The sequence below is a fragment of the Legionella longbeachae genome (genome assembly GCF_004283175.1).
GTDB lineage: Bacteria > Pseudomonadota > Gammaproteobacteria > Legionellales > Legionellaceae > Legionella > Legionella longbeachae.
Genome location: NZ_RXNW01000001.1, coordinates 405,775 through 489,687 on the forward strand (window position 1 = coordinate 405,775; position 83,913 = coordinate 489,687).

Here is an 83,913-nt window from a genome sequence, read left to right on the forward strand (position 1 = left end):
CACGCCGGGGGTCGCGGGTTCGAGCCCCGTCCACTCCGCCACTTAAATGAGTCAAAACATACTTTTGGCTCATCCCCATTTCCGGGGGCACTAATCAAGAACACAAAACTTTAACCCTTAATCTATAATTTTCAAAATTTCTAAATCCATAAGCACGTCGTTGGATCAGCTTCATCTTCCGATGAAAGCCTTCCGTAATGCCGTTGTGGCTCTTCGGCTCATCCCCAAATCCGGGGGCACTAATCAAGAACACAAAACCTGGCTCTTAATCTGTAATTTTCAAAGTTCCTAAATCCATAAGCACGACGTTGAATCAGTTTCATCTTCCGATGAAACCCTTCCGTAATGCCGTTGTTTTTAGTAAATCGCCACATTCTAACCACTTCTTCCCGCCATTGATATAATGTTTTGCCTAGAGTCTTTAGGGAATCGAAAGGACTTTCCTTCAGACTGGCAACGAGTTTAAGAAAGAGAGGGATTAAACGCGTACACTGCTTTGCGGTGCGATGTTTTCGCATGAGTAATCGATGCAGTCGTTGTTTAAAGTAATAGATGGCAGCGATGACAGGCTGCTGTTGCAAATAGCGTTCTCGTCTATTGAGTCGCTTTACAGTGAGATTATTGGGGTTAGTTCTCAATGCGGCCAAGAGATCTTGCTGACTATTTTAGTAAGCATTTACTTTTATTCTGGACAATACAATTACTCAATTTGCCTAAAATGAAACTCTTACAATAACAGATGATTGGTTTTTGTTTTTTTCTTTATCCTATTGAGATATAATCAGCCTCAAAAAATTTATAGCATTATTAATATAAAATGGATCGTCGGATATGTTGCAAAAGTTAAATGAACGTATACAGGGTGTTGTAGCTTGGTTAGTGGTCATCTTAATCGGTATTACGTTTACACTTTTTGGTGTCGATTATTATTTGCAATCTCGTCAAACAACAAACGCTAAAGTGGTCGTTAATGATTTCCCACTTACTCTTCAGGCGTTTGATACTAGTTACAGAAGGGCTCGCGCGATGCAAGATCTCTCACAATTGACTGCTGCAGATGAAAAGAAATTGCAAAACCAAGTTTTAGATCAAATGATTAATAACGAGGTTCTCGTACAAGCGGCACGTAAAAATGGATTTAATGTGAGCGCAGATCAAGCGAATGCAGCAATTTTGAGTATCCCACAATTTCAAGAAGATGGTCATTTTTCGGCTCAAAAGTATCAACAGGCCTTAAATGCTGCATTATTCACGCAATCAAGTTTCCAAAATGAAGTAAAACAAGGAATGCTTCTTAATCAACAACGGTTTGCGTTTATGGGAAGCTCCTTTGCTTTGCCTGATGAAATTGATCGTTTTGTGAGTTTGTATATGCAAAGCAGAGATTATGAATATTTAATCGTTCCTGTATCTCGCTTCGAAAAAGATGTGCAAATTTCTCAAGATGCTATTACTGATTATTATAATAAACATAAACGTGAGTTTATGGCTCCAGAAAAAGTTAGTTTGGACTATGTCAATTTATCCATGCATGACATTAAAGATAAGGTTAATGTATCGGATGATGACGTTAAACGTTATTATGAAGAAAATCAAAATAATTACTTAACCCCTGCTCGATGGCATGTGGCTCATATTTTATTTGCGGTACCTCAAGGTGCAAATAAAGATGAGTTAGAAAAAATCCAAAATAAAGCTAATTCCACTTATCTCCTTTTGCAGAAAGATCCAAAACAGTTTGATCATCTGGTTTCTAAGATGTCTGATGACAAACTTTCTGTCGCTGACAATGGGGTTCTTCCATGGATTGCAGCAGGACAAAATGAATACAGTAAATTATTATCTCATTTAACCACTCCTGGGCAAATTTCATCTCCAGAGAAAACAAAGCATGGATATGAGATTTTTAAACTGATTGATTATAAGCCTGTTTCAACGAAACCATTATCTGAAGTGGAAGCGTCAATCAAAGAACAATTAGTTGTGGAAATGGCGCAAACTCAATATACACAAGCTATGGAGCAATTATCTGATTTAAGTTATCAATCCCCAGATTCTTTGCAACCTGTTGCTGATGCTTTAAACTTAAAAATAGTAAAGACCCAACCCTTTTCTAGGGAAGGGGGGGCTGAAAGCATCGCAAAAAATAAACAAGTTATAAATTCTGCCTTCAGTCATGATGTGCTTGATTTGGGGAATAATAGCGATCCAATACAAATTGATAATGATTCTGTAGTGGTAGTACGAGTTAATCGACATTGGCCTGAAAAAGAGCAAACATTGGATGCGGTTCATGATCGAATTCATAAAATTCTAGTTAAAAAAGAGGCGGAAACCAAAGCCAAAAAAATTGGAATGAGTTTATTAAATCCTGGTGAAGAAAAACAACAAAAAGATCTTATCGTTTCGAATCAATTGGAATGGAAGTCTGTAGTAAAGGCAACTAGAGATAATGACAAAGAGGATGTTGAAATAAACGATATGGCATTTAATCTGCTACGACCAGAAAGCAAGGACGGTTTTGTTTTACCTAATGGTGATTTTGCTGTAGTAAAACTAAAGCACATTAATAATGGGAAATTTAGTGAATTAGATGGTGAAACACAAGATAGCTTGACTCAACAGATAGAGGCAAGTTATGGCATGATGGACTATGATTTGTATGCAAAAAATCTAATGAGTCACTCCAAAATTGTGAAGCACTAAATTATATAATTCCTTATTTGAAAGTATAGTGATTTCTTGCTTTAAACATTATCGAATTACTTAATCCTAACCTCCGCTTAAGTGGAGGTTTATATTGACGAATATCAAATAAGCTTTATGAAGCCTATGTAGATGCTGTCCGACGTGAAAAGCGTTTCAAAAGTTGGTGTAGACAATGGAAATTAAATCGGATTGCGGATCTTAATCCAGAATTGCGTGATCTAGATGAGGAACTCTGCCTTAGATTAAGATTGCCAATGCGCGAACAAGATCCAGAAATCTACATAAAATAAAATCACATCTGAGAGTCTGCATGTTGTGCTTGAAAAGCGCATTAATAAGGCATCATTAAAAATTCTGAAAGCTATCTTGAGTCAAAAGAAGCTTTTTTTCAACATGTGTTTTCCAGGGAACACGATGGGTAAAGCGAAAGCGGATTTAGCAGAATGCGCTTGAAAATCAGAAGCTTTGCCTATTGATTTAATATGAAGCCCTGCAAGCCAGGCAACAAAAGTAGCAATAGCAGCCACCAGTAATATGATTTTCATTCTTGTGAAACAAGTCTCGTTCCACGTGTAAATGTCCATTGCCCAATAGCCTATCTATTTTTTGAATAGCGCTACTTTCCCTCTTGGTATTGGATATCGGCCTACCTGAGCGCGTTAAATAAAGTTTGTTAGTGCTAACCGCTACTTCGCTGGTACTCATTCAACTCTTTAATCTATTTTTATGAACTTAGGGGAGTTGCTCTGCGAATGTTTTAGTTAATCATTCAGTCAAGTGCATGATGGTGAGCCTTATAAGGTCGAAAGCACTATTGGATTACATATCCTCATGCACTTCAAAAAATACTCATCATACTTTTCAAAAGTTATGCTCACTTTTTGTGACCATCTATCAGGAGCAAGTCGTGCACCTACGCGGCGGGGATGAATTGTCAACTCGCCTTAATCAAAAAAACTTTGTTTCTTGATGCTTGGATGATTGTGTAAGTAATGATTGTACTGAATCCTGTTGCTACGATGATAAAGCCAATACAATGTTTTAAATACAAAGCCATTCTTAATGATACTATCTCGGTTCATCTTCTTCCACAACAATGATTTTTAGGCAATGATACAATATTTATGCTTATTGAGGTTCGCGTTCGAAATATGAACTTGAGGCAACATGTCGTAGCTAGTTAATATCTATGGCTAATAAAACCTTAATAAATGAGTGGTAAAATATAAATCACCCAGTGCATTTATCGGTCATTATTGGGGTGGCTTGATTATAGTTAATTATATTAGGTCTAAAATTTTTTTTGCAAATAATAGGCTAAATATAAATTAATAGTTAATGCATGAAATGTAGGCACTTAGTGCGGTGTGTATTATATCAAAATTTAAAAGGATAACTCTTTATGCCTGACATAAAATCACAAGGCGAACTCCAAAAAGAATCTCTTGTTAGAAAAGGAACATATACTGGCGAAGTAGAATGTGGGCCATGTAAATTCCAAACGGTGGCAATATTTAAAGAAATGGAAAAAAATCAATATAATGTCAGTGTGTCAATTAAAAATAAAGGCAGTATTTCTTGTCCAATAAAGGAATATCAAGGTCCTGCAGAAATTACAGATAATGGCAACGGTACTTTAACTGCTAAAGGCATGGTTCCCTATTTTAAAGTTGAAGTAGAACAAACAGTTCCTGTTACGAAAACATCAGACAATTCTCTATCTATAGCCACTTCATTATTTGGTTTATTTAAATTAAATGCTCGTGTAAAACCAGAAGCGACACGCGTTATTGAGTCTAGAGTAAGCGCAAACGATCAAAGTGAAGTGAAAAGTAACTTAGGAAGCATGTGTTAACAAATTATTTTTAGAGCAGTTTGAAAACGCTAATCAAAATTAGAGTGGTAGTGGAGTAATGATTGGTTATGCTTAAGCAAAAACAATAAGTAAAATTTCGATTCACACACAATTGTTTTTGTAAGCCCTCGTCTGAAAAACAACGATTTTCCCTTAATCTTCTCAGCTGAATGGAAGCATACGTTTTAAGACATTATCCTTCACGATCAGTTGATGATAGAGAGCAGCAAGAAAGTGAATGCCCACCAAGATTAATATCAAGTGGCCAAGTTTTTCATGCAGAGAAAACATAATATCACCAATATGCTTGTTTTTAGAGATGAGAGAGGGAAGATTAAACCAGCCAAAAAAATTTACAGTTCTTCCGTTAGCACATACTAATAAATAGCCTACAATGGGCATGGCAAGTAAAAGAATAAAAAGTATATAATGCACTATTTTTGCTGTTATTGATTGCCAATGTGGTTGTATTTTTGGAGGTAAGGGTTTTATATCGATTAGATGCCATATTATAAAGAATAAACCAAGCAGCAGGATAATCATGCCTATTGATTTGTGAAGCATTATATAGAATGTTTGATTAGACGGATTGCTTGGAACACTAATCCATACCAAATAAAATTGGAGGCTAATCAGGATAAAAATCAACCAATGTAATAGTTTTGTTATGGTACCAAAACTTTTTAATGAATTTCTCAACACGAAAATCTCCATAGGTTAGATCTTTTTACTATATCAATGAAATTATTAATTTCATATTAAATTTATTAGGAATATAGGACATAATTTCTAGGGTTAAACCTGTAATACAAGAAATGCCTGCTATTACGAAGGTTTTATTAAGTTCATAACTATTTTCCCCTTATACCCTACATTGTCACTCCAAACTCTAAGCTTTGAAGTGGTTTGCTATAAGGTTCAATAAACAAAGACAGGTTTTTTTCTTACTGCATCAATATTTAGATTTATTACGAAAAAGCAATCAATTAGAGGAATATGCTTTTGATATTTTTATGGTAAAGATCAACTTCAGATATGGATGTTGATAAAAACTATGATTGTGAAAAATATATAGATTTGATTGAGGTCTTTTGGCGGAGAGACAGGGATTCGAACCCTGGGAAGGTTGCCCTTCAACGGTTTTCAAGACCGCCGCAATCGACCACTCTGCCATCTCTCCACGGGCAATACTATCCCAACCGATTTTTTTTTGCAAATACTTTTTTATATTCTTTTCAATAAAGTTAAATATTTTTGATAATTTAAAATTTCTATTTATTTCAGTGTATAAAAAACATAAGAATATTCGCAAATTCAATAGTCATAGGTATAATGTTTTCTGATTTTCTGCCTTTATGGCTTGTAGTAATTGTGGTGAATATATTTTAAATAGGTGTGGTTTATGAAACGAATTCAAATGTTGTTCCTGTTTGCCCTTATTGTGTCCTTAGCGGCTTGTAAGTCATGGTGGCACAAAGATGAAGAAGATAATAGCCCTTATAAAGGAATGACTGCAGAACAACTTTATACTGCATCTCAGAAAGATTTGCATAAAAAAGAATATGCTACTGCAATAAAACATTTGGAAGCAATAGAAACAATGTATCCTTTTAGCGATTATACCGAAAAATCGCAACTGGATTTAATCTATGCATATTATAAAAATGAAGATTATCCTGCAGCTGCGGCTACAGCAGAGCGATTTATTCATCTTTATCCACGTGCTAGAAATGTAGATTATGCCTATTACATGAAAGGTATGGCAAATTTCCAGCAAACACGCGGTGTATTCGCAAAATTTTTACCTTTGGATGAGTCATGGAGGGATCCAGGGACACAAATACAGGCTTATTCAGATTTTGGTATCTTGGTTCAAAAATTCCCAGACAGTAAATATAAAGCAAATGCGTTACAGCGAATGACATATTTACGAAATATGTTTGCACAACATGAGTTGAATGCGTCTACATTTTATTTTAAACGTAAAATGTATGTTGCTGCTATTGAAAGAGCAAATTATGTAGTAAAAAACTACCCTCAGGCCCCTAGTGTAAAGCAAGCCTTGGTAGTTATGTATGAATCAAACAAGGCTTTAGGCTTTAATAAAGCAGCAGAAGAAGCGTTGTCTATATATAATGCAACTTACCATACCAATAAAATGGAACGAATAGTGTAGCGATTTTAATGAAATCTTGCTGGAGATGTTGGTCTTTTGTATCATGCCTGTCCTTGTAGACTACAGGATATTTATATGAAGCAAGCACTTATCGTATTGGCTTCCACTACAATAGCATCCACATCAACAGCATCTTATTATGATGCAGTTAAAAATCAACCCATCTTAGAATAGGAACAAAATTGTTTAATATCCTGGACAAATCTATAGATGCATTGAACAATATAATTTAATTTTGGAACAACAAGTAATTCACTTGCAACAAACCGAGATCTTCAATAAAACAAGCTACTTGTATAGTTGCTAATGCTGTAAATTGGTTTCATTGTATCTATCAACTGAATATTGATAGTAAAGATGGAGTCCATACATGAGAAAGATAACACATGTAGATATTCTAATCTGCTATCAAGAATCAGGTGAATAGCTTTAATTTTGCTTTTGGGGTTGTGTTATAACAAATGTAGATAGATTCCCGCTTTCGCGGGAATAACATGGTTATTTTAAGATAATACGTAACTTATACAGCTTCTAATTCGGTTTTTTCCTCTGTATGTTTAACTATAAGCGCTGCCAAAAGATCGTTGATTAACTCTCGAAGCTCCCCTGATAATAAAGCAAGTGCCGCATCCCGTTGTTGGTATTCCTCATCAAGTTGTTTGATTTCATTAAAATCATCGATGAGATAATCAAGACTTTTCAATTTCTTAAATGTAAAATCATGTGTCAATGTTAATTGAATTCTTTCTTTCCAGATTAAAGAGATTTCTGCTGTAGCCATACCTTGTGAAAGTAGGGTTAAAATTTCTTCAGCAGGTAACTCATAGCCTTTGCAATGTACACGTTTTTTTTCATCATTAAGAGCGAAGAGTAAGCAATCTGAGGCTAATTGAAAATGTTGGGGAAGAGTTTCTGGAGAATGAATCCATTCTGCAAACCTTAAAGCGAGATTTTCTGTGTGGGATAGGGGTTCAATAGAGATCCCAGCTACTGACTTACGTAGAAAGGAGGTGAGTTGTGCTGCTTGATTTGGACTGGATGTATTAACAATGATTCTTTTGCTGGAACTATCAAGAATAGCAAGTAATTTTTTTTGGACGCAAAATGATTTTGGTAGTAATTCAAACTCAATATCCTCTGCCATTTGTGCCTTTTCAGCTCGTTTTACCATACGTCCTTGCTGGGTCTCGAGCAGTTGCACCTTCTCGGCAAGCATTTTATTAATCACACCTCGAGGAAGTAGGCGTTCCTCTTTACCGAGACAGATAAGGGAGCTCCCTGCAATTTCTTGAATCATTTCATCCGCAATGAGAGGGAGCCAGCCATAAACAAAACGAGCATGAGGAGGACAAGGTTTTAGAATGTTTTCCGCTAAGGAAACAGCGAGATCACAAGTATCATCCAGCTCATATTGATAGATAAGGGCGTTATTAAACCACATATAAAAACTCCTGAATTACATAATATAGTAAGTGCCAATTGCCATAGTTCTATTGTAAGGTAATTTATAAAAATCTATATTCAAATTAGTTGAATAATTACGGATTAAAAAAGCAAATAATTTTTCTTGCCAGAAAAAAGTTAGCGATTTTTTCGTTTTAGATGCTGAAATATTGGGGATTTCCACCATATATGTTGCGCGATCAATATTTAATTTAAAGGGAAAAAGGTTTTTGTTTGAAGCCCTTTCTAATGCTCTGGGTATGGAAATAGTCTCCATAAATCCATAATGCAAAGTCAGGTTAAATACTTTTTCGTGTAAGCATGTGATTTCATAACGTTGGCTGTGATGTACATAAGGAATATTATCCACAACATAATTTAGAATGAGGACTCTATCTGGAACTGCCCTGCAAAGTTTTAGGAAATGGAGAAAACTTCCTCCACTTTTATCATAAACATCAGTTATAAAAATTGCAGTTAAATCAGATAGTTGGTTTAAACTTTTGTATTCAAGTTGTTTGAGAATTTTGGAAATATCATCTTTATTCATGTAATAATTTTGTTGTAAATATTCCAAGCCAAATTTCCATGTATACATAACAGTTGCTATAAGTAAAGCAAACGTAACTGGGACCCAACCACCAGTAAGAAATTTATGTAAATTTGAACCTAGAAATGCAAAATCGATAATTAAAAATAATCCAAATATTAGCCCAACTCTAAATATTGACCACTTCCAGATAGCGAGCGCAGCATAAGCAACCATTGCATCAATCAAGAGCATATACGTATTTACCGCGATACCATAAGCATGGGCAAGATTATCTGATGTTTTAAAAGTAAAACAAAATGTTAGGGTTCCAATGAACAAAATGATGTTAATTTGGGGTACATAAATTTGGCCAGAGTAGTCTTTGGATGTTTGTACTATGGGGATTCGTGGGCATAAACTTAGTAAGACAGCTTGTTTTGTCAAAGAAAAAGTTGCTGAAATTACTGCTTGTGATGCAATTATTGTGGCGATAGTAGCAAGAATAATTAAAGGAATATAAAACCAATTAGGCGCAATCATATAAAAAGGGTTGCTAATGGCTTTGGGGTGTAATAGTAAATTAGCTCCTTGCCCAAAATAGTTTAATATTAAGGAGGGAAGAACCACAGTAAACCAGCTGATGCGAATCGGTTTTTTTCCAAAATGTCCAATATCAGCATAAAGTGCTTCCCCTCCAGTAACAACCAGGAAAATTCCCCCTAATAATAAATAACCTTTGTACCCAGTCTCATGGATTAATGCAAAGGCATAATAAGGATTAATTGCGGTAAGTACTACGGGTGCTTTAGCAATTTGTACGATACCAAGTATCGCTATGGTAAGGAACCAAATAAGTATAATAGGACCAAAGAGACTTCCTATATTTCCAGTTCCCCTTGATTGCAGCATGAATAGAAATATTAGAATAACTACGGCGATAGGCAATATATATGGTTCAAATGAGGGTGAAAGGGTGCTAAGGCCTTCAACAGCGCTTATCACGGATATAGCAGGGGTGAGCATCCCATCACCTAAGAGCAAACCTCCGCCGAATATGGCGACGATATAGAATATAGGCACATATTTCGTACTTTTATGCTTCATTAATGCTAAAAGAGCAAGAATACCTCCTTCTCCATCATTATCTGCACGAAAAATCATGATTAAGTATTTGAACGAAATGATAATTATCAAGCACCAAAAAATGAGGGATAGCACCCCCTTAATTGTTGTTTGAGTAATTGGCAGATTATCCATCGTTACTTTCAAAGCATATAATGGACTTGTTCCAATATCGCCAAATACCACCCCTAAAGCACCTAGAGTAATGCCAAAGGATAATTTGGGTGTTTTTTCCATATTGTTACCAGAATGAATTAATAGCTAAAGTATAATTTTCGAAACAAAATGTATTTTTCTTTAAAACAGGAGTACATATACTATTCATAATCACAGCATATGAATTAAAATTGTATTTTAAATTGAGAGCAAGTCCTTTTTTACGATCTTCAACATTATCAAATAGTGTTATTATTTTTTGCGGCATAGTGGGCCTTGTATTTTTATTTTTTAATTTATTGATTGCGATCGACAACTGCTCTTTTCAGATTTATTAAGAGAAAGATTATTGCAGGTTTTTCGGTCTTTGTGTAGATTAGCCCATTTTTGTTTTTGGGGAAATAGATAAATGAATGCAAAAATTACATTGCTGGCAGCAAAGCAAAATACAGTGCTACGAGGGCATCCATGGATATTCCCAAAAGCGATTGCAAAAACAGGCGGGAAATTAGTTACAGGCCATTTTGTCCATATTTATGATGCGGATGAAAAACTCATAGGTGTGGGTGTATTCAATGAACATTCTTTGTACAGAGTCCGGGTATTAGCACTTACATCTGAGTCTATTGATACAAGCAATTTAGACGCCGTAATTGCCGTCCGCTTAAGGCAAGCAATGTTGGTGCGAGAATGTTTAAATTTGCCTAATGCAGAAACTACCGCTTATCGATTGTTTAATAGTGAAGCAGATGGTCTTTCTGGTTTAACCATAGACAGATTTAATCAAACATGTGTTATTGCGAGTTCCGCTTATTGGGTAGAGCTCCATAAACAAATAATAATACAGGCTCTTGAGAAGATATTGCCTACAGATCAACTAATTTGGTTGCCACAAAAAAAACCTTTAAGTCAGGATGGATGGAAGCAAAGCAGTGAACATGTCACACATCATCACGAGAATGTTCTTGAAGCGGGGGTGATTTATGAAGTTGAATTTGCCCAAGCTCAAAAAACGGGTTTATTTCTTGATCAACGTGAGAACCATCAGCGTATTGCTCAGTTGTCACAAGGTAAAAATGTATTAGATCTTTATTCTTATACAGGGGGGTTTGCTTTACATGCAGCCAAAGCAGGCGCATTAAAAGTAACTGCTGTGGACAGTTCTGCTCAGGCTATTGCTCAAGGTAGAAAAAATGCACTATTAAATCAATTAACTCAAATAGAGTTTATTGAGGCAGACTCTCGTGATTATTTAACAAAAGCAGGGGAATATGATGTTATTATTTTAGATCCTCCTAAATTAGTTCCTTCACAACAGCATTTACAACGGGCGAAAAATTATTATCGCTTTTTACACCGAGAAGTATTTAAGCACATGAAAAAAGGATCCTTGTTAATGACCTGTAATTGCTCCGCAGCGCTTTCATCGCAAGAATTTTGTTCTTTAGTAAGTGTACAAGCAGTAGCCGTGGGAAAACAAGCTCGTATCTTAGGAGTGTACGGTCCGGCAAGTTGTCATCCTACATTAGCCTCTTTTCCTGAGGGTAATTATCTGACTGCGGTTTTGCTAGCAGTTGTATAATTTTTTTTTGGGCGATGGGATTTACGCCTAAGCGTCAATTTTAGACTAAATTGACGCTTAGGCGCGCAAGAAGAGGGTGTGTTCTAGGCAAAGTCACAGATACCTCACACCTTAACAGAATGCCCTTTTGTCTAGGTCATTAGCTATGAACAGTTGCATTTCTGTCTTGTAAACATTGCAAGACATCATAAAAACTTAGTTCACAAGCTTTTAATAACACAAATAAGTGAAAGATTAAATCGGCAGATTCATTCACTAATTCTTCACGGTCATTATTTACGGCAGCTATGACTGCTTCCACAGCTTCTTCGCCTACTTTTTGGGCGCATTTACTTATTCCGGATTCTAATAGTCTTGCTGTATAACTATGTTCATTTTGCGAATCAGCACGTTCATTGATGAGCTCAATAAGTTCATGTATGAAACCAAGGCCCGTGTTATTTGTAGGTTGAAAGCAACTGCTATATCCTAAATGGCAAGCAGGACCTTTAGGTAAAACTTGAATTAGTAAGCTGTCATTATCACAATCAACGCTAATATGTTGCACTGACATGCTGTTACCTGAAGTTTCTCCTTTACGCCATAATCGTTTACGGCTTCGACTGTATAGATTAAGCTGGCCTGTCGTTAATGTCGCAATTAAGGCTTCCTGGTTCATGTAACCTAACATCAAAACATTACCATTTTCTGCATTTTGGATAATGGCAGGTAACAAGCCATTCATTTTTTTCCAATCCAAAGCGTTAATTTCTATATGATTCATAATCGTACCTCAATATTTTCTTTTTTTAATGCTAATTTAATATCGTTAATTGTTAAAATATTGTTGTGAAACACACTTGCAGCCAAAGCCCCATCTACGTCGGCTTTAAGAAAGACTTGCGTAAAATCATTTATTGCTCCTGCTCCCCCTGATGCAATTAAGGGTATTTCACATAAAGCCCGCATCGCTTGTAACTGAGGTAAGTCATAGCCCATACGCACTCCATCAGCTTGCATGCAATTTAATACAATTTCTCCAGCACCTCTATCTTGAACCTCTTTAATCCACTCACATGTTTTGCGTTTGGAATTAATTGTTTTTTTCTCATCCCCTGTGTATTGATATACATAATAATCATCATTTATCCATTGACTATCGATTCCAATCACGACACATTGACTCCCATAATTGCGGCATAAGTCGTTAATCAAATGAGGATATTCTAACGCTGGGCTGTTAATGGATATTTTATCGGCCCCTGCATTTAGTACTGATTTTGCCTGATCAAGAGAGCGAATTCCACCTGCCACCGTAAATGGAATGTTTATTATTGCTGCGACCTGATGAACCCATTTAGGACAAACAGAACGTTGCTCCGAACTCGCAGTAATATCATAAAAGACAAGCTCGTCTGCTCCAGATGTAGAGTATTCGGCTGCGAGATCGAGAATATTACCAACAATTTGATGATTGCGAAATTGGATTCCTTTGACGACTTGATCCTCGCGTACATCAAGACAGGGAATAATTCGTTTCGTTAACATAATTGAGACTCTTTATAATAAAATGGATTTTGGCTTTTTATTCCATCGGTGTTACAGGGCTTGATAATATTGATTTCAAGTTAAAAACATCTTGATACATCGTCAATCCTAAGATAGCTGCTTTAATGCCTAGTTTCTGCAGTTTGTTGATATCATCTTGATGACGAATGCCTCCAGAAGCCTGCCAGGCAATATTGGGAAAACGTTCTACTGCTTCTTGGTAAAGATCAAAATTTGGTCCTTGCATCATACCGTCAGAGGCAATATCAGTACATAATATTTGTGTAATACCTAATTGTTGATAAAAAGAAACAACTTCCCATAAATTCATAGTTGAAGTAGTTTGCCAACCATGAGTGGCGGGTAGAGGGATTTTGTTTTCCATGCGAATATCGAGAGCAAGGATAATATTTTTGGGGCTAATTTCGTTAATAATTTTTGTGGTTAAGCCAGGATCGGTAATTGCTATACTTCCTATAACCAAAAGTGATATTCCTGCTGAATAACAGGTTTTTGCTTGTTCTAGCGAACGAATTCCGCCACCTGCTTGTACAGTAACTCCTGTATGTTGCATGGTGCAAATTAATGGTAGCTGTTGCATGGTTCCAATTTTTGCTCCATCTAAATCAACAATATGTAATCGTTTTGCCCCTAGTTTTGCAAAATAGGATGCGCGATCTATAGGTGACATATCAAATTGAGTCACTTGATCAAACTGCCCTTGTCGTAAGCGCACACAACGACCTGCTTGTAAGTCAATTGCTGGAATAAGAATCATACATCCTCCGGTAATAATAAGCTTTAATCTGCTTAGGAATAATTTAAAATGCTTTAAGTACTGCAAAAATTTTTAAGTAGCGTCATTCCTGTATCTGCTGATTTTTCTGGATGAAATTGCATACCCCAAATGTTGTTTTTTTGGATTATGGCGGTAAACGATTCACTATACTCACAAAATGCCAAAGCATGTTCAGTAGCGTAAAGTGCATAACTATGCACAAAATAAACATAATTAGTTTCATTTAAACCAATCTGTAATGAAGTATTTTTACACCATTGCAATTGATTCCAGCCCATGTGAGGTACTGGATAGCCTTTTTTTCGAGGCAGTCGTCGTACTTGTCCTGGAATAAGCCCTAAGCATTGCACGTTTCCTTCCTCACTGTTTTCAAGTAATAATTGCATACCAAGACATATACCTAATAGGGGTTGTTCCAATGACGTAAGTACATCGACTAAGTCATATTGGCGTAGTGCATTCATTCCATAAGAGGCAGTACCTACACCTGGGAGAATCACATGGCTTGCATTGCGTATTTCCTGTGCATCATGGGTGAGTTGATAATTAAACCCTAATCTATGCAATGCGTTCGCTAAGGACGTTAGATTTGTTCCACTCACATCTACAATGGCAATCATAGAACCCCCTTCGTCGATGGTAAAAAATTATTTGTTTTTGCACACGCTTGGCCTAATGCCCTACCCAGTGATTTAAAGCAGGCTTCTATCATATGGTGATGATTTTTACCCCTAACTTCAATGTGAATCGTCGCACCTAAAGCATTGGCGAGTGAATTAAAAAAATGAGGTACCATTTCTGTAGCCATACCGCCAACAAACTCACGAATGAATTGTCCTTGGAACACGCAAAAACCTCTACCACCTATATCTATTGCGATAGAGGCGAGGGATTCATCCATAGGCACAGTAAAACCATAGCGATTAATGCCCCATTTGTTACCAAGGGCATCTTTGAGGGCTTCTCCTAAAGCAATTGCGGTATCCTCGATTAAATGATGATCATCAACTTCTACATCCCCATTAGCCTTTAATTCCAGATTAAATCCACCATGTTTTGCCACTTGTTCGAGCATATGGTTAAAAAAGGGGATGGGGGTGTTGATAGGGCTGATTTGATCAGAATCTAATAACACTGATAATTCGATTGTTGTTTCTTGGGTTATTCTTCTAATAAATCCAGTACGTTTATTATTAAGTATCGTTCTGGTAGTTTGCTCCCATCCATGTGCTTTGTTGATTGGTAAAAACTTTATCCCTAAATTATCCGCTAATTGGCGATCAGAATCTCTATCACCAATAACCCAGGAAGATTTTTTGTCAATTATGGTCTCTTTTATAAATTGATCCAACAAGCCTGTTTTAGGTTTACGACACAAACAATTATCTTCGGGCATGTGTGGGCAAATAAAAATTTCATCAAAATAAATACCTTGAGAGGAAAAGAGATCCAAAGTAAATTCATGGCACATTAAAAATGCATCCTCAGGGAATGCAGACGTACCGATACCATTTTGATTCGTCACCATAACGAAACGAAATCCTTCTTTTTGCAGTTGCAATAAAGAGGGGATTACTCCAGTCGCAAGTTTGATTTTATCCAATGAATCAACTTGAAAATCATAAGGCTCTTCAATTAAAGTCCCGTCACGATCGATAAATAAAATTTTTTGCATTTTAAAATCCTAAAACATTATGGTTCATTTGCATCCCGCCAGGGATGAATTGGGTTGAAATGAAGATAGGGTATTCAGAAGTAAAATATTCTGGGCTTCATTTCCTACGGTGATACGTAAATGATCCGGTAAAGAGGAGTGTATGGGAAAATTTTTAACCGCGATTCCATGAGAGTTAAGCCACATAGCGAGTTCAGCCGCATACAGAGTTTTAATGAGAATAAAATTGGTTTGGCTGGGATAAACTTTCTTGATAAGAGGACATGATGTTAATGTTTGAATCAATTGAGTACGGGCTTTTCTAATCTTTTTTATCGATTCGGAAAACCATTCCTGCTTTGCCAACGCTTTTAGTGCCAGATTAATTACGACAGTGGAAAGCGGAAATGGCGGCATGACTTTATTTAACGCTTGGATAACATGAGCTTGGGCTAAAATGCCCCCTAAACGAAGATTCGCAAGCCCATAGGCTTTGGATAACGTTCTCAGGATGATCAAATTATCGAATTGAGGAATGAGGCAAGTTGCACTTTGATTCTGTGTAAACTCAATATATGCCTCATCGACAACAATCATGGAGCGGTCTTTATATTCTTCGCATAAAGCTGCAATTTGACCGATATTGATTAAACTGGCGGTAGGATTATTCGGGTTACAAAGGATAATTATTTTACAATTTTCTTGCCAACGATTACGAATTTCTTCTACTGAAATTTCAAAGCAATTCAAGGGGTCTAAAGGACAGTTAATCAATTGGGCCTGTTGTAAATGTGCATAAAATGAATACATGGAAAAGGTAGGTGGAAATTGCATACAGGAATCTTGCCCTGCGCTTAAAAACAAACGAGTGATTAAATCAATCCCATCATCCGAGCCGCGAGTTAAAACAAGTTGATTTACCTCTACTTGATACAGTGTTGCTAATTGTTTTAGTAGTGGTTCTTGCACCATTTTTTCAGGGTAAAAATTTAAATCTGTCTCCATCTTTAATGCAGACCAGGGAAGCTCGTTAGCGTGTAGGCGATGGTTGATTTGGCCACTATTTGTGAGGTAAACCTGGCTGTTTAATAGCTCAGGGCGTATTAAGTTAAGTACGGACATTTAACCCTCCAGTGAGTTTAGCCTGATTGCTACTGCGTTTGCATGTGCATCCAAGCCTTCAATGTGTGCCAGCGTGATTGCTGCAGGGCCTATATGTTTGATTCCTTCCTGGTTAATAGATTGCACATTAAAACAAGTAAGAAAATCAAGTGTACTTAACCCATTATGATTTCGAGCAAAGCCATTAGTTGGCAAAACATGATTCGATCCTGTTACATAATCGCCAAGTGTTTCTGCAGCCCAAGGACCAATGAATACGGTACCTACAGCATTGATAGAATCGATCCATAACTCTGCATCATCGCGGTTTATGATTAAATGCTCAGGGGCATAGCTGTTAATGATACTCACTTGTTCTTCATGTTCAGGGCAAACTATAATCATGCTGTTTGCCAATGATTGTTTTATAATGTGTATTCTTGATAAAGTTTTAAATTGCTCTTTTAATTGCTGATTTACCTGTTCTGCCTGCCTTTGGTTATCGCAAATTAAAATAACTTGTGAGTCAACTCCATGTTCAGCTTGCGCCAATAAATCTGCGGCAATAAATGCTGGGTTTGCCTTATTGTCGATGATGATCATCACCTCAGAAGGTCCAGCTGGCATATCTATGGCAGCACCATTAGGATCGGATGAAACAAGCGTTTTTGCTTCTGTAACATAACTGTTTCCTGGACCAAAAATTTTATCAACTTTTGTAATGCTGTTAGATCCATAAGCCATTGCTGCAATTGCTTGTGCACCACCTAAAGCATAAATAGTCTCAATACCACATAACCGAGCAGCAACCAGTAGATGTTCATTAATAGAACCATTACTATTAGGCGGGGTACATAATATTTTCACAGGACAGCCTGCAACTTTTGCAGGGATTGCTTGCATGAGCAATGAAGAAATTAAAGGAGTTTGATTACCGCCAGGGACATATAAACCTACACGTTGAATTGGTCTATAAGTGCTATAAATATTCACTCCTTTAGCGGTATTTATCTTTTTATTATCTGGTAAAAGAGCTTGATGATAAGTAGAGATGTTTTTTATTGCTTCATTAAGCGCATTTAAAGCTTGGGAGCTGATGCGAGCATTTTTTATCTGTTGTGTTGAAACCCGAAGATTTTCTAAGCGAACCCCATCAAATTGTTCTGTAAGTGCTAGTAATGCTTTATCGCCAAAGGATTGGACTTTTTTTATAATTTGTTCTACCTGTTTTTTTACCGAAGAAGTTTGCAAGGGGCGAGTAAGGCATTGCATTTTTTCAGCTTGAGATAGAGACGGCCAGTTTTTAATTGTTAACATGAGGTTACTCCAACATTTTTTCTATGGGTAAAACCAATATAGAACTGGCTCCCAGTGTTTGAATGGTTTCCAATGTGTTCCAAAAAATCCGCTCGCTAGAAACAACATGAACCGCGACTTTGTTGAGGTTTCCCGGTAGGGGTAAAATAGTGGGTGCTTCAGCTCCTGGTAATTTTTCAGCTATTGATTCAAGAGCTGATTTTGGGGCATGAAAGACAATGTATTTTCGCTCTTGGGCTTGTTGTACTGCGAGTATTCTACGAGCAAGCATTGCAAATAAATTTTGAAATAGGGGGGAGTTTTTTTTCCCACCTTGAATTAATACTGCTTGACTTTGCAGTATAGTATCCACTTCAACAAGTTTATTATCCTCCAAGGTTTGGCCGGTTGAAACCAAATCGCAAATTGCATCGGCCATACCCATACGTGGAGCCACTTCAATAGATCCTGATAAAACCAGGGTTTCTGCACATATTTTTTGTTTTTTTAAGTAGTGCTTCAGTAAGTTAGGATAACTGGTCGCAATTCGTTTACCATCCAAACTTCCCAGCCCTTGATAATCCATGGCTTCAGGGACGGCTATAGATAAGCGACAAGTACAATTACCTAGTTGGGCTATGGTTTTATAAGATTTTTCTGGATTGGCAAGGGCACACTCCAAGAGCATGTTTTCACCTACGATGCCTCCATCACATAGTTCATCAAAAACCAAAGTAGGAATATCATCATCACGAACGAAAAGCAGATCGATAGGGAAATTATCCACGTGGGTAAGTAAGCTGTTAGGCTTAATTCGAAATTTTAAACCGCATTGTTGTAACAATGTTAACGACTCTTCTGATAAACGCCCCTTTTTTTGTAAGGCCAAACGTAAACGATTTTTCACGATACCTCCAATTTCTTTGCGATTAACTCATAACCACCTGTGCCAAAACTTAAACAACGTGCAACTCGTGTTATCGTGGTCACACTTACTCCCGTTTGTTCGTGAATCGTTCTATAGGGGATCCCTTGTCGCAATAATGGAACAACTTGCCAACGATCTGCCATTGCCTCCAATTCTGCTGGAGTACATAAATCAGTAAAAAACTGCAACGCTTCCTCTTTGTTCTCGAGTAGGCTGATTGCATGCATTAAGTTTGGAAGTGCTGAATGTTTTATTGATGTATGTATTTTCATATTAATGTATTAGTGTAGTGTAACATTAATGTAATGTTAGTGTATTACTTAAAGTATTGTCAATAGGGGCCGGTAGTTTTATTGGTAAATGGATCTAAAAAAGTTATCGAATCAATACCTTTTAGGATGAGAATACTTATCGGGGAATATAAGCAATTTTGGAGAATATTAAATATGTAATTCAATAGCTTTGTATAAAAATCGGTATTCGCTAACAAGAATGGGGTGTAATTGAAAAACTAAGGGATGTTTGTCTTTACAAATTTTAATAGAGCACAAAAAAAATTTTATCGAACTGGATTTGATATACCCCTCTTAAAGAGAGGTAACTTTCAGAGCAAATTTGAATTCTTACGCTTAATTACCAGAGTATTTTATCGTTCTCCATGTCGATGTTGATTTCTATTGAGCTCGTCTTTCAACTCTTCTAAGCGCTGTTCAAGTTTATTCATAATTATTTCATGATGTTTGATTTGTGCTTTATTTACTTCCAGTATTTCTTCGCATGTTTGAATTTTTTCATGGTAAATTTGTTTATCTTTATTATAATAAGGCAGGAAATCCCTCTGAATTTTATCGTTCTCACGACGATATACAATTATTTTATTAGTAAATTCAGCTATTTGATCATTGCAATATGATATTTTCTTTTTTAAATATTCAATTTCAAAATCAAGCGTCACCATGTGCGGGTTAGAATATTTCTCATTCAGGCTCATTATATAAACTCCAATTTTTTAAGGATTCATTATTTTTACATCTTCTAAATTATGCTCTTCCTCCTTGCCACTATATAAATCCCTCAGGGTACTTTTATATAAAGCGTGTTTAGCTCGTGTCGAATTTAATGCTTCGTCATGAGCTTTTGTTTTTTCTGCAGATGGGGCGCAATCATATTCTGATAAGCTCAATAAAATTTTGTCACAATCAAGAGAGCGAATTTTTCCAATAGTCTCTAAATCAGGCTCTTTACCCAAGCGCTTGTCTATTTCATAGTGCTGATCACGAAGAATATCAAGTTCATTAAGAATGGTATTGTTAAGGCTAATATTTTCTGTATATTCATATCCATCTTGTTTCATTTCCAAGATAAACTCTTGAATTTCTTTTTCTAAAATTTCTCTAATATATTGATTTCTATATAAATGAATGCAATTTTCTGAACTTAAAAACATTTTTTGGTAACACTTATGCTGCCTGTAAATAATCCACTCCAGAAATTCACGCTTTAATTCTGGCTTTGAAATGAGTTTATCGGCGAGTTTGCTAAATACTTGTCTTGGGATCATCAAAAATTTGATGATTGCTATATCTTTATCTTGCTGGAAATCAGGATCATTTTGAATTTTTTTAAGCTCAAGCTCTCCAACGGTGCGAAATGCCCAGTTAAATGGCAGAAAGTGGTCCGAAGGATTTTGAGCAAGTTCTTTATCACCTTCATTGGCTGGATTTTTTATCGCTGGCAACTGCTCCAGATCGCTTCGATTTAAACTAAAGCAATCTATAGATTGGGCGCCCTTAATCGGTATGAGTCTACCATTCTGAGCTATTAGCTTGGGAAGTAGTTCCTCTTCGCCTCTCTTTGTTAGAGGGTACAATGCCTCATCACCATCAATTTTAACCAAGCGTAGCTCACCATTAAATTGACAAAATCCAATATTTCCTCCATGCATATCATTTTCAGCGAGAAGTAATGAAGAAACAGTAATTCTGGCAAGATCATTCATTAAGACTCTGCTGGAACAGATAATTTCTATTGGGCTCCCTTTTATTTCTGAACTGTTTAAAGGGGTGTATTGTTCAGCAAGTTCACAAACAGTCATATAAGGGTTAACTTCACTAATTGTAGCTTCGGGGACGCGAGCCAGATAAGTTTTTGGTTGTGCAGAGCCAACAATTAAACGAAAGAGTTCATTAGCCACAGCCTCGAGCTGAGTGTGTGTTTCTTGAGGTAATTGTTTACCAAGTAACTTTCTATTTTCATAATTTACCCTACTTGTGCTACTACGGCCTTGATCTTTAACCGACTCATCTTCAGGTACAAGTGATTCTGTTGTAATTAATTGATATTCTTGAAATTTTTGAAAAAATAAATGGCGTGAATTGATAACCTGTTGTAAAGAGGACTCTTGAAATGCTTTACTATTACAATTGGTAATTGCGTATTTTTTTCTCTGCTAATAATTGATTGAGTAAAGTTAAGGCAGTTAAGCTGTCGCTGTAATTTAATTCTTTATCTAACTTGGATTGTTCCTTAAAAATTTTGGGATTGTTCGCTTCTACAATTAGTGCGAGACAAACAGCGTAGGTTGATTGATTATCAACAATTCTCATCAAAATAGTTAAATCTTTTAGCGCTTGAATACTTTTTACATGATAATTCTCATCAAACGCCTTTTCTAGAAGATTATTTATATATTCATCTACAGAGGAATGGGGGTGAGGATCTATTGCAAAAAATGGAGCGAGTGCAGTTGTACGTTTAATTGATTGCTCCTCTTCGCTTTTTGTGAGCATAAATTGCCCTCTACCAGTAATAATCTCTGTAACAATTTTTTCTGGTTTTATATGAGTGAAAAAGGATTTTTTTGCTGGTCTTTCAATCAAGCTCATTTCTAAAAGTGATTTGATTCGGTTTTCACAGTCCTCAGCAATTAGCTTGTTACCAACCCCTTCTTTTTTGTAAAACTCAAATAGCTTTGTAATATTTTTTTCTTGCACATACATATCTATGTATGTAACAGAATCTGCATAGTTCATAATTGAATTACCTCCAATTGAAAAACATTCGCTATAACTTCAGAACTTTCTCGCATTGATTTGAAACCATTTTAAGCACATTGGGTTTTCATGGGGTTCATGGACACCTTTGTATATGCCTTTATACGTTCATTTTAAATAACCATGATTACTGCTTTATTGAATTGGGGGGGCGAATATGGACTACCCATTTCGTATATTGTTGGGTGTAGTTAATGTAGGTTTAATAAAAGGGATATAATTCGTTGAATAACTGGTGCAGAATGTGGATTTAAATTTGATAAAACCGCTTAATCCTAAAGGGAGTGACTTTTATGGAAAATTTGTTGATGATTGACCAGTCGGTATTGGGCACCAATTATCAACATATCCCGGTTAATTAATTGAATATTTTTTGGAAATGAGGGAACTGAGATGAAAAACCAATAGAGGGGTTACTACTGGTTTTTAAAGGGAGCATTTGCCTTTCGAAAAGATGTATTAGTCCAGTTAAATTAGCAACCATAGGTTGATTGATAATCTTCTAATTTTTTAACTTGTTCATATTGATTTTCGCTTTTTAAATAATCAATTAAATCAAACAATGTAATAATAGAGTAAACTTCAATTCCTTGAGCTTTAATTTCGGAAAGTGTTGATTCGTTTGTTAATCCTCGTTCACAACGATCTAAAGCAATAATTACTCCAGTCAGTTGACCACCATATTCCTTAATGAGTGCTTGAGATTCCCTGAAAGCAGTCCCTGCAGTTATAACATCATCAACAATGACAGTTTTACCAGTTAAAGGGGCGCCAATTAATTGACCTCCTTCGCCATGATCTTTTATTTCTTTACGGTTAAAAGTAACGGTTACTTCTTTGCCTAATTCAGAGAGGGCTATCGCTGTTGTGGTTGCAAGTGGTAAGCCTTTATAGGCTGGACCAAATAAGTGATCCGGATGGGCGTTATGTTCAAGCAATGTTTTTGCGTAAAATTGGCCTAATTTTCGTAGAGATCCTCCTTGATAAAATAGACCTGCATTAAAAAAATAAGGACTTTTTCGTCCCGATTTTAATATAAATTCACCAAATTTTAATACTTGGCAATCAAGTGCTAATTTTATAAAAGCTGATTTTGTATGATTCATTATGTATTTCCAATATATAAAAAAAGATAAAGATAGCGATTTTTTAAAAAAATCCTTAACAATCAATAAAAAACTGCTATGCTAATCTATATATACGATGTTATTTCGTATATATAGAAAATGTTTATTATAACGCAGCTTTAGAATAGAAAGTATTTTTATGCTGGAAATAAACATCAGTAATAGTTGGATTGTAAAAGCTAAAGACAAAGGGGATCGCTAATGTCGCAAAGAGAAACGGGCCATGTAAAATGGTTCAATGAGAAAAAAGGATTTGGATTTATTATTAATGAGAATGGTGATGATATCTTCGTTCATTACAAAGATATTCAAGGTGTTGGATTTAAAACACTCCATGAAAATGATCCTGTATCCTTTGTGCTAGATAAAGGACCAAAAGGCTTAAAAGCACAAGACGTTACTATTATTACTGAATAAGTAATAGAGTACACGGAAAGTATTCTCAGCTCTCGCTGCCGGTTAAATATGACCTGGGCTAAGGCCAGCCGTAACCCGGGTGTTTATTTTTCATGCAACAAGGGAGATGAAATTTATTTTGAGAAGAAATATATTTATATTTCGTTCCAATAAATCATGCTGTGTCTTAATTTAATTGAAGTCACGAGGATGTGTTTGTTAGCGAAAATAGTGTATGCTTACCTCTTTATTCATAAGTTCTACTCGTTGGGCACTTGAATTTTCCAGGGCTGTCCCTCATATGTATTCATCTTGTTTTTACAATTAATTAAGAGATGCTATGAGAGCTTTGCCCATCTATCAAATCGATGCGTTTGCCACTGACCTTTTCGAAGGAAATCCTGCCGCGGTATGTCCGTTAGACAGTTGGCTTACAGATAAAGAAATGCAAAACATTGCTTTAGAAAACAACCTTTCGGAAACAGCCTTTTTTATTTCTGAAGAAAACGGATTTTACATTAGATGGTTTACTCCAAATGAAGAAGTTGCTTTGTGTGGTCATGCAACACTTGCAAGTGCCTATGTTATTTTCGAGAAATTAGGATTTAAAGGAGAGGAGATAAAGTTTCGTTGCTTAAGCGGAGAACTTGTTGTTCGAAAAAATGGCAATGGGTTTGTGATGGATTTTCCAGCATTACCTTATCATGTCATAGAATATTCCCAGACACTTTCTAAATTAAATTTAAACAAACCACTGCATGTTTTGAAAAGCAAATTTGATTTAATGTTTGTTTATGAAAATGCGCAAGAAGTAAAACTGGCGGATCCTGATTTGAATGCTGTTGCTCAGCTCGATTATAGAGGCTTGATTTTAACTGCGCCTGGAATAAATTCGGATGTTTATTCGCGATGTTTTTATCCAGGATGCAACGTTGCTGAAGATCCAGTAACAGGATCAGCTCACTGCGTAATTGCACCATACTGGAGTGAACAATTGCAGAAGTATGAAATTACTGCAGTACAAGGTGGATTGCGACAGGGAAAAATAAGATGCGAGATAAAAGGTGAGCGAGTTTTTCTTTATGGAACAGCCCATCTTTATTTGCAAGGAACAATTTATTTGCCATAAAACCAATTCCGAATGATCAATGGAAGAAGTGACACTCACTGTTGATTTTACTCTAATGAGAGTCTTTAGTTCCATACTAAAAATGGTAAATTTAAAGAGTGTTTGTAGTAGACATAAGCATCAGAAAGATCTTTCGGTGGAGGATTTCTAAGCAATTCAGTGTATGGATGTTTTATATCAGCGATTTGAGTGAGCTTACTTGAGCCTAATGCCCATTGAATCCTCTGTTGAGAATTGCGCCAAACGTATAATTCTTGGATGAGTCCAATTCGGGTAAAAGGGTTGCTCATATCACTAATAAAATTACCCATGGAGTAGGCGATTAATCCTTTATGTTCCGAGGCTTGTATGAGTTCAAACGGTTGCAGTACATGAGGATGACTCCCTATGATTAGATCAGCCCCATTTTGAATTAATTCAGAGCCAATACTTTGAATTAAGGGATCAGGATAGAGTTCATATTCAAATCCCCAATGTAGGAATAAGATTTTGAAGTCAACATTGGCTTGCTTCATTTCATGAAGGGCATTTATTAATTGATCCAGTTCCACTTTATTTATATCAAGGGGAGCAATTCCTGGTAAATACCAAATAGGGGTAGTATTTTTAGAAAATTGAGGATTTGTCCCCCAGGTAGCAGCTGCTACACCGAAGTGAATTCCTTTGGTTGTGTAAGAGATAAATTTTTGCTGATCTGTCCCATGAGTTATGATCCCTCTTGATTTTAGCTCTTCCCTGGTTTCTTGAACACCTAAATCCCCGCGATCAAGAACATGGTTATTGGCCAAAGATAAAAAATCAAATACAGGCTTTCCATTTAAAGTTAGGGCATTTAGATAATTATCAGATACATTAAATTGAGACAATGAATTACGGAACTTTGAAATGGTGCCGGATGATGAAACCGGTGTTTCTAAATTACCTAAAACAAAATCCATCTGTGCTAGAAGATTTAAAATTTGGGGTGCGATAAACTGCCCATCATAATTTGGAATTGCCATTAAGTCACCTACTAAACCAACACGAATAAATGATTCTTCAGAAGAGGGTTGAGGTAACTTGGCTAATAATGTTTTTTGATGTGCAAAAAATGCTGTTTGGCCAGGGAATGGATTTAAAACCATTAGGGTCGCTTTTTTTTGGTAATCAAAGAAATGCAGAAAATATTTTAAAACTCCTTTACCTTCGCTACGCCATTGTGCCCAAGATGGCCGCCCACTTAAAGCAAGCTCTTGGAAATTATTTTGTTTCGTAGGGATTGAATGGAGGTGGTAGTAAACCATAAAAAAAACCAGTAGAACAAATAAAATGACTATTCTTTTTTTCATATAGTTATCTGTAAATGAAAGAATTGCGATTAATTATGCATAATTACAGACTTAATAAGCAAATCCACTGAATGAGATTTATTTAATGACAATATTAATAGTTCTATTTATGATGGTTTATATTCTGGATTTATCGATTAAAAGGAGCATCAATGACTATTTACATGTTTCCAGGACAGGGTTCACAGACAAAAGGTATGGGGATTGAATTATTTTCATATTTTTCTGAACAAATAAAGCAAGCTGATGAAATTTTGGGGTACTCTGTCAAAGAGTTATGCCTGGACGATCCCCAGCAACAATTAAACAACACTGAATATACTCAGCCTGCTTTATATATTGTTGAGGCCTTGTCTTTTTTGGCTCGAGTTTCTGAAGAACCACCGCCTAATTATTTAATAGGGCATAGTTTAGGTGAGTATGCTGCCTTATTTGCTGCTGGTGCTTTTGATTTTGGAACTGGATTGAAGCTCGTGAAAAAACGTGGTGAATTGATGGCTAAAGCAACTGGGGGAGGGATGCTTGCTGTGATTAATTTGGCTGAAGACCGAATTAAATCTTTGCTACAAACCCATGATCTTGATTCTATAGATTTTGCAAATTTTAACTCCCCGAAACAAATTGTTCTTTCCGGGCCAGCAGCAGATATAGCCAAGGCAAATGAAATACTCGCTCAAGAAGCATTGATGTGCCTGCCCCTAAAAGTTAGTGGAGCATTTCATTCACGATATATGCAATCTGCTGCAGATGAATTTAAACGATTTATGGATTCTTTTCAGTTTTCACCTCTAAAAATTGAAGTGATTGCAAATATAACAGCAGAGCCTTATATCAATGAAAGAGTCAAAGAAAATTTAGTGAAACAAATGACGCATCCAGTGCGTTGGACCGATACTATTCGCTATTTAAAAAATCAGGGTGAATGTGTTTTTATAGAAGTTGGGCCAGGCAATGTGCTTACTCGTTTGAACGCACAGATATAATAAATTGATTGAAACTGTTGGGTGAAGATGGTGAACATAAGCTTTTTAGCTAAATTGGCCGTTTTCCATCTTTGCATAACAGATCTATTTTATAAAATTTGCTCGCGATGATGAAAAATATAAAAAAATCATCATTATTGCTTCCCTCTCCTAAATATCATCTACAATTAAAATTGTAATTTCTTTATAGAGGGAAGGGGATATGGCGATTAGGTTAAGGCATGAACATGGGAAATTGGAGTCAATTGAGCTTATGCAAGTACAACATCATTTGGCTCTACCTCATCTGAATAAATATTTACAATCAAAAGGAAAAAGGCGCTGTAAATTTATAAAAAAAATTAGTATTGATCATTCCAATTTAAATAGTAAAGATTATGAAGCCTTGCATGATATTTTAAAGTTAGCCTCAAAAGTCAATGAAATTTCATTGTATGCGAATCATATTGATACAAATGATATTCGTTATTTATTTGATTCCTTACCACGTAGAAAATTGAATACAATTAAATTTATTGATAATTGGATAGGTGACAAAATACCCTCTGATTTTTTTTCATGTTTAAAAAAGAAGAAATTATCGGTTTTAGATTTATCACTTAATTGGCTTCGTGATTCTGGTGTTCAGCGTTTATTAGAATCGATTAATTCAAATACGGAATTAAAAGAGCTCGTGTTAAGTTGTAATGATTTTGGCTTAGACGGAATGAAGGCGCTGCGTCTTTTTGTATTGAAACACCCTTCATTAGAGGTTCTGGATATATCTTATAATAATTTGAATGAAGCATGTGCAATAGAAATTGCAGGTATGATTAAAGAGTCTCACTCCTTAACCCATCTAAATCTTAAAAGTAATAAAATGCGTGATGAAGGAGTTCATCTTATTACTAATGCATTAAAATCTAATACTCATCTAAAGCATGTTGATTTATCAGATAATGAAATTTCCGAGACTGGTTTAGCTAAGCTCTTACACGAGACAGAGGCTCATGATACAATTGGGAGCTTGATATTAAAGCCTAATCATCTTGTTTCCTCCGCGCTCTAGGTGAATAGACCAAACTTTCATTTTATTGATTAATATCAGAAAGAAGAATAGTGTAATAGCTCCCATTTCTTGTTAGGTGGGGGCTTGATTACATATTATTATATGGAGCCTTATGCATGGGTAATGGTGCTTTTTACCTTTTGAAAGAACGTAAATTTTTGCCTTTTTTCCTGACTCAATTTTTTGGTGCTTTTAATGATAATGCTTTTAAGTTAGCAATGCTTACTTTAATTAGTTATCATCTCACTCATAATCAGGCTCAATCTGAGTTCTATCAAGCAATAGCAGGTGCTTTGTTTATAATCCCTTTTTTTCTTCTTTCAGCAACTTCAGGGCAATTGGCTGATAAATATGATAAAGCGCTTATAACACGTATCATTAAAATTTTAGAGTTATTTTTAATGATTATCGGTAGTCTCGCTCTTTGTTGGGGAAATATTTTTTTGATGATGGCTACTTTAACTGGCCTTGGAGTTCATTCAACTTTTTTTGGGCCAATAAAATATGCTATTTTGCCTGATCATTTGCCTAAAAAGGAATTATTGGGTGCAACAGGTTTAATTGATGCAAGTACTTTTATCGCTATTTTAATGGGTACTACCATTGGGACTTTATCTATAGGAATCCATAGTCCTAAACCTTATGTAGCTGTGTTTTTAACTATATTTGTTGCTCTTGCGGGCCTCACCTCCAGTTTGTTTATACCTAAAGCCCCTTCAAAATCGGTAAATATTAAAGTAGACAAACAAGTTTGGCGCGTGACTTATAAGATGCTGAAACAAGCTACGGAGAATACCGGTATTTTAGTAGCAATTTTGATTTTATCTTGGTTTTGGTTATTAGGGACAGTAATCCTTACCAAGCTTCCTGATTATACAAACTATGTATTAGGAGCTAATAATACTGTTTTTGCAATATTTCTTGCTTTATTTTCAATAGGTATTGCCAGTGGTTCTTTGGCTGTTAATTTAATTTTTCAAGGACAAATATATCTTCTCATTGTTCCTTGGGCAATGTTAGCATTTACTTGCTTTACAATGGATCTTTATTGGGCTACGCCTTATTTAAATCAATCTAAAAATGCATTTTCTTTAATTAATTTTTTTACTCACTTTGCTCATTGGCGCATTGCATTTGATTTATTTATGTTGGCTTTTAGTGCGGGTCTTTTTATCGTTCCCCTATATACCTATTTACAAGTGAAAAGCCCCTCAGAATCAAGAGCTCAAGTGATCGCGACAAATAATATCTACAATTCCCTGTTTATGGTTGCTGGAGCATTGATCGTTATTGTTTTATTACATTTTTCAGCTGCAATCCCACAAATTTTTTTAATTTTGAGTTTATTAAATGCTCTTGCTGCATTGTTAGCAAGGATTTTTTTAAAGAAAGTCGTGTTGACAATTAATCACGAAATAAGTGAAAGTGGGCAATAAACTATCAAAAGAAAATAGAGGAAACCCTGAAGCAGTGGAGGGGCTCTTGACAGTTATGTTGCAAGGTAAAGTTTCCCGCAGGGTTTGTTGCTTTTTAACCTTCCGCTGTTGCGGAAGGTGGCGTTTATTAGCGTTTCTAGTGCTGATTAATCCCTATAATAACCAATTACGCTGGGGTAAAAAATCAGTATAAAGTTTAGCCTCTGGGCTATTGGCTTCAGGATGCCAGTTATATTCCCATGTTACTTCGGGAGGTAGTGACATAAGAATGGATTCTGTTCTGCCATTTGACTGCAAGCCAAATAAGGTGCCGCGGTCATAGACGAGATTAAATTCGACATAGCGTCCGCGACGATATTTTTGAAACGTTTTTTCGCGTTCACCGTATGGATGAGATTTTCTACGAGTTACTATAGGGGCATACGCTTCAATATAATGATTTCCAATACTTTGCATTAATGAAAAGCTGTGATCAAAGCTTATTTCATTGTAATCGTCAAAAAATAAGCCACCAATTCCTCGTGCTTCGTTACGATGTTTAATGAAAAAATAATCATCACACCATTTCTTAAATTTAGGATAAATGGATTGGCCGAAAGGCTGGCAAGCCTCTAATGCAGTTTGATGCCAGTGCCTGCAATCCTCTTCAAACCCATAATACGGTGTCAAATCAACCCCCCCGCCAAACCACCAAACAGGATCGGCATCTTCTTTTTCAGCAATAAAAAAACGGACGTTGGCATGAGAGGTAGGAACATATGGATTATCTGGATGGATCACGAGTGAGACACCAAGAGCATTAAAATTTCTACCTGTTAATTCCGGACGGTGGGCACTCGCTGATGATGGAAGGTTTGCTCCTGAGACATGAGAAAAATTCACACCTGCTTTTTCAAAAACTAAACCTTGGGATAAAACACGGGTAATTCCACCGCCACCGGCAGAACGTTGCCAGGCATCATCAATAAATTGGGCCTGCCCGTCTAAATTTTCAAGCCTTGAGCAAATTGTATTTTGCAGCTTTAATAGATAAGTTTTTACTTGCTCTATCGCATTTTCAGGAAGAATATTGTTCTTTAACATAGATAGCACCCCCATTGATAGCAACTAATTTTCTCACTTATTTGAAATTGGCACAACGTTTGCTTTTATAATAGTGTAACGTGCCTTAAAGTTAAGTGAATAAAGGGGGAAGGAATGACGGATAATTCATTTAATGAAACGGATACAGTTGGTTTGTCTTTTGAGCAAATTGATTCTCCGCTAAAGAAAAATTTTGAAGAGCAAGTCTTTTTACATTCAATGGTGGAACAAATTGAGAATCAAGATATGATGCAACGGCAAATTAACCATGAGTTTTTGTCTCAACTGGCACAATTTGCCACTCATGATGGGTGCATAGCAATGCAAGAATCATTGCAACAAATGTCTACTTCATTACAATCAAATCAAGCATTACAAGCTTCAGCTTTGGTTGGACGTAAAGTTTTGGTGGAGACTGATATTTTTCCATTAGGTGCAGAGGTATCCGTAAGAGTTACGTTTGATATTTCTTCTAATCTTAGCATGTTGCGTGCTTCCATATATACAGAATCAGAGGAGATGATAAGAGCAATGTCTTTAGGTAAACCAGAACCCGGCTTTTTTCAATTCAGTTGGGATGGTATTGGATATGATGGCAAAAAGGTTAAAGAAGGAAGATATAGGATTGATGTGCATGCCATTTATGAAGATAAAGAAATAGCATTGAAAACGATGATATTAGCCAATGTTAATAGCGTGAGCCTTGGGCAAAATGGGAAAGGGTTAACATTGAATGTTGCAGGGATTGGACCCATATCATTGGATCAGGTAAGACAAATTTCCATTTAAAACCAGGAAACTAATTTGAAGCAATAGTAATCCAGTTACATTTTTGTAAAGGGAAATTTTTTTAACCAAAACTGGGCGATATCTATTCGTCTTGTTATCCAGATATCTTTATGTTGCGCTAAGTGATTTAAAAACTTCTTTATCATCAAGCACCGATCGGGTTTTCCGCTAAGACGAGGGTGCAAACCCACAGTCATAATTGCAGGTCTTTTTTCTTGATAGAGATAGTTAAAAGTACTCATTAAACGCATGTAAAACTCTTGCGTACTACAAAATCCCGGAGTTGTGAATCTGAAATCATTACAATCAAGGGAGTAGGGAATTATCAGGTGATTATCAACATAATAAGGTAATTCATCTGCATAGCTATCAGAATCATAAAGGAATCCACCTATTTCGCGCAATAATTCTCGAGTATTTTCGCTTCGTCTTCCTGTATACCAACCTTTAGGACTTTTTTTTGTTAAGTGTTCGAGGGTTTCAATGCATAAAAGGATATGTTCTTTTTCTTTGTTTCTTGGGACATTTGCATAATTTATCCAACGCCATCCATGGCCAGCAACATCATGATGATTTTGTGTTAAATATTTTGCCAGTAGTGGGTTAAGCGTTAGTGCATGTCCGGTCACAAAAAAAGTAAGTGGAGTATTGTAAGCGTCAAATAAACGCACTAGCCGCCATAATCCTACACGACTTCCATATTCATAAAATGATTCCATACTTAGGTTACGTTGTTTTTTAGCTTTGGGAGTGAATGGAAAATCTGCGCCACTTGTTTCCGCTTGTTTATCATTATTAACGGGGCTTAACTCAGAGCCTTCTTCATAGTTAATTACAAAATTAATCGCCACTTTTGCATTGTTTGGCCAAACAAGATCTTTTCCTTCAGGACCATAACCTACTAAGTCGCGCATTGCTTATCCCAATTCGAAAGTGGTAATGCCATAAATTCCTTGAGAAGATAATTTGGGCTCGCCTTTTAAATACATTCTTGCAGTTGCGAATACCTTAGACATTTTAAATTTTTGTACCAAATCAACTGCAAAAGGATTATTTTCAGGTATGTCTAAATAAATTGTTTCACCTTGAGCAAATTCTGATAATTGTTCCAATAATTTTTCAGCGATATAAGGGGAATCTGCGAAAAGCGGGCCTATTTTATAACCTTCAAAACATTTTCTGATAACACCATAGCCTTTAAAATGTTCTTCTTGAACATAGCCCAGTGCTAGAGCGGTCTTTTGTTGAATCCATGCTGAAAGAAAATGAGGTCTTGGTGCAGGAAAGAAATGGCGATCATAGTGCATGAGCTGGGCAAAGGGGACTGTCTGTAAGTTCACTATGAATGGCTCGGGTCTGGGGGAGGGGTGCTTGTGCTCTAAGGCATATCGTGCATTACTATGCGCAAATTTATAACCAATACGCGCATAATTGTCGATCATGTCCAGCACTCCGTCGAGTCCAGCATTTCGACTACCTACATACGCAAGCCTGGCTTGGGTTAACTGTATTCCATACCCTTGTGAACGATGGCTTTTTTCTACAATGTAAAAACCACAAAATGCGAAATAATCATCATAAATAACAGCAGATCCAACCGCAATGGTTTGGCCTTTTAATTTACCTGCAAAAAAACCTTGGGGATCTACATGATAAAAACATTCCGCATCGCTCAATCCCGGATTCCAGTCTTCTTGACGTGCCCATTCCACTGCAATTGAAACTTCATCACGTGTCATTCGTGATATTTGATAATCATCCATAATTACTTAAATAAATTAACTTATATGTTAAATTTAATATTTACGCGAAACTAAAGCAAATAAGAATATTTCTATTTTATGAAACAAATGAGTAAATTATCAAAGAGTTTAGCAAAACAGGGTATCCAATGATGATAATGCCTGAATTAAGAGCTTCGATAAAATCTCATTGTTTCGAATAGTTCAAATCCATTTTTTTGATACAGTTTTCTACAAAACTCGTGTGTCGTGTTTGTATTATGATCAAGTGTTATTAAATACTTAAAATTCCTGTATGATGTTAATTTTTTAAAATGTAAGGAAACATGATGAATTTCAATATTCGGAATACTTTAGGTCCGTTATTTCTGATTCTTGTATGCCCTGTTTTTGTGATGTTAATGTGGTATACCAATACCCAGCTTGAGGGATCTTTGTTGGCGTTATGGAATTTGATGCTCCAAAATGGGTTTTCACAATCGATTTATTCAATATGGCAACCTTATTTTTGGGGTTCAACAATCGCCTGGAAAATCATTGTCGTATTTATTGTATTTGAATTGGCGTTAATGCGATTACTTCCAGGAAAAATATTTCATGGGCCGATTTCTCCAAAAGGAAATGTACCTGTTTATAAAGACAATGGCCTTTTTGCATTTATAGTGACTATGGGAACATTTTGTGTTTCTTCCTTTGGTTTTAATTTATTTTCGGCTTCTATTCTCTATGATAATCTTGGCGCTCTTTTGGGAGCACTTAATATATTTAGTCTTATATTCTGCGCTTTTTTGTATCTAAAGGGACGTTTTTTTCCTTCATCTACTGATTCAGGTATCACCAGGAATTTTTTGTTTGATTATTATTGGGGTACGGAACTCTATCCTCAAGTATTTGGGTGGCATATTAAGAAATTCATCACTTGTCGTTTTGGAATGATGAGCTGGGGTTTATTTTTGATTTCTTATTGTGCAAAGCAGGCAGAATTAGGTGGTGTATCAAACTCGATGCTTATTTCTGTTTTCCTGCAATTCGTTTATCTAAGCAAATTTTATATGTGGGAAAAAGGATATTTGCGTTCCTTAGATATGATGCATGATCGCGCTGGTTTTTATATTTGTTGGGGATGCATGGTATGGGTTCCTTGTGTTTATACTTCACCAAGCATGTATCTTGTTCTTCATCCCATTCATTTACCTTTTATTTGGGCAATAGTTATTTTATTTCTGGGTTTTGCATCCATTATGATCAATTTTCTTGCAGACAGGCAAAGATTGACTGCTAGGGCAACTCAAGGTGATTGTTCAATATGGGGTAAAAAGCCTGTTACTGTATTAGCCCATTATAAAACTACAGAGGGTGACAAAAAACAAACTATATTGCTTGCTTCAGGATGGTGGGGGGTTGCCAGGCATTTTCATTACATTCCGGAACTTGCCGGAACATTCTTTTGGTCTGTGCCTGCTTTGTTTGTGAATTTCTCACCGTATTTTTATCTCAGTTTTTTAACAGTACTTTTATTTGATAGGGCTTTCCGTGACGATAGACGCTGTGCGACTAAATATGGTCAGGATTGGAAGAAATACTGCGAGCTTGTTCCGTATAAGATTGTTCCCTTTCTAATTTAATCCGGAAGAGGACGTTTAATAGTCGGGCGGTTATTTTAAGACCAGATAACCGCCAGGTGGCATTAAGCTATTGTAACTGATTTGTCAGGGATTCAATTTTCAATAGTTCCTTTAATTTTTGACCCACTAATTCATCTTCTAATAATGGGGTTAATGCATTTCCAAGGTAACCAGTGGTTAATATTGCTATATCTTGCTCATCTAATTCTGATACTGTGTCGGTTTCAAAATTACTAAATAATTTATTTAGGGCATCGAGTTTTTGAGTTTTGGTATACCCTGATAAGCCTATATACGAGCCCATATAGTTAAAAAAAGTGCCGACCTTTCCGTAATAATATTCACTTGTCCTGTTTTCGGTGGCCTCTACGTAAGATTTTAACCCAGCTTTTACTTTTAATAGCATTTCTAACTTAGGGTTAATTTCTTCAATATCTTTAGGGGCTGTAATATCTTTGTCAACGGTAATTACTTCATCTTTTACATCGATAATCGGTTCCTCTATAACTGCTGCAGTTTCTAAAATGGAATCCTCTATAATTTTTGTATCTTTTTCAGCATCTAATTGGTGTCGAACTAAACGTGCCTTTTTTTGCAATTCATTTATTTTTTCAGGCAATGTAACTGAAGCCAATTTAATTAAGCTCACAATAGGGTGTTCGGGATCAATAAAAATTCTGAATTGATTGGCATTTTTCATTAATTCGGAATTTTCAAGCTCAGTCAGTGCGATTTCTTTTTCTTCCCGTGAATTACTGAGAAGGGCATTATCTAGCAGAATAGATAATTCTTTTGATTCTTGTTCGAGTTCACGTAATTTATGCATAGTTTTTCCAAATTTTTAGGGTAATAAAACAGATAGAATCATAATATAAAAAAATTAAGCCTATATTAAGTAAGTTAAAGAAAAACGTTCTCCTTATACCTTAAGTGTTTCACTAAGCTAACAATTTCTTAATTTGATTTTTGGGTTTTTATTGTACAATTTTATTAAAGTAATAGCGAGGAAATGATAATGTCGATAATTATTATTTACACCAATTTTGATGGTACCATAACAGAAAAGACTGGGGAAAATACTGTATTTACAGAGTTTTATCAGTCACTTCTGAAAGGTTATAAAAAAGGTGTAAGACAAGATTATAAAAAAACCTCAATGAAAGAGCCAAGTGAGATTCAGTCTATATTTGAAGCCAAGTTTGGAAAATATAACGAAAATTTTGATTACAAGCAAAGAGATACTGATTTTCTTATGAGTTCAAACGCGGTAAATTTTTTTCATGGGCTCTTAACAAAGTGTGGTATTACAGTAAATATTGTAACCAATAATAGGATTGAATATATTAAAGCAATTTTTAAATATCAGGGATTTTCCGACAAGCAAATAAATAAATTAACCATTTTTGATTCAGGACATAAATTTGCTGATGTTGATTCTCAACTCGCTCACCAAAAATATAAAGTAAATCGTATTTATATTCTTGACGACAATGAGGCAGATTATATTGAGATGCTTCGTGCTGTAAAAAGTAATGGATATAATGAGAAAGAAATCCGGGGATACAACAAGAAACCTGGACAATTTGAATGGATTCACTATCTAAAAAATATTAAGAAAATTGTGCCTTTAGTCCGAGATGAACCAGCTTCCGGAGTTGATGATCTGAGGAAAAATTTTCTGCCAACTAATAAACCAAATTTATCATCTAATTTTTATGTCCTAAAGATGATGACTATTTGGGCTGGTATAGGATTAACTGCTGGTTTGGGGATAGGGTTTAATTTGGTTGAAACAGGACTGCTCTCTTCTTTTAGTGGAAATAAGTTAGGTGCTTTAGCTGTAGGTGCTCTAATTGCCGTTGGATGTGGGCTTTTATCAAGTGTTATTGGGTTTGACATTGCCAAAGGAGTTGAATCTAAGCCAAATGAAACCCAAAAAAGGAATCCTGTTATTGATCATGGAGATAGCCATGAATTTATGCGCGATTTAGAGCGCTCGTTAAAGGGCGATATCCGCAATGCACCTTCTGTAGATGTGCTACCAGTGCCAACCTCAGCCAAAGATAATGTAGTTCGAAAAACGGAACCACTCACCAAAACCTTTACCTAAATTGAATTTCTTTTGTGAGGCAGGATAAATGATAATGGTTTCAAATAGATCATTGCGTTAGGCTCCAGCAATTAAAGCGTGGGGCGCAGGAGATTACTTTTAATTGTCAACAAAGCTTATATTTACTGTTAAAATTAGGGTTTAAGCTCATGTCAAAGTATAATTTGGGACATTCCCTGCTTAAGACACAATGAAAGGATAGAGTAAATGAACAACTTGCCCAATTGCCCTAAATGTAATTCTGAATATAGTTATGAAGATGGTGATGTATTTATTTGCCCCGAATGTATGCATGAATGGCCAAAAAATATTGAACATAATGAAGAGTCGGGGCGAATTATCAAAGACGCTAATGGAAACATACTGCAAGATGGTGATACAGTGACTGTTATTAAGGACTTGAAAATAAAAGGCTCCTCTCAGGTCGTAAAGGTAGGTACCAAAGTAAAAAATATCCGGTTGGTTGAAGGGGATCATGATATTGATTGTAAAATTGAGGGCATTGGAGCTATGAAATTAAAATCTCAATTTGTTAAAAAGACCTAATAAATCAACATTTCTCTTACAATGGTTCGTGGGCAAAAAGGTGCCTGGTTTCCTTCGATCTAGTTTAGATCTTATTTAGAGACCATGGGCACCTCCTTTAAGGCTTTAAAAAAGCCAGAAAAACTGTAATTGAATTTTTCAGTCAATATTTCTGAATGCTACGGGAGGCTCCCCATAGCTTTTGTCCAGCAAATGATTTTTCGCCCATTAAATTGGGCATTTCTTAGAAATGTAACCATCGTGCTAGTTTTTGAATCCCTGATAGTAGCTCTTCTTCACATCCACCAAAGGACAATCGTATATAGCCTTCATTCCCAAATGCAGTTCCAGGTACAAGTGCAACATTTGCCTCCTCCAGTGCTTGTTGGCAAAAATCTTCTGAGCTTTGATTTTTAACACCTAATTTATTTAAGGAAAGATAAATATAAAGAGATGAAGGAGGAGGGGGTATCGTAAGTCCAAGATATTGATCTAAAGCATGGATGATACAATTCCTTCTTTCCCACATGCGTTGTTGGACCCAGAGACCAATCTTGATTTCCTTCAATACCGCAACGGCAGCCCATTGACTAAGTGAGGTAACTCCACTAGTACTTTGACTCATTAGCGCAGTTAATGGCTGAGTTATGGTTTTGGGGGCGAATACAAAACCAACGCGCCAACCGGTCATGGAGAAATTTTTTGAACAACTTTGAATAATAATAATTCGATCTTTGAACTGAGAAAATGAGCCACAAGATATATAAGTATGTCCATCATAGATGAGCCCACTATATACTTCATCGGCAATCACTAAAAGATCATGTTCATGGGCAACTTGCAAGAGTGCAGCTAATTCAGACTTTGTATACAATACACCGGTTGGGTTGGCTGCATTGTTAAGAATAAGTATCTTACTTTTGGGGCCGCAGGCATTTTTAAGTGCTTGAGGGGTTAATTTCCATCCTTCAATTTCCCTGGTTTCGACGATTGTAGGTGTACCTCCAAACAGGCAGGTGATTTGTGGATATGAAACCCAATAAGGAGAGGGAATGATGACTTCATCATTGTTTTGTATCAATAATTGCATCAGCAAATAGATTCCAAACTTTCCACCGTTAACAACCAGGCAATTTTCACTGGTGAATGAGCAATTGTAGGATTTATTCATCCACTCACAAGCAAGATAGCGTAGCTCTGATATTCCTGAGACAGGGGGATAATGAGTTAGCCCCTGTTCTAAAGCATGTGTCACTGCCGATATGATGATTGGATGGGGTGGTAACTTGGGCTCTCCAGCGCTGAGATTATAAATTTTAAGACCTGCGTTTATTTTTTGCTGGGCAAGAGAATTTATAGCAACAGTGGCCGAATCTTTCAGGGAAAATTGTTTAGAATGATTCATTGTTTTTGCACCTTTTTTGAGTTTGCAATAATTATTCTAAATAAGCGAGCCACAAACTCCTGTTGTAAGTGGTATTGATCTGACAACTCTTGATAATATATAAACAATTTCTTTTCGCGTTGATGGTCTACTATTTTTTTACCTTCTTTTGATTTTATCTCTCCTATTTGTTTAGCCAATTCTTGGCGTTGTGCTAGTTTTTCAATGATGTAAGCATCTGTTTGTTCAATTTGCTTTCTTAATTCTTCAAGCGTACACATAGAATGCTCCTTATTTTTAGACAGTGGTTTTATCGCAGTGTTTTTTAACTAAGAGAAACGCAGTGCGATTAGGAGAACTGTCTTGAATATTTTTCGCTTTTATTTCTAAACCATAGAGTTGCGCACAACGTTCTGGAGCAATTACAGCAGAGGAGGAGGGTAAGACTCCTTTTGCTAAGTCTTTTGCGGCTTTTGCTGTATCAATCCATTCTATTTGACCCATATTTTTAAATTGCTTCTTCAAAAACTGCTGACATTGAGCAAGTCCTTGTGGATGGGATACGATTTGCTTGATTTGATTTAGATCTGTATCACTTTTAACGAGTAGGCATTGATTGATTTCATGCCAAAGCTCATCAATTGGTGTAAACAGATGTTTTCCCATGGCAAGAAAAGCCGGTTTTACTAATCCCCCTAAAAGATTGACAACTGGAATGATGCCTATATCGATTATTCCATCTTCAATAGCATTGAGTACTCCTTCCATATCCAGTAAATAAGCAAAGATGGAGTCAAGTCCTTTCTTTTTGGAATAAAGAAAGGCAGCTTCCTCCGAAAATGAGCCAACATCACCTGCAATACCAAATAAAACAGCCATTATTGCACCTCTCTCTTATTGTTCATTTCTAATGCCTTCAATTTTGCTAACTCTAAAAGAAATGATTCTGTTTGCTCCCAACTTAAGCACGGATCAGTAATAGACAACCCATTTAGATCCAGTTTATTAGGGTTGATAGGATCGACTGTTTGATTTCCTTCTTTGAGATAGCTTTCTACCATGAATCCTTTTACTAACCGTTTTAAATCGGACCTGTTTTGGATGCTTTCGATGATGGATAATGCAATTGATGGTTGAAGTTGATGATTTTTTTTACCATTAATCATACAGTTATCATGGCTAACATCGATAACTACAGAAGGGTTAATGATTTGATGCCTCTCCATGTGATGTTTTACTTCCTCAAGATGCATAATAGAATAATTAGGTGCATGATTAGAGCCACGTAAAACCAGATGGGCATGATGATTGCCATGCGTTTGAACTTCATAGCCATCAAAGACCGCAACATGAGGATATTGCGATGCGATAATGCTATTGATTCCTACTGTCAATGAACCATGGGTAGGATTTTTTAATCCCACCGCGCAGTCTAGGGCAGATGCAAAAATACGGTGCTCCTGATCTTCCGAGCTCCGAGCACCAATAGCCACCCAAGATAAAAGTTCAAGAAAACCTTTGGCGTTGTGAGTGAATAAAGCCTCATCAGCGATAGGAAGCCCCATTTCTATAACTTTAATCATCATGTCCCGAGTGTATTTTATTCCTGAGGCAATATCTGGTGCTAAGAATAAGTTGGGTTGATTGACAGGGCCTGTCCAACCTTTAGTTGTACGAGGTTTTTGGATATAAACGCGCATAATTATTTTTAATGCGTGTTTTACTTTATGGTTTAATTGTACCAAACGGCTAGCATACTCTAAAACAGCTTTTTTGGGCCAGGCAGAGCAGGGGCCAACTATCATTAAGAGACGTGTATCTCGTCCTTCCAAAATCGCTTTAATTTCATTACGATCTTTGGCTATTTGTTGGTAAGCAGAATCAGATAAGGGTAATTCCTGGATAATTTTTTCTACTGGTGGTAGTTTTTTTAAAATTGAATAGCTCATCTTTGCCTCCTGGAACAAGAAACAATTAGGGGGAGCTCGTGGGAATCATGAGTTCTTGGGGGATGATGCATGGTTGACACTCCTCTTGGTTTCATCCAACGCCCTTAACCTTTATCAGTCTGGGAGTTCGGATGCCCAAAAGCCCCCAGACTAAGCTGGGGGTTGGAGTGTTAGTTAACTCTACTTACCACCCAGCTGCGGGCTAAAAAAGCTAAAATAAAAAAAGCCAGCAAAGACTTGTATCAAATCTGCTATTTTATTTAACTTGATGGTTTCAGTAGAATGGAACATGAATATTACAAAAAAATGAACTGTACATTTAAATTACACTACTGCACTAGCATTTGTCAACACACTTTAAATGGCTTTATTTTGTACACCAATGAATTATCGCCTAATTTATTAATTATCAATAAGATTAAAATTTATACTTCTTTTGCTATACACCTAATTAATGATTGTAGAAAATACTGATTCCCCTCATCTTTCACAATGCATCATTGAAAATTTTGCAAACCTGCTTATAAATTAAATAGAATTGAAATTTCGTTAACTTATGAGAACTCTTAGGATGGGGAGTCTGGCAGAAATCCCTAAAAACAAACGCTCAATAATACATGCCTTAGAAGTAACGGTCAAATAGTTAGAGATACCGTAGGAAAGCTTTTTTATAAAAAGCCATACAATGAATAGCAAGAATATAAAAAAACTGAAAGAGCATCAACCCGATACTTTGTCCATAGAAATAAGGGGGATCTCATTTATGGACCAAGTGTTCCAGACTCCCATATAAAGTTGATTTTCGTGAACTGTTCCTTTTATTTTGAATAGCTATACGTTTTTTGCACCATTGTCTTATGTTATGGGAGCGACGCCAACTTTTAAGGATTATTTAGATCGAGTATTTCCAGATCCTCTGTTTAATGGCTTTTTATGGGGTTTAGCATAAGGTGAGGTCGTTTTTTTCTTTATCTGAGAATATTTCCTGGTTGTGGAGGAAATAGTGGTTTGGGGTACATTATGTTGGGGTTCAAAATCTTCGATTTCAATACGATCTAATTTGTGTTGAATCAATTTTTCTATTGACTGCAATTGATTGACTTCATCGGCACTTACCAGTGAAATCGCTAATCCTATTGCACCAGCACGCCCGGTACGGCCGATGCGATGAACGTAATCTTCAGCAACTTGGGGCAAATCAAAATTAACGACGCAAGGCAATTGATCAATATCAATTCCTCGAGCAGCAATATCTGTAGCTACTAAAATATGTAATTCCCCAGATTTAAAATCATTTAAAGCCTTAGTGCGTTGGGACTGGGATTTATTGCCATGGATAGCAGCAGCATGGATTTGAGCTTCAGCTAATTGTTTCACCAATTTATTTGCACCATGTTTTGTTTTAGAAAATACCAAAGCCTGGTTCCATTTATTTCTATGAATCAGATGGCTAAGTAATGCTGCCTTACGGTTTTTATCAACTGGATGTACCGTTTGTTTTATTTTAACTACGGTTGTATTCCGTGGTGTAACATCAATTTCTATGGGCTGATTGAGAATGGTTTTTACAAAACTACGGATTTCATCAGTAAAAGTAGCCGAGAACATAAGATTTTGTCGGTTTTTCGGAAGGTAATTAATAATACGTTTCATGTCATGAATGAAGCCCATATCGAGCATTCTATCTGCTTCATCCAGCACCAGAGTATCAACTTGATCAAATTGTATGGCGCGTTGATTGTATAAATCCAATAAACGCCCCGGTGTGGCAACTAATATCTCTACTCCAGAACGTAGTTTCATCATTTGAGGATTAATTTTTACTCCACCAAAGACTACTGTTGAACGAAATGATAAGTAACGTCCATATTGAATGATATTTTCATGTACTTGACTGGCCAGCTCACGTGTTGGAGTTAAAATAAGAGTTCTCGTTCTATTGCTGTTAGCTCGAGGTTTTGTACTGAGCATTTGCAAAATAGGTAACACGAAACTTGCAGTTTTTCCTGTTCCGGTTTGAGCTGAAGCAAGTACGTCTTTACCTGATAATATTTTGGGAATAGCTTGAATTTGAATAGAAGAAGGCTCTTTATAGCCTAATTCATCAATAGATTGGAGTAAGGGTTCGATTAAACCTAAAGATTTAAAACTCATGCTGTTTCCTTTATTTATTGGTATTTGTGAAAAAAGAAACTGGTGTTGATATTATTATTCAGTATGCTTATTTCAGCAGCAATTATACCACGAATGATAATAAATATTGATACATTATGATCTTCAATACACTTTGTTTGTATGCATGAGTTAAATTTCAATACAGATTCATCAATAATATCGAACAGATAAACAAGTTACCGTCCATAATTAGCGGTACTGATAGGTCCAGAGCCAAGGTGTGTAACGAATTCGTAGTTTTTTGTCATAATCTGCTTTATTTCTTTTTATTTATAGTAGTATATTTTAGAAAAGAGGAGAAATGCTTCGGCTAATTTTTCATTGTTTACTTATACTTACAATGTTTCTTCTAGTCCTCAATTGCTAAATCAGAATAAAATTATCTGTATTTAGAAAACTCCTAACTTTTAATACATAATTCCAAATTTAGGCTTGTGAATTACTAATACACATAGCTAAACCTTATAAGAGAATAACTGAATGAAGAAAATTATTACCGCTTTAATGATTTTATTAACCCTAGTTCAGAGTTCTTATGCCAAGTCATCTGATTTTGGTCAAGAATTGATAACCCAACTTCTAGAACGGCACATGAAAAATTTTTCAGGTTTTGAGCACCAGTACGTTGGTGACCAGATTAATCTGCACTTTTATAATAGTAATCCTGATAAGTTGTTACATTTACCTAATGGATTAATCCTCACTTATGGTCAAATCGTAATGTTAGGAGGAGATTTATTTGGGGATCCCCAACACCCAATCTCAACGTGTATTGTGGACAAACGCAAAGATTGTTTTAATCTTCAATTTTATGCTTTGGCAGGAGATAAAGACAAAAATAATTGCCAAACTCCTCGTACACAAGCTGAAAATCTTATTAAATACCAGGATCAAATGGTACAGCTTTTAATGGATTGGCGATTACAAGGAAAGACAGACTCAGATTTTTATAAGGAATATGGTTCGGTAATTAATAAAAAGCTAAATCGTTTGACTTGTGGGGGCAGTTTTATCAGTGATTATATTCCTTTTGGCAATTATTTAAAGCTTTCGGAAACTAACTTTGATCACTATCAGCCTGATTCATTAATTGCTTATGAGGTTGGTCATCAAGTTGCTCTTGATACAGCACTGCTTGGCTATCAACAAAAGACTAAAGGCAATATTGCCGAGGCAGGGCAGTTATTAGAGTTAGCATACGCTCAAAATGCTTTTGCAAATCACTACTTGAGTGATTCTTTTGCCTCTGGGCATATACGAACACCTCGGCTGGCAATAGAAAAACAAGTCTTCTTACCTTCCATTCTTAATTTGCTGCTCGCTAATCTAATGCATGATGAAGATAATCGATTAGGGTTAATTGTTGTTAATCAGGAGGGTACTCTTTGGACTGCCTATGGCGATAACTATCTTTTTAAAGAAGAAGCTGAATTACAGCGTACTATATTATTGCAAGCCATGCAGCTCTCTGCAGATAGTATTTATGATACTTTTGAATCAGGCAGTTTGCCTGCGCAATTTAATGAATTAAGGTTAGTACCGTTATTTGATGAGGTAGGGCAATTAAATCAGACCTCACCTTTATTTAAAGTGGACAATGGTATCCTATTAAAGAGAAAAGACGGACATGATCCCTATAATTTTGAATGGACTGAAAATTGGTCTGGATTAATGACACTATTGCAATTGGAGTGGTAAAAGGCATATTCAGTGTTTTTGGGCCTCGAATTCATAAGAGGCTCAGGCATAAAGCGAAGTACGTTGGCGTTTTGATTTTGTGTGTATCCCTCAGGAACAGGTATATTCTGATATGAGATCACAATTAGTCTTTTTGAGAACGACAAAAAGTTAGTACGAAGAGCTATTCACTTTCAATGAACATTAAGATCACATCTCTTTGCATGTGATTCTTTTTCATATTTTTGTATTTGGTGTAAAGCCATCTTATGTCCCATTTGTAATAGATCATAATCAATATTCTCTGGCAAGACAGATTTTTTTGCATAAGTCAGAGCGTTTTTAGTTAATTCATAAAGACGATCATATACTTCAGTTTGGTTATCTTCATTTTGAGCTGCCTGAAGAAAAATAGACAATGAATGAAGCATTCTTGCATATCGTACTGGATAATTATTCCATCCATGTTTTTGGAGTGCCGTTATATACATAGCAACTGATTCAATATATGTATTAACGAATTGGCTATTATGAAGTAAGGTTTGTGCCTCTCTTAAATTGATAGAGGCATCATAGTTTCTTTGTTCCCATCCCCAATCCTTTGGTACATGCATGGGAAACATCCACCAATCGTAATGGTATTTTTGCGTGAAAAATTCATTTGGATTTTTTTTAAAAATGTGCTCAAACGTATGTTGTTGTACTTGGGCAATAATGCTTAAACGATTAACTTGATTTAAATGGATAAGCTCGATTTTCTGTTTTGCAGTTAAATCCGGATTTGCTAAGCATTTTTCAGTATATTCTTGAATTTTTTTTGACTCTCTAAAAAATGAAAGTTCTTTTGCCATTTCAACAACAGATTTGGACATATACATCTCCTATGAATTCCATAGCTAAATATAACATTATTTGTGGGGGTTGTGTGCTAATGATTCAGATTTGAAAAATATTTCTGGACAAAATTTTTCGACAATCTGACTAAGTGTATATTCATCAAAGTGCTATGAGGGGCCAATTAAACCATCTATATCGCTCTTTAGAAAATGCTCCCATGATTCTTGTATGTCACTGTTTACTTTTTTGACTGCCTCAATATCAAACCCTTTCACATCAAAGAACTTAATTCCATTATCCTGAGTAAGTACATTAGTACAAAAATTAGTTACTTCTTCTAAATTTTTTAATATTAGTTCATTAGCATCAGGATGTTTTTTTAATTTTTCGATCGCTACTTTAGCTGCTTCGGTAGCGGAGTCATAAATACGCTGTACTGATGTGGGTGGTGGGGCATTTTCAATTTGAAGTGTTCTAAATTCAGCTACAACTTTCTCTTCATATGAGAAAAGAGCATCGTATTCGATAGAAAGTGAGTTTTCTTCTTCGTTAGAGGTATTGTCTTTTTGGTTCCGCAGGGTTTTCATTGTATTACGGATAGGCTGAAATGAAGTCTTAATAAATTTATCAATTTTGTTATTTCTCTCTAACTTGGGCATTACTTTCTCCGGTTTTATTGCTCCTGAGTCGAATCATAGGCTTGAACAATTTTTTTGTCAAAATTGACCCCAAAAAGCAGCAAAAAATGAATCTAAAAAACTTCTATATGACTTTAACAGCAGCAAAAAAAACAAAAAATATACTAGACCATGCTAGCATATGATCATAAAATACCCAACAAGAATATTATAAAAACAAAAATTAATAAATAAATTTATGCGGTGAAAATATAATGAGAACACTAATCAATCAAAATCGATTTCTTAAAGCAATTGAATATGTCAGTAAAAATTGCTTTTCGAAGCCTTATTCAATATCGCCTATGGTTGATAGATGGTTCAATCAATTATCGATAGTTCAGCTTGCAAGTGGGGATATAGTAAATGTCTCAGGTAAAGAAGCGATTGACTTTGTGGATATTATATTGGATGGAGAAGTTGTTGATAAAAAAGATTTGGCTCTAATATTCCAATTCCATTCCCAGAGATCAGGGCATGATAAAGAACGAGCCTTACTTGAAAAAAAAGTTGAATCCCTTAAGCAAGAAATTAGTAGCTTAAATTTTGATAAAAAAGATAAAAAGATTCTTGAATTGGCTGTAGAAGTAAAAAAATTAGAAGATTTTGATGCAAATAAAATAAAAGCAAAAGAACTATATGAAAATATTGTTGAACGAGGCATATCTTTCTTAAATGAGAAGTGTTTAGAAAAAAAATATGATTCAAAAATCATTAACATTGTTCATCGCCCAAATCATGGTTTAACCCACTCAGTGCGTGTTTCTTATATGGTGACTGGAATTCATGCCTTTAAAAAAGAGTTTGGTAAACATTCAAGAGAACTCGATGAAGAACTCGAACTTGAAAAAGCACAAATGATGATGTTATTTAGTGTTGTTGGTCGCCGTGATGAAACGGGTTTTAATGATACAGGAGATAACACCAAGGGATGTGAAACTTATGAAAGTTTTAGAACCGCCTCAGGAAGAGAGTTTCTTAAATACTGCCGCACTCATCTTACTGAACTTTATGATAATAATCTGGATGCTATGTATCGCGATGCTATTATTGTGGAACTCATGGGTTATTCTGATATTCAAGATCGAATAGTCAGAAGGGAAGAGGCGCCACCTGAAGTTTTTATTGATTACGTTATTGAAAAAGAAAATCAATTAGGAAACAATATTTCACGAGAAGAAGCATTAAATTTAATCACTAAACCACAATCTTTTTGGAATAGCTCTTCCAAGTATAGCCTGGGTACCTTTTTTCCTGAAGGTGCTGTTCGAACGCTTGCCAATGCAAAACTAGGAATGATGAATGATGCTCATGGTATTGATTTAACCCGTTGTTATCCGCTCTATCCTTCCAAAAAAGGGGGATCAAAGTCAGTTAGTATTATAGCAGACTTCGTGGACTTGTCGGGTATTTCTGAGTCATCCGACACTGCAAGCGTAGAAAAGTTAGAATCTATATTTAGAGTGTTACGTTGCAGTTTTGATACCCTACAGTTAACCGGACAAAAATCAATGTTTGGGTTGATTTCTCAAGAAACATTTGAACACCAAAAAAATAATACTCTGGCTGCAATTCAGGATATCAACAAACGATTTGATTTTCCTATGAGTCAAAAAAGACGTAAGAAACTGATTGATGAAATTAAGGAAGTACGTACAAAAGAGAATTATTACGATAATTTGGAAGGTGATTTGAGCCTTAACGAAAATAGCAATTCGACACTTGAACTTTATCGTAAGCATCTAATTCTTCAAGAAATTGTAAAACAACTGACAGCGGCACCCAAGTTACAGACTGACAAACGGGTGTTTGATTTTCACAATACTCAAGAAGGTAATCCCCATAAAATTGATCATCATAAAAATGCGATTAATTTAATTTATGGCCTGCGATCAGTGACTCCTGTCAAAGGAGTAGCCCAAGTTGAGTTGCCTGTAATTTCTGCAGTAAAACACAATAGACTGGAAAATAAAGTTACTGTTTTTTTTGAGAATCAGACTCAAGCAGCACTTTTTAAAGAAACTTATATGGCTTTTTATGGTATTAAACCGAATATTATCACCGTTTCACCTAAAGAATTTTCTATCGAAGTGAATAGAGAATATTATAAACAATTGCGCGATGATAAATTTGTAGAATTTAAACAAGTTAATGTTCCCAGGGTGATTAATAGAGAAGAATCATTAGTTGATCCTGACGGTAATATTACGGTTTTAAATATGATAGCAAAGAGCCAGGCTTTAGTGCGTCTTGTTTCTACCTCAGCCTTAAGTGGGGAGACATTTCCGGATTATGACTATCTTTTAAGAGCTTTTGAGGATCCTGTACATGAGCGTTATACTCCTCCTATTCGAGAAAATATTCATTTTCCAGTAGTCCATACAAAATATACCGATCCAAGAACAAATAGAGTCTACGATCGAAAAGTAGTGACCACAGCACTTCCTGATGTCCGTTTTCAAGAGCCTATAACTGAGCCACTTAAGTTTGACGATAAGGTGGCAGATGGATGGATTGTAGGAAAACCAGGAGCACCTCAAAATACTATTTATACAAAAAAATTGGCCCATACTCTGTTACCTTCACATGGAAAAATTATCCCTTTTTCTGGCTACCCAGAAAAAAAATGGAATTACTTTCCTATAGGTGTTCTTTCTGATGTGAATCAGGTTGATTTGAAAGATGAGCGTTATATTTGGTCTGAGAATATGGACACAGTAACCAAATTCTGGGTAAAAGACCCTGCACTTATTAACAAAAAATGCTATGACTTTTTGAATGCTCAGATGGAAAAGTCAGGTGAGCCAAAACGTTTTGCCAAAACAGATGTTGTTGCTTTGGATAAAAGCAAACTTCTACAAGAAGGTATTAGCTCAACTGAGTTGATAAACCATTTACAAACCCGGAAAGAAAAGATTTTTGATATTCTTAAGGTCAAAGGTTATCGGCCAAGTGATGAGGTACTACAGGATTTTAAGATGTTGCTCCAACAAGAGCGAAAAATATATCTTGATCGTTTTAAAAGCAATAAAAAAGTACAAAAAGAAATAAAAGAACTTTATTTAGCTGTAAACGAACGTATTAATCTTGAGGCTGCGCGAAAGAGTACAAAATACTCAATTAACCTCAAAGAGTTGATTGAGCTACAGAAAAAGAGCACGACAGCAGATGTGCATAATGAAATTTTGGCTGGAAATACCAAAGGCGCTACACAGGCTTTTTATGCAACTCGTGATGAACTCTTTGACCGCCTTAATCTTGCTTTTCATGCGCTTCAAATTAAAAAAAAATATCAATACGATGTGCCTCTTTTAATTTTAAGTCAAGATAAGGCTCCATATCATTACACTGAGGCCAGGATTAAGGAAGACCTAAAAAATGCCTATGATCTTCTTCGCAAAGGAATGTTTCCCTATGATAAAACGAAATATGTTGCATACGAACTTGATTCCAAGGGAAATGCTCTTCTTGACAGTAATGGAAAACGGATTCGAAAAAAAGGTTCTTGGGGTGATGTTTACCAGGAAAAAAACCAAAAATATCAAAAAGATATATTAGTTAATCTCTTTAAGATGGCTTTACCTTTAACGAACATGGAACAACTTGAGAAGGGACAAATTGGCGTTGAAAAACTCGATGGGGTAAAAATAGGTAAAGCGGTTGATTCTATTATCGAGCAAATGGATGTTGTTGGTGGTGTTGCACGTGAACGAAAAATGATGCAGAAGATTTTTTCCCAGGGTAATAAAGCAGAAAAAGAGGAATTTTTTATACGTCAAGTGGCATTAGGTAATCTTCTTTTAATAAAAGAAATAAGCCTCGACAGATCATTTAATATTTCTTCAATTTTATCACACAAGGCTATGGAAGTTGCTGAAAAAAATAATCATTTGGCTGTAATAGATTTTCTTAAACCTTCTCATGATGGGGTGCGCGAAAATGTAGGGATGAAACAACCTGCACAGTTTTTTGGTATGCCATCTGACAAAATAAATGTTGATTTAAAATCAGAACTTGCAAATCTAAAAATTCCTATAAATTCGTCGAATTTTGAGATTTTTAAACAACGCATTTCCGCAATAATCAAATTAAACCAACGAGACCTGGGTTCATTAGGGCTAAGTGATTTAAAGTTGCTTCAAAAAACAACTGAAGAGATATTATTAAACAAATCATCAAATACTGAGGCAAATAAAAAAGAGTTGGATCAATTGATAAAGCTGTTCGCTATGAATCCAAAATATATTGTGGGTTATGCACGTATCATGGCTGCTCCAGATAAGGCAGTTGATTTAAGTAGCCTTATCAAAGCTCATGAACTATTAGGAGTAACACTTACTGCAAAAGTAATGACCCTTATTGCTTCTGACAAAACTAAGGAGTGCAAGCTCAATCAACTAATAGATGCCTATCAGCATATGCTTGAAGGACAAGGAAAGGATCAGTCAGTTGAAACATGCCGGAAACATTTGAACAATGCCATGATACTGGCAGAAAAGCGTGGTTGGGATGATGCAATTAACTATTTTTTACTTATAGAGTTTAAGAGGGGAGACATAGCCAATCTTTATTTTAAAGAAGATAAAGTCTTGTCCTATCAGCCAAGAACCCAAGCATTGCATGCTAAAGCCGAGCGATTAATTCAACAGATTGAAGGAAATAGTATGGGTTCTATGGATAGTCAAACCAAAGATTATTGTCAAACAATGAAACAATTAGTTAATGACAATCAACATGATTATATTTTTCTACTGTCTCTATTTTCTGATCTGAATGAGGTTAATAAAGTAATGACTTCGCCAGAAATGCAGGCCATTAAACACGAGATTGACATTCTTGAGCGTAATGCCAAAGGATTCTTTGGCTCTTGGGCTAGTCAAGCTAAAGCTAATGAAATTAAGGAGGCAATGAGTCAAATTCCTTTGCTTGGGCGAGATGATATTCTTGAAAATGATTCCCCTTTATGTGAAAAGGTACAAAAAGTTTTGTTTTCCAATAAGATATTGGTTGATAGGCTCAATGTGGAAAAACTGGGAATCAGATCTACAGAAGCGACTATAGAATTATCACACTAATGTTTGTGTACCCCATATCGCATTCCCAAATGTAGAGCTTGCTTTCTTGTTAATATTATTAAGTTAAATATTCTCATAACATCGTCCTCCCTTGTTTTGCAAGGGGGGGTAATATAAGGCAATATGAGTGAGGTTTGGGCCTTATAAAAGGGAGTTTCGGCATATAGTCTGATTGTATGATTCATTACAAATTCAATGAATCTGCTTTGGTAATTAAGCGAATATGTTCCCTCATTGCAAGTAAGAGATTTATCTATGAAGATATGATTAATAATTAGCATCTAAAAACCATTGCTTTACCAACTCAATTTCATCTTTTTTCATCAATGAAACAGGATGCCCGATACCCGGAATGCTTACTGTTTCTAAAGTGGTTTGCAATTGCTGCATCTTTGCTACTGTATCATTTGATAAAACGTCAGATAATGATGCATGAAGCAATAAAATCGGACATTGAATTCTGCTCCATAATGCCCATTGGGGGGCATTGTTTTGAGTAGCCAAGATTACATTTTCAATTATTTGAGGATCATAGGCTAATTGATACTGTTTCATTGGATTTTGCCATACTCCACATAGAGCCAGGTGTTGCCATTGCTTGGGGCTTAATTGATCAAAACTAGAATAGGTTTTTTTTAAATAGGCCTCCACCTCACCCAGTGTTTCAAATGATCGTGCGCTCCCTTCTTTACCATAAGCAACAATTCGTTGTAAGGCCTTTGTGTCAACGAAAGGCCCAATGTCATTGAGAACCAATTTTTTAATAGGGGAATTTTTCATTGCAGCCATTACCATTCCGATAATTCCCCCCATAGAGGTGCCTAAATAGTCGATTTTTCTTACGCCTAGCTGCGCTAAGAGAATTGTGATATCCGAGATATAAGTCAGGGTAGAGTAATCTTTAGGGTTGCATACTTTATCGCTTAATCCACGCCCTACCATATCAGGGCAAATAACACGATAATTTGATGACAGTACTTGGGCTAAGTCATCAAAATCCCTGGCATTACGAAATAGGCCATGAACACATACCAAAACTTCGGGATTATTAGAATCACCCCATTCATAATAGGTCATATTATGAAAACTCTGACTGTCTATTCCCATAACGTGATGTTTTTGCATGCATCAGCTCATTGTTAGGGTGCCCTATCTTTTATAGATTATAGACTACTGGGTTGTATTGATTAAGGTAGGTAATACTCTCTTTTATTAAATAAATTTCAACAAAAGGATAATCTTTTTTTGATTATTTTGTTGGCATTTCTTGCTATTACGCCAATATCCTTTATTCCAGAAGTTACAGTGCTATTTGGTTTTTCTATTGCCTTGATTTCTGCTCAAATATGTATGGGTCATAACAAAATGTGGCTACCCATGAAACTTAAAAAGAAGCAAATACCTGGTGATTTCAATGAAGGAATATTAAAAATCATCCCGTATGTGAAGCATCTAGAAAAATATATAAAAAAGAGAGCATTATTTTTTAGTTCCAAATGGATTAAATATTTTTTTGTTGGTTTTATATTCATTTTAAGTATTTTATTAATGATCCCAATACCTTACCAGGATTTTATTACTTCCTTTGCCATTATCTTAATCTCTATAGGATTAATAAAAAAAAATAGTTTTCTTTTAATTTTGGCTGCTTTTTTGATACTAATTTACATAGTAACTTTGTTTTATGCTTTAAATTCCAGCGTTTATATATTGCACAAAGGATTTGATTGGATAAAGGCAATTTAAATGTCTTACCTTAGCAGGACAGATTTATATTTTTACCTATTTATAAGAATACGGGGATGGCCAACCATAGGCAAAACACATGATTTAGGTTAAAGTTCTTCAATTAATTTAAATGAGACTATTTCCTTTATGCAACATCGGTTTGTTCATTTACGTGTTCACACAGAGTTTTCTTTAGTTGATGGTTTAGTGCGGGTAAAACCTTTAATGAAGGCTCTACCTTCACGAGGAATGTACTCTGTTGCATTGACTGATCATTGTAATTTGTTTGCTGCCGTGAAGCATTACAAAAGTGCTATTGAAGCTGGAATAAAACCGATTATTGGTAGTGACTTACCCTGCCATAACCCTGAACACCCGGATCGTGTTTTTTCTCTAATTCTTTTATGCCTCAATTCCGAGGGATATAAAAACTTAACGTGCCTTATTTCAAAAGCGTATCAGGAAGGACAATATCAAGGTCAACCAAGAGTACAAAATCAGTGGATTCCAGATTACTCAGCGGGACTTATTGCATTATCGGGCGGAAAGTCTGGGGATATTGGACAAGCTTTGTTAGCGGATGATGAGGAATTAGCAACAAGTCGAGCGCTCTATTGGCAAGAGCTATTTTCCAATCGATTTTATTTAGAAATCCAACGAACAGGGAGACCTGAAGAGGCGGACTATAATAAAAAATTAATTGCCTTAGCCAATAAATTGAAATTGCCATTAGTAGCAACAAATGACGTACGTTTTCTGGATAAAGACGATTTTGAGGCACACGAGGCACGTGTCTGTATCCATGAGGGGTACACTTTAGCCGATCCTAGAAGAGAACAGAAATACAGCGCTCAACAATATTTACGCTCAGCAGATGAAATGGCCTCTTTATTTGCTGATTTGCCTTCAGCACTTTCAAATACTGTAGAAATAAGCAAACGATGTACTGTGAAACTGGATCTTGGGAATAATTATTTACCGAATTTCCCTATTCCTGATGGTTCTACTGTCGAGAATTATTTGTCCCATTTATCAAAAACTGGTTTGGAAGAACGTCTTCTGCAAATATTTAAAAACAAATCGCCTGAGGATTTACTAAACACTCGATCAGAATATGACAAAAGACTCCAGATAGAATTAGATGTGATTAACAATATGGGATTTGCAGGCTATTTCCTGATTGTTGCTGATTTTATCCAATGGGCAAAAAATAATGGTGTACCAGTTGGACCAGGGCGTGGATCTGGAGCAGGTTCATTGGTTGCTTATGCCTTAAAAATTACAGATTTAGATCCTTTAGAATATGAATTACTGTTTGAGCGGTTTTTGAACCCAGAACGTGTATCCATGCCTGATTTTGATATTGACTTTTGCATGGAAGGGCGCGATCGAGTCATAGATTATGTAGCTGAAAAATACGGCAGACAAAGTGTGTCGCAAATTATTACTTTTGGCACCATGGCTGCAAAAGCGGTAGTTCGTGATGTCGGACGTGTATTAGGACATCCTTATGGATTTGTTGATAAATTAGCCAAATTAATACCTTTTGAATTGGGTATCACGTTAAATAAAGCACTAGAGCAAGAAGAAGAGCTTAAGCGTCGCTATACCGAAGAAGAAGAGGTTAAAGAACTTATCGATCTTGCATTAAAATTGGAAGGGATTACGCGAAATGCAGGAAAACATGCAGGGGGAGTAGTAATTGCCCCTTCTCAGCTGACTGATTTTACAGCTATTTATTGTGAAGAAGGTTCTTCACAAATTGTAAGCCAATTTGATAAAGATGATGTGGAAGCAGCTGGGTTAGTTAAATTTGACTTTTTAGGGTTACGAACCTTAACCATTATCGATTGGGCCCTTGCAACGGTAAACAGACAACGTGGTCGTGAAGGATTACCGCCAATTGATATTAGCCAAATCCCAACAGATGATCCAGCCTCTTTTGATTTGCTTAAAGCGTGTCAAACAACAGCGGTTTTTCAGCTGGAATCACGAGGAATGAAGGAGCTCATCAATCGCTTACAGCCTGATTGTTTCGAAGATATCATCGCTCTGGTTGCTTTATTTAGACCTGGTCCTTTACAGTCAGGAATGGTGGATGATTTTATTGACCGTAAACATGGGCGCGCCGCCGTTGATTATCCCCATCCTGATTTGGAACCTATATTAAAACCTACCTATGGGGTTATCTTATATCAAGAGCAAGTGATGCAGATTGCTCAAGTTTTAGCAAATTATACTTTAGGCGCTGCAGACTTATTGCGTCGCGCAATGGGAAAGAAAAAACCTGAAGAAATGGCGAAACAACGGGAAATTTTTACCCAGGGAGCGACAGAAAGAGGCGTTGATGAAAAAGTAGCAACCCATATTTTTGATTTAATGGAAAAATTCGCAGGCTATGGTTTTAATAAGTCTCACTCAGCAGCATACGCATTGGTCGCCTATCAAACTGCATGGCTTAAAGCTCATTATCCAGCAGCTTTTATGGCTGCAGTAATGTCATCAGATATGGATAACACCGATAAAGTAGTCACTTTTATTGATGAATGTGCCCATATGAAGTTAAAGGTTTTACCTCCTTCGATCAATCACTCAATGTATCACTTTACCGTCGTTGACGATGCTACGATCATTTATGGTCTTGGAGCCATAAAAGGAGTAGGGGAGTCTGCAATTGATTGTATTCTTGAGGCACGTGACTTAGGAGGAAGTTACCCCGATTTATTTAGTTTTTGCCAACGGCTGGATCTACGGAAAGTAAATCGGCGTGTCTTGGAAGCATTGATCAAAAGTGGCGCTTTTGATCAATGGAAAGTAGAAAGAGCGGTATTGACTGCCTCTTTAGAAAAAGCGTTAAAAATAGCAGAAAAAGAACATCAAAATCAATCCAGTGGTCAATTTGATTTATTTTCATTATTAGATGATGGTGCTAAAGAGCAGGAGTATGTTTTATGCAAATCCTGGTCTGAAGCGCAACGCCTGGAAGGCGAGCGGGAAGTTCTGGGGTTTTATTTGACTGGACATCCTGCAGATCAGTATCGACGTGAATTTGGTGATTTTATTGTACCAATAAGTCAGCTAAATCCATCAATGCAGAAAAAAGCAGTTATATGTGCCCAAGTCGTAGCAATTCGTAAGGTTGTGACCAAGCGAGGAAAAAAATTGGTCATTCTTGGTATGGATGATTCTACGGCGCGATTGGATATTGTTATATTTGATGAGCTTTTTGAGTCATTTTCATCTACTCTGGGAATTGGCGATATGCTAATAGTTGAGGGTGATGTAGCACATGATGATTATAATGGCGGGGTAAAAATGAGCGCTAGTTCACTTTTTGATGTACCCTCTGCACGTACAAAATTCGCTCGGTGTTTGGAGTTGCGTTTGCATGCTGGGCAGCAAGCTATTTTACCCTCTATCCAAGCTTTGTTAAAAGCACACGTGGGACGTTGTGCTGTTCAGTTTTCCTATTCTAATGAGTATGCAAAAGCACAATTAAGTTTGGCGCCACAATGGAATATAACGCCTAGTGATGAATTACTTGATCTTTTAACGAATCTTTTAGGTGAGGATACAGCTATAATGAAATATTAAGCTTGCAAGCTACTCACCCGAAGAGGCATGCATCACAATTAAGGTAATAGTGATAATTGACGTTAATTGATCGTCTCCCCGTAGCATGTGACTTCTTTATCTTTGGGTACCATTTATTTTGTAAGTTTGCGTCCATTAGCTTTATAAATTATCACATATACGTAAACACAACTACGCAGCCTTATGTCGAGTTGGGTTAATTTAAACATCTTTATAGAATAAAGTTTAATTTGTTAACTGTGACATAAGGTAAAAGCGTGCAAACTATGATGTTATTGTTTAGGAGATGTGATTCCATTATTTAAAAGGCTGATTTTAGATTGAACTGGCTCTTAACGATTTAGATTACCTATGGCGCCATGTTATGCATCTCTACGCAAAGAGGGTAAGAACAGATATATTGCGGATAGTCTCTTAGATTATCTCAATTAACTTGAGATTCAAGTTGTTTTTACTTCTCATTTATTTCCTATACTGGTCAACCTATTTTGATGTGATAATTTTATAGCAAGGCATTTTAATAAGATATCATAAAACTTATAGAAAATATTAGGATATTTTTTTTCTAATTTTTGTAATTGACACCTACTCCAAACAAAATACTCTACAATACCATCAGCTTTAACTGAAGCAATACTGGGACTGTTAGTTAAAAAACTAATCTCACCAATTATATTTAAGTTAGATAACTCATTAACAATTTGATTTTCGATTATTATTTGAATTTTTCCGTTAATAACAAAAATTATGTCAGTAGGTGTGTTTTCTTTTATAAGGTAACCATCTTTGACTGATTGCAACTTTGCATAACTCATTAATATCAGAAACTCCCTCGGCGAAAAACGTTTAAATTTTTTCTTATAAGCGGTTTTATATTTATTAGGGATTGTAACTGGAATTTTTACATACAACAGTCGTATCACGTGAAGGCTATTAATAAAAAGTGTTAAAAAAGAAAAGATAAATGTTGTAAGCATACCAGGAGAATCTAAACCAAAATAGAGCGATGCAAATATAAAACCAAATTGCGCAAAACAAACTAATAGTCTGAGCAAAATCATCGATGCCATCATATAACTGATAACGAGCAAGGTTTCGGAAATAAAAAATACAATGTTCATATCCATAACATCTCTTCCTGGAGTAAATCACATCAGAACCTAACGACACCACTGACTACGCTATTATCAGATAAATTATTTTTAATCATCAGCCCAAAAGCGTGAATTTAACTTGAGAAAAAAGTCTGTTCTGCTTCGTCTGTTTGGCTCATTAATTGTTGTGTTTGAATTAAAATATTTTGAGAAGAATGAAGACAATCAAGGATGCCACTAATTTTTATGATATCGGCCCCATCTAAATTCACTTCCCAATCGAGCATAGAATAAGATTCATAACACTTCTTATAACCAAGCGAATGGGGTGATGTTTGAGCCAGGTTTTTTTTTGCTAATAAGCTTTCAAGATAAGGTACCGAAAATTCATTTTTATTAGGACGATCATGTGACATTTTCATTCATCAATTCTCATCAAGCTGTTTCTTTAGATTATAGACTATCTTTCGCTGTGCGCCGTAGGGGGAGCATGCCATCGCTATTGACTCCACTGGGCTGAAGCGTTTTCATCCTAGCGAATGGCGCTAGAAAAAATACGAGCTATCGAATAAAGCAATGTGGTGTAAATTCCATCTAGCAGTCAATCAAAAGCATTATTTTAAAGCCTACAGATTGACGGATAGTTTTTGTCATGATGACCGGCAAGTTACGCTCCATTGCTGGAGCAAATTGATAAACCATAAACTATAAACCTTTTAAGTTCGGATAGCGCCTATGATGAGGCTCTCGTCAAAAACAAGATGCTATGATTGGTTGTGGGATAATCATAAAATGACATCGTTAGGAATGCCTGCAAGCTATAGATTTGCCTAGATTTCAGTTTAAAACATCGAGAGTTTGGTGTTTGGACTTAAGTTACATCGGGTGTGACCTCGAATTGATGTAAACCCTATAAATTTTAATACAATAGAGATTGCAATACATCACAGTTGCCTTAATAAGATAAATGTTATACCAAGAACCCACTAATAATCTTGTATGAATTTGCTACGCTCGTATAAAATTGTCATTTTGTTGATGAATACTGTAATGACGTACCGTTTTATCCCGTCCCTGCGTTTAAAGAACAATCCAAATCATCGAGGCAATTTTATAATCGGTTGAAAAATGGCAAGAAGGAATCTTGGTTTTGTGAGGGTTCGAAGCTTGGTATGGACTTTGCAATATATAAATCGTTGGGGGGCGTGCCGTGCGGCGGCGTGCGCTTTCATTGGGGGGGGCGTGAGTTGTGTGTTGGCGCTTTAAATGCCCTTAGGGCGCTATGTAAAGTCAGAACAAATGATTTTATTCCTCTAGAAAATGATCTCAAACCAAGTAATTTGGTTGAAAATCAGTACAAGATCTAATATCCATTGAGCACAATGCGTGTTATTGTAGAAGTTCTGTGGCATATCCCCGCCGCAGGTCTATCCCAACAAGCCTTCAAAAACCATAATAGTAAGCCTGGATACAACCAACTTAGGCTTGTTCTACCCCACCAATGACACCATCGATGCAAGTACCGTTTGATTTTTAAGAGAGAAAGCCCATAGATAACGATTGATTTGACTTGCTCTCGCGCCTTTTGCAAAGTCATCGGATTAGGAACGATGTTTGATTCCAAAAGAGGCTGTTCTTCTGATTGACATATTGTCTCCCCCCCCTATGAGGATATTTTTTGCCCAAATGAAGCTTGATGATAAGCAACGTGAGCCTCCTGTGTAACATTGGTGTTACCCATAGTTCGCGTTTCTGGATATTGGACGCCTAAAAAGTGAAAACCTTTGTCAAGTGACCCTATATGTGTTTTTTGTGCCTGACAATTATAATGTTCTTTCTTGTAATACCTGCATCAATCGTTGTTTGCATCGCTTTAAGCTTCGTTCGGTCTGACAGAGAATGAGCAGATCATCTTGGTACCTAAAGTAGGCTACGTTTGTGCCAATAAAAGCATCATCCAGCGGCTTTAAATAAAGCGCACTAAAAAATGGGGGGAGCTCAGGTGTCGGGTTGAGGTTATTTGATGTCTGGTTTTGATGCTATATTGCCAAATTAAATCTAATCGCTTCATAAAATGGCCCACTCCTACGAACCTTAAGTATTGTTTCAAAACCACCAGGAAAATTGTCATTGATTTTTTTACTATAATATAAAAGTACAAACCAAAAAGAGTAAATAATGGATACTTATCTTTGATAAAAATATTAAAAAAGAATCTAAAAACACCGAAGACACGAGTTTACTGGTTGTGATATTAGCCGATGATTATCAGCTAAAGATGCCAGGATTACCGATAATACATGCATTGCATCATGTAAAACATCATAAAAACGCTTCAGCTGTTATAGTAATGACAAATGGAGCTATTTTAGATTTAGCTACCACTGATTTAAAGAAAATAAAATTAGATGAAAAACAAAAAACAAGGAATGGGGAAGCGTACTTACCCATAGCTTTGAATCAATTGAAGGATCAGGTAAAACCATTGGGGGAAAACCGCTTTGATCTAGCTTTAGTGATAGGAGGCGAACCCAGAGAAGTAAACATAACAGAAGAATTGGCAGTGGAATTATTTAAGTTTAATAAAGCGCGTATGAATGAAAAAGGAGTAATAAGAATTCAAATTTGTAATTTCGCTGATAAAACAATAGGTACTTCGTCTAAGGTTTTTGCAAATGAAGTTACTCCTGATTTTTGTTTATGCAGTATCCCTAAGGGGTACAGTATTATTGCACCTCAAGGTACACGAGCAATCGATTTACCAAAAGAAGAGAGTAACTTTATGGATACAACTATCTTTGATGAGCATAAAGTTTCGTTAAAGCACATGCTCTCCGATAAAAAAAATATATCAAATGAACAAATTATAAATAAGATACCTAATATTCATGTAGAAATCGTAGACCTTAATGAACTCTATAAAAAAAATGCATCATTTTCTCCAGGATTTTAAATGCTAGCTACACTATGTTTCGTTAAAACATATCTTGGATTTACAGTTATCCATACAGCTCTCTGAGTATCAATGCGCATAGAACGGATTGTTTGGAACTTTATGCCGTTGATACAGATTTTCTTGCATATCATTTAAATCTGTATCGTTATGACGACATAAATTTTAACCATAGTAAGTTTTACTGTTAATCGGCTAATAATTTATCCATTTTTGCAGCACAAATGAAATCATTATGACTCAAGCCATTCAGTGCATGCGTCATGAAATGAACATGACAATAGTTATAACCAATTTCTAAATCAGGATGATGATTTTCAATATTGGCTATCCAGGCAAGAGCATTGACAAAAGCCATAGTCTCGTAAAAATCTTTAAAGGATAAACTGCGTTTTATGCTGCGGTTATCCGTGCTTACTACCCAATTTTTGTCTAATTGGGGCAATAAGTTCTTTATTTGTTCTGCATTTAATGCAGCGCCTATGCCTTCGCATGATTCACAATGTTTGCTGCTTAAGTCGCTTGTCATTTTATTTCCTTACTTATAATAATTATTTAATGCCTCAAGAAAGCGGGTATTTTGCTCTTGAGTTCCTATGGTGACCCTAATGAAATGGTCCATTTTATATGGATGCAAAGGACGAACAATAATACCTTTATCCAAAAGATAGTTGTAGAGTGGCATTCCATCTTCTTTGCAGTTGAAGGTAAGGAAATTGCATGCTGAAGGTAAATAATCAATATTTAATTGCTCTAATCCTTGACGCATTTGTATCATACCATTTGCATTAGTCTGTAGGCTTAACCGCAAAAACTCCTCATCATCTAAAGCCGCATAAGCGGTATTGAGCGCTACCTGATTAACGGTAAAAGGTAATTGTACGCGTAGTAATATTTCAATAATGGAGGGATGTGCGATGGCATAACCGAGACGCGCGCCAGCTAACCCGTAGATTTTTGAAAAAGTGCGAGTCACAATTAGATTTGGGTGTTGCTCTATCCATTCAATGCTGTTATGCGATAGTTGCGATTCTGCAAATTCGAAATAAGCTTCATCAACCACTAATAAAGTGCTTTCAGGTATAGATTCTAAGAGGCGTTTTATTTCATTTTGATCAACAGGCACTCCTGTAGGATTATTTGGATTTGCCAGAAAAATGATGCTCGTTTTGGCTGTACAGGCATCAATAAAGTTGTCTATATTGATTTCCCAGTTGGGATTAATTGCTACACTACGCACGGGAATATTAAGAGAGTGTGCTTGAATGGCATAAGTACTAAATGCATAATCGTGGGTCAGTATATGCTTTTCATTATGTAAACCAAAACAAGTAAGTAACATATTAAATATAAAGTCTGAACCATTGCTTAAAAAAAGCTGGTTGCTCTTGATTTTGAGTTTATTGGCCAGTTTTATCATTAAAGGATGATTGAGGGGCGAAGGATAAGTAGCAAGCACATGAGAAGACATATCTTGCAATGCAGCTAAGGCTAATGGGCTACAACCCAAAGGATTTTCATTACTCGCCAATTTAATAATATCCTTTATACCTTTTTCATGCGCTAATTCCTCTATAGATTTGCCTGGTTTATAAGGGACTAAAGCGCGTATTCCTGGATGAGGTAATTGTTGAAAATTAACTGCCATAAATGGTTCCTTGCCTTTTAATAATTTAAATAAAATAGTCTACTTCGATGCATTTTTTCAAAACAAACTTTACACTGCTTTAGCAAGCTCATTCAAGTGTTTTTGTGGCTGAGTCATAAGGGCTACCATTATTTTAAGCTAAAGACGCCGATAATGGTTTTTGAAAAGCACATAATGATAACTTTTTGATTTTATTTGATGATTCATAAAAAAATAATAGATGTTTTTCTTGAGTTTTTTATTTCATGACATTAACCTTTGAGGGGCAAATCCAACTAAAGGAAAATGGAATATGAATCAGCAAAAGGGATTTTCCCTTATCGAAGTATTATTGTCTTTATTGCTAGTAACTACTCTAGCCATCGCATTAATAGAGCAACAATCGCAAAGCAAATACCTGTTAAATCAGTTACTGATACGAACACAAGCAACCCATCATCTGGATCAAATTGAAGAAACCTTAATGACCAAAATTAAAAAAGCCCCATTTCCTCCTCCTTTTTTCCATCTCGATTTACAACATAAGAGTCAAGAAATATTTGTAAAACTTGCTTGGCATGATCAATTAAATTTTATAGTTCGGAAGCATAGTTCTATTGAGTTAAAGTGATGAAAATACAAGCAGGGATGAGTATTTCAGAAGTATTGATCAGTTTATTTTTAGCAAGTGTGATCATAACTATGTTAATTCAGTTTTATTTAGAAAGTAAGCACCAGTACCTGGAGATAGAAAAAGTCCTAGAATCTGGTTTTGATGTGCAATGGGTAGATGATCTATTAAGTGATAGTATTCGGCGTGCAGGATTTACACCTTGCCTGGGGCTTGACCATTTAAAAGTGACTGATCACAGGAATTATCAGAATAATATTCAAGCTCTTCATATTGAAAATACCCCCCCGCAATTCATTCGGGTGAGCCGAATGAATGAGCATTTTGCAAAGTTGATTAAAGTAGAAGGTCCTAATACCCTGTTAGTCCAAAATCCGGTTTCACTAAATGAAAAACGACCTTTATTAATTGCTGATTGTACCCATGCTGAAATACATGTACTGGCAAGTGTTAATCAGCAAGTTAATGAAACACGAATCACTTTAAAAAAAAACCTAATCCATGGTTATGATGCATCCGCTTACGTGGGTGAGTTTTTAGAAGAGTGTTGGTTTATCAAGAAAAATGTTGAAGGAAAAAATATTTTTTATTATCAATTGGTTAAATCAGAAGAGCTCACCTCTTTAGTTCATTCTTTATCTGCGGAAAAACAGTTTATTCAAAACAAACAGTTTGTTGAGGTCACTTTAGGTTTGGAAGATGATAAGACACATAAGATTATGGTTGCAGTGCGTGGATTATGAAAAATGAAAGTGGATTTATTTTCACAGTCACCTTGTTGATGATTACGGTGATTAGCTTACTTTTGTTGGCTTCTATGCAGCATATTTTGTTGTACCATAAGGTAATCAACAGACAAGAAGAGTCACATAAGAACTTTTATAACTTGGAACATGTAGCGAGGCAATTATCTCAAAAATATGAGGTACTATTAGCCCCCAACTGTGTTATTAAAGAGGACTCCCAGAACCAAATACTCCATAAATTACTTCACAATCAAGGTTGTTCCTTGTCAAATGATGGATTGCAATATGGCTATTTTATTGAAGATTTAGGTGATTTTCCCTGTTTAGTGGTTCTTGGTAATAATCAGATGTATGCAACACATCATCAACGATTATCTGTTGTTCAACTTGATAGGGGAAGGCCTTTATCTTTTTTACAAGTGAGAATGATTACTATCGGGAAATTAGCGAATTGTTTTGGTAAAGAACATGTTATTCCCATAGGAATAAGTAGTTGGAGCTACTTATCTTTGGGGTAATTCCAATAGGATTATGACCTAAGGATTTCTATTTTTTGTTTTATTGTGGCTTATTATGCCTGCATAGGAATCTGAAATTACTCAAACGAGCAACCGTTTTTGTAATTTTTAATAAATTACCAATAAATTTGAGCCAATTTTTATTGTTTATTTACAATTTTTAAAAAGTATTTAAAATCAAAAGATTATTAATTCAATTTTTTTATAAAGCTGATTAGGTAAATGCAATTAAAATGCTAAAACCGTGTGTTTTTGTTGCAATATGTTCCATAACGTGTAAAAATCGTCCTCCTTATGAAAACGAAAATACTTTATACAATACTTTTTTTAACTTTAATCGCCTTTAGCATTTCGCTCAGGGTATTTTGGTTCATCAAACATCAACCACCAAAGCAGCCTGAAATTATGTTTAAAGAGGCTGATTTTGAACGATTACCTGGATGGAAGTCAGCTGATTTAAAAAAATCTTTACAGACGTTTCAGGTCTCTTGTCGTGCATTCATTCGACAAAGCCCAGAGCAAATTGTTGGTACTGATCAAATTAACTTACAAGTAAAAGACTGGCAGCCTGCGTGTGCGGCAGCTTTAAAAATTACTCCTGTTGCAGAAAAGCAAGCCAAGCAATTTTTTGAAGAATGGTTTACACCTGTTGAGTTTACAGAAAACAATGGGAAACCTGGTTTGTTTACAGGTTATTATGTTCCTGCTATTAAAGGAAGTTATACTCAGTCCAAAGAGTTTCATGTACCTATTTATGAAACACCTAATGACTTAGTGACTGCTGATCTAGGCTTGTTTTTTAATGATTTAAAAAATCGTCGTATTGTAGGTCGGCTAGAGGATAGGAAATTTGTTCCTTATTACACGCGCGAACAAATTAATAAAGGTGCTATCGAAGAAAAGGCAAAGGTTCTTGTTTGGATTAATAGTCCTGTAGACCGTTTATTTTTAGAAATCCAAGGTTCTGGTCTTATCGAACTTGAAGACGGTACTAATATTTATATCGGATATGATGCACAAAATGGGGCGCCTTACACTGCAATTGCGGGTGTGTTGATTAAGAAAGGTGTTATGACAAAGCATAATGCATCCATGCAAGGAATTAAGCGTTATTTAGAAACTCATCCGAAGCAAATGGATAAAATAATTAATCAAAACAAATCATTTGTTTTTTTCAAAAAGATGGCTGATGGAGTTGCTCTTGGTTCGCAAGGTGTAGCACTAACACCTGGATATTCTCTTGCTATAGATAAACAATGGATTCCTATGGGCGCTCCGCTTTGGTTAAGTACCACGAGACCTGATAGTACAAAGCCTGATGTGAATAAACCCATGCAACGTTTAATGATTGCACAAGATACGGGGGGAGCCATTCGTGGAAAAGTGCGGGGAGATGTTTTTTGGGGTGGTGGTGAAAAAGCAACTCTAATTGCAGGCCATATGAAAAATGAAGGGCATTACTGGATTCTATTACCCAAGCACGCAATTTCTCGATTAGAGAAAAATAAGTTAATTTCTGAAAAATCAGCTAAATTATAAAGCGAATTGCTGGCACTCAAGTTGTCATTCCCGCAAAGGCGGGAATGTATTTATAAAGTGTATCAATAGAACTAACTTTGATGCTCCATTACTGTCTTGTTCGTGGCTGATTTATTTTCAGTCTCTTTTTTTTCAGGCTTGGAACCATTGGTTGTCTCTACACTATTACTGAGCGGTTGTGCGGTATTTCCTTTTAAAGCATCAGCAAGACTGATGAATTTGTAGCCATTTTTTCGGTACATTTCTATAATGTCTTCTAAACATAAACTATTTAGAAGATTTGCATGAATCAATAAGATCTGTTTTACAGGTTGGCCATCAACCTTTTTGGCTCTGTGCTCTGCTAGAAGAGTTTGTTTCCAGATGTATGCCAAATAACGTTTTTTAAAGTCTGGTAGGTTCTGTGCTCTTTTTCTATAGGGTATTTTATAGAATCGTGCATTAAATTCATAATCCTTACTGTCGATAGTCACAGGGGCTATTGTGTATTGGTGCTCAGCCAAATAATCATAGACTTGTTGTTTTTTTGGTCCTTTGCCTTCAGCAAGATAGGGATACCGGAAATATTTAGGTTCAGTCATGACAGGTGCTAAAACAGAATCTGCTCGATCTATATCTGCAATGTATTTAGCGGCGCTCAGGTTATTGAGGCTTTTATGTGTATAAGTGTGATTGCCTAAGGAGAAGCCCTGATTACGGAACGCTTCTAATAAATACCATTCGTTTTTTGCTACTGCCTCGCCTATGACAAATCCTGTTGCAGGAACTTGATTATCAACAAGTGCCTTGACTATAGCCATGAAGCGATTTTCTGTTCTTTTCAGGCTGGCTGGGGTACTAGAACCAGAACCTACAAAGGGTAAATCATCAATTGTGATGGCAATTTCTTTTTCTTCAGCAAAACATGGAGAATTAAGTAGACACAGCAAAAAAGTTACACCTGTCCATCGAAGTAACATGATATCCCCTATATTTATAATTGTTTTTAAATTTACTATAGTAGACAATTTTAAAAAATGCGTAATTTTTTATAACTTATTGTTTGTAAAAGATTTTATTTTTGCATGCTTCAATATAAGGCGAACCGGTATTTTTTGTAATGTAATTATCTATTAGTTACATATTGATTTCTCGTTGTTTAAAATATATTAATTAACTATTGCCCATTTATTTGGATGGTAAAATGAAATTTATCATAACTAAAAAAAATACCGTGGATTCAATAACTTTTGAACTCGAACCCACGGCTACAGTTAATGATTTATTTTTAGCTCTTTACGAGTATCGCAGTAAAAACTATAGACATTTATCTTTTAGTGAATACCAAAAGCACATTTCGATATATCAATATTTTTTATACGGGGATCAATTTAAAAAGAAGTGGCTTCCTGATCTCCCTTTAACTGATTTCCAACCTAAAGATCCTTGTTATTTGACATGGGAAGAGTTTACCGAGAGCCAATGCCTTTCAACACATAATGATTTTGATCCCATAGGAAGTAGCGTTCTTTTTTGGCAAGCCAGCACGAAATCCAATAAGTTTGGGATTGAAGAGGATATATCGGTGCAGAGCAGCGAAAGCATGGATTGTAGCAAGTAATTTTCAGCAGAACTCTTAAATTTAAAGTGTGGTTGCGACGGGGAAGCGGATCACCAATACAACATGTTAAGGCTGTGCTCCACAACCTGAACTGAATTAAGGCGTGTTGATAATTTATGCCCATCACCTGCGTGCCTCGATTTGTTCGCGGCATCCAGGCGATCTTAATCAATGGCAGATATCTTCATCTAGATCAAGCCATTCTGGATTAAGATCCTCAATCTTATTTAACTTCCATTGTCTCCACTAATTTTTGAAACGTTTTTCACGTCGAGCAGCTTCTACATAGGCTTCATGAACCTCATAATAAAACGATAGATGCACATTGTACTGGGCGTAAATCCTGTAACCCCATTCTTTTTATGCTTCCAGAATCGTTTCATTAAATCGGACGTTGAAGCCGTATCTAGGGTACCATTGCCTGTTTGCCATAATATAAACTTAAAATGACTGCATCGTGCCTCCTTGTTTGAGTCATATTGGACTCAAGGTGATGAGAGCACTTCAGTTACCCTGATTACAATGAGAACAGGAGCTGCTTTAGCATCATGTACTTCACCTGCAGTCAATTGAAATTCAATTGGAAAGCCGCACGCATCAACTGCCATGTGGGTTTTTGTTGTATTGCCACCAACGGATTTCCCAATCACTTGATGTTCATCTCCAACTATGTGTATCGTCCTCTAAGGTGTTGACTTAGAGGACCTATCTTTACAAGCATCTGTTATTAGGATTGTTCGCGCAATAGTGTGCGTAATACATCCTTAACTTTGATGTAAATGCATTTGGTTCTTGATCTAAAAAGAAAATTAATTCGGGTTGTAACAATAGATAATCAGACCTTTTTAAGGTTTGGATATAGAGTGATTCCCCACCTGGAGAAAACCATTTGGTAAATAATGGAATAATCGTGTCTCTTTCATTGGAATTAATTCGACGGTGTATGTCTGCAATTAATCCTCTACGAACATCAAAGAAATTTTGAAAACTATGGGTTTGATTTTCATGAAAGTACCGCAAAATAATTTGACCAAATTTGTCTTTTCGAATTCCGGCATCAAAGTTTAACGAAACAATCACTTTTTTTACTTCTTCAATGTTAAAAGGAACTCCCATTAAATCTTGTCCATTGTATTCATGAATATAGTTTTTTAAGTATTCAATTGCTTGATCGGTTACAGGATCAAAATAGGCATTAATAGTGTAGTTTTTAGCAATGTTAGGATTTTCTGCATCATAACTACAATAAGTGATTATGTTATAATAAATCATATTAACGGGCAGCTTCTTGACAAAAAATTCATCAATTTTTTGGTGTACTTGTTCGCAATTTAGAGCCGAGTCATGTAGTTGTACGTCCTCCATACGCACCACATGTGTTGGGTAGTCCATAGTTCTTTGCGCAATGGTTAATTCAGAATCGCTATTTATAGGGTTAGAATACCTCTTGATGAGTGTATGTTCAGGTGATGGCAACTTGGGAACAACTATCTCTGTTGCAGCATGCAGGTTATTAAATAATACGCTTGTCAGTAATAATACATAAGAGGGTATTTTCATTGTCCATTCCTTGTTAAGTTAGAAATCCATTTCACAACAACAAATAATTCTAGAACCAAAAAAAACAATGCACAATGTTAGATATAATTTCTTCGAGAGACTGTATAGAACATCATCAAAATATACATTTACAGACTAATGTATGGTCCATGTGATAATACTGCCCGTATAATAAGAGACATTACTTTGGTTACCATACCAATACTGATTGATAGGTAATGAAATTCCGACCTGGACAACTAATTTGGATGTAGAAAACCAAAGTGAAGGAGTTACATAAATAATATTTCCACCTGTATTAGGAACTGTTTTTGATAAGTGTGTGGTTTTAGCACTGTATTGGCCATTGAATTCGAGTAAACCCGCAAATATGTATTTCTTTTCCCTACTTTTGATGTCACGTCCTATACCCAGGTTATAATAATATTGTGTCCCTTGCTGAATTGAATCATGTTTTTCGATGAATAGTACCCCAGGAGCCAAAAAACTATACCAGTCAATGAACATTCGAGAATATGTAGCCCCAACAAAATAACTAACTGCATTGAAATTAGATGGGACATTTTTTCTCGAAAATCCTGATACCCGTTGATTTACATTACTTTTTTTAGAGATTGACCCTAAGTTACTGATAGGGAATGTAGGAGAGAATATAATAGTTGCTTGATCAGAATATTTTGAATTTTCGAAGTTATAAAATGCATATTCTAAATCAATAGCGAGATCACCTATTCCAGATTGAGTTATATTGCCATTATTATATCTAAAGGCATAGGGTAAAGTGACTAATAGAGACATAGAGTCTGTAACTCCATAAAGCAGGGCGGGATCGCCCTCTAGGATGCCTTGCCCCTTGCCGTATATATAGCTCGGATTATAAGATACGATAAATTGATTCTTATCAATTATATTTTGTCCAAAGGAAAAAAATGGGCCTGGTTGTTGTGAAGTTGCTAAGGAATAATTCCCCCTGGGTGGAGGCTCGCTTGCTAATAAAGAAGGATTCGCTATAGATCTGTTGGCACAAATTATCAGTAATAAAAACAATCCTCTCAGCCCTAAAGGATAAATTCGCTCTTGCATTCCTGCATTACGTTTTAATAAATCCATTGTTTTTGACTTATGAAATTTATAGAGTTTTCTTAATTTAACTTCAGTTTGATATAAAAAATAAAGTAATTTTTTTATAGAATTGTTTTTATGTGGAACTGGCTCCCAATTAAATGGAGGCATCCTTGCTTTCTTAAAGCTTTATGAGAAAAGATATTTCTAACCTTTAGTCGAGTTCACGTTAATGGACATCCGACTTTAAATATAACATACATAAAACACTTGCCACCAATGCTGTGATACAGCAAAGTATGATGGGCAAAATAAGAGAAACTACAATAAGTAAACCGCCAAAAAGACAAATGACAGCATCCCCTAGTGTTCTCAAACTTAATTGTGCGCCCATAACCTCTCCTTGAATAGCAGCGTGTGCCTGATTAGAAATATGAATCGTCATGGTTGTTGTAACACTAGTGATACTAAAGCCAATCAATGCGAAAAATAAAAACATAGGAATCCGATATTGAAAAGCAATCATGCAGAGGAAAATCAGAGCCGTGGCCATCATGGAAAGTGTAATTATTTTGGGAATAGGGAGGTGTTTTGAAAGATGGCGTGGAAGCCATGATGCCCCTAGACCTAGCGTTGCTGATAAAGCTGCGTTATAAATAGCGATCATAGCCGGCGACATCAACCATTTTCCAGCCAGATAAACTGGGCCAAATTCGTAAAAAATATCTACGGAGAAGGTGAAAATTGTGCTGATAAGTAACAAATGTTTCAAATGAGGATTATTTTGAAATAAGAGCCAGAATTGACGGGCAATATTCAGTTGATTCCACACAGACTCTTTTGACGAGATGCTCTGCCCTTTATGTTCTGGTAATTTCCAGCAGGCAAGTCCTAATGTTGCAACAGAGGCCAGTGCCGCAATAGCAAAAGGACAAGACCAGGAAAACCACGGAACAATTTTCGAGTCTGATAGTAAACCGCCAATAACTGGTCCGATTATATAACCAATGGCTGCCATACTGTTGATTCTGCCAAAACTGACAAATTTGTTGATTGTTGTCAGTTCGGAAGCATACGCGCGTGCAACAGCAAATGTTCCTTCCATAAATCCGGTTAAAAAGCGACTGAACAATAACAGCCAAAAACAATTGATCCAAAATGATAAGACTGTGAGCAAATAGCCGATCAAGCTCCCAGCCAAACTAAAAATAAGTATTCTTTTTCGACCATATAAATCAGAGTTTTTTCCTAAAATGGGAGCACCTATAAATTGCCCTAATGGAAAAATTGCAAGAGTAAATCCTAGTAAAATCCGTCTTCCTGTTTCACTCCACTCAGTGCCAATAATTGAATGGCTACTTGATTGTAAAAATAAGGGTGGAAAAATTGGGTAAGCAATAGAAGAGCTCAAAAAGCTGATTAGGACAATTAATAAAATAATCCATAATTGTTTTTTTTCTTGGCTTATTTGGGTATCCATTATTTATGTCAAAATAAATTTACCTTGGCAATTAACAAAGCTTAACATATGAGTGTATGTGATATCCAACAATTTACCCAGGTGCTTTAAAACCTACCAAAATGGGTATTGTATCATTGTTGTTTTCTTCACTTGTCATAAAAAAAAGTAAATTATCTAATTCTTTTTCGATATTAGTTGCTAGATTTTGCACAAAACTATAGCGGCCTTTTGTTTGCTCTCCCTTAAATTTTGTCAAATAAGCTTGGCAATGTTCTTGAATAGTTAATAACGATTCAATGCGTATGCTCGTCTTGGTATCGGGTGGCAAATTTCTATACGTTTCAATTGCATCTTTAATCTGTTGGGCTTTTTGCGAAGTATTTATTCCTATAAAACCATGGTCCCATAAAAGTATATGTGCATGAAAACTTCGACTAACTATTAGCGGTTTATCTGTAGGCGTATTATTCATATTAACTTTCGTATACGCAAAATCACGCCCATTTAATGCTGTTGGGCTTTTATTCAAAAGTGAGATTTCTTTTTTTACAAGATTTATTTTATTTAAAATGTCCTCATCATGTTCTGTCAACGCGCTTCTCATTTTTTTCCAGGAAGTTGCTGATAAAGTATTTTTTAATTTACCAGCCGTAGTATATACAGAGCCTACTAAGAGCATCTCGGAACTTGTCTCTTTTACATAAAAAATATCAGGAAATACATTAGAGACAATATTATTCCAGATATTGCCTGTTGTTTTCATCAGATTTTGTAGCGGTTTTACATTATTTAGTGCATGGGTTATTCCCGAAAAGATTTGTCCTCCTACAATATATAATGGGGCGAAAACAATATCAAAAATCATCCATTTTACATCGGTTGGACTAGGGCCTCGTCCATAATTTATGGCTTCATTCGCCATTTTTATGACTGAAATAGCAGAGGCTGTATAAGAAATAAATCCGATAGAACCTAATATACCCGCAATAGGGAGAAGAGGCGGGAAAAAAAGACTGGCTATAACTAAAATTGCTGCAAGAATACCAACAGCTAAGCCAATAAAGGAAGTTACTGTAGAAAGATCATTAGCGATAGCTTCAAAGAGCCTCAACTTTTTGGCACTTTCATAATGACCATCTAAGAGTCGTTTTGACAGAACCTCCAGTTGTTTTATATTTCTTTGCTGACTCTCATCGGCTTTGTTTCTTAAGGCATAAGAAAGCATCGTTATTTGCCTATGGGCTTTTAAACAATCTTGGCGCGTTTGCATATTTAACAAAGCCGAGAAATTAAGTGCTTTTTGAAAATCTACTTTGATATCTTTAAGATGGATGGCTTCATTTTTCTTTTTAGGGATGTTAATGGTATTTAAAGTTTGGGTAATTGCAAGTAGCAGGCATCGTTCCTTTAATAATGACAGGTATTTCGTGTATTTTTTTTCAAAGCGCTTAATCTCCTCTGTTTTTAAAGGATCTGCTTTGTAGTTCTTTTGTGCTTTTTGTATTAACTCAGCAATTTCTTCACTTGCAGGGTTATTAATACCTATTTTTTCTATCTTTGTTTCAAAAAGTCGTGCACCAGACCACAAATCAGGATAATTTAAAATACTGTATTGCGGATTTTTTATTTTATCGAAATTAACATATTGAGGAGCATTTTTTTTTACCCAGGACTCATGTTCCTTTTGAATCGATTGGTTAATGCTATCTATGTCTATAAAACTTAGAGAAATAGCCATCTTAACCTCAGAACCAAGCACATTGTTAACACAATTAAAACTAATTTTTCATAGTTTATCACAGTGGCAGATGGCAAAATTGAAATAACTTTACGAATTTTTAGCATGGTACATTCTTCAATGGCATCAAACTAAAAGCTTTCCCTTCTATGGCATATTTTGCCGGCGTTTAGAATATCAATAGTAATTCTCTTAAAAGTGAATGGAACTAAAGTTTTTGCTGGGTTTAAAAAATCAGCAACATCAAAAATGACTCTATTCCATTCTATTGACGCTGCTTTTTTTCTAAAGTCTCATTAAATTCACCATTTATGACTGTCTTAAGGATCAACATGAGGGATTTTGCGATTTTTCATGTCGCCAATTACTATAGTTACGGGTTTCTTATCAGTTTGTGTATTGGTTCCATCCATACCTAAAAAGTCATCATAAGAAAAGGCATAAGCATTCGTATAGCTCTTTTGTGGATGTTCTATATTTTTATCGAAACTTAACGCATGCATCGCTTCAGAATAAACATTCACACATGGAGCATCTTGAGTAGCTCCACATTGATTTACATTATAATCTACAGAATAATCTATATTATTAAAGTAATAGGGAAGCAATTGCTGCATTTGTTCTTTATTTTTAAAAACAGGATTACCTTGTGAATCAAAAAAATCTTTCCCTATAAAAGCGGATTCTTTTCGCATCAACATCCCTGAAACAATCGCAGCAGTCAAATCGCGTGTGAGGGTGGAGTCTATCTCGTTGCGATTATTAAATGGTGCCTGGGAACCCATTAAAATTGAATTACTTGCGTTGGGTGAATCCAATTTGTAAGAGATAGATTCAGAACTTGAGCCGAGTTCAGGTGAAAAGACTAATGTTTGAGTATTTGGAATAAAAATACCAGACCAAATCCCTTTTTTTAATTCTTTTAAATCAATCCTTATGGAACGATTTGTAGATGAAGTATAATACTTGCTCAATTCATTGATATAGTTATTAAAATATCCACTAAATCGATGACCAAACCTTCCCGGAGCATCAATTCGCATCAAAGCATTTTCTGAATTATAAACTACGAGACTTGACCATTCTGAGTGTTCCCATCGTTGCGTGCATTCGGATGAATTTAATGTTTCTCCTGCAGCATGACAAATGATTGATTTCATATTTTTTATGACACCATCAAGTCCGCCAAAATGTCCATATTCATGTCCAGCTTGTTGAATGGTATAGGGTATGGCAATAAAATCAACGCCAGTTGGATTAATTACCGTTTCACCATGAGTGTTGTAATTAAATTCAATTTTATCAAAAAGTGTTCCGTTTGTAGTTGTTTGTGGGTTATTTACATCGGGTTGGATGGGCGTCAATGTTCTCTTGTCAGTAGGTATCTCCAATGCATTTCCAAAAGAAACATAAATTCTGCCTGAAGTAAGATGAGGTATACAGGCTTTAGCCATTCCTCCTGAGCTTGGAATTAATTCTGACAATGAAACGCCATAATTTTTTCCATTTATATTGGCATCAGTAATATCAACGAGTGATCCTGTCTGATTGCCATCATTAAATGCCACATAAGCATATTTTTTGGTTGCAGGATCAATACCTAATACCACGATATAAGTATTTTTATTTTCAATTCGTGTATTGTTTGTTTTTGATAAGTCAAAGCTAACTGACATACGACCATTCCCACATGTATTTTGTGAGAAAGCACAATGACTTACAGCGAGTAAACCCGTTAGTCCCAGCGTGAAAATGCAAGCTTTATTTATTTTAAAAATGCGCATCAAAGAACCTCTATTTAGGCAAAAATCGATTAGGTGTCGTATTTTGGCAATTCATTGTGGTCAAAATGTACATTTTATAACTCATCTTGTAAAGTATTTGATCTTTTTGGGGCTGGGTGAAATTATGGGTTATAAATGATCCTTCATAAGGTCTTATGACTTTTTTTATAAATGATTATTATTGAATAGAGTAATTTTTTGATGCAGGCAACAAAGCCACTGGCGTAAGGGGATATTTTTGCGAAAGCAGAAATCTATTTTTTATGAGAGCATGTGGTCTGCATCAATATGAGTCCTCGCTTGTGCGAGGACGACTATAATTCCTTAAGGAAGATATTCTCGCTTTAGCTTTCCTTTACACCTTTTTCAATGCGTTCACCAATTTGTTGATCGATTTTTTTCCAGTATTCAAATGCTCTTGCAAGCACCGGCTGCGTGACGCCATTTTTTAGGTGAGCGACTACGTTACTGACCAGTCGGTTACGAGCCTCATCGTCCATAACTTGCCGAACAAGAGTGTTTGCCTGTACAAAGTCATTATCATCCTTTCGGAGTGTATATGCTGTACGTACGAAATCTCCATGAGCCTCCCAGGTCGCTACTTCAGGGTTTTTTGAGCTATCTGCTTTGGGACCTCCTTTAGAATTAGGTGCGTACACGGGATCTGAGACATTCTCAATTCGCATGGCACCATCTTTACTGTAACTGTGTACTGGGCATTGGGGTTTATTTACAGGTATTTGTTTGTAATTTACCCCTAACCGCGCCCGATGTGCATCGGCGTAGGAGAATACTCGGGCGAGAAGCATCTTATCAGGACTGATTCCGGTTCCAGGTACCATATTGTTAGGCTCAAATGCTGCTTGTTCAATTTCAGTGTGATAATCAGCTGGATTGCGGTTTAGGGTAAGTTTGCCTACTTTGACTAGAGGATAATCGGCGTGGGGCCATACTTTTGTTAGATCAAAGGGATTAAAATGATAAGTTTCCGCTTCTTTGAACGGCATAATTTGCATGTATAGAGTCCAACTTGGGTAATCACCACGTTCAATTGATTCATATAAGTCACGGATGTGATAATCACCATCTGTTCCAGCAAGATGATTTGCTTCTTCTTGGGTTAGAAACTCAATGCCCTGATCAGTTTTAAAATGATATTTTACCCAAAATTTCTCACCTTGGGTATTTACCCACATGTAAGTATGACTTGAATAACCGTTCATATGGCGCCAGTTTTTGGGGATTCCCCGATCCCCCATCAGCCATGTCACCTGGTGTGCAGATTCAGGGGAAAGGGTCCAGAAGTCCCATTGCATGTCATGGTCACGTAGGTTATTGTTGGCTCTGCGTTTTTGAGAGCGAATAAAGTGTTGGAACTTCATGGGATCACGTATAAAAAAAACAGGAGTATTGTTACCGACCATATCGAAGTTACCTTCACTGGTGTAGAATTTGACTGCAAAGCCACGAGGATCACGCCAGGTATCAGGACTTCCACGTTCTCCTGCAACAGTTGAGAAACGAATTACTACATCTGTTTTTGTTCCGGGTTGGAATACAGCAGCTTTTGTGTATTTGCTTACATCCTCCGTTACTTCAAAATAGCCAAATGCTCCACCACCTTTTGCATGGGGCTGGCGCTCGGGAATTTTTTCACGATTAAAATTTGCCATCTGCTCAATCAGATAGTGATCATGTAATACGAGCGGACCATTTGGCCCAATGCTCAGAGAATATTCATCACTTGGAACAGGTATGCCTGAATCTGTTGTTGTAAATTTTTTAGTGTTATCCTTGTCGGTCATTCAAATGTCTCCCTTAATTTTCGACATGTGGAATAGTCCTTTTTTAAATCCAACCTATGGGACTGCGTATTAGTATATCTGTGAAACTAAAGATTGCTAGTTTTATAGATCTTAAAAATATTTTTTTAATAGAATCTTTTAGGTTATAGTTCGCGATAATTTGATGACGAATAGTTGCTACAATATATTTCATGTCTTGTATGTTTTTAAAATCCTCATAATTAAGAAAATTATGTTTTAATCCTTAATAATGTTTATATTTATAAAAAATTGAGCTAAATAAAAGTCACTAAAATAGAGGAGTTTTAATGAAAACAATCAGTAGAGAAGAGCAACTTAATATTACTCCAGATCAAGCCATTGATTTGCTTCAAAAGGGGAATCAGCGATTTGTCCAAAATCTGCGCTACAATCGTAATCTTCTCCAACAGGTGAATGAGACGGCTGATGGACAATATCCTTTTGCCTCAATTTTGAGTTGTATTGATTCAAGAACACCTGCTGAACTTATTTTTGATCAGGGGCTTGGTGATATTTTCAGTATTCGAATTGCTGGTAATATTGTAAATGACGACATTATCGGGAGTCTTGAGTTTGCATGTAAAGTAGCTGGTTCCAAACTCATTGTAGTCCTTGGCCACACAAATTGTGGTGCGATAAAGGGGGCTTGTGATCATGCAGAATTAGGGTATTTAACACAACTTTTACATAAAATCACACCTGCAATTGATCAAGAAACTTCTTTTAAACAGGATCGGAATGGAAGTAATCTCCCTTATGTCAATGAAGTTGCTCGAATTAATGTGGAAAACAGCATCAAAATGATTCTCAGTAAAAGTACTATATTAAGCGAATTAATCGCTCAAAAAACCATAAAAATAATTGGTGGTTTGTACGATGTGGTTTCTGGCGAAGTCTCGTTTTTTAATCAGTAAAAGTAATTCAGATAAAATGCGCCTTAAGTTCCATAGTACTGATTTGCGAAATTAAGGTGAGTTGACCATTCAACAAGCCTTAGTAAATTGGAAAAATATTATTCTTCAAGCAGGAAAGGCTTACTATCGGAGGCGCATTTTATCGATTGGTGGCAGATTGGTATTTTAATAAATATTCGTGTCCGCTGACAATTCAAGTGCTCGAGATGGGATATCCATTACCCAATAGCTCATTGATTTTCTCTATATTGTGGCTAATCTTTGTCATGGGTAAAACCAAACCAGGAATAAATTCAAGTAATAGGAAATTTTAGGCATAAATCCTTGCATAGCAGGCAATGTTATTGCTTAAATTTTACCCATGGCACGACTGGAGCTACTTTTGCTACATTCCAAAATCTGCTCATTCTCGCCACAAATTAGTTTTCATCAAATCAAGTACTGCATCACCCTGGCCATTGATGATCGCTTTCATCATGTACAAGCTAAAACCTTTTACCTGTCCTAGCTCGATAGTTGGAGGCATAATTAACTCATTACGATCCACTACTACATCAACAATCACGGGCCCTTGATGAGCAAAAGCTCTTTCAAGATCAGTAGATAAAGTGGAAGCACTTTCCACTCGCACTCCTTTAATTCCAATTGCTTCAGCCATAGCGGCAAAATTAGGATTTGATAATGATGTACCATAATCCAACATACCACCAACGTGCATTTCCATTTCCACAAAGCCTAAAGTGCCATTATTGAAAATGACGATTTTAACAGGTAATTTCTGTTGAATCAGTGTTAAAATCTCACCCATTAGCATGGAAAAACCACCATCGCCGCATAGTGCGATCACTTGGCGTTGAGGGTAAGCTGCTTGCACTCCTATCGCTTGTGACAACGCATTTGCCATTGAACCGTGATTAAAGGAGCCTAATAAATGACGCTTGCCATTCATCTGCAAATAACGTGCAGCCCATACAGTAGGTGTTCCTACATCCGCAGTAAACACCGTATCATCGCCTGCTGCATCGTCAATACATTTTGCTAAAAATTGTGGATGCAACGGCTTATGATCGGAGGTTTTTGTTGCCAAGGCATCTAGATTTTCTCGTGTTTTATGATAGTGCACTCTTGCTTTATCTAAATGGCTACGGTCGTTTTTGGGAAGTACCAACGGTATTAATGCCTTTAAAGTACAAGCAATATCGCCCACTGCGCCTAAAGCCAAATCCGTTCTCAATCCTAATCGATTTCCGTGCAAATCAATTTGAATAATTTGCGCTTTAGCTGGATAAAATTGTCGATATGGGAAACTGGTACCTAGTAATAATAAAGTATCACAAGCCTCCATGGCATAATAACCTGAGGAAAAACCGATAAGTCCAGTCATGCCTACATCATAAGGATTATTGTGCTCAATGAACGGTTTCCCTCGGAGAGAGTGAACAACGGGTGCTTGCAAAAGATTACATAATTGCATCAACTCTTCATGCGCACCTGCTGCACCAATACCACAAAATAAGGTAACATTTTTAGCAGCATTTAAACGTGCGGCAATATCCATTAAAACAGGCATAGGAGGTACTACCTCTGGCTGTATATATGAATAATTTTCTGTACGCGCACTATGCTGTGCTTGTTGTAAAGCAACGTCACCTGAAATAATTAATACAGCAACACCTGATTTTGCTTTGGCGGTCTGCATCGCAATTTGTAACAACCGTGGCATTTGTTCCGGAGTTGAAACCACTTCGCAAAAACAACTGCATTCTTGAAATAAGATATTAGGATGGGTTTCCTGAAAATAATCACCGCCAACTTCTGGGCTCGGAATATGTGCAGCAATTGCCAATACGGGCACACCACTACGATGACAATCATAAAGTCCATTAATTAAATGCAAATTACCCGGCCCACAACTTCCTGCACAAACGGTCAATTCACCCGTTACTTGCGCTTCTGCACCTGCTGCAAATGCGGCGGCTTCTTCGTGCCGCACATGTACCCACTCTATATTTTTTTTGTATTTTTGTAAGGCATTAGTAACTCCATTTAAAGAGTCGCCGACGATACCATAAATCCGTTTTATTCCAGCATTATTTAAAGTATCCACTAATACTTGAGCTACATTAGCCATAATACAATCTCCATTTGCGACTATTTGGTAGTACCATTCTAATTATAAGTTTCTGTTGTTATTATAGATACTATCTAGAAAAGTGAAAGTCATTATCATCTTTTGTTTTTTCCCGAAACCGCTGCTTGAAAAAAGGTTGAGCTTGATGTGCTCTTTTGCATGAAGGGATGAAAATTTCCCAGAACATCTTTTTAATTCTTTTTTTATTTCCGGCCATAAAAATGTAGATAGCATTTTTAAAATTTGTAAAAGTTTATTATTTGAACAAATAAGCTATAATGCCTTCTTTTTTAGAAAAATAAATGTTGGGGGGAAGATGAGCAAAAACGGTACGAAAGAACAAGCATCTGAGTCAGATTTAAAGCAAAATTACAAGCAAAAATTTAATATTGATGTTGCAAGCGGATTGCTTGCTGGAGCATCAAACTCAGGATTATTTAATCCATGGGATCGAGCCTTGTATTTATCTGTGAAACATAATCGTCCTTTCCTGTTATCTCAGAATTTTAAATCTCCTTACCAAGGATTTTCTCAGGCATTCGTGCAGCGCGCTTTTCTTGGTGGTATCTATTATGTGGCACAAGGTGAGCTAAACAGGTACTTATTTCCTTATTTACGTAATACTTTAGGGATTAATCAAACATTTTCTCAATTTTTTGTGGGCATGACTGCCGGAAGTATTGGCGGGATATTCACAAACAGTATTTCTGCGATCAAATACCATACCTGGGGACAAGAAAATGCATCTTTTCGTTCAAGTATTCGGGAGATGTGGAATCTGGGAGGTATTAAGCCTTTTCTAAAAGGAACGGCGGCGACAATGACGCGTGACATGGTTTTTGGGAGTACTTATGAAATGTTGCGTACTTTTATGAGTAGTACGATAAAAAAATCTGAAAATAATACTACTAATGAAAATCAACCGAAACTTGAGTTTATCCATAATGCAACGGCAGCAGGAGTTGCTACAATTTTATCGAGCCCCTTCAATTATGTTCGCAATATGCAATATGCAACTCCCCCTAATATCAAACCACCAACGACACAGGAAGCCCTTACTAAAGTGTGGAATGAATCAAAAAATTTACAACGCTCTTTTCTGGGCCGGATGAGCTTCTTTCAACAGCAATTTAGGATTGGATGGGGCACGGCACGAGTAGCAGTGGGGATGGCTGTGGGGCAAAAGTTATTTAACTGGACTCAAGATCAACTTTCTAATTTGTCAACTAATACTACTGAAACAGGCATGAAAAATTAAGTGGAAAAAGCAGGGAAGCAACAAACCTGCTAGAAATTTTATTTCTCAGCATAATCTTCACTGTCACAGGGGATGATGCATTTTAAACGACATGGGGGTAGTCAATTTTTCTTAAGTTGCGCCTCTGATAGCTGACACAGCTGATATTCTATTCACGAAACATTTGCCTATTTTTTGATCAATGAGGCGGTGGTTATGATATAATCAGCAATCTTATGCACATATTCATTTATAAAAATCAATAATAAATTATATTTGTTCGATTTATTTGCCGTTTAAAGACTAAGTTTAGGACGTATTGCATGAAAAAGAGAGCTCTTAAATTTTCTATTCTATGTACCATGATCACAGCAACTTTTGCTTATGGCGCAGATCTAAATAATTCCAAGATTTCTGGTTGGCCAAATTACCTGGCAATGGGGACGATAACGAATGGAGCCCTGCAAGAACCGACGAATATTCGTGTTGACTCTGTATTTACCTACAACGGTGCTGGCGGTGATGGTGATCCTGGGAAAATAGAAACTCCATATAAAATTTGGAATATGATTAACATGGCTAAAAGTATTAGGACGAATACTGGGCATCCTGTTAATCCCGTCCTGGTTGAATATGGCTGGCAACTCAGTGGTGGTTGGAATACTGATAGTGTGACCCATTTGGAAGATTTAACAAAACATTTTTTCAATCTTATGTTTTTATCTAAGACTCTGGAAGATAATGCTTACAGCAACACAGGAACATATGGCACTATTTTACTAAACCCAGACATGCTCGGTTATTTAGGTAATACAAATCGGGTGGAGACGGTTAAATCATTAACTATCCCGGTTAAACAGGCTCTTTCAGATGCTTATTGTATGATGACTAAAAAAGTTAGTTATAACAGTAGCAATACGCCAAATTGTACGTATGGTTGGGATAATAAACCGGTAACAATCAACGGTACTCCTACTGATTTGCATCTTTGGCTTAAATCTAAAACTGATAATTATACTGCAGGGCAAATTTTTGCTGCTTGCGTGAATGAGTATGTACAGCCACTTTGTAGTGCGTCAAACGCAGTGAGTGATATCCCTTATTTTACAGATAATTTTAATGGCTGGTTACAAGCACAAAACTGGATGGCTAAATATTTTGGCCCCCATGTTGCCGTGGGCGTTCATGAAAATATTTCCGCAGTTCCGGAAGGAGGATGGTGGATACATCAAGGCTTCTCTGCAGTAAGGCCTTATGTTGATAAGGTCCTTGCAGATTTAAAAAGCTTTGAATTATTCACGGGTATTTACAAACCCGATTTTATTTATTTTGATCGGTATGGGGCTGATGATTACAGCAACCTATTTCCTAATTTACTAATTAATCAGGCAACATTCTATAATGATGCTGCATGGAAAAACTTTCTGGCTATGACCAAAGAAATAAGTGAGGGATTAGGGGAGCAGGCAGGAAAAAATTTTATACCCGCCATGTTATGGCAGATACCTGCTGCTCATATTCCTACTCAGGATGAGCCTGTTCTCGATGCACGTGAGGAAGGTACCGCGCCAGTATACTTTTTTGGTGACTCCAACTTACACCAAGATTTAAGTAATATCGCCTCCTGGATTAATCATGATATTGCTCATTTACCGGCTGCATACAGCTTATGTGCTAACAAAAGTGCGACACAGTGTTTGAGGTTAAACAATTTTAATTGGGCACACACTAGTTCTGACCAATTGAAAAGTGCTGTTGATGCACATATATTTGCAATTTTATGGGGGGCAGGTGCTTTTGCAACAGGTGTTTGGGAAGTACCAGGAACAACTTTCCCAGACAATGGTTGGATGGCTAAAAAAGTATCTACTTATTATAAAAAACCTCAAGCCTTATGATTGAGGACATGAGTAATTGTATTTTTAAAATCCCTAATCGATTTATAATCAAATTCAAATTGTCTTAATTGATTGAGGTGGCTTATGAGAATAATTGAAACGATTAGGTTGCTATTGCGCCCTTGGCGCAATGAGGATGCTGTCGAATATTATTATATCAACCAGGAACCTAAAGTGATTGAGTTCTTAAAAGGCTCACTGACAATCAACCAGGTGACTGATTTTATTTCTAGTATGAATAAACAGTTTGATGAACTTGGATATACATTATGGGCAGCTGAAGAATAAACAAAGAACCAGTTCATTGGTTTTATTGGATTAAATCATATAAAATGGGAAGCTCCATTTGGCCATGCAGTGGAAGTTGGGTGGAGGCTTGGTTCGCAGTATTGGAAAAAAGGATATACTACAGAAGGTGCAAGAGCTTGTTTGAACGGGTATGACCTCGAATTAATGTACTGTTTTGTTTCTTATAAATAACTAGTAAATTTCTGCCAGACCGATTAAACCTGCTTGATGAATACGCTCCCCAAATTGTTCCCATCGACCTTTGGTTGATATTAACGCTCTTAAATGCAGAACCATTGAAATACCCTGATTTTGTCTATTGGGTAGCATGTTGCTCATTTCACTAAGTAATTGTGATGCTGCATTAAACTCATGTTTTAATCGGTGACAGGCCAAATCGAGCCAAATTTTCCGTGCTGAAGTATCGATTGGGTGCATGGCATGAGACGCTTCTGCAAGATATTCAGTTGCATGAAAAAAATCGAGCACTTGATATTGGGTGTGGCGTTCTAAAAAATCCCAACTCACTCATGCACCATCAGCAATACCCACATAGGTTGCATTAGGGTATTGTAATTTAATGCGGTACACTTCTCGCTCAAGACGATCCAAAAAGTTCGTCTTGCCATATTCTGGCGCTGCCCCTAAATAAAGAGTATGCAACCGCTTTCCAACCTTATTATACAATGTAATTGTTCCTGTCATGGCTTCTGGCCAACCTTCATTGACCATGAGCACACAAGTACCATCAAGACTCACAGATACCGTGCTAACGACGCCATCAATTTTGGGCGTTTCATACATCCAGTCCGCTTCTACAGCTTGAGCAATTGAGCCAACCACATCCACAATATTTTGTAGAAAAGAACGGGCTACTGGACGGCCATGATTAGTTTTAAAATCGTCTACTACAAATCCGCTTTAAAATGACGATGATATACCACTTGGTTTGGCA

The 83,913-nt window shown here is 36.2% G+C and carries 68 protein-coding genes, 1 tRNA gene and 7 pseudogenes; 29 read left to right on the forward strand and 47 right to left on the reverse strand.

The features are described from left to right. Positions 1 to 94 precede the first annotated feature (94 nt). Positions 95 to 208 (reverse strand): annotated as a pseudogene (locus EKG34_RS01655) (transposase); the annotation flags it as partial. 35 nt (positions 209 to 243) lie between these two features. Further along, positions 244 to 659 (reverse strand): annotated as a pseudogene (locus tag EKG34_RS01660) (ISL3 family transposase); the annotation flags it as partial. A 172-nt stretch (positions 660 to 831) separates the two neighbouring features. Between EKG34_RS01660 and EKG34_RS01665 the strand changes: the two are divergent. Further along, a complete protein-coding gene (locus tag EKG34_RS01665; RefSeq protein ID WP_003631982.1) occupies positions 832 to 2,706 on the forward strand; it encodes a SurA N-terminal domain-containing protein in 1,875 nt (624 codons plus the stop codon). A 374-nt stretch (positions 2,707 to 3,080) separates the two neighbouring features. Here EKG34_RS01665 and EKG34_RS01675 read toward each other — a convergent pair whose 3' ends face one another. After that, positions 3,081 to 3,254 (reverse strand): hypothetical protein, encoded by a 174-nt coding sequence (locus tag EKG34_RS01675; protein WP_003631981.1) that lies wholly within the window; start codon positions 3,252 to 3,254, stop codon positions 3,081 to 3,083. Between the two features lie 857 nt (positions 3,255 to 4,111). Between EKG34_RS01675 and EKG34_RS01680 the strand changes: the two genes are divergently transcribed. Then, positions 4,112 to 4,564, forward strand: coding sequence for a hypothetical protein (locus tag EKG34_RS01680; protein ID WP_003631979.1), 453 nt, complete (start codon positions 4,112 to 4,114; stop codon positions 4,562 to 4,564). Between the two features lie 162 nt (positions 4,565 to 4,726). On the opposite strand, the gene EKG34_RS01685 is transcribed toward EKG34_RS01680, so the two are convergent. Beyond that, complete coding sequence (locus EKG34_RS01685) at positions 4,727 to 5,266, reverse strand: cytochrome b (RefSeq protein ID WP_003631978.1); 540 nt, start codon at positions 5,264 to 5,266, stop codon at positions 4,727 to 4,729. Positions 5,267 to 5,656: 390 nt separating this feature from the next. Next, positions 5,657 to 5,744 (reverse strand) — tRNA-Ser (locus EKG34_RS01690). A gap of 222 nt (positions 5,745 to 5,966) precedes the next feature. Here EKG34_RS01690 and EKG34_RS01695 point away from each other — a divergent pair. Next, complete coding sequence (locus tag EKG34_RS01695) at positions 5,967 to 6,740, forward strand: outer membrane protein assembly factor BamD (RefSeq protein WP_003631977.1); 774 nt, start codon at positions 5,967 to 5,969, stop codon at positions 6,738 to 6,740. 520 nt (positions 6,741 to 7,260) lie between these two features. Here the strand turns inward: EKG34_RS01695 and EKG34_RS01700 are convergent. Together EKG34_RS01700 and EKG34_RS01705 are read right to left on the reverse strand one after the other, a co-directional pair. Then, positions 7,261 to 8,181 carry a recombination-associated protein RdgC gene (locus tag EKG34_RS01700; RefSeq protein ID WP_003631975.1) on the reverse strand — a complete coding sequence of 307 codons (921 nt, stop codon included), beginning with the start codon at positions 8,179 to 8,181 and terminating at the stop codon, positions 7,261 to 7,263. A 15-nt stretch (positions 8,182 to 8,196) separates the two neighbouring features. Then, a complete protein-coding gene (locus EKG34_RS01705; protein WP_003631974.1) occupies positions 8,197 to 10,074 on the reverse strand; it encodes a potassium transporter Kup in 1,878 nt (625 codons plus the stop codon). A gap of 328 nt (positions 10,075 to 10,402) precedes the next feature. Here EKG34_RS01705 and EKG34_RS01710 point away from each other — a divergent pair, with 328 nt between their 5' ends. Further along, entirely contained in the window at positions 10,403 to 11,575 is a 1,173-nt protein-coding gene (locus EKG34_RS01710) for a class I SAM-dependent rRNA methyltransferase (RefSeq protein ID WP_003631972.1), read from the forward strand. Positions 11,576 to 11,714: 139 nt separating this feature from the next. Here the strand turns inward: EKG34_RS01710 and hisIE are convergent, their stop codons facing one another. From hisIE to pyrE, 13 genes are all read right to left on the reverse strand, one after another. Continuing rightward, entirely contained in the window at positions 11,715 to 12,338 is a 624-nt protein-coding gene (gene hisIE, locus EKG34_RS01715) for a bifunctional phosphoribosyl-AMP cyclohydrolase/phosphoribosyl-ATP diphosphatase HisIE (RefSeq protein ID WP_003631971.1), read from the reverse strand. Beyond that, complete coding sequence (gene hisF / locus EKG34_RS01720) at positions 12,335 to 13,102, reverse strand: imidazole glycerol phosphate synthase subunit HisF (protein ID WP_003631970.1); 768 nt, start codon at positions 13,100 to 13,102, stop codon at positions 12,335 to 12,337. The genes hisIE and hisF overlap by 4 nt, the downstream gene beginning before the upstream one ends. A gap of 37 nt (positions 13,103 to 13,139) precedes the next feature. Then, positions 13,140 to 13,880, reverse strand: coding sequence for a 1-(5-phosphoribosyl)-5-[(5-phosphoribosylamino)methylideneamino] imidazole-4-carboxamide isomerase (locus EKG34_RS01725; protein WP_003631968.1), 741 nt, complete (start codon positions 13,878 to 13,880; stop codon positions 13,140 to 13,142). Positions 13,881 to 13,933: 53 nt separating this feature from the next. Then, on the reverse strand, positions 13,934 to 14,521 hold the full coding sequence (gene hisH, locus EKG34_RS01730) for an imidazole glycerol phosphate synthase subunit HisH (RefSeq protein ID WP_003631967.1): 588 nt from the start codon (positions 14,519 to 14,521) through the stop codon (positions 13,934 to 13,936). Then, a complete protein-coding gene (gene hisB / locus EKG34_RS01735) occupies positions 14,518 to 15,576 on the reverse strand; it encodes a bifunctional histidinol-phosphatase/imidazoleglycerol-phosphate dehydratase HisB (protein WP_003631966.1) in 1,059 nt (352 codons plus the stop codon). The genes hisH and hisB overlap by 4 nt, the downstream gene beginning before the upstream one ends. Before the next feature lie 24 nt (positions 15,577 to 15,600). Further along, entirely contained in the window at positions 15,601 to 16,677 is a 1,077-nt protein-coding gene (hisC, locus tag EKG34_RS01740; protein WP_003631965.1) for a histidinol-phosphate transaminase, read from the reverse strand. Then, a complete protein-coding gene (hisD, locus tag EKG34_RS01745) occupies positions 16,678 to 17,973 on the reverse strand; it encodes a histidinol dehydrogenase (protein ID WP_003631964.1) in 1,296 nt (431 codons plus the stop codon). It lies immediately after the preceding gene. 4 nt (positions 17,974 to 17,977) lie between these two features. Further along, positions 17,978 to 18,859: an ATP phosphoribosyltransferase gene (gene hisG / locus EKG34_RS01750; RefSeq protein WP_012979027.1), complete on the reverse strand. Its 882-nt coding sequence runs from the start codon at positions 18,857 to 18,859 to the stop codon at positions 17,978 to 17,980. Further along, positions 18,856 to 19,152, reverse strand: coding sequence for a YerC/YecD family TrpR-related protein (locus tag EKG34_RS01755; protein ID WP_003631963.1), 297 nt, complete (start codon positions 19,150 to 19,152; stop codon positions 18,856 to 18,858). Before EKG34_RS01755 ends, hisG begins: the two co-directional genes overlap by 4 nt. A gap of 374 nt (positions 19,153 to 19,526) precedes the next feature. Then, positions 19,527 to 19,871: a hypothetical protein gene (locus tag EKG34_RS01760; RefSeq protein ID WP_003631962.1), complete on the reverse strand. Its 345-nt coding sequence runs from the start codon at positions 19,869 to 19,871 to the stop codon at positions 19,527 to 19,529. Between the two features lie 18 nt (positions 19,872 to 19,889). Further along, positions 19,890 to 21,074 carry a hypothetical protein gene (locus tag EKG34_RS01765; RefSeq protein WP_003631961.1) on the reverse strand — a complete coding sequence of 395 codons (1,185 nt, stop codon included), beginning with the start codon at positions 21,072 to 21,074 and terminating at the stop codon, positions 19,890 to 19,892. 223 nt (positions 21,075 to 21,297) lie between these two features. Next, positions 21,298 to 21,912 carry a hypothetical protein gene (locus EKG34_RS01770; RefSeq protein WP_003631960.1) on the reverse strand — a complete coding sequence of 205 codons (615 nt, stop codon included), beginning with the start codon at positions 21,910 to 21,912 and terminating at the stop codon, positions 21,298 to 21,300. Positions 21,913 to 22,406: 494 nt separating this feature from the next. Next, the gene (gene pyrE, locus EKG34_RS01775; RefSeq protein ID WP_003631958.1) at positions 22,407 to 23,039 is read right to left on the reverse strand and encodes an orotate phosphoribosyltransferase; all 633 of its coding nucleotides are present in this window, start codon (positions 23,037 to 23,039) and stop codon (positions 22,407 to 22,409) included. 222 nt (positions 23,040 to 23,261) lie between these two features. On the opposite strand from pyrE, the gene EKG34_RS01780 reads away from it, so the two are divergent. Both EKG34_RS01780 and EKG34_RS01785 read left to right on the forward strand, forming a co-directional pair. Continuing rightward, the gene (locus EKG34_RS01780) at positions 23,262 to 23,477 is read left to right on the forward strand and encodes a cold-shock protein (protein WP_003631957.1); all 216 of its coding nucleotides are present in this window, start codon (positions 23,262 to 23,264) and stop codon (positions 23,475 to 23,477) included. A gap of 319 nt (positions 23,478 to 23,796) precedes the next feature. Continuing rightward, complete coding sequence (locus EKG34_RS01785; protein ID WP_003631956.1) at positions 23,797 to 24,585, forward strand: PhzF family phenazine biosynthesis protein; 789 nt, start codon at positions 23,797 to 23,799, stop codon at positions 24,583 to 24,585. A 65-nt stretch (positions 24,586 to 24,650) separates the two neighbouring features. Here EKG34_RS01785 and EKG34_RS01790 read toward each other — a convergent pair whose 3' ends face one another. After that, positions 24,651 to 25,913: a CapA family protein gene (locus tag EKG34_RS01790; RefSeq protein WP_003631954.1), complete on the reverse strand. Its 1,263-nt coding sequence runs from the start codon at positions 25,911 to 25,913 to the stop codon at positions 24,651 to 24,653. A 152-nt stretch (positions 25,914 to 26,065) separates the two neighbouring features. Here EKG34_RS01790 and fabD point away from each other — a divergent pair, with 152 nt between their 5' ends. The 3 genes from fabD to EKG34_RS01805 all read left to right on the forward strand — a co-directional run bounded on the left by fabD (position 26,066) and on the right by EKG34_RS01805 (position 29,380). Further along, a complete protein-coding gene (gene fabD, locus EKG34_RS01795; RefSeq protein ID WP_003631953.1) occupies positions 26,066 to 26,896 on the forward strand; it encodes an ACP S-malonyltransferase in 831 nt (276 codons plus the stop codon). A gap of 202 nt (positions 26,897 to 27,098) precedes the next feature. After that, a complete protein-coding gene (locus tag EKG34_RS01800) occupies positions 27,099 to 27,944 on the forward strand; it encodes a leucine-rich repeat domain-containing protein (protein WP_003631952.1) in 846 nt (281 codons plus the stop codon). A gap of 116 nt (positions 27,945 to 28,060) precedes the next feature. Beyond that, a complete protein-coding gene (locus EKG34_RS01805) occupies positions 28,061 to 29,380 on the forward strand; it encodes an MFS transporter (RefSeq protein WP_003631951.1) in 1,320 nt (439 codons plus the stop codon). Positions 29,381 to 29,533: 153 nt separating this feature from the next. Here the strand turns inward: EKG34_RS01805 and hemF are convergent, their stop codons facing one another. Beyond that, positions 29,534 to 30,463 (reverse strand): oxygen-dependent coproporphyrinogen oxidase, encoded by a 930-nt coding sequence (gene hemF, locus EKG34_RS01810; RefSeq protein WP_003631950.1) that lies wholly within the window; start codon positions 30,461 to 30,463, stop codon positions 29,534 to 29,536. Between the two features lie 114 nt (positions 30,464 to 30,577). Between hemF and EKG34_RS01815 the strand changes: the two genes are divergently transcribed. Continuing rightward, positions 30,578 to 31,252, forward strand: coding sequence for a flagellar hook assembly protein FlgD (locus EKG34_RS01815; protein ID WP_003631949.1), 675 nt, complete (start codon positions 30,578 to 30,580; stop codon positions 31,250 to 31,252). 35 nt (positions 31,253 to 31,287) lie between these two features. Here EKG34_RS01815 and EKG34_RS01820 read toward each other — a convergent pair whose 3' ends face one another. Continuing rightward, a complete protein-coding gene (locus EKG34_RS01820; protein ID WP_003631948.1) occupies positions 31,288 to 32,166 on the reverse strand; it encodes a polysaccharide deacetylase family protein in 879 nt (292 codons plus the stop codon). 3 nt (positions 32,167 to 32,169) lie between these two features. After that, positions 32,170 to 33,015, reverse strand: a complete 846-nt coding sequence (locus EKG34_RS01825; RefSeq protein WP_003631947.1) for a GNAT family N-acetyltransferase — start codon at positions 33,013 to 33,015, stop codon at positions 32,170 to 32,172. A gap of 308 nt (positions 33,016 to 33,323) precedes the next feature. On the opposite strand from EKG34_RS01825, the gene EKG34_RS01830 reads away from it, so the two are divergent. Then, on the forward strand, positions 33,324 to 34,619 hold the full coding sequence (locus EKG34_RS01830; protein ID WP_041819009.1) for a phosphatidylethanolamine N-methyltransferase family domain-containing protein: 1,296 nt from the start codon (positions 33,324 to 33,326) through the stop codon (positions 34,617 to 34,619). 67 nt (positions 34,620 to 34,686) lie between these two features. On the opposite strand, the gene ceg19 is transcribed toward EKG34_RS01830, so the two are convergent. Next, the gene (gene ceg19 / locus EKG34_RS01835; RefSeq protein WP_003631945.1) at positions 34,687 to 35,445 is read right to left on the reverse strand and encodes a Dot/Icm T4SS effector Ceg19; all 759 of its coding nucleotides are present in this window, start codon (positions 35,443 to 35,445) and stop codon (positions 34,687 to 34,689) included. 189 nt (positions 35,446 to 35,634) lie between these two features. On the opposite strand from ceg19, the gene EKG34_RS01840 reads away from it, so the two are divergent. Continuing rightward, entirely contained in the window at positions 35,635 to 36,729 is a 1,095-nt protein-coding gene (locus tag EKG34_RS01840; protein WP_003631944.1) for a hypothetical protein, read from the forward strand. Between the two features lie 207 nt (positions 36,730 to 36,936). After that, the gene (locus EKG34_RS01845) at positions 36,937 to 37,275 is read left to right on the forward strand and encodes a zinc ribbon domain-containing protein YjdM (RefSeq protein ID WP_003631943.1); all 339 of its coding nucleotides are present in this window, start codon (positions 36,937 to 36,939) and stop codon (positions 37,273 to 37,275) included. Between the two features lie 223 nt (positions 37,276 to 37,498). Here the strand turns inward: EKG34_RS01845 and EKG34_RS01850 are convergent, their stop codons facing one another. From EKG34_RS01850 to EKG34_RS01870, 5 genes are all read right to left on the reverse strand, one after another. Continuing rightward, on the reverse strand, positions 37,499 to 38,659 hold the full coding sequence (locus tag EKG34_RS01850; RefSeq protein WP_003631942.1) for a pyridoxal phosphate-dependent aminotransferase: 1,161 nt from the start codon (positions 38,657 to 38,659) through the stop codon (positions 37,499 to 37,501). After that, positions 38,656 to 38,919 carry a chorismate mutase gene (locus tag EKG34_RS01855; RefSeq protein ID WP_003631940.1) on the reverse strand — a complete coding sequence of 88 codons (264 nt, stop codon included), beginning with the start codon at positions 38,917 to 38,919 and terminating at the stop codon, positions 38,656 to 38,658. Before EKG34_RS01855 ends, EKG34_RS01850 begins: the two co-directional genes overlap by 4 nt. A gap of 16 nt (positions 38,920 to 38,935) precedes the next feature. Next, on the reverse strand, positions 38,936 to 39,517 hold the full coding sequence (locus EKG34_RS01860) for a prephenate dehydratase domain-containing protein (RefSeq protein WP_003631939.1): 582 nt from the start codon (positions 39,515 to 39,517) through the stop codon (positions 38,936 to 38,938). Next, the gene (locus EKG34_RS01865) at positions 39,517 to 40,587 is read right to left on the reverse strand and encodes a 3-deoxy-7-phosphoheptulonate synthase (protein WP_003631938.1); all 1,071 of its coding nucleotides are present in this window, start codon (positions 40,585 to 40,587) and stop codon (positions 39,517 to 39,519) included. The genes EKG34_RS01860 and EKG34_RS01865 overlap by 1 nt, the downstream gene beginning before the upstream one ends. Before the next feature lie 888 nt (positions 40,588 to 41,475). Next, the gene (locus EKG34_RS01870; RefSeq protein ID WP_003631937.1) at positions 41,476 to 42,741 is read right to left on the reverse strand and encodes a DEAD/DEAH box helicase; all 1,266 of its coding nucleotides are present in this window, start codon (positions 42,739 to 42,741) and stop codon (positions 41,476 to 41,478) included. A gap of 501 nt (positions 42,742 to 43,242) precedes the next feature. On the opposite strand from EKG34_RS01870, the gene EKG34_RS01875 reads away from it, so the two are divergent. Continuing rightward, positions 43,243 to 44,460: a hypothetical protein gene (locus EKG34_RS01875; RefSeq protein WP_003631936.1), complete on the forward strand. Its 1,218-nt coding sequence runs from the start codon at positions 43,243 to 43,245 to the stop codon at positions 44,458 to 44,460. Positions 44,461 to 44,633: 173 nt separating this feature from the next. Here the strand turns inward: EKG34_RS01875 and EKG34_RS01880 are convergent, their stop codons facing one another. Continuing rightward, positions 44,634 to 45,311: a hypothetical protein gene (locus tag EKG34_RS01880; RefSeq protein WP_003631935.1), complete on the reverse strand. Its 678-nt coding sequence runs from the start codon at positions 45,309 to 45,311 to the stop codon at positions 44,634 to 44,636. Positions 45,312 to 45,443: 132 nt separating this feature from the next. Continuing rightward, the gene (locus EKG34_RS01885) at positions 45,444 to 45,935 is read right to left on the reverse strand and encodes a hypothetical protein (RefSeq protein ID WP_003631934.1); all 492 of its coding nucleotides are present in this window, start codon (positions 45,933 to 45,935) and stop codon (positions 45,444 to 45,446) included. A 233-nt stretch (positions 45,936 to 46,168) separates the two neighbouring features. Between EKG34_RS01885 and EKG34_RS01890 the strand changes: the two genes are divergently transcribed. Continuing rightward, positions 46,169 to 51,028, forward strand: a complete 4,860-nt coding sequence (locus EKG34_RS01890) for a SidE phosphodiesterase domain-containing protein (RefSeq protein ID WP_003631932.1) — start codon at positions 46,169 to 46,171, stop codon at positions 51,026 to 51,028. A 267-nt stretch (positions 51,029 to 51,295) separates the two neighbouring features. Here EKG34_RS01890 and EKG34_RS01895 read toward each other — a convergent pair whose 3' ends face one another. Continuing rightward, on the reverse strand, positions 51,296 to 52,153 hold the full coding sequence (locus EKG34_RS01895) for an alpha/beta fold hydrolase (protein ID WP_003631930.1): 858 nt from the start codon (positions 52,151 to 52,153) through the stop codon (positions 51,296 to 51,298). 96 nt (positions 52,154 to 52,249) lie between these two features. Here EKG34_RS01895 and EKG34_RS01900 point away from each other — a divergent pair. Then, a pseudogene (locus EKG34_RS01900) lies at positions 52,250 to 52,774 on the forward strand (exopolysaccharide biosynthesis protein); the annotation flags it as partial. A 129-nt stretch (positions 52,775 to 52,903) separates the two neighbouring features. Beyond that, positions 52,904 to 56,350, forward strand: coding sequence for a DNA polymerase III subunit alpha (gene dnaE / locus EKG34_RS01905; RefSeq protein ID WP_003631927.1), 3,447 nt, complete (start codon positions 52,904 to 52,906; stop codon positions 56,348 to 56,350). Positions 56,351 to 56,808: 458 nt separating this feature from the next. On the opposite strand, the gene EKG34_RS01910 is transcribed toward dnaE, so the two are convergent. Continuing rightward, the gene (locus EKG34_RS01910) at positions 56,809 to 57,477 is read right to left on the reverse strand and encodes a cyclic nucleotide-binding domain-containing protein (RefSeq protein WP_003631926.1); all 669 of its coding nucleotides are present in this window, start codon (positions 57,475 to 57,477) and stop codon (positions 56,809 to 56,811) included. Between the two features lie 101 nt (positions 57,478 to 57,578). Then, entirely contained in the window at positions 57,579 to 57,860 is a 282-nt protein-coding gene (locus tag EKG34_RS01915) for a hypothetical protein (RefSeq protein WP_223800010.1), read from the reverse strand. Between the two features lie 73 nt (positions 57,861 to 57,933). Here EKG34_RS01915 and EKG34_RS18475 point away from each other — a divergent pair. The 3 genes and pseudogenes from EKG34_RS18475 to EKG34_RS01925 all read left to right on the forward strand — a co-directional run. Continuing rightward, positions 57,934 to 58,145, forward strand: a pseudogene (locus EKG34_RS18475) (transposase); the annotation flags it as partial. A gap of 471 nt (positions 58,146 to 58,616) precedes the next feature. After that, positions 58,617 to 58,811 (forward strand): hypothetical protein, encoded by a 195-nt coding sequence (locus tag EKG34_RS01920; RefSeq protein ID WP_041819014.1) that lies wholly within the window; start codon positions 58,617 to 58,619, stop codon positions 58,809 to 58,811. Between the two features lie 881 nt (positions 58,812 to 59,692). After that, entirely contained in the window at positions 59,693 to 60,397 is a 705-nt protein-coding gene (locus tag EKG34_RS01925; RefSeq protein ID WP_125461276.1) for a hypothetical protein, read from the forward strand. Between the two features lie 187 nt (positions 60,398 to 60,584). Here EKG34_RS01925 and EKG34_RS01930 read toward each other — a convergent pair whose 3' ends face one another. Then, positions 60,585 to 60,926, reverse strand: a complete 342-nt coding sequence (locus EKG34_RS01930; RefSeq protein ID WP_003631920.1) for a 4a-hydroxytetrahydrobiopterin dehydratase — start codon at positions 60,924 to 60,926, stop codon at positions 60,585 to 60,587. 9 nt (positions 60,927 to 60,935) lie between these two features. Continuing rightward, positions 60,936 to 62,045, reverse strand: a complete 1,110-nt coding sequence (hisC, locus tag EKG34_RS01935; protein WP_003631919.1) for a histidinol-phosphate transaminase — start codon at positions 62,043 to 62,045, stop codon at positions 60,936 to 60,938. A gap of 292 nt (positions 62,046 to 62,337) precedes the next feature. Between hisC (EKG34_RS01935) and EKG34_RS01940 the strand changes: the two genes are divergently transcribed. From EKG34_RS01940 to mltA, 4 genes are all read left to right on the forward strand, one after another. Further along, positions 62,338 to 62,655: a prepilin-type N-terminal cleavage/methylation domain-containing protein gene (locus tag EKG34_RS01940; RefSeq protein WP_003631918.1), complete on the forward strand. Its 318-nt coding sequence runs from the start codon at positions 62,338 to 62,340 to the stop codon at positions 62,653 to 62,655. After that, a complete protein-coding gene (locus tag EKG34_RS01945) occupies positions 62,655 to 63,398 on the forward strand; it encodes a PilW family protein (protein WP_003631916.1) in 744 nt (247 codons plus the stop codon). Before EKG34_RS01940 ends, EKG34_RS01945 begins: the two co-directional genes overlap by 1 nt. Then, entirely contained in the window at positions 63,395 to 63,919 is a 525-nt protein-coding gene (locus EKG34_RS01950; RefSeq protein ID WP_003631915.1) for a hypothetical protein, read from the forward strand. Before EKG34_RS01945 ends, EKG34_RS01950 begins: the two co-directional genes overlap by 4 nt. A 294-nt stretch (positions 63,920 to 64,213) precedes the next feature. Then, the gene (gene mltA / locus EKG34_RS01955) at positions 64,214 to 65,458 is read left to right on the forward strand and encodes a murein transglycosylase A (protein WP_003631913.1); all 1,245 of its coding nucleotides are present in this window, start codon (positions 64,214 to 64,216) and stop codon (positions 65,456 to 65,458) included. Positions 65,459 to 65,529: 71 nt separating this feature from the next. Here mltA and EKG34_RS01960 read toward each other — a convergent pair whose 3' ends face one another. Next, positions 65,530 to 66,417 carry a polysaccharide deacetylase family protein gene (locus tag EKG34_RS01960; protein WP_003631912.1) on the reverse strand — a complete coding sequence of 296 codons (888 nt, stop codon included), beginning with the start codon at positions 66,415 to 66,417 and terminating at the stop codon, positions 65,530 to 65,532. A 224-nt stretch (positions 66,418 to 66,641) separates the two neighbouring features. On the opposite strand from EKG34_RS01960, the gene EKG34_RS01965 reads away from it, so the two are divergent. Further along, positions 66,642 to 67,058: a hypothetical protein gene (locus EKG34_RS01965; protein ID WP_003631911.1), complete on the forward strand. Its 417-nt coding sequence runs from the start codon at positions 66,642 to 66,644 to the stop codon at positions 67,056 to 67,058. Between the two features lie 521 nt (positions 67,059 to 67,579). Here the strand turns inward: EKG34_RS01965 and EKG34_RS01970 are convergent. The 7 genes and pseudogenes from EKG34_RS01970 to EKG34_RS02000 all read right to left on the reverse strand — a co-directional run. Continuing rightward, a pseudogene (locus EKG34_RS01970) lies at positions 67,580 to 67,717 on the reverse strand (IS5/IS1182 family transposase); the annotation flags it as partial. 52 nt (positions 67,718 to 67,769) lie between these two features. Beyond that, on the reverse strand, positions 67,770 to 68,618 hold the full coding sequence (locus tag EKG34_RS01975) for an Lpg0189 family type II secretion system effector (protein ID WP_003631909.1): 849 nt from the start codon (positions 68,616 to 68,618) through the stop codon (positions 67,770 to 67,772). A gap of 135 nt (positions 68,619 to 68,753) precedes the next feature. After that, on the reverse strand, positions 68,754 to 69,851 hold the full coding sequence (locus EKG34_RS01980) for a hypothetical protein (RefSeq protein ID WP_223800011.1): 1,098 nt from the start codon (positions 69,849 to 69,851) through the stop codon (positions 68,754 to 68,756). Between the two features lie 58 nt (positions 69,852 to 69,909). Next, positions 69,910 to 71,160, reverse strand: a complete 1,251-nt coding sequence (locus tag EKG34_RS01985; protein ID WP_003631907.1) for an MFS transporter — start codon at positions 71,158 to 71,160, stop codon at positions 69,910 to 69,912. 73 nt (positions 71,161 to 71,233) lie between these two features. Further along, positions 71,234 to 72,880 (reverse strand): hypothetical protein, encoded by a 1,647-nt coding sequence (locus EKG34_RS01990; RefSeq protein WP_003631906.1) that lies wholly within the window; start codon positions 72,878 to 72,880, stop codon positions 71,234 to 71,236. 320 nt (positions 72,881 to 73,200) lie between these two features. Continuing rightward, positions 73,201 to 74,664 (reverse strand): glycoside hydrolase family 64 protein, encoded by a 1,464-nt coding sequence (locus EKG34_RS01995; RefSeq protein ID WP_012979033.1) that lies wholly within the window; start codon positions 74,662 to 74,664, stop codon positions 73,201 to 73,203. Positions 74,665 to 75,008: 344 nt separating this feature from the next. Then, positions 75,009 to 76,469 carry a catalase gene (locus tag EKG34_RS02000; protein ID WP_003631902.1) on the reverse strand — a complete coding sequence of 487 codons (1,461 nt, stop codon included), beginning with the start codon at positions 76,467 to 76,469 and terminating at the stop codon, positions 75,009 to 75,011. A 308-nt stretch (positions 76,470 to 76,777) separates the two neighbouring features. Between EKG34_RS02000 and EKG34_RS02005 the strand changes: the two genes are divergently transcribed. Next, positions 76,778 to 77,404 carry a carbonic anhydrase family protein gene (locus tag EKG34_RS02005; RefSeq protein WP_012979034.1) on the forward strand — a complete coding sequence of 209 codons (627 nt, stop codon included), beginning with the start codon at positions 76,778 to 76,780 and terminating at the stop codon, positions 77,402 to 77,404. A 403-nt stretch (positions 77,405 to 77,807) separates the two neighbouring features. Here the strand turns inward: EKG34_RS02005 and poxB are convergent, their stop codons facing one another. After that, positions 77,808 to 79,535: a ubiquinone-dependent pyruvate dehydrogenase gene (poxB, locus tag EKG34_RS02010; protein ID WP_003631899.1), complete on the reverse strand. Its 1,728-nt coding sequence runs from the start codon at positions 79,533 to 79,535 to the stop codon at positions 77,808 to 77,810. A gap of 316 nt (positions 79,536 to 79,851) precedes the next feature. Here poxB and EKG34_RS02015 point away from each other — a divergent pair, with 316 nt between their 5' ends. The 3 genes and pseudogenes from EKG34_RS02015 (at position 79,852) to EKG34_RS18485 (ending at position 83,150) form a co-directional block, all read left to right on the forward strand. Next, positions 79,852 to 80,793: an MC/SLC25 family protein gene (locus EKG34_RS02015; protein ID WP_003631897.1), complete on the forward strand. Its 942-nt coding sequence runs from the start codon at positions 79,852 to 79,854 to the stop codon at positions 80,791 to 80,793. 302 nt (positions 80,794 to 81,095) lie between these two features. After that, on the forward strand, positions 81,096 to 82,670 hold the full coding sequence (locus EKG34_RS02020) for a hypothetical protein (RefSeq protein ID WP_003631896.1): 1,575 nt from the start codon (positions 81,096 to 81,098) through the stop codon (positions 82,668 to 82,670). A gap of 84 nt (positions 82,671 to 82,754) precedes the next feature. Beyond that, positions 82,755 to 83,150: pseudogene (locus EKG34_RS18485) on the forward strand (GNAT family N-acetyltransferase). Here EKG34_RS18485 and EKG34_RS02035 read toward each other — a convergent pair. After that, positions 83,151 to 83,870, reverse strand: a pseudogene (locus EKG34_RS02035) (ISKra4 family transposase); the annotation flags it as partial. Between the last annotated feature and the right edge of the window lie 43 nt (positions 83,871 to 83,913).

Excerpts from the sequence above, each read along its gene's own strand:
- EKG34_RS01665 (WP_003631982.1), top strand. The coding sequence starts at position 832 with ATGTTGCAAAAGTTAAATGAACGTATACAGGGTGTTGTAGCTTGGTTA.
- EKG34_RS01675 (WP_003631981.1), bottom strand. The coding sequence starts at position 3,254 with ATGAAAATCATATTACTGGTGGCTGCTATTGCTACTTTTGTTGCCTGG.
- EKG34_RS01680 (WP_003631979.1), top strand. The coding sequence starts at position 4,112 with ATGCCTGACATAAAATCACAAGGCGAACTCCAAAAAGAATCTCTTGTT.
- EKG34_RS01695 (WP_003631977.1), top strand. The coding sequence starts at position 5,967 with ATGAAACGAATTCAAATGTTGTTCCTGTTTGCCCTTATTGTGTCCTTA.
- EKG34_RS01700 (WP_003631975.1), bottom strand. The coding sequence starts at position 8,181 with ATGTGGTTTAATAACGCCCTTATCTATCAATATGAGCTGGATGATACT.
- EKG34_RS01705 (WP_003631974.1), bottom strand. The coding sequence starts at position 10,074 with ATGGAAAAAACACCCAAATTATCCTTTGGCATTACTCTAGGTGCTTTA.
- EKG34_RS01710 (WP_003631972.1), top strand. The coding sequence starts at position 10,403 with ATGAATGCAAAAATTACATTGCTGGCAGCAAAGCAAAATACAGTGCTA.
- hisIE (WP_003631971.1), bottom strand. The coding sequence starts at position 12,338 with ATGAATCATATAGAAATTAACGCTTTGGATTGGAAAAAAATGAATGGC.
- hisF (WP_003631970.1), bottom strand. The coding sequence starts at position 13,102 with ATGTTAACGAAACGAATTATTCCCTGTCTTGATGTACGCGAGGATCAA.
- EKG34_RS01725 (WP_003631968.1), bottom strand. The coding sequence starts at position 13,880 with ATGATTCTTATTCCAGCAATTGACTTACAAGCAGGTCGTTGTGTGCGC.
- hisH (WP_003631967.1), bottom strand. The coding sequence starts at position 14,521 with ATGATTGCCATTGTAGATGTGAGTGGAACAAATCTAACGTCCTTAGCG.
- hisB (WP_003631966.1), bottom strand. The coding sequence starts at position 15,576 with ATGCAAAAAATTTTATTTATCGATCGTGACGGGACTTTAATTGAAGAG.
- hisC (WP_003631965.1), bottom strand. The coding sequence starts at position 16,677 with ATGTCCGTACTTAACTTAATACGCCCTGAGCTATTAAACAGCCAGGTT.
- hisD (WP_003631964.1), bottom strand. The coding sequence starts at position 17,973 with ATGTTAACAATTAAAAACTGGCCGTCTCTATCTCAAGCTGAAAAAATG.
- EKG34_RS01755 (WP_003631963.1), bottom strand. The coding sequence starts at position 19,152 with ATGAAAATACATACATCAATAAAACATTCAGCACTTCCAAACTTAATG.
- EKG34_RS01760 (WP_003631962.1), bottom strand. The coding sequence starts at position 19,871 with ATGAGCCTGAATGAGAAATATTCTAACCCGCACATGGTGACGCTTGAT.
- EKG34_RS01770 (WP_003631960.1), bottom strand. The coding sequence starts at position 21,912 with ATGAACTATGCAGATTCTGTTACATACATAGATATGTATGTGCAAGAA.
- pyrE (WP_003631958.1), bottom strand. The coding sequence starts at position 23,039 with ATGAATCATACAAAATCAGCTTTTATAAAATTAGCACTTGATTGCCAA.
- EKG34_RS01780 (WP_003631957.1), top strand. The coding sequence starts at position 23,262 with ATGTCGCAAAGAGAAACGGGCCATGTAAAATGGTTCAATGAGAAAAAA.
- EKG34_RS01785 (WP_003631956.1), top strand. The coding sequence starts at position 23,797 with ATGAGAGCTTTGCCCATCTATCAAATCGATGCGTTTGCCACTGACCTT.
- EKG34_RS01790 (WP_003631954.1), bottom strand. The coding sequence starts at position 25,913 with ATGAAAAAAAGAATAGTCATTTTATTTGTTCTACTGGTTTTTTTTATG.
- fabD (WP_003631953.1), top strand. The coding sequence starts at position 26,066 with ATGACTATTTACATGTTTCCAGGACAGGGTTCACAGACAAAAGGTATG.
- EKG34_RS01800 (WP_003631952.1), top strand. The coding sequence starts at position 27,099 with ATGGCGATTAGGTTAAGGCATGAACATGGGAAATTGGAGTCAATTGAG.
- EKG34_RS01805 (WP_003631951.1), top strand. The coding sequence starts at position 28,061 with ATGGGTAATGGTGCTTTTTACCTTTTGAAAGAACGTAAATTTTTGCCT.
- hemF (WP_003631950.1), bottom strand. The coding sequence starts at position 30,463 with ATGTTAAAGAACAATATTCTTCCTGAAAATGCGATAGAGCAAGTAAAA.
- EKG34_RS01815 (WP_003631949.1), top strand. The coding sequence starts at position 30,578 with ATGACGGATAATTCATTTAATGAAACGGATACAGTTGGTTTGTCTTTT.
- EKG34_RS01820 (WP_003631948.1), bottom strand. The coding sequence starts at position 32,166 with ATGCGCGACTTAGTAGGTTATGGTCCTGAAGGAAAAGATCTTGTTTGG.
- EKG34_RS01825 (WP_003631947.1), bottom strand. The coding sequence starts at position 33,015 with ATGGATGATTATCAAATATCACGAATGACACGTGATGAAGTTTCAATT.
- EKG34_RS01830 (WP_041819009.1), top strand. The coding sequence starts at position 33,324 with ATGAATTTCAATATTCGGAATACTTTAGGTCCGTTATTTCTGATTCTT.
- ceg19 (WP_003631945.1), bottom strand. The coding sequence starts at position 35,445 with ATGCATAAATTACGTGAACTCGAACAAGAATCAAAAGAATTATCTATT.
- EKG34_RS01840 (WP_003631944.1), top strand. The coding sequence starts at position 35,635 with ATGTCGATAATTATTATTTACACCAATTTTGATGGTACCATAACAGAA.
- EKG34_RS01845 (WP_003631943.1), top strand. The coding sequence starts at position 36,937 with ATGAACAACTTGCCCAATTGCCCTAAATGTAATTCTGAATATAGTTAT.
- EKG34_RS01850 (WP_003631942.1), bottom strand. The coding sequence starts at position 38,659 with ATGAATCATTCTAAACAATTTTCCCTGAAAGATTCGGCCACTGTTGCT.
- EKG34_RS01855 (WP_003631940.1), bottom strand. The coding sequence starts at position 38,919 with ATGTGTACGCTTGAAGAATTAAGAAAGCAAATTGAACAAACAGATGCT.
- EKG34_RS01860 (WP_003631939.1), bottom strand. The coding sequence starts at position 39,517 with ATGGCTGTTTTATTTGGTATTGCAGGTGATGTTGGCTCATTTTCGGAG.
- EKG34_RS01865 (WP_003631938.1), bottom strand. The coding sequence starts at position 40,587 with ATGAGCTATTCAATTTTAAAAAAACTACCACCAGTAGAAAAAATTATC.
- EKG34_RS01870 (WP_003631937.1), bottom strand. The coding sequence starts at position 42,741 with ATGAGTTTTAAATCTTTAGGTTTAATCGAACCCTTACTCCAATCTATT.
- EKG34_RS01875 (WP_003631936.1), top strand. The coding sequence starts at position 43,243 with ATGAAGAAAATTATTACCGCTTTAATGATTTTATTAACCCTAGTTCAG.
- EKG34_RS01880 (WP_003631935.1), bottom strand. The coding sequence starts at position 45,311 with ATGTCCAAATCTGTTGTTGAAATGGCAAAAGAACTTTCATTTTTTAGA.
- EKG34_RS01885 (WP_003631934.1), bottom strand. The coding sequence starts at position 45,935 with ATGCCCAAGTTAGAGAGAAATAACAAAATTGATAAATTTATTAAGACT.
- EKG34_RS01890 (WP_003631932.1), top strand. The coding sequence starts at position 46,169 with ATGAGAACACTAATCAATCAAAATCGATTTCTTAAAGCAATTGAATAT.
- EKG34_RS01895 (WP_003631930.1), bottom strand. The coding sequence starts at position 52,153 with ATGCAAAAACATCACGTTATGGGAATAGACAGTCAGAGTTTTCATAAT.
- dnaE (WP_003631927.1), top strand. The coding sequence starts at position 52,904 with ATGCAACATCGGTTTGTTCATTTACGTGTTCACACAGAGTTTTCTTTA.
- EKG34_RS01910 (WP_003631926.1), bottom strand. The coding sequence starts at position 57,477 with ATGGATATGAACATTGTATTTTTTATTTCCGAAACCTTGCTCGTTATC.
- EKG34_RS01915 (WP_223800010.1), bottom strand. The coding sequence starts at position 57,860 with ATGTCACATGATCGTCCTAATAAAAATGAATTTTCGGTACCTTATCTT.
- EKG34_RS01920 (WP_041819014.1), top strand. The coding sequence starts at position 58,617 with ATGGACTTTGCAATATATAAATCGTTGGGGGGCGTGCCGTGCGGCGGC.
- EKG34_RS01930 (WP_003631920.1), bottom strand. The coding sequence starts at position 60,926 with ATGACAAGCGACTTAAGCAGCAAACATTGTGAATCATGCGAAGGCATA.
- hisC (WP_003631919.1), bottom strand. The coding sequence starts at position 62,045 with ATGGCAGTTAATTTTCAACAATTACCTCATCCAGGAATACGCGCTTTA.
- EKG34_RS01940 (WP_003631918.1), top strand. The coding sequence starts at position 62,338 with ATGAATCAGCAAAAGGGATTTTCCCTTATCGAAGTATTATTGTCTTTA.
- EKG34_RS01945 (WP_003631916.1), top strand. The coding sequence starts at position 62,655 with ATGAAAATACAAGCAGGGATGAGTATTTCAGAAGTATTGATCAGTTTA.
- EKG34_RS01950 (WP_003631915.1), top strand. The coding sequence starts at position 63,395 with ATGAAAAATGAAAGTGGATTTATTTTCACAGTCACCTTGTTGATGATT.
- mltA (WP_003631913.1), top strand. The coding sequence starts at position 64,214 with ATGAAAACGAAAATACTTTATACAATACTTTTTTTAACTTTAATCGCC.
- EKG34_RS01960 (WP_003631912.1), bottom strand. The coding sequence starts at position 66,417 with ATGTTACTTCGATGGACAGGTGTAACTTTTTTGCTGTGTCTACTTAAT.
- EKG34_RS01965 (WP_003631911.1), top strand. The coding sequence starts at position 66,642 with ATGAAATTTATCATAACTAAAAAAAATACCGTGGATTCAATAACTTTT.
- EKG34_RS01975 (WP_003631909.1), bottom strand. The coding sequence starts at position 68,618 with ATGAAAATACCCTCTTATGTATTATTACTGACAAGCGTATTATTTAAT.
- EKG34_RS01980 (WP_223800011.1), bottom strand. The coding sequence starts at position 69,851 with ATGCCTCCATTTAATTGGGAGCCAGTTCCACATAAAAACAATTCTATA.
- EKG34_RS01985 (WP_003631907.1), bottom strand. The coding sequence starts at position 71,160 with ATGGATACCCAAATAAGCCAAGAAAAAAAACAATTATGGATTATTTTA.
- EKG34_RS01990 (WP_003631906.1), bottom strand. The coding sequence starts at position 72,880 with ATGGCTATTTCTCTAAGTTTTATAGACATAGATAGCATTAACCAATCG.
- EKG34_RS01995 (WP_012979033.1), bottom strand. The coding sequence starts at position 74,664 with ATGCGCATTTTTAAAATAAATAAAGCTTGCATTTTCACGCTGGGACTA.
- EKG34_RS02000 (WP_003631902.1), bottom strand. The coding sequence starts at position 76,469 with ATGACCGACAAGGATAACACTAAAAAATTTACAACAACAGATTCAGGC.
- EKG34_RS02005 (WP_012979034.1), top strand. The coding sequence starts at position 76,778 with ATGAAAACAATCAGTAGAGAAGAGCAACTTAATATTACTCCAGATCAA.
- poxB (WP_003631899.1), bottom strand. The coding sequence starts at position 79,535 with ATGGCTAATGTAGCTCAAGTATTAGTGGATACTTTAAATAATGCTGGA.
- EKG34_RS02015 (WP_003631897.1), top strand. The coding sequence starts at position 79,852 with ATGAGCAAAAACGGTACGAAAGAACAAGCATCTGAGTCAGATTTAAAG.
- EKG34_RS02020 (WP_003631896.1), top strand. The coding sequence starts at position 81,096 with ATGAAAAAGAGAGCTCTTAAATTTTCTATTCTATGTACCATGATCACA.